Genomic DNA, 115,343 nt, shown 5'->3' with positions numbered 1-115,343 from the left:
CCCAGTTTTAACAACTCGCAATTTAGCCTTCTCCCCGTCCTTTACAAAGACAGTTTCAAATTTTTGATCCTTATTCACTATAGCTTCATCTTTCTTTCCTGAAGATTTCGTGGTAGTAGTATCATTTTTAATAACAATGGCACTAATTGGCACTCCAATAACATTGCTTTTTCTTCTGGTAATAATATCTACTGTAGCAGTCATTCCCGGTCTAAAAGGTGAATAATTTTCCTTTTTCCCTTCTAAAAGATCCTGGTAAGAAGATTCTAATATTCTAACCTTTACTTTAAAGTTTGTAACCTGATCTGCAGTTAAACCTTGGATTGCAGAATTAGAAATTTCTGTTACCTCTCCCTTAAATTCTCTTTTTAAGTAAGCATCTACTTCAACCTTCGTGCTATCCCCAACAGAAACCTTTACAATATCGTTCTCATTTACATCTACCTCTACTTCCATTTTGGAAAGATTGGCAACACGCATAATTTCGGTACCTGCCATTTGTTGAGTTCCAACAACTCGTTCCCCTAATTCTACATCCAACTTAGAGATAGTTCCACGCATTGGTGCGTAGATAGTTGTTCTCGCTAAGTTATCTGTAGCTTCGGTAACGGTTGCTGCAGCACTTTGCATGCTGTAATAACTTGCAGTTTTCATAGCCTGAGAACGTTCGTAAGCTGCTACAATTTGATCCCACTCTGCTTTGGAAATTACTCCTTTATCAAATAAGGTCTTATTTCTATCGTAATTGGATTTAGCTTCTTTTAAACTAGCTTCAGATTGCGCATAATTCGCTTTTACATTCTGAAGTCCCGCTCTAGATCGTTGCAAGTTAGACTGATAAATATCTGGGTTAACTCGAGCTAATAGATCTCCTTTTTCTACCATTTGTCCTTCAACAATTGGAAGATCAATAATTTCTCCAGATACTTCAGAAGAAAGCTTTACTTCGATCTCCGGCTGAATTTTTCCAGTAGCTGAAACAGTTTCAATTATTTCCAAAGGTTCGATCTTGGTGATCTCCACTTCTTTGAAGTTTCCTGAAGCACCAAACCAACCGGCTTTTTTACCTACTACAAGGACAACTATTAATAAAACTGCTATTACACCAATAATAATAAGTGTTTTTTTCTTCATGATTTAAAATTTAAGATCGGTTACCGGGATTCCAAAATATAACTCGATCACCTTTAATTTGAATATATAATCGTACTTAGTTCTTAACAATTCTGTTTGTGAATTTTCTAATCTCACCTTAGACTGACTAAAATCGAAAGCATTGGTCAATCCAACATTAAAACGCTCTGTTGCATAAAGATAAGCCTGCTCTTGTGCAGACAATGCCACTAGTGCAGCTTCGTATGCTTCTAAAGCTCCCTGTGCATCTACATAGGCCTGATACACATCTGCTTCCAGATCCAGCTCTACCTGTTCCAAGCGATACTCTGCTCTTTCTACATTGATCAAGTTTCGCTTTACCTGATTTCTAGTTGCAAAACCATTTAGAATTGGGATATTTATTTGAAGTCCATAAGAAGTTCCATCGTTCTCATATAATTGTCGCGTAAAATCCCTGTCAAAGTTATCATTATCTGCGTAACGTGTATTGTAGTTATAAAAGGCAGACAAAGTTGGATAATATGCTCCTCTTGCTATTTGTACATCTTTTTCAGCTAACAGTTTTTGCTCTTCAGCAATCCTGATTTCGTAACGCTCTTCTTTCGCTTTTTCTATAAGCTGATAAGGCGAATTTGCTAATATTTCATTTCCTAAAACTTCATAATCTTTTTCAACTATATCAAAATTCTCATAATCCTTGATAAGCAGTAGTTGGGCAAGGCTAATTAATGAAATTTGAATATTGTTCTTAGCTACGATGATTCGTTGAAGTTCGTTAGCAGCGGTCGCTTGAATCTCTAAAAGATCTCCTTTTGGCAAAACACCTGCCTCTACCAGATCTTGAGTCCTGTTTAGCTGATTTTGTGTGATTGTATTTTGAGATTTTAGAATCTCTAAATTTTGTTTATTGAATAAAACCTGTAAATAGGAGTTAGCAACAAATAATGCAATATCATCCTTCATTTGCTCTAAAGAATACTGGCTTGCAAGTCTAGAGATCTTTGCGCGTTCTAGTTGTCTTAAATTCCGCAAACCATCAAATAAAGTTAATCCAGAAGTTAAACCCGCAGAAAATGATGTAAAACGGGTATTTTCAAATTGGTTGTTTGTAGGATTTATACTCAAACCTCCATTGCTGGATAAGGAACCACGGCCATTCAAAGTAGGAATAAAATTTCCAATAGCATCTGAACGTTCGATTTCGGCAGACTCAACATCTAAAGCCGACTGCTTAATAGATATATTGTTTTCTAAAGCATATACTACGCATTCTTGCAAGGTCCACTTTTTAGTTTGCGCAGTTACCCCTGCAGAAATTAAAAATAGGCATGCCAGTAAAATTGATTTTTTCATAATTAAGATTGTGAAGGATTGGTCTAAGATATTAGGAAGTTGTTACACAAAAATTGTAACTAGTTATTGTTCATGGCCTGAACTGGTTTAATAATATTCCAAACCTTGATCTTATCGCCTTCTGAAATTCCGCTCAAAACCTGAACATAGATTCCATCACTCACTCCAAGTTCGATATCTTTTTTTGTAAATTCCTGATCGCCTGTCATTACTTCTACAAATGGTTTTTGTGTCTTAGGATCAAATTGAACCAAGGCCTCCTTAATCGCCAAGGCATCAACTGCTTTAGCAAGAATAATAGAGGCATTTGCACTTAAACCCGCTCTAATAAAAGTAGTATCAGCCTTGTTTAAAGTTCCCTTTATATTGAATTGAATTGCTCCATTCTCACTAATTCCTTTTGGTGCGATATAATCTAAAATCGCATCGAATTTTTTATCCTCTATAGCTCCAACAGTAATTTCTAACGTAAGGTTTTCCTTGATCTTACCAACTTCACTCTCATCTACCTTTCCTTCAAAGATCATATTATTTACATCTGCCAAGATAGCCAAGGTAGTACCATCATTAAAATTATTGCTCTCAATAACCTGATTTCCTTCTTTTACCGGAACATCTAACACCATACCATCTATCGTAGATCTTATAAGGGTGTTTGCCGAGCTCCCAAGCCCACTAGTTGTTCCTGTTTTTATAATTTCATAATTCTGTTGGGCAGATTTGTAATTCTGAAGCGACCTTTGGTAAGCAACTTGCGCATTATCCCAATCGTTTGCCGAGATCACCCCTTTATCGAAAAGTGATTTTTGACGGTCGTATAGTTTTTTTTCAGTATCTAAATTGATCTTAGCAGTTGCAACCCCATCCTTTCCGCTTTGTAATGAAGACACATTAGGGATCACTCTTATTTTTGCGATAAGATCACCAGATTTTATAGCATCTCCGGCTTCAATATAGATCTCATCTATGATTCCAGAGATATTTGGTTTTATTAGCACCTCTTCTCTTGGAACTATGCTTCCTGTAGCTACAGTTTTCTTCACAATATCTTGCTTGCTCGGAGTCTCGGTTTCATACACTATCGGATCTTCCTGATTTTTTTGAAATAAATAATACAAAGCACCAACGAATGAGATCGCGATAACTATTAGAATTATTACTGTAACTACTTTTTTCATTTTAAAATGGTATTAATCAATTTGTTGTTATTCTGTTCTTAAGGCATCTACGGGCTGGATCTTAATAGCATTTTGTGCCGGAATTAACCCTGCCAAAAGTCCAGATATTATCAAAATACTCAGCGCAATAATTACTACTCCAAGATCTACACTTGGATTTGCAAACATCATTTCTGAGGTATCTACGCCATCCAACTGCATATTTACAAGTGCAATTACGCCTGTTGCTAAGGCAATACCGGACATTCCTGAAACTATGGTAAGAAAAATGGATTCCATTAAGATCTGTCCTCGTATATCCCAGGGCGTAGCGCCCAGGGCTCTACGAACCCCAATTTCATTGGTACGTTCTTTTACAACGATAAGCATGATATTCGAAATCCCGATAATCCCAGATAATAAAACCAGGATCCCTACAAAGTAGGCCACCGCTTTTAAGGCTACGAACAATCCGTTAATTTTACTGAATTCCTGAAAAAGGTCAAAATTACCAATAGCTCTATCATCTTCTGGATGAATAGTATGTCTGGATTTTATAACATCGAAAATCTGAGTTTTTAAATCGGTGATAGAAGAGCCGTCTTCCGCAGTTATAGACATCCAACCTACGGTTTCTCCCATATTAAATGCTTGAGAAAAAGCGGTGAATGGCACATATATCTGTTTTTGATTCTCTTCTGGATTTCCGTTATTCCCCTTCTTTTTATAGGTGCCAATCACCATAAAGTTCACTCCGTTAACTTTTATATAGGAGCCAATAACCTCTTCCCCGGGATCATACATGTCATTGATCACTCCAGCCCCAAGAATTGCTACTTTTCTGTTTTGTTCGATATCGGAATAATTCACGAATCTTCCAGACGTAATATCCATTGGTTCCTGCTTAATAACTTCGGGATAATCCCCATAGACGTTAAAGGCTCCGCTTTTTAGACCACGCACTACATTGTTTGCTCCACCAAAACCACCTAATTGATTTCTGGGAGAAACATATTTTAAATTTGGCACATTTTGCTTTAATGCAGCGACATCACTTATCTCAAAATTGTATTGCCTTCCTTTTGGCAAACCCTTGTAAGGCTTAGATGGGGTTTGTGCCCACATGAACATGGTATTGGTTGCGATACCTCCAAAGCCTTGCTTCACACCATTCTCCAATCCTTTCCCTGCGGCTAAAAGGATCACCAATATAAATATTCCCCAAAGCACACCGAAGGCAGTAAGGATGGTTCTAAACCAATTCGAAGTTAAGGCTTCTAATATTTCGCTCCATTTATCTCTACTAAACATCTTATTCGTCTCTTAAAGCGATTATAGGTTTAATTCTGGCAGCTCGCCAAGCTGGAAAAAATCCTGCTATAGCACCAGCCAAAACCAGAATAAATACGGTAGTTAATGCTACATTAAAATTTACAGATGGGTTTGCAATATAATCTGTCTCTATAAGGGGACCTACAAACTCCAAAAGGGCTAAACTAGAAATGAGTCCAATAAAACCTGAAATAGTTGTAACAAATATAGATTCATGAAGAATCATCCCAATAATACTTAGTGGTTGGGCACCCAAAGCTTTTCTAATCCCAATTTCTTTGGTTCGCTCTTTAACTATGATGAGCATAATATTACTTACCCCCACAATTCCAGCTATAATTGTACAGATACCAACTCCCCAGAAAAAGATCTTGATCATCTTATTGAGATCATAGAATCTTTTCATATTTTCTAAGCTGTTATTTATAGTGATTGCACGAGTATCATCTGGCGCAACAGAGTGTTTTTCTTTTAAATAAGTAACTAATTCCTCAGAAAATTGTTCGGACTCTGCTAATGCTTGTTCAAAATTATCTCTTTTTGGAAGCGTAAAAGCAAGGCTTCTTACATCATTCCCACCATTAAATACTCTTTGTGCAGTGGAGATTGGTAAAAACACACGTGACTCTTCTCGTTCTCCTCCTGGATCTGAGAACACCCCAATTACTTTGAAATTAATATCAGAGATCTGCACATACTTACCAATTACATCTTCCCCATTCTTAAACAAATCGTTCTTAACTTTATTCCCGAGAACAACCACCTTTTCCACATTATCATTATCCCTATAATTCAAAAAACGCCCTTGAGTCATGGTAGCATTCTCCAGGAATTGATAATCTGGCCATACTCCTTCTACTCTATAGTTCCCAGACTCTTTCTTATAATTCACAAGTCCGCTCCAGATTCTAAACACAGAAGATTTATACTCTAGTTGATCCTCGTATTTATTTACGGTCTGATTGTAATCATCATTTTTTAAAGTGATCTGTCTCCCTGGATTCAGTCCTTTATACTCTTTTGAAGTAACATTGGTCCAAACAAATAACATATTAGCTGCATCTTGTTCGAATTCATTAGAGATTCCATTTTGCATCCCTTGCCCAATTCCTAAAAGTATCACCAATATAAAGATCCCCGATGCTACAGAAAGCCCGGTTAAAAACGTCCGCAATTTGTTTTTGCTTATCGTTTCAAAAATCTCTTGCCATCTTTCTAGATCAAACATTGCTTAATGCTCTTACTTGATTTACTTTAGAATCGTCTATGATCACCCCGTCTTTTAGATTTACAATCCGTTTAGTCATTTGAGCAATATCGTGCTCATGAGTAACTACAAGAATTGTTCTACCCTCATCATTTATCCCTTGAATTAAATCCATTACTTCATAAGAAGTTTTGGTATCTAAAGCTCCGGTAGGTTCATCTGCCAATAACACTTTTGGATTAGAAGCCAAAGCTCTGGCAATTGCCACACGCTGTTTTTGTCCTCCAGAAAGTTCGTTTGGTAAGTGTCCAGCCCAATCTGCTAGACCAACTTTTTCAAGATAGCTCATTGCTATATCCGTGCGCTCTTTATGTTTTATTCCTTGATAATACAATGGCAAACCCACGTTATCTAAGGCGTTTTTGTAAGATATAAGGTTGAAAGATTGAAATATGAAGCCAAGAAATTTATTTCGGTATTGCGCTGCGATCTTCTCATTCAAATTTTTAATAGGCAGTCCATCTAGCATATATGAGCCAGAATCGGCCTCGTCCAATATTCCAAGAATATTAAGGAGTGTAGATTTACCGGAACCAGAAGAACCCATGATAGAAACTAATTCGCCTTCAGCAACGCTAAAATTTATTCCTTTGAGGACATGAAGAGAATTACTCCCCATCTTATAAGATTTGTGCAGATTTTTAATTTCGATCATACTTCTAAAATTAGAAATACCCGATCAAGATTAAAGGCCCTTAATTCAGGTATAAGCATAAGACCTAAACAAGAAGAATTTGTTACAGTCCTATATGTTATGAAACTGTTAAAATTTAACTGTATATTAAGAAGTTACTCGGTAGTCTTTTTTTTCCGAAGAGTTCTATAGATAAAAAAACCAATACCTCCAATGAGTATATATGGGAAGATCATTAAATAAACGATTCCATCATTTATCCCTTTAGCCGCAGCCTCAGAGCCTTCACTTTCTAATACTGCTCTACACATTGCACACTGTGCTTCAGCCAAAGATGGCATTAAAGCAAATAAAAATAACACAATTATTAATTTAATTTTCATTTTGATTCTTTCAAAATTAATGCAATAAATATCAACTATAAATTTAATTAAAATTAATAATATGGCCACATAAAAACATACACTAAAACTCCGGTTACTGCAACATATAACCAAATTGGAAATGTCCAACGTGCAATTTTAGCATGCTTGGTATATTGACCACTAAGCCCCCTATACATAGTAAATAACACTAAAGGAACTATTATTCCCGAAAGTATAATATGGGTTATAAGAATGAAGAAATAGATATAACGTATTACACCTTCTCCCCCATATGGTACTGGTTCGTTACTGATCTTTGAGATCACATAACTTACAAGAAACACCGAGGATAGCAGAAATGCCATGATCATTATATTTCTATGCCATTTGTATTCTTTAATGCTCATAAAAAAATAACCTAGGGTTAGCAATACTGCAGTACTACCATTTAAAACAGCATGAAAAAACGGAAAGGTTCCAGATTGTGTTCCGAAAACATTATAACGTTCTGGTAAATACATTAAAATAATAACTACGATAGGAATGAGGATTGAAAGCGTAATTATTATTGGAACCGCAATTTTATCGGTCTTTGTATTTCCCATTTATAATAGTTTTTTAAGATCTTCTATTAATATGTCTATTTGCGGTTCTTCTTCTCCTTCCAAAACAGATACTCCTCGCTCTATAGAACCTTTGTAATAGATAATAGGATTTCCATAATTGTCTAAACGAGAACGCACATAACCTTCTCTATCTATCAAAGCAAATAAGCCGGAATGAGCAAAGCCTCCAGGAACAGTTTCATCTGCATTAGCAAAGATCCCAAAACCTTTATTTGCCAATGTGTAAATGTCCTCTTTGTCTCCAGTTAGAAAATTCCAGTTAGGATTATCTATTTCATAATTTTCAGCATACTCTTTAAGTACTTCTGGAGTATCATGTGCTGGATCTATAGAAATAGAAACAATTCCAAAATCTTCATTTTTGCCCAATTCTTTTTCCACTTCTACCAAATTCTTATTCATGATAGGGCAAATAGAAGGACAGGTTGTAAAGAAGAATTCTACAACATATACTTTTCCCAAATAATCTTTATTGGAGATGGTATCTCCATTTTGATTTACAAATTGAAAGTCGGGAACTTTTTTATTTTCTCCGTATAATTCTATATAGGAAAGTTCGTCTGACTTAGGGAGCTCTCTCGCAATATTCAATCGATCATTTTTCACAACATCATCATTATTGATCCTATCTATTATTTTAGGAATAAAAATAATCCCGAAAACTAATATTACTAAGGATATACCTATATAAGATTTGCTACTCATTATTTCTTATTTAATTTGGAGTTGTATTTTTTTAAGGCTAATCTGTATTCTGCTAAGATCACTTTAATGTCATCATTCATTTTATTTCCAAGTTCTGAAACAGATCTGGAATCATATCCATAAAGCAATCCCTCAACATCATCATCTCGCCCCCTCAAATTAGACTCCTTATCTAATATAAATACGTAAGGTGTTTGCAGATTAGAATCTAATTCTAAATTGGTTTTAAAACTTTTGAAAATATCTTTGATCTCTTGGGGTTCGCCATAAACGAAACTCCAATAAGAGGAATTTGTAATATTATTAAATTCAGATACGAACTGCTGCGCTTGCGGCTTAGCTTCTTTTGGAAGGATGATCACAAATTGAAAATCATCAAATTTGTAAAATTTTTCTAATATCTTTTTATCTAGATTGAAAGTGTTTCCTTTTAATGCAGCCAGATCATTTCCAAAGAAAGCAACTATGCTAATCTTGTTTTGAAAACTTACAATAGAATCTCGATTATTCTCTAGATTTCTTATGTCTTCTACCTTCTCTGTAAGCACAGGAAGTTTAGCGAAATTATTTATTCCAGAAGAAAAGAATAAATAGGCAAGTATAGGTAGTAAGAATAAAACGCCAAGTACTAAAAATTTCTTCATAAATCCGTTTTATTACGGGTTACAAAAATAAAAAGACGGTTTTAAATAACCGTCTTTTCTTATGCTTTTAACTTATGCTGAGATATTAAAAATCCCATGCTACGTGATTGTTCTTATAAACATCGTAGATATAATCTCCTTCAGTCAATAAAATAAACATCAAGTAAGTTATTAAAAAGATCGCGGACCAAACAACTGCTCTACGTAGTCCTTTTGATTCTCCTTCTAGGTGCATAAATGACCAAGCAATATAATATGCTTTGTAGATAGTAAGAATTATAAAGATCCAGTTAAGAAGACTCATCGCAAGAAAATACGTGTCTACTAAAAATTCAGGTTTAACGATTCCAAGGAATACCTCTACTATCGTAACAACAGAAAGTAAGGCAAAAACGAACCAAATTCTTTTGGTATTAGATTCGTGGTGATGTGTAGTACTATGTGCCATTTTTATTTATTTCAGAATTAAACTAGGTAGAAGAATGTAAATACAAATACCCAAACTAAATCTACAAAGTGCCAGTATAAACCAACCTTTTCAACCATTTCATAATTTCCTCTGCGCTCATAAGTTCCCAAGATCACGTTGAAAAAGATTATGATGTTTATTATAACTCCAGATAAAACGTGGAATCCGTGAAATCCAGTTATAAAGAAGAAGAAATCTGCAAATAAAGGGGGACCATATTCATTTTCAGTAAGATTGGCTCCTTCAACCACTCCAACAGCTTCAGCATTTAATTTACTAAGTGATTCTTCTCTAGAAAGAATAGTTTTTTGGCCATTCTCATCGACCATTTGAGTTCTAACAAGAATATTTTCATTGGCTTCAAAACCAGCTTTCACTTCTTCAATAGTGTATTCAGATATGCTTTCATTTTCAGAAAACCAGATCCCATTATTTCGTTGATTAGCTACTCTGGTAACAGGCAACTCAGCTACAAAACCTTCAATTGCAACGCGTTCTCCTTCTAAATCCACAAACTGAAGAACATTTCCTCCCCTTGTAGTTACTGCACCATATTCCCCTTGTATAAAATTCTTCCATTCCCATGCCTGTGAACCTACGAAGATCGCTCCACCAATAATGGTTAAGAACATATACAAAGTTACTTTTCCTTTATTCATATGATGACCAGCATCTACTGCCAATACCATAGTTACAGAGGAGAATATAAGAATGAACGTCATAAACGCCACGTAGTACATAGGAGCATCTACTCCATGTAAAAACGGAAAGTGATTAAACACTTCATCGGCAATTGGCCAAGAATCTATGTATTTAAATCTTGAAAAACCGTAAGCGGCTAAGAATCCTGAAAATGTTAGTGCATCAGAAACGATGAAGAACCACATCATCAATTTACCGTAACTAGCCTTTAATGGCTCATTCCCACCGCCCCAAGTTTTACCTTCGGTGCCTGTTCTAATAACAGTAGCTTCCATATGAAGAATTTGATTTTATATGATGGGCAAAAATACGCAAATTTATTATCTAAAGAAATATAAAAATACAAACAGGTAAATCCAGAGCGCATCCAGAAAGTGCCAAAACGTGACACCTAGCTCAATTCCAAGCATTTGCCCCTTTTTGTATCGTTGTTTAAAATGGTTATAAATTACAACTAAAAGCACTATCAGACCGGCTGTAAGGTGAGCAAGATGCAATAAAACTACCACGTAAATAAACGAAGTGGTAATTGTACTCTCACTTCCTGTAAAATAATACCCAGATGCTATAATTTCTGAAAAACTTCTGAATTGTAGATCAACAAAAACAATCCCTAAAGCCAACGTAGTTAATAGCAGCGCAGTAGCTTGCGAACGACTTCCCTTTAAAATAGCACTTTTTGCAAGCATAAAGGTGATACTACTCACTATAATAACTAAAGTACTCCAGTACAAGGTCTCTGGTAATTCAAAATCTGAGATCCAGTCTGGCCTGTTCTTACTAACCACATAGGCACTGGTAATACCCGCAAACATCATTATCATACTGGCAATACCAAACCATAACATCATTTTTTTGGCTCTGCCAATTTTATGATCATGGGTCTCTTGTGTTATATCCATTGTCTTAAAAATTTATCCAGTACATAAACAATCTGCAAAAGTGTGATATAGGAAACACTTGCAAACATTAATTTTTTAGCTGAAACCGCATCACGATTCTTATATAATTTGAAGGCATAATATAACATCCCTAAACCTAGCACTAATATAATAGCCCCTGCATAAGGTGTTAAGAACAGTCTTCCTGTAACCCCAAAAACAGGGATTAAGGAAACCAAAATAGTCCAAACTGTATATAATATCACTTGAATAGCTGTGCCCTTATCTCTTTTTCCTGTTGGGAGCATAAAGAATCCGCCTTTTTTATAATCATCGAACAACCACCAGCCAATAGCCCAAAAATGAGGAAATTGCCAGAAGAACTGGATCATAAAAAGTGTTCCCGGCTCTATACTAAATTCATTGGTTGCTGCTACCCATCCTAACATAAAAGGAATAGCTCCTGGAAATGCTCCAACAAATACAGATAATGGTGTTCTGGTTTTAAGTGGTGTATAAACACTCACATATAAAAATATACTAATTGCCCCAAACATAGCTGTTTTCGGGTTGATGATATAAAGAACTATCAGGCCAATGATAGTTAGAGTACTTGCAATTACAAAAGCCGTATTCACAGACATTCTTCCCGCAGGTATAGGTCTGTTTTTAGTACGATCCATCAATACATCAAGATCCTTCTCTATAATTTGATTGTAGGCATTAGATGCGCCTACCATACAATAGCCTCCAATAGCCAATAACAATACGGTAACAAAATTAACCGCTTCTGCCCCTAGAAAATATCCAGCAACAGATGAAAAAACCACACTTATGGCCAATCGCATTTTAGTGATCTCCTTAAAATCTGAAAGTACTGATACAGAAGGGGTATGTACGCTTATATTACTCAAAAAAAGCAATTTTATATTTGGTGCAAAGATACTTCTTAATTGTGTTTTAACAAGAATGTGAAAAAGTTAATTTCAAGAACTTCATCTACTTGAAAAAAAAAGGCCAAATCGATTTATCAGTATTTGAGATAAGAACAATAAAGCTTACTTGTTATTTATGATAAACTCTTATAACTAATGAGCTAAACTAACAGAATATCTTCATTTATTGCAACAGCTAGATCAACTGTTAATATTCGTAATACCAGTTAAATATATCTGTTCTAAGTCCCACATTGAACCAAACCGTATTCTCTTTAAAGATAAGATCGGTGTTTACCTGAGGATTGAAATTTCTATAAATAAGGCTTCCAAACACTTTAAGATTGGTCACCGGATTTATAATATATCCTGCTTCCACTTCAGAAAACAAAGTAGTGGTAGTATTTCCCTGCCCAATTTTCACCCCATCCTCAAAGGCTCTGTCGCGTTCACTCCGATAAATGTTACCTCCATAATACCTATCGTCACTTCCATCATCAAAATCGAAACCGCGTTTCCCATAGATCACTTTTGCACTTCCAAAAATTCGGTCTTTCCTATATCTTGCAATTCCTATGATCTCTCTAAAATTAGCGCCCCATAAATGAGCTAAAGATTGATTGTTATGACCATAATTTAATACAATAGAATTGTGAGAATAAGTGTAAGGCCTAACTTGATTATATTCTGCCTGTAAATAAAGATCCGGCACATTAAAGGCATCAAAATATTTAACTCCTAACTGGTAGCCCAATTTATTTTTCCAGCTTTGGTTTCCTCCAAAGACCTTTTCAGTAGAAAATTCATCTATGACCCATTGCCCATAAAGATTGATCTGATCACTCAATTTATATTTCCCAGTGATTCCAATAATAGCATTCCCACCTCTGGCGCCTGTGGAGAACTCGATCGATCTATAAAAAATGACCGGATTTAGATAATTAACATCGAAACCACGGCCATTATCATTTTGCCAAATAACCGACTCAAATAAACCAAGATTAAATCTTTTAGTTAGATTCAAACTCAAGTAGTGATTGGCCATATATTTGGTTCTATAAGAACCTTCCTCCACCACTTCTCCCCTCACGTCACGAAGAGACATAAAGGTATTGGTATATTTAAGCTTCCAGAAACTGGTGTTGAATTTCAAATACGGATAAGGACTGGCAATATCACTCATCAACAAAGAGCGATAGCCATCTCCATTAAAGTTCTTTCCGTGCCCGAATTGTACATCGAAGAAATCTGAAACTTTATAAGACAAATATCCTTCAGCAACAGGAAAATCATAACCATCATCTAAAAACTCTTTAGCAATACCTCTACCTGGAACAACCGCAGGGTTACCTCCAAAAGGACCAATACTTTCAGCATACCTGTTAAAATAATCGGCAAAACGGGCCTGACTTTCAAAAACCACTGTATAAAAATTAAAATTCTCCCCCAATCCTCCTTGAAAAATGGCACCACGAGTATTGTTATAAGTAAATGCAACATCACTCTGGAAATCTTTCCCAATCTGAAGATCCAAAACCACATCTCCAGTAAACCAGTAATTTTCCCCTTGAAAATTGACTAAATGCTCATTCCATATCTTTCTTCCAAGCCAAGAATCACGAGTCTTGCCTTGTTCAAATTCAGCATCAAAATCGTAATACTTAGAAACTTCATTATATAAATAAGGTTTGGTAGCAGTATGACTATTATTTCCAACTCTATTCATTTCTGCATCAAATCTATTGTAGCGTTCATGAGAAAGAGGCACAAACAAATTACTAGAATTTCTTTGGCTGATAAAGGGTTCGGAGACTATACTATCATATTCTGTAAGTGCATTTTTCTTCTGAACAGACTTGGTTTCGTTTGCAGTTGCAGTTTCAGTTGAAGGCGATAACATTTCAGTATATCCAATGGGAATCTTAAGAGGAAATCGAAATTGAGCATAAGCAGGCTTTCCATTAAAGGTTGCAGGTGAGATAGTAGGTAACTCTTCAAAAACCCGTTGAATCTCATCTTTTAATTCTAAATAGATCGCGTCTATATATAGCACTTCGAACTTTCCTTCTTTGGTAACCTCAAAAAGAACTATGGCTTCCCCTTTATAATTTTCTTCGGAAACCTTTGCGGGTAACTGAAAGTTTGCGGTCACCATTTTCTTTAAGGTATTCTTAAAACAAGCTTCCTCACCACTAAAATCTATTTCTGAACATTCAGAAAAAGATGGATAGGTTTCGAATTCAGAAAATCCGTCTTGCGAAAATGCATTATAGGAAATAAAACAGAGAAGTAGGAATCCAATGTATTTCATAAAAGGAGCAGTGATATTATAGTGTGATACAGCCGAAAGATACCAAAATTTTTATTCTTCCATATAAAACCACTCTAAACAAAAAATCCCCAAACTGCAAAGCAATTTGGGAATTGTATATAATTTTAAAGTGTCTTAATCCTGAACTTGGAACACAATAGGTAAAGAGTACATTACACCTACTGGCTTACCTCTTTGTCTACCCGGTTGCATTTTAGGAAGAGCGTTTATAACTCTTGCTGCCTCTTGCTCCAATCTTGGGTGTGGTGCACGAGAACGTACATCTGTAATGTTACCGTTCTTGTCTATTTTAAACTGAACAATTACTCGGTTAACTCCACTTAATCCTAATTGACTACCTAAGTCTGTATTAAATTTTCTTTGTACAAATTCCTGTACCTTCTCACTCATACATTTCTTACGTTGGTCGTTGTTAGCTAAATTTTCACAACCTGGGAAAATTGGCACATTTTCAATAACAGCAAATGGTACATCTGCAATTACTTCTTCTACAGGAGCTTCAATAACTTCCTTAACCTCAACTATCTCGTCTTGATTAGTTTCTGTAGATTCAATTATATCTTCCTCTACTTCTGCTTCATCTTCAACAACTTCAATTATTTCTGGAGCTGGTGGTGGTGGTGGTGGTGGTGGTGGTGTGTTCAGAATTTCCGTGATTGGAATTTCTTCGTCATCTAGATCACCAAGGTCTAATTGACCTATGTCTAAGTTATCTTTATCGTAAGTTTTCCATTCTATAGCTTGCCATGCAATAAATAAGACTAAAATAAGTCCTAGCTGTAGAAAGAGTACGCTACGCTTTTTTAAATCGGCTTTAGGATTTTTCTTGGGTTTCATAATTCGATACTAATTAATAAGGGTTGCTAAAGTAAAAATTTTTTTCATAAAAATGAATTAATCTTATGTTTTAAGCGTTTAAAGAATTTTAAAAATCCTAGACACATGCCCAACGCCAATAAAACTCCGATGCTATTTGCCAGCATATCAGCCCAATCCGGGTCTCGATAATCTGTAAGAGCTCCTTGTAAAACCTCAATTAACATACCAAAGAGTATAATTAAGATCGAAATGTTAAAAAAACCCTTAATCTTAAGGCTTTCTTCCTGGATTTTAAACAAATAGTAAAAAAACCACACAAAAGCCAAAACAAAATACGCAGCTAAATGCATCATTTTATCTGTAGGATTAAAATCTCCAAGAGAGATCTTACCCAATTGAATTAAGGATAAAGAGGTGATTAATAGGGTATAAAATACCGCAATAATTAATAATATTCTAGCCCCCAATAAAATCTTTATAATCTTCTGGGCTCATTAAACCCGCAATTTCGTCTTCATCAGAAATTTTTATCTTAACCATCCATCCATCTCCGTATGGATCTGTATTTACTTTTTCAGGAGCATCTTCAAGACTTTCATTGAATTCAATGATCTCACCGGCAAGAGGCAAAAATAGATCTGATACCGTTTTTACGGCTTCTACAGTCCCAAAAACTTCTTCTCGCTCCATAGTCTCTCCAACGGTTTCCACTTCAACATAGACTATGTCACCAAGTTCTCCTTGCGCGAAATCTGTAACGCCAATTGTGGCAACATTCCCATCGATTTTCACCCATTCGTGATCTTTGGTGTACTTTAATTCATGTGGTATATTCATCATTTTGTTTTTTTCTGAGTGCACAAAGTTAATTTATTCTTAGGTCTGTTCAAATAGCTACCTATTAATTTCCGAAATTATATCTCAAAGTGAACCCAGAACGAATAGTTGTTTGCGGGAAGGCTGTAGAAATAGCATATTCAGAGAAGGTATGATCATAATAAAACAAGGCCGTTAAATTTTTTGATATCGCATAATCTGCTACAAAATTAATTGCCCAGAGGTCTTGTCCTGCGATCACTTGGTTATTACCGAGATCCAGATACCTAATGATATTTATATTTTTTCTGTAAGCAACATCGGCTTTAAAATTAAGATCGCTACTCAGAACGCGCTGTTTTCCACCAAAATTAGTTGCAATCTTAAGATCTTTAATTCTATATCCTAAGCCTAATATATACTCATTCCCTTTTACTTCTGTTAGCAAGTTATTATCAAAACTCAAAGACATAGTTCTGTCTTTCTTAATTTCAGCCAATATTCTAATCGCTTCTGTGGTTTCCAGATCTACTCTAACCAACGGGCTAAAAAGCTCTGTTAGATTTATATTTGCAAATAAAAGTTCATTTTTAAAGTTATTAGCCTGATTAAATTCAAAAGGATCGCTAGGGTTGTAATCTAAATTAGATTGAAACTGATTAATCGTATATCCTGCACGATATCCATGACTTAGAGAGAACCTTCTAAAATTCTTTTTAAACCAATCCAATCGCATTAAACCGGTGTATTTAAGATCCCAGTTGGGCAATGGCACATTTCTAAAAGCGCCCAATTTTACTGAAGAAGCACTTTGCCCTGTATATGCAGCTAGAAATGCTGGCAATAAGACAGCCTGATTAGTTTTTCCATAACCTACGGGGAAACCATCTGCATCTACATCATTAAGATCCCTGCCATTTTCTGATGCCAATCGTTGCGCAACTTCCAATCTATTCTCTCTAAAACTCTCGAATGTTTCAGAAAATTGCTGATCGTTTTTCTGAAAAGCACTCTTTATAAGAACTGTTGAAATGTTGAAATTTCCGAAACTATAAGGGCTCAAAGATTGATATTCCAGACTTGTTGGATTAATTTTATAACTTTCATTATATGTTTCTGAATATATTCTACTAGCATTTAGATCTATTATAAGATCTGGGATCAAACTCAAAGATGCCTGCATATCCAATTGCTTATTTTGAACCGAAGTATACTGCTGATTGAATTCCTGATATAATGTCAACCAGCCGTTTCTTGCAGCGATACCTCTAACATCATTTTGGCTTCCCAAAGTAAAACCTGTTGTAGGTCTAAGCGTTCCCAAAAAACCTATACTAGGGGTATAACCAGGTAAAAAGATCCCTCTATTTTCTCGGTAGGTTACTTGCACTCGCTTTAGAGCAGTTACAAGACCTAAAACGGTGTTGTAAGTCTTATCAGATCTAGGCTTTGTGGCATTCTCCTCTTCCTTAGTCTCATTTGGTGATTTTGGTACAGCTGCGCTACGAGCTTTAATGGAGTTTGCTGTAGATTTTCTTGGCACAAGATTTAGATATTTGTATAAACCTTGCATATCCATATTCGCATTAATCTGGTGAATGCTTGAATTTTGAACTGAATTCCCTAAATCTGGAATACCTTCTAACTGATCGAAGATCTGAGACCCACGTTGCCATTGAAAGTCTCCCGTATAGGAATAAGTAGTTTTAATGAATTCTAAGATCGGGATCTTAGCGAATGGTAATTCATAATTCACTTGTAGCGATTGAAAATGCTGATTAGGAGTTCCTGTTTCAAAAAATCCGTCCCATATACCAATGCTGTTATCCACAAAATTATCTTCAGTGAAATAATTTCTCACCAATCTGTTGTTGGTTGCACTAAAACTAAACTGAAGGGATTTTGTTAAATTATAATTTATCCGGTATTGCCAGTCAAACATAAAATTCCGTTGATACAATGTTGGTATCCCTATATCATTTTCATTTAAAGATAACTCTCTAAATTTTTGCTCGTTATATTGTCTAAAAATATTTGACCCTAAAGATATATTGGTAGGCAATAGATTCACATTAAAATCTTTTACCAAAGAATAATAATCGCTACTATCTAAAGCTTTTATGTTTTTAAATGGCTCCAGAGTTAGCGGCAAAAATCCGTAATCGTAGGTTGCTCCTACCCTTACATTTTGACTCAACGCATCTTCAATTTCAAAATCGCGATGGTCAACTTGATTGTAAGAAGTAGAAAAAGCGAAATTTTCTATATCATAAGGCATAGGTTTTTTATCTCCTACTCGTTCCTTTCTTAAACCAATAACATTTATACTCTGTCTTTTGGTATAAGATTCAGATTGTTCTCTCACTAGATCCCGCTCGTCCGGATCTGTAGTATTATCTAGCCTTGTTTGAAGTTCCAGATCTAAGAACTCCTGATCGAATTTAGGCGTAATTAACTCTTCTCCTCTGCTATAATTAAATGGAATTTGAACTCCCCATTTTTGTGGTAATAATTGCCCCGCGTTTATATTGGTGACTACATCATATTGCTGAAGATCTTCCCTACTTCTCTGATTTGGTCCTTCCTCTAAAGCTCCAAATCCAATAGTGCTCTTTCTTCCTGTTGCAGATACCGTTGCAAAATCTGCAATATTGGTGTCCATATTTACAATAGCTGCCCAACCTCCTTCGTTATCCAGATCAGATAATCTCAATTCGTTGAACCATACTTCTCCGCAAATATCTGAAGCTGTATTTTCAGGGCTTCCATTTTTTACCCCAAGCATCAATAATCTAACATTTCCAAAACTCGGATTTCCTTTTATCCCGATTCTAAGTTGCCCAACTTCATATGGGTCATTAGAATTTACAAGATTTACTTCTTCATTAAAATAATTCAACTCTGTGGGAATCAAAGAAGGATCACCCAAAACTTTAGTTTTCACCTGTTGTAGTAAATCTAACCTCAACAAAAGCCTGTTCGCTTCAGGCCAAATTTCTTCAGCAGAAGTAGCACCAGGCAAAGTAGCGGTTAGCGGCACTTCAATTTGATAATAGTTATCTGTAAAATCAGTCCCTATTCTTACAAAAGCAATTAACTGCCCATCTTTTAGAGCGATCTCGTTTACAAATGATTCGGCATGCAAGAACATTTCCAAATTCTTATACTGGCGCATATCCACTTGGAAATTCTTATAAACTGCCCGAGCAGCTTGTGGCTCTAAATCGCAAGTTCTAATAGAAAGCGACTGCTCATTCTGACGTATATTTGTGTTATTATTGAATAATTCCTCGCGGTTCACCCCTGGAGGCAATACATAAGGAATTGGTTCACGATTTTCATTCTCTTCTATATTCACAGCAGAAACCTCAAACAAAGTTCCTTCTTCTATAGGTTGATTTGGCTCATCTGGATTTAAACTTTGATTGTATCTTCTATAATCTCCACGAACCAGATCCATTGTTCCAAATCTCAAAATAGTTTCCTGTTCAAAGTCTGTTAAGAAAAGTCGCATAAACCGAATCGATCTAAAATCTGCAATACCACCTTTAGTATCTGTAGGTTCAAAAATTGGCACTTTAAACTGTATCCATCTAACTGGAATATCCTGACCATTTGGAAGCGGCGCATCCAATTCCCTCACATCGGTAATATATGGATTATTAGAAGCATTCATTCCAGGGAAGATCTTCACATCATACTGAAAATAACTATTAATAGTATTCATAGTATTATCACTGTTGAGATCCTCAGTGGTTGGCAAGGTGGTATTACCTCTATTGGTGTCAGTTATCTCTGTTGGAGAATTTCCCTGCGTTCCATTATAATTTCTATAACGATCCACAATATTTCCGGTCCTATTTAAAAAATATTCGTAGTTATCTGCAGCCGGATCTGGAAGGTTGCCAAAGGTTGGAAATTTTAATGCTTCTTCCGCATCTCCTAATCCATCAAATCCTGCATCTTGATTAATTCTTGCCTGGCCTTGTGTATCAAAGGCATATATTAGAGATTGATCTGCTGGTACTTTGGCAAATTCAGTGGTAACGGTGTTTTCAGATCCACCATCTGGCGGAAGCCCATTTTCATATTGTTTTCTTCCGTCTTTAAGTACATCTTCAGATACATTCCCCAAGTTGAAACTAATAGTCCCTCCTGGGTTTCCCGCATTTTCAGAATAAATAAAAGGATCCATCATCCAGAATTCAATAAATTCCACATTGGTCTGCTCAAAATTGGTAGAGGTAATTGCTCTGGAAATGCCTGCAAAATTTTCTTTAGGATTGTTTAAAGAATTTCCACCCGCAGCTGCCGGATTAAAGTTATAGGGTCCACGCGTAGTTGGAGAAAAAGCAAGATCCATTGTATAGATCACCTGTGGCTGTCCCTGGATTACATCTGTATTAGGAAATATTTCATTTAGAAAAACCCTTCTTGTCGCAAAATTAGAGAGATCAGCATCCGTTATTCCACTTGGCCTCCTACTGCTATAAAAAATAGGGTCTATGGTATACCAAGATAAATTTGCTCTTTTATATCCTACGGCTAAGTCTCCGTTATTTAGCTCTCCTCCAAAATCTAAAGGCACACTGGAGAGTTGCCAACTTAAAGGGTTATTTATTGAGATAGAGGTTTGAGATGCTTCAAAATCGTCTATATAAGTGGTAGCTTTTTGGTCAAAGTCATTTACTTGTGGCGCTCCTGGCTGTAAATAGGCAAATTCTCCACGAATAGAAAAATTAGAAGCAACATCGGTATCAATATTCGGCAACTTATTTATAAGTCTTGTTAAGAATGGCACTTCTGTGCTATAGGCAGCATTTAAGCCATAAATGGAATTGTTAACAGGCTCATAACTATAATTGGCCTTTTGAGTAAGCGGGCGTTCTTTTAAATTCAAAAATGTCCCTCCAACTAATAATTTCTCATTGAACTGGTGTTCGATATTAATCCCCGTAAACCTTTTAGATTGCTGCCCAAATAAGGCGTTGTTTTCTGTAGATACCTGAATTGGAATATCTGAAGCTAATAAAGATTCATCTATAATTTGTACTCTCCCTAACTGATAATTCACCACATAATCTACCCCTTCCTGTAAAACTCTTCCTCCCGCAGTAACGGTTACCGAACCTTGAGGTAAATTGAAGCCTACTGGAATTCCATCTACTTGAGAAGATTTATACCTTCCTTTTAACTGAAATTTATTTTTATCGGCGTCTTCTTGCTCTGCCTGAATCTTCGTGGTACGATATAAAGACCTAAACACATACTCTCGCTGATTATCATTATAAGTTTCGGGCAAATTATAATCTTCACCTCCAGCATTAGGGTTAGTGTCCAGTTTATCAAATAAATACTCTCCAAATGGTTCTACGGTTGTAAAAATAACCAAGCCATTTTGTGGATTAATAGTAATTCCGGGCACATAATCGAAAAAGCCATCGCCTCCATTTACAGGATCGTTATTGTCATTTAGTTTATCGAGATTGAATACACGAAGTAAAGTTGTTTCAGCTACATCTTCAGGCAATGGGACTCCAGATCCCGGCGCTGGAGATAAATAATTTTGTGGCTGTGGATCTGTATATAAAATATTTAATCTGAAGTCATCTCGCTCTAATTGAAAAGCACCTAAAGCATAGATATTTTTCATCATCAAATCCCAAACCGGTTCGTTTACATTGGTAAGTGTACTTTTTAGCATCTTTACCACTAAGTTCTGATTGATCCTAACTTCATTATCACCAGACTGCGTATTAGCATCTACCCCATCATTGGCAAATTCACCCACTTGATACACTTGTCCGTTCACCGTATATTGAAAAGCAACTCCTAAAACCTCATCATTACTTAATCTCTGATTAAGACTTATATACCCAAGTCTCTGATCGAAAGTGAATTCATTCGGTTTTAATTGCCTGGCGTTCTCAAGCTTTGCATAATCTTCGCCTTCCGAAACAGTCACTCCACCAAAACCGCTCGGAATTGTAGAAATTTCTCGTATTGCGGGAGTTAAAATAGATTCGCCAGAACCCGTTATTCCAAAGGGGTTAAAATCGTTGTTAGGATTATTTGGAAAGGCTCCAGAAGGTCGATTAAAGAAGCCAGCAGGAGGATTGTTCAAACCGATATTACCAGCAACATTTACCTCTCCAAGATCTTGGATAGCAACTATATTTCGGGTATCATTTAAACTCTGAATATTATTAGTACGGTTGGTAACCCAAACCTGAATTCGCTGAATTTGAATATTACTATTGATAAATGGATAATTCTGAAGTGCCTGATTGTAATTATCCCTGAAGTAATGAGCTAAGAAAAAGTGCCTGTCTTGATCGTAATCTATAGCGAATTTCTCAAATTCTTCAACAGTCGCTCCGCCCTCCACATTTACGGTTCTCCGCTCTGATTTTTGTTCAGAAAAAACTCCAGTAACACGCGTTTTCCCAAATTGCAATTCTGTTTTAAACCCGAATAAACTTTGTGCTCCCTGAATAAGCGCGCTATTTAAAGGCATATTTACGTTCCCGATTTCAATTTTCTGAACAATATCATCTTCGTTGGGAGTATATTCCAACTTTAATTGGTTCTGAAAATCGAAGGTAGATTCGGTATCGTAATTTGCGAGCACTTTTAATTTTGTTCCAACATTTCCAAGCAAACTAAGTTGGATCCTTTGGTCAAAATCGAATGTGAGATTACTTCTATTTCTAGGGGAAAAAGATGGATTATCCTGTTTTGTGAAAAGTAGTCCAAGATCCATAGCAACACTTCCTTGAGGTACTACTTCTATTTCTTTACCACCAAAAACACTTTCAAAAAAACCGGAGTTTACATAATAACTTGGGAGAAGATCTTGCTGAGCTTCAGGATCTCCTTCTCTATTTTCAGAAATGGCGTTATTTTTTTCCTTGAAATAATTACGAATCTCTTCCTGAATAACCAACTCTTGGTATTCCTCTGGTGTAAGAATTAAAGGAATGGACAAATTATAAGTCCCAAATTTTTCAGTATAAATATATCTATTAAGAATAGGGTCATACTCATATCCTGCTACAATGCTTGCAGGATTGGGCAAGGACAAGGTGCCGGTTGCATATCCAGTGCGGGTAGAATCTTGAGCCACAAGAGTATCTTGCGCATATAAACCTGGAGAAGAGGCAAGTAACCAAAAAATCCCAAACAGGGATGTTAATTGCAGTTTCGAGTAATTATTCCTCAAGATTAGTTATTGTGAAATTATAAATTCTTTAATGCTAATTTAATTATTGTTTCTACGGTAGGGTCTTCTGTAGCGTCTTTCATAATGCGGTCTACTACTTTTTCGGCAGATTTTCTCGCAAAACCTAAAGTCTCTAATGCAGATAACGCTTCTTCTTTATTCGTATTGCTCTGAGAGATGAAAACCTCCCCTTCCCCAAAGACCTTTAAAACCTTATCCTTTAGATCTAAAATTACTCTTTGTGAAGTTTTTGCGCCAATCCCTTTAATGCTCTGGATGGTGGCAACATCACCAGAAGCAATGGCATCCATTATTTGCTTTGGATCTAAAGAAGATAACATAGTACGTGCAATGCTAGCGCCAATACCAGAAACAGAAACTAGCAATCTGAACAATTCTCGCTCAGATTTCTCCATAAATCCGAATAATGTATGTGAGTCTTCTTTTACTTGCAAATGGGTATAAAGGCTTACCGCTTCTGAAGCGTTTTTAAGCAAGCCAAATGTGTGTAAAGAAATATGCAAAAAATATCCTACTCCATTGCAATCTATTACAACATAAGTAGGATTTTTTTCTATTAACTGTCCCTTAAGGTGGTGGATCATGTATTTGAAAAATAATGTTAATTTTCAAATGTACTAAAATAATACAGAGCTCCAAGTCGATACAAGACCCGAAAACACCGCTATTTTACTGTTTTTGGTTTTTTTCCTTTTTCCTGTGCATCTACAACAGCTACCGCTGCCATATTTACTATTTCCTCCACACTAGCACCTAACTGTAAAATATGTACCGGCTTTCTCATTCCCATCATAATAGGGCCAATAGAGTCGGCATTGTTCATTTCTTTCAGAAGTTTATAGGTGCCATTTGCCGATTCTAAATTAGGGTATATCAAGGTATTCACCTTTTTACCAACTAATTTTGAAAAAGGGAACTTACTTTGAAGCATTTCTTTATTCAAGGCAAAATCTGTTTGGATCTCCCCATCTACAATAAGTTCTGGGTTGGATCTATGCAAAATAGCAACTGCCTCTTTCACTTTTCTAGCACGTTCATTTTTAGAAGATCCAAAATTAGCATAAGAGATCATGGCTATCACAGGCTCCATTCCAAACATTCTCACGGTTTTGGAAGTCATCATTGCTATCTTAGCAAGATCTTTAGCAGAAGGATCTATGTTTATAGAAGTGTCACTTATAAAAAGTGGTCCTCTGGAAGTATTCATTAAGTTGGTTGCCGCTATTCTATCTACCCCTTTGGCCATTCCTATTAATTCTAACATTGGTTTTACCACTGTAGGATAAGCTCTTGAATATCCGGAAAGCAAAGCATCTGCATCTCCTTCATTCACCATCATTGCAGCAAAGTAATTACGCTCACGCAATAAATTTTGGGCATCGTATTTTGTAACCCCACTTCGGTACCTGGATTTCCAGTAAACATCTGCATAACGTTCTCGGCGCTCTTTTTCTTCATCAGATTTTGGATCGATGATAGTTACAAGATCTTCATCAAAATCTATTTCATTCATCAATTCAATAATCACATCTTTTCTACCCAAAAGAATTGGAATAGCAATTCCCTCTTCCTGAGTGATCTGTGCTGCCTTAAGAACATCTAACTGATCTGCTTCTGCAAAAACCACCTTTTTAGGATCCATTTTTGCACGATTCATCAGTAAACGGGAGATCTTATTATCATTCCCCATTCTGTTCAGTAATTCCTCCTCATATCGCACCCAATCCAGAATCGGACTTTTAGCTACGCCACTTTCCATAGCTGCCTTCGCAACTGCCGGCGGAACTCGGGCTATTAATCTAGGATCAAAAGGTTTTGGAATTATGTATTCTGGACCAAAATTCAATTTTGTCTCTCCATATGCAATATTCACTTGCTCTGGCACAGGCTCTTTTGCTAATTCTGCCAAAGCTTTAACTGCAGCCATTTTCATAGCCTCGTTAATTTTGGTAGCTCGTACATCCAAGGCGCCTCTAAAAATAAAAGGGAAACCAAGCACATTATTCACCTGATTAGGATGATCGCTTCTTCCTGTTGCCATAATAAGATCTTTACGCGCAGAAACAGCAAGATCATATTCAATTTCCGGGTCTGGATTGGCCATTGCGAAAACTATTGGGCGTTTGGCCATACTTTTCAGCATTTGAACATCTACTATATTAGCAATAGAAAGACCTACGAATACATCGGCATCTTTCATTGCCTCTTTAAGAGTATCTATTTTTCTTTTAGTAGCAAATTCAATTTTTTCAACAGATAAGTTAGCTCTATCCGCCCGAATCACTCCCTTGCTATCAAGCATTACGATATTTTCAGCCTTCGCACCAAAGGATTTATACAATTTTGTGCAAGACACTGCTGCGGCACCTGCTCCGCTAATCACTATTTTAACCTTTTCTATTTTCTTTTTTGCGATCCCCAAGGCGTTTAATAAGGCAGCAGCAGAGATAATAGCTGTTCCATGCTGATCATCGTGCATTACAGGAATATCAAGCTCCTCTTTTAATCTACGTTCTATTTCAAAAGCTTCGGGAGCCTTAATATCTTCTAAATTAATTCCTCCAAAAGTGGGAGCAATATTTTTTACAGTCTGAATAAATGCTTCTACATCTTTGGTATCTACTTCAATATCGAACACATCTATATCTGCAAAGATCTTGAAGAGCAGTCCCTTACCTTCCATCACTGGTTTTGATGCTAATGGACCTATGTCTCCAAGACCAAGAACTGCAGTACCATTAGAAATTACCGCAACCAAGTTTCCCTTCGCTGTATATTTATAGGCGTTCTCCTTATCCTTCTCTATTTCTAAACATGGAATAGCAACTCCCGGGGAATATGCCAAAGATAGATCTCTTTGGGTTGCATATTTCTTAGTTGGCACAACCTCTATCTTTCCAGGTTTCGGTTTTGCGTGATAAACTAATGCTTCTCTCCTTTTACTGTCCTTACTCATATTCAAAATTATTGGCTGAGTAACAAAGGTAATAAGCTTTAGTTTTTTCAGGTATATAAATATCAAATACTTTAAACTTGATATTTATCTAGAAACTAGATCAAAATACTCTTACATCTCTAATTTCTCTAGCTCTTCCATATCATTGATAATTTCCTCAATCCTGCTTATTAATTTGCCATAGACTAAATGAGTACTTAGTTTGTAACTGAGCATCCCTAAGCCAGATAATAGTATAGCAATGGCTGCTACTAGGAGAATTTGGAAATAAATATCTAATCCCATAAAATTAGACATCACAGGTGTTCCCTGAAAATAAATCCAATATGCTGGAATGATTAAGATTGGTGGGCCTATCGCTAATAATTTGTTATAAAACTTCTGAATCGCTTTTAACTGAGAATAATAATTAATTAAATATTCATAGGTATTTGAGCTTGGATTAAATTGATCCATTTTCTTCAACATTTTTTTATTCAGAAAAAATAATGAAAGAATTAAAGCTCCTACATAAATTCCTAGCAGCAACTTATCTAAATAAGTAAATAGTCCAAATAAAAATATGGCCATCGGAATAAGACTAATGTTATCCCATTTCGAAGTAGACTTGATTTTATCAATTATCAAATTGGATTTTCTAGTATAGAGATCCTTAACAAAAGGTAGTTTGAAACTTTTATTAGATTCAAAACCTTCTTTCCATATATTTTCAATAGATCTTTCCATCAAGTAATGTTTTTAGTTTTTTCTTAATTCGAGTGATTTTAACTCCGATATTATTTGGCGACAACCCCATGATTTCGCCTATTTCTTGGTACGAATTCTCTTCTAAGTAAAGAAGTATGATGGCCCGGTCCAGCTCGGAAAGCTGCTTTATAGCCAAATAAAGAAGTTTGAGCGATTCGTCATTGAAAGGATTAGAGTCCTGTAAACCCCCATCGAGATCTGGTAATTCAACGCTTTTCTTATTTACTTTTTTATCCTTCTTAAGCAAAGAGAGTGCTACATTTAAAGAAATTCTGTAGACCCAAGTAGACCATTTGGAATCACCCTTGAAATTCTCCCGACTCTTCCATAACTGAAGACAAACTTCTTGATAATAATCCTGAAAATCTTCTTCGCTGTCTGTATAGGCACGGCAGATCTTAATGATAATTCCGGCATAAGGTAAAATGAACTGGGTATAGAAATCTTTACTCAAAGCTTCTTTTTATTCATTAGTTCCGAAAAGGCGAGTTTATTACAGTTTTGGGTAATAAAATTATAAAACTTACTTTTTAAAAAACTCAGTATTCCTTTTTAATCCGTCTAACTTTGTTCGTTTTACGGCAACTTTTTAAAAATTTCATTTCAAGTTTCTTAGGTGATTTCCTGACAATTTTTTTTGTTCATCTCCAGCAAATCTTCATGCGGGTTGAACAAAGGTTCATTATGAGATTTTGAGAATTTATTTCAGGGACACACATTCTTGCAAACATCTCAACCAAACATCCAGTCACAAAATTGTCTCTTTTCAGAAGTGGGCAACTCTTATGTTAATTTTACAGTAAAATAAGAAATAAATTTAATCTAGATTTTTCTCCTTCAGCTGTCTTAGAAAAATTGGAGAATTACGATAATAATTTTCCAAAAGTTCAAGATGTTTTCCTGCGGAAATGATTTCGTGGAAGCCAGGACTTTCTGCGCAGAAATAAACGAAATTCAGAATTTCCTCCTCAGGTATTCCGAGTTCTTCAACAAAAAATTCGGTAGAAACAATCTCGATTCCTTTGTCCACTTTAGCATCAAATTTCATAAACTCCTTGGCCTTCTTCAGCATTTTTATCCTTCCGTTGAGCGTGTTGAGCAAAAAGATTAATGGTGAATTTGTGGCAGAATTAAATTTTCTCTCTATTAGGGTCAGGGGTGGTTTATTTGAAAATGGAAAGCCTATATCTGCCTGGTTAAAAACTTCCATCTTTTGAAGGTCCTGCTTAAGATCCCCCCTCAAATTGATGTTACTTATCAAAACTTCACCCAATTCGTTTAAATCTAAAAACAGTTCAACCTGCAAATATTGTCGTTCAAAAATTTCTTCAGAAATCTTAACCTCCACAATATCATACTGTATCGAAGAAAATTTTAAAACATCATTTAAGGCTACCTGTAGCTCAAAATCTCCCGAAACTGAATTTGTTGTCCCGGTTTGTCTTGTTAAGTTTATTATATGAATAGAAGAACCATCTAAGGAATCTGCGGTAATTTTCCCCTTCAGAAGTATGGTTTTCTGGGGAAAAATTGAAGTACAGCAAAAAAAGACAGAGAGAAAAATAACAATTTTTGCTTTCGACAATCTATGAGAATTTAGTTTTATGGTGCTGAGTTAATTTTGAACTTATTCCTGCTTTCCGGAATAAACTTTCCAATTCATCAACTTGAGATTGCTTTTTCAAATTCAACAAATCTCTTACTTTCCCATTTTTCAGTTTAAGTTTAAAACTTTTTCTGCCAAAAAATTCTTTTTGCAAAAACCAGTCAATATCTTTGATTTTTATGCTGCTTTCAGAAGTCTTTTTGAAGATAAGGAACAATAGAATAAAAATGGAAATTAGGCTTATTGAAACCCACATCACAGAAAACCAGTTAAAGCCGGTAAGGAAAGATTGAACTAAATTGAAACCACCATTTATTATATTTATGATCAACACAAATTTGAGAGTCCAGTTATTCTTTCCAAAATTATCATCGATCTCTATGAGCCTATGCTCTTCATAATATTTTACTTTCACCAAGGCAGTTTAATTAATTCATTTATCTCGGAAAACTACCAAATAAAAATTAAAAAGAACATTTCAACCCTCCAAAAAACGAAGATTTCGTTTTAAACCATCAAATTTTGTCCTTTTTACGGCCGATTTTTTGAAAATTTCATTGAAAGTCTCTTTGGTAAGTTCTTCCCAATCCTTCTTGTCATACTCTAAAATTTGTGGATTAGGATCGAATAATGGCTCGCTATGAGCTTTTGAGAATTTATTCCAAGGGCAAACATCCTGGCAGACATCACAACCAAACATCCAGTCATCAAATTGATTTTTGTAAGAATTTGGCAACTCATTCTTAAGTTCAATGGTGAAATAGGAAATACATTTGCTGCCATCTACTTTGTAAGGCTCTACAATTGCCTGAGTTGGGCACGCGTCTATACAGGCGGTACAGCTTCCGCAATGATCCGTCACCGGAGTATCATACTCTAATTCGAGGTCTACTATCAATTCTGCTATAAAGTAGAAAGATCCGACCTGTTTAGTCAATAAATTGGAATTCTTACCAATCCAGCCCAGGCCACTTTTCGCTGCCCAAGCCTTGTCCATTACTGGAGCAGAATCCACAAAAGCTCTACCCTCTACTTCTCCTATTTCCTGTTGAATAAACTGAAGCAATTGCTTAAGTTTCTCTTTAATCACAAAATGATAATCGGTGCCATAGGCATATTTGCTGATCTTATAAGAATCTTTATTTTGAAATTCGGAAGGATAATAATTCAGCAACAAGGAGATGACACTTTTGGAGCCAGTTACCAATTTTGTGGGATCCAATCTCTTGTCGAAATGATTTTCCATATAACTCATTTCGCCATGCATATTTTGCTTTAGCCAACTTTCCAATCTGGGAGCTTCTGTTTCTAGGAATTCAGCTTTGGAAATGCCACAAGACATAAAGCCGAGGCGGTTGGCTTCTGCTTTTATTAATTCAGAATATTTAGCATTTTGCAACATAGCTGCTATCTCTTTTGGAACCTCAAAATAGCATTTTTCGGCTTTAAAGTTATCAAAGGAAGAATCTCAATAGGGGTCGTTTTTTCTTCGATCTCGTATTTCCCAACCATTTCTGCTACTGCAAGAATCATTTCGAACATTGCAAAGTTATTCCCGATACATTTTCTTGGTCCTGCACCAAAGGGGGCATAAAACGGAGTGTGTAAATAAGGATCCGAATCTGAAAATCTTTCAGGACTAAATTTTTCAGGATCTTCCCAATGCGATTTGTGTTTATGAATCTCATAAAACGAAAACAATAAATTAGATCCTTTTGGGATCTGCACGCCCTCAAATTCATCATCTTCCAAATTTATTCTATCAATAAAATAAGCCGGAGGATATAAACGCATAGTTTCCTCAACCACTTTTTTAGTATAATTACAAGCTTGAATAAACTCCATTAAAGAATGAGTCTCATTTTTCGCCTGTTCAACTTCATTAAATATCAATTGTTGTGATTCTGGATTTCGAGCTAAAAGTTGAGCTGCAAACGTGAGCGCATTCGAGGTTGTCTCATGACCGGCAGTAAAAAGAATTAATATTTCGTCTATTAGTTGCTCTTCGTCCATTTCGTTTCCATCCTCATAACGTGCATCCAATAACATATCCAATAGATCGTCCTCTCGTTTCCCGCTTTCTTTTCTTTCCTGAACAAGTTTTTTGAGGATCGCTCTGGCCTCGTCTGTTAGATCTGTATGTTTTTTAATTTCCCCACCATATTTAAACCATAAGCTTAAAAAGGGCTGCCGCAGTTCCCTCACTAACATTTTTTGAGCAGCTTCTGTGATATATTGCAAGCGTTCTATATCTTTTAATCCCACTGCACTACTAAACAATGATTTCACCACCGTTTGGAAAGCAAGATCGTTGAAGATTGGAAATACATCTATTTCTTTATCCGTTTCAATTTTATCAAGCTCAGTAAGAATAGCATTATGAATGCTATCTAACAATAAGGTGAGCTGCTTTTTATGAAAAGCAGGCTGAATCAATTTTCGTTGCTTTTTCCAGTGGTCTCCTTCAGCAGTTAGCAAGCCACGACCTACATATTTCACAAGATCTTTGGTTTGGATCGGAGATTTCGTATAGTTCTTCTGATTCTTCTGAAGGACATATTCTGCTAAATAGGCATCCCTTGAAAAGATCACAGATTTTCCTGGACCAATAATTAACCTGAAAGTGTCTCCTACTTTTTCAAAATTATTATGATGAAAAGGCAACGGATTCTTCAGAATATTTGAGGCATGCTTCAAAAATTGTAAAAATGAAACTTTTGGAATACTCTTTTTAGCCATAATATTTTTTGTTTTATCAATTTCCTGAATTCAAACTTTTAATATCGTTTAGACTTCTTGTGTATCCTCCAGCATTACAAAAGTACATAATTGAAATCCTTTAAAGTAGTGTAATAAAAAAAGTGAGCTTAGCCTTACATTATAAAAATTCCATTATTAATTTGATTGTCCGTAAAGTATTATAGACTGATAAAGGAGGTCACTCTGTCCAAACGTTTCGGGAATGGGTGAACTATTTATCAAATTGAGCCTGTCTAAATGTGTGAATTGTAGTTTAAACTTCAAAAAGATTAGTTTGACAAAAGAACATACTCATAAGCAAACCTTATTAGAACCTGAAACTCCTGATGCGTCAAGAAAGGGTGACATTATTATTGCTTAATGATTTATTTTCAAAACAAAAAAAAGGATCTGGTTTTTAGACCAAATCCTTTTTTTAAATTAATAAAGAGCACTGAATTAAACTGAATCCAATTTTCTTTTTTGAACCAGAATTTCGGCACTTAATAATTTTATTGTGGCTGGGTAACTGTATTCATTTGAAGAGTTGCAGCAGTTTGTGCCAATAACCTTCCATTTATTGAAGCGCCAGTCTTTAAATTAATTCCAGTCTGACCTAAAATATTTCCTTCAAAATGACTGGTAGTTCCAAAAGTAACCGCTCCGGCTACTTGCCAGAATATATTCTTAGCTTGTGCACCACCGCTCAAGGTAACATTCACTGCAGAACTCATATCAAGATTTCCGGAAACCTGGAATATCCATACATCGTCAGGTCCACCTTCTAGTGCAATATCGGTTGGGATAACAACTGAACTGGTGAATTTATATAAGCCGGCGGTTAGAGTTTTACCTCCGATATTTCCAGCTCCTAAATTCACGAAATCTGGAGTAGTACGACCGGCAGCATCGGTATATGCAGTTTGCATATTACTAATTGCTGTTGTTAACATGCTTGCGCTTGTGGTTATACAAGCAGGACCTGCAGCATCTACTGAGTATACATTTCCAGTTACTTCGCCACAGTCTATAACCATCGCAGCACCAGTAATTGGACTAGTTCCAATATCTCCGGTAATAGAAGATTTATAAACACTGGTTATTCCTGTTTTTGAGAGAATTGTAAAATTCCCGGCAACACCAAGATCTACTACCTTCAATGTTCCTTGTGGTTTTGCATTCTCTGATTTCTTATTTGAAGAAAGATCTGCTGAATTTTCTATTGATGCATCCATATCAACTGAATTGTCATTCATTTCATCCTTTTCACAACTGGACATTAATCCAACAAATACGAATGCCAAGGCTGGTAATACTATTTTAAGTTTCATAAATAATTACAATTATTTTGCGACTTCATTATCACTTGGTGAAAGTCAGCATTCCGCTGGTAGAAAGTGTTACATACTTATTGTGGAATGTTATACAATTCCCACATTTTATTTTGATTTAATTCAATTTTAATATTTAATTGTCAAAAAAAAACAAATAAATACTATTTGCCGAAGATTAAAATGAAATTTGATTAGTACTTCTGAGTTAATACGTCCGGCATTATATTTTTTTTAAATGCGCAATTTTCAGGATGAAATGGGATCAATTTAAAATTCGATAAAGCAAAAAAAAGGATATGGTTTTACACCATACCCTTTTTTAAAATTTAAAAGAAATTCTCTGTTAACTATAAGAGAACTTAGTTAGCAGGAATAAGATCAATTACAACCGTACGGTTATAAGCGCGTTCCTCCGGAAGTTTATTTCCAAAAGGAGCTGCTGCTTCATCCTCACCAGATCCGTGTACTTCAAATGTCACATCACTTCTTTTTGAATTTGACATTGCTTTTTCAAGAATTTTCTTAACATCATTTGCACGTGCCAAAGATAATTTTTGATTGTTATCTGTTTCTCCAATAACATCGGTATAACCGTGAATAATAACTTTTCCGTTTTCAGGAATTTTTGGCGCTACAATCTCGGCAAGATATTTTTCGTACATAGCTATCGCTTTGGAGTCATCAAATTCATAAAGTATACTAAATCTCATCCCTTCTTCCAATTCAGACGGAGTCCAGAGTACAACGTTTATGTTAGATTCTTCGGTTACAATCCCACCATCTTCGGTTGTACCTACCATTTTAACTTTATAGTCTCCTTCAGTATTGGTTCCCAAGATGGTTTCTCCCGGAAGCCTCACTTCTTCTTCTGTATAAGGTCCGAAATTTTGAACCATTCCGTTTTCATCTGTAAGTTCAAGTTTCCATGAAGAAAATCCTTCTTTAGCTCCTTCAGCTTTAAAAGTTACATAGCTTTCAACAGGTGCTACTTGATTACCTTTAATTTGTACAGGTTTCAAGGGTGCATTAGGACCGCTTTGGAATTCCATAAGCAAAGCCGGAGAATTACTTTCGATAGAAACTCTTCTGTCTCCTTCGCGAAGAAGATCCAACTCACGTGTTCCACCTGGTTTCTCTGATGGGATTTTTGGCTTGTTTCTTCCTTCAACAGCAATTCTTGTTGCATCGATTCCAAATACATCTACCAAATATTTCTTAACAGACTCTGCCATTAATTTTCCGTCTTCCGGACCTTTTTCTGATGATCCAACCAAAGTAATGCTTGAGGAAGGATTTTTTCCCATACGGTCACCAAGTATATTCAATACATTGTAATAAACTGCCATTTCACGTTTTGAACGTCCGGACAAGTCTTTAGGAGTATTTACTTCAACCTGATCTTCTTTAAAATCTTTTACGTTGTCTTTATTCAACAACACATAACGACTAGGAATCTCTGTAGATTCTTTTTCAAAATACACATAGTTACGCAATGGGAAGGTTTCGGTTACCAAACGTTCACCCGGAACGTTCTCAGGAGAATTAACAGTAAATCCTATTACAGGCGCTACAACTTCCGCTTCTTCAACTACCAATTTGCGACCAAGACCAAACTTAAGTGCTGCACCAACTCTTACAGTAGTGTTGTTCCATGATTCTGTTGCACGTGGATTCTGACCAAAATATGGTTGAAAAGATACAAAAGGAGAAAGCACAAACTGTGTTTTCTGGGTATTTGAAGAAAGGGGAATATCATATCCTGCCCCTACCTGCATTGAAATAATAGTGTTCTCTACATCACCAAAATCTGCATTGACATCTGGCCCTGCTATTTGTGCTGGAAAATCAGGGTTGGTTCCTTTCTTGTATGTAAAGGATTTATTTACATTAAAAGCCAATCTTGGTCCGCCATAAACATATAGGCCGTTTTTGAAAGGTGCAATACGCAAACTTGGTTCAACGGTAATATAACTAAGGTCTGAAGAAAGATCCATAGGACAGTTACATGGTGAAATAACCTGATCCCATTCACCCTGACGATTGTCATATCCCGTTTGTAACATAATTCCCCATACTGAATCCGGGAAATGATATTCTACAAGAGGCGCTGCAAAAAGTCCAATCCCATCACCATCATGAAATGCAGTTGGAACGGTTAGATTATCATTTAATCTTTGTGTGGTACCGCGATAGAAATTAAAGTTTGCACCGGCGGCTACACCAAACAACCAGGTTGGTTTTTCGTATTGAGTTTCCTGTGCCATAGCAGGCATTTGGAAACCTAATGCGATTAAAATAATAAATAGTATTTTTTTCATATTTGGGATATAAGGGGACTGTGCCAAGCACAGCCCCATTTTTCAATTAATTTTAGTTTTCCTAATTCTTATAAAATGAATTATGGTTTTGTAACTGTATTTGAATCCAGGCTTACTGCTCCGGTTCTAGTTAAGGCTCTTCCGTTAAGTATCGCACCTGTGTTCAAGGTAATAGATATGTTTGCTAGGATATTTCCGTAGAAAACAGAAGTAGTTCCAAGAGTTGCAGAAGTACCTACTGCCCAGAAAATATTTTCGGCTTTTGCACCACCCGAAAGGACAATACTTGTGCCCGGATCTGTGATAAGTGTAGAACCCATTTTGAAGATCCAAACTGCATTTGGATCACCACCTGCATCCAGTGTCAAAATTCCCTGTGGTCCCGTGCCTGATATTCCGGTTGAAGTTGAATTAACATACAATCCTGGGGTAAGGGTAAGACCTCCAAGTTGTCCAGGCAATGAGATAGCATTCAAAGACCTTGATTGACCATCGTTATAAGCTGCAGTCAAATCTTGTTTTGCTTGGTCTACTATAGGATTAGCTGTAGTATAAAGCGTTCCATTTACATTTGTCTGGTCTAGGCCATTAATTGTAGCAGTTGGAAAAGAACCAACATCACCATTTAGCCTGGTGGTAACACCAGTGTTAGTAATCCCTGCTCCTGCAAGAACAACAAAGTCTGCAGCAGATCCAAGATCTATCCCTTGAGGATTAGGATTATTTATCAGCGTAAAGTTGGCGGTGATATTCTTGTTAGAATTCATTACCACTGTTAATGGATTGTTAGATCCGTTAGCATCTCCGCTCCAGGATGTAAATTCATAACCGTTGTCTGGCGTTGCAGTAAGAATTACTTGATCTCCATTATTGTAATTTTGCTGATCTGGATTTTTTGAAACACTTCCATTTTGAGCAGTTACATTTAATGTAAAGGTTTCAGGATTATTTACCAGCGTAAAGTTGGCGGTGATATTCTTGTTAGAATTCATTACCACTGTTAATGGATTATTAGATCCTGTAGCATCCCCACTCCAAGATGTAAATTCATATCCATCGGCAGGCGTAGCGGTAAGAATTACCTCATCTCCACTATTGTAAGTTTCCTCATTCGGATTTTTTGCAACGGTTCCGTTTTGGGCAGTTACATTTAATGTGAAGGTTTCAGGATTATTTACCAGAGTAAAGTTGGCGGTGATATTCTTGTTAGAATTCATTACCACTGTTAATGGATTGTTAGATCCGGTAGCATCCCCACTCCAGGATGTAAATTCATATCCATCGGCTGGCGTAGCTGTAAGAACTACCTCATCCCCACTATTGTAAGTTTCCTGATTAGGATTTTTTGCAACGGTTCCGTTTTGGGCAGTTACATTTAGTGTGAAGGTTCTAACCTCAAAATTGGCAACCAAGTTCGTGTTTTCAGTTAATTCAAATGTATAACTTGAATTGGTTGCTACTTCAGTCCCATTAACTGTCCAGCTAACAAAGGCATAGCCTGTATTTGGAGTTGCCGTAACAGTTACATCGGTTTCAGCATCAAATGAACCAGAACCATTTGTTGATCCACCTTCTGCAGGATTTGCCGATAAGGTTACCGCAAATTGATTTTCAGGTACAAGGCTATAATTTGCAACCAATGTTCTGTTTCCGGTCAGTACAAATTGATAGCTTGAACTGGTAGAAGCTATAGTTTCTCCTTCTGTCCAGTTAACAAAAACATATCCTGGATTTGGCAAAGCTGAAACCGTTACAGTTGAATTTTCAGTAAATTGACCAGATCCGTTTGTAGTTCCACCGGCAATTGGGCTTGAAGAAAGATTTATCCTAAAATTCCCTAAAACAACTTCGTCAAAATTAGCTACCAAAGCTATGTTTCCGTCCATTTCAAACTGATAGCTTGAACTTGTTGAAACCACTGTTTCACCTTCTGTCCAGTTAGTAAATGTAAAACCTTCATTAGGTGTTGCAGCTACTGTAACTAAAGATCCATCAACAAATGTACCAGCTCCAATAAGCGTTCCTCCGGCTTCCGGGCTTGCAGATAAGGTTACTTCAGGGATAGTTGTAAATGTCCATACATAATTTTCCTGTAATGCATTGCCCATAGGATCTTTAACAGATGTTGTCACCGTTCCTGTGTAGGTGGTGTTTGGCGCAAGATCCTCAGAAGGTGTAAAGGTTGCTATTGCACCTGAAGACGTAATGGTTCCTACTAATTGAGTAGGTCCATCTACCATAAAAGTTTCCTCATTAATTGTTTCAGGATTTACATCCTCATTAAAAGTTACGGTGATCACCTGGTCAAGTGGTACATTGATATCACCATCCTCTGGGACTGTCGATAATACAATTGGACAAACTCCAACGATCTCAACGACATCATCTTTGGAACACCCGGTAATTATAAGTACCAGTGCAAAAGCAAAAGCCAAGGCAGAGGTTAAATGTAATTTTTTAAAATGCATGTGTTTTTCTTTAGGTTAAGTTACTGGTAAGAAACCAGAGTGAAATAATTTTTCACGTTGTAAACCTACATCATCAAATAACACAAAGCATTACATAACAATTGGAAAGAGTTATATAATTCACACATTTAGCGTTAGTTTAACTTTTAAAAACCAGCAGGTTGTTCTTGACTCAGTTTAAAAGGCAATAAAGTATATTGCAGGACTTAGAAAAGTTGGGTGATGGAAAACCCGAGAAAAATCGATCTGGAAATAAGAAAACAAGTTTTTTTATGATATTTATCTGCGAGGAACTTTGCTCCAAATCAAGAGCGGAAAACTGATCAATTTGTTCTAAATAAATTTTTAAAATAGGTCAAGATTTTTCATTATGTTCAATCAAAGATTGAACATAATGAAGTAAAAACCAAAATAAATTCTTCACAATCAAATCCTTTCATTTAAATGATTTCCATTTTTTCTTCTTCTTCTTTTTGCTTCAGTAATTTATAAACAGTAGGCGTAAGACCTGTGACTTTTTTAAACTGTCCAGATAAATGTGCCATGCTGCTATAATGAAGTTTATAAGAGATCTCAGTAAGATTGAGTTCATCATATAAAAGCAATTCTTTTACCCTTTCAATTTTATTGACGATAATATATTGCTGTATGGTAATACCTTTTACTTCTGAAAACGTATTGGCCAGATAGGTATAATCATAGTTTAATTTTTCACTGATATACTTAGAATAATTCATTTTAGGACACCCATCAGCATATTGGATCATCTCCAGAATCGTGTTTTTTATGTTTTCAATAAGAATACTCTTTTTATCCTTGTGTAGTTTAAGTCCAAACTTTAAAAGATTCCATTTAAGTTCATTCCTTTGTGTAATAGATATTTCTCCAGGAAGTTCAACCATTCCAAGTTCTATAAATCCAAATGGGATCTCCAGCCTTTCCAATTCTTCTTCTACAAGCATTTTACATCGCAAACTAACCATATATTTAATATATAACCTCATATTAATTTTATTAAGTCTGTTAGTTAAATATTCAAACTAATTACTATAACGCATTTAATTGCAGTATATGTTAATCAAATATTAATATTTCTGAAAACTATAAAAATTAAATGCAGGAATTTTCGTACATTTAAGATAATCGCTAACGGATCAAACCTAAGGCTATTTATGTATATAAAACATTATTTGGGAAATGCTTGTGAATTTTAAGCTTGGTTTTTATCGATATTAAATATGTTTTTAACGGACTTATCAGCTGTTAATAACATAAATTTTAGTTTTCCGGTGTAGTCACTAATCAAATATGAACAAGAGGTTATAATTTTTATTATGTTTGCTATTAACGAACAATTGCAATGAAACTTTTGAATATAAATACTTAAAAACCACGGGGTTTTAATTCAGAGAAAAAGCATACTTTAAACCACGAAGGCTTATCAATCCTAAAAACATAGAACTCTAGATTCAATTTTTACTTCAGTAGGGGAGGATTTAATACTGGCAGACAGACCTACTAGTAATCTTATGAAATTCGATTAGCATTCCTTAGACACATTTTCGAAATCATTCAATTTGATGGAATTATTAACGGAGATACCCTTATTGATCTGCTAAAAAACAACAGATTAAGGTTCTGGAAATCATTCAACTTACCCAATGTTAAGTTTTTAAAAAAAAGCCCTTCTAAAGGCCTATTTTCACAAATACTTTGATTTAATAGAAAAATGCTGATTTAGAAAAGCCCGCCCTGAGTATTCCCTTTAATCCTTCCCAAGTGCTTGTATGCAGCTTCGGTTACTTCTCGACCTCTTGGAGTTCTAAAGATAAAACCTTGTTGAATTAAGAAAGGTTCATACACCTCTTCAATAGTTTCAGCATTTTCACTTACCGCAGTAGCCAAGGTAGAAATGCCTACAGGTCCACCTTTAAATTTATCTATGATCGTGGTCAAGATCTTATTATCCATTTCATCTAAACCGTGCGCATCTACATTTAATGCCTTAAGACTGTATTTAGCGATCTCCATGTCTATCTTTCCATTTCCTTTGATCTGAGCAAAATCACGAACTCTACGCAATAATGCATTTGCAATACGAGGTGTTCCTCTACTTCGTCCTGCTATTTCTATAGCAGCATCTAGGGATAATGGTACCTTTAAAATATCTGCACTTCGCTGAAGGATGGTAGAAAGTAATTCTGTAGTGTAGTATTGTAGTCTACTAGAAATTCCAAACCTCGCTCTCATTGGGGAAGTAAGTAATCCAGATCTAGTGGTAGCACCAATAAGTGTAAAAGGATTCAAGTTGATCTGGACCGTACGTGCATTTGGCCCTGTCTCTATCATGATGTCGATTTTATAATCTTCCATTGCAGAATACAGATATTCCTCTACAATTGGACTTAACCTATGGATCTCATCTATAAACAAAACATCCCGCTCATCCAGATTAGTAAGTAAACCTGCAAGATCTCCGGGTTTATCTATAACCGGGCCCGAGGTGACTTTTATTCCGACCTGCAACTCATTAGCTAATATATGTGCCAAAGTGGTCTTACCTAATCCTGGAGGACCATGAAATAAGGTGTGATCTAATGCTTCCCCACGTTGGTTGGCAGCTTCAACAAATATCTTAAGATTCTCCAGCACTTGATCTTGACCTGCAAAATCATCAAAACTAAGGGGCCTTAAAGCTCTGTCTATTTCTAATTCTTCAGAAGAAAAATTCTCACCGGTAGGATCAAGATGCTCGTTCATATTATGAATTCAGGTTCTAAAATTCAATCGGAAATAATTGATTCAAACAAAGATAAAAGAAAAAAGCCTCTTCATTCCGGATGTCCCGGAAGAAAAGGCTTTTTTTTTAATATTTTAAGGTCTTGCTTAATGATTCATTTCTTCTTCTCCTTCTTGAAGTGGTATGTTTTGTGGAACAAAATCTTGTCCTGTAATTACATACTCTCCATCTTCATTAGTCTTACTGTAATCGTAAGGCCAACGGTATACTACAGGAAGGTCACCGTACCAGTTTCCGTGGATATGTTCTACCGGAGCAGTCCACTCTAAAGTAGTTGCTTCCCAAGGGTTCATTGTAGCTTTCTTTCCGAAGAAAATAGAGCTAAAGAAGTTGTATAAGAATACTAATTGTACTGCAGATGTAATTATCGCAAATACAGTAATCACAACATTTACATCTTGAAGATCATCAAAATACGGGAACGCCGTATTAGTATAATATCTTCTTGGTAAACCTGCCATCCCGATAAAGTGCATTGGGAAGAATACTCCGTAAGATCCAATTGCAGTTACCCAGAAGTGAACAAAACCGAGGTTCTTATTCATCATTCTACCAAACATCTTAGGGAACCAGTGGTAAACACCAGCTAACAATCCGTAAAGTGCAGAGATTCCCATTACCAAGTGGAAATGCGCAATTACAAAATAGGTATCGTGAACGTTTATATCTAATGTACTATCTCCTAATATAATTCCTGTTAAACCACCAGTAATAAAGGTAGACACAAAACCAATTGAGAATAACATTGCAGGATTAAATTGTATGTTCCCTTTCCACAATGTAGTAATCCAGTTAAAGGCTTTTACTGCAGATGGAATGGCAATCAATAAAGTTGTAAAGGTAAACACAGAACCTAGGAATGGATTCATCCCTGAGACAAACATGTGGTGACCCCAAACAATTGTAGATAAAAATGCAATTGCCAAGATAGAAGCAATCATCGCTCTGTATCCAAAAATTGGTTTACGAGAGTTTGTTGCCAAAATTTCTGAAACCAGACCCATAGCAGGTAAGATCACAATATATACTTCCGGGTGTCCTAAGAACCAGAATAAGTGTTCAAATAACACCGGAGAACCTCCTTGATGACTTAATACTTCTCCTTGAATAAAGATATCACTTAAGAAGAAGGATGTACCAAAGCTTCTGTCCATGATAAGTAATAAAGCTGCAGAAAGCAATACCGGGAAAGAAACCACCCCAATAATAGCAGTTACAAAAAACGCCCATATTGTTAAGGGTAACCTTGTCATAGACATTCCTACCGTTCTAAGATTGATTACAGTTACTATATAGTTCAAAGATCCCATTAGAGAAGATGCAATAAAAATTGCCATAGAAGACAACCAAAGTGTCATTCCCATTCCAGATCCACCAATTGCCTGTGGTAAGGCACTTAAAGGAGGATATATTGTCCATCCCGCAGATGCTGGCCCAGCTTCAACAAATAAAGAACTTAACATAACCAAACTGGATATAAAGAATAACCAGTAAGAGACCATGTTCAAAAATCCTGATGCCATATCCCTTGCTCCAATTTGCAATGGAATTAAGAGGTTACTAAAAGTACCACTTAGTCCAGCTGTAAGTACAAAGAATACCATGATGGTACCGTGAATAGTAACTAAAGCTAAATAAATCTCAGGTGTCATAACTCCTCCTGGAGCCCATTTTCCTAGAAGTGCTTCGAAGATCCAGAATGATTGCTCTGGCCATGCTAGTTGCATTCTAAAAAGAATCGACATAGCAATTCCTATAATCCCCATTAAGAGACCTGTAATAAGATATTGCTTAGCAATCATCTTATGATCTGTACTAAATATATATTTAGTTATAAATGTTTGCTCATGATGACCATTGTCATCATGAGTGTGAGCTTCCGTTGAGTTTACTACTGCTGACATATCTCTAAATCTTAGTTTTTTTTATAATGTTATTCAAGCTCAGTTTCTGTGTTTCCCTCTTCATCCAAATCCTCTTCCAAAGTGTCATCTTCATCAGTAATAATATCATCGGTAGACCCATCTGCTGCTGCCATTGTAGCACCGAAAGTTTGTTGTTCTTTGATCCAAGCCTTGTAATCTTCTTCGCTTTCAACAACAATCTTCATTTGCATATTATAGTGACCTTGACCACAAATCTTATTACATAGCAAGTAATATTCAAACTCATAAGAATCTAAAGGCACTTCACCAGCTGCCGTTAATTCTTTAGATTTATCTTTTCTAATATCATTAATTCTTCCAACTTTTTCTACCATGTATTCACTTTCTCTCATTTCTTCAGAAGTGATGGTTGGAGTGAAACCAAACTGAGTGATCATCCCAGGTACCACATTCATTTGTGCTCTAAAGTGAGGGAAGAATGCAGAGTGTAATACATCTTGAGATCTGAATTTGAACAATACCGGTCTTCCAACTGGTAAGTGCAATTCATTTATAATAACATCATCGTTTCCGTAAGAGTCACTTTCGTCTACTCCAAGTTGATTTACTCCTTGAATAAAACGAACATTCGCTTTCCCTAAAGTATTATCCTCTCCAGAGTATCTGGCTCTCCAGTCAAACTGATATGCATAGATCTCTATAACTAGAGGATCATCTTCTTCGTTGATATTCATTATATCAGACCAAGTAAATAATCCGTAGATAATTAGTCCTGCCAATACAATTACCGGAATAATTGTCCAGATAAATTCAAGTTTGTCATTATCTGCAAAAAACAAGGCTTTTTTACCTTTTTCGCCACGATATTTAAACGCAAACCAGTGCAACAATCCCTGAGTTAAAACTAATACAAACATGATTAGGGCAAGAGTGATGAACATTAAAGTATCTACTTCACTACCATGTTCCGAGGCTGCTTCAGGCAAATAGAACTTACTATAATGCCAGAAACAATAAATAGAAATAACATATATGAAGACCAAGAACATGAGCATCAGATACCCATTTACCTTATTGTCTTTTTGACTAGCAATTTGTGAAGAGTCTGTATGAGGGCCACGAGATAAATCAAATATCTTGGACATTTGCCATACAGTTACGGCAAAAAGTGCTATTACAATGATTATTAAAAATACAGTCATTTTTTTATTTCTTCTTTAAACAATCTTTTATTAATAATGAAAATGCTTACTCTCCTTAATAAACGGATTGCGTTTTGGTAGCAACGGAGCTTTTGTAAGTCCACTAAACACAATAAACACAAACAATCCTGCAAACATCAATAAAGCACTAATTTCAGGTATTCCTATAAACCATGACTCGCCAACTGTGGATGGCATTATCATTACAAAAATATCTAAATAATGGCCACAAAGAATAATGATTCCAGCCATAATTACAAACAAGTTAAGTCGCTTGTAATCACTATTCATAAGTAGCAATACCGGGAACACAAAGTTCATTACTACCATTCCGAAGAATGGTAAGTTATAGTCCTCTATTCTTGTTATAAAATAAGTCACCTCTTCCGGGATATTTGAATACCAAATCAACATAAATTGAGAGAACCAAAGATACGTCCAGAAGATACTGAAACCAAACATGAATTTAGCTAAATCATGAATATGAGAATCATTAACATATTCTAAATAACCTCTAGATTTTAGATATATAGTAACTAAAGCAATCATGGTAACTGCAGAAACAATCATACTTGAAAACACATACCATCCAAATAAAGTGCTAAACCAGTGCGGATCTATACTCATGATCCAATCCCAAGACATCATTGATTCTGAAATTAGGAAGAACACTAAGAATCCTGCAGCTAGTTTAAAGTTTGTTTTGTGTAATCTATCATCTGTAGCTTCATCCAACCTCAAAGAATTCCTTCTCATTAAATACCTAAAGATGTTCCATCCTGCGATATAGATAGCGGCTCTTATCAGTAAAAACGGCACATTTAAGTAAGCTGTTTTATTCTGAATAAGTTCATCGTGAGCTACAACTTCTGGATCCATCCAGATAAATAAGTGATTTAAATGCATACCAGATAAGGCCAGAAGAATAAACATAATAATACTTCCTGGTAATAAATATGCTGTAATTCCATCCATTACTCTAAACAAAACAGGAGACCAACCCGCCTGTGCTGCTTGTTGAATTGCATAAAATGCCATGGTTCCAAGAGCGATCATAAAAAAGAAGAAAGCAGCAATATACACAGCAGCCCAAGGCTTGTTTTGTAATTGATGCAATAAATGTTCGTAATGCTCATTATCGTGAGTTGCTTCCTCAGCATGAGCTTCTGCTCCTTCATTCTCTTCAGCAATAAGGTGGTCATCTTCTACATGTTCAGGATTAGCTAGATGAATATCGTTTTCTAAAACTGCAGCCTCTTCGGAATCTTGGTGAGAATCATCAGCCAACATTTCCTTTACATCTTCTATTGTATCTGGGGCAGCGATAAAGGAATAAACAAGGCCAATAGCTCCTACAATCATAAAAATGATTGCAGTTAATTTTAATCTACTTGATAGCGTGTACATATTAATATATCTAAGTGCAGTTATTTTTAGTTTGTACCTTCTTGGTCTAATTCCGTATTAGCATCAGCTCCTAAAATAGTCGTATCAGCATTTACGGCAGGAATTAGATTTTGCTTAACGGTAGCAGTATCACTTTCGAATTCTCTTTCAGGTTGCTCTAGAAGTTCACCTTTCAATTTCATTACATAGTGATCTATTTGCCATCGTTCTTCAATAGACGTTTGAGATGCATAAGAACCCATAGAGTTCAACCCGTAATACATTACGTGGTAGACACTACCTTCAGTAATTGCTCTTCCGGCATCATCGTAACTTGGTACTCCTAATATTTTCTCACGCTCTACTAAAATTCCTTTTCCGTTTCCTTGATCTCCGTGACACACGGCACAATAAATAGTGTACAATTGTTGTCCTGCAGCAAGATTCTCTTCAGAATAAGGAATTGGATTGGTTAATTGCGCTTTTGCCTTCTCGGAACCTTCATTAGAGTTCTCATAACCGTAAGGGCTCCATCCACGTGGAATAGTGCCATCTACCGGCAATTTAGCTTCCTGCCCATTGGCGAAAATATCGTACTCCCCATAAGCTTCATAAGAAACTGGCACATACATATCGGGGAAATATTGATAGTTTGGCTTATCCTTATTAAAACAAGAGGTAGTGGTAACTACCACTAAGAATAAAACTATTGATTTATGAAATAAACTTTTCATTCTTCTAATTAATTTTCAATTAATTTAATTTCAAGAGCTCCAGTGTTATATAAAAACTTAGAAAGTTCTTCTACATTATGGTTCGATACATCAATTTCCATTAAGAAATGATCGTCTGTAGTTCTTACATCTGGATTTTCAGCAGTTTTAAAAGGCCATAATTTACTTCTCATATAAAAAGTAATTACCATAAGGTGAGCAGCAAAAAACACTGTTAATTCAAATATAATTGGGACAAAAGCTGGCGAATTCTGTATAAAAGAAAAACTCGGTTTTCCGCCAATATCCTGTGGCCAGTCTTCTATCATCATATAATTCATCATAATAATTGCCACAGCAAATCCTATTAGTCCGTAGATAAAGGAAGCTATTGCCAAACGAGTTGACTCTAATCCCATTGCTTTGTCCAGACCGTGAACAGGAAATGGAGTATAAATCTCTGCGATGTTGTAACGGGCGTCACGAACTTGTTTTACTGCTTGTAGCAATAAATCATCATCGGTATAAATAGCGTGTATTACTTTTGATGCCATCTTAATTAGTTATTATTAAGTTTAATTGCCTGAGCAATCCAATCTTCTCTCATTGTTTCCGAAGGGAAATTCTCGATAAGCTCATTCAACAATTCAAAATCAATTGATTCCATTCTACTTACCTGAGCAAAAGTGTAAATTCCTACCTGGTGTAAACGTTGTTGTAACAATGGTCCAGCAGCTTTCAATTTAGTAAGATCGCTTGCAGTTTCAGTTGCAGGATCGTAAATCCCAATTCTAGAAAGCATCTGATCTAATTGATCTTTTTGAACTTCTGAAGTTGTTAGTGCATCTGCATTCACAGTTTCTTCATGCTGATTGTTATCTGAATCATCATTTACTTTATTGTGTAAGCCATGAGCTTTATTCGCTTTAGGTTCTGCCATGAATGCCGGGTTACGGTGATCTACATCATCCCCATGCTCTGCACGAAGTTGCTTATATTTCGCACCAGATGCTTTCAAGATCGTTTTTACCTCTGCCTGTGCAATCACTGGGAAAGAACGAGCATATAATAAGAACAACACAAAGAAGAATCCAATTGTACCAATAAATATCCCGATGTCTACAAATGTAGGTGAGAACATTGTCCAAGAAGATGGTAAATAATCACGGTGCAATGAAGTTACAATAATTACAAAACGTTCAAACCACATCCCGATGTTTACAACAATCGAGATGAAGAAAGAGAACATAATACTTCTTCTTAATTTAGGGAACCACATGAATTGTGGAGAGAAAACGTTACACGTCATCATCGCCCAGTAAGCCCACCAATAAGGCCCCGTTGCTCTGTTAAGGAATGCATACTGCTCGTATTCTACTCCAGAATACCAAGCAACAAATAGTTCGGTTATATAGGCACATCCCACGATAGAACCTGTAATCATAATTACAATGTTCATTAATTCTATATGCTGTATTGTAATATAATCTTCTAGATTAGACACTTTTCTCATAATGATCAAAAGTGTATTTACCATTGCAAATCCAGAGAATACCGCCCCAGCCACAAAGTATGGAGGGAAGATAGTGGTATGCCATCCAGGGATTACCGCAGTAGCAAAATCAAAAGATACAATGGTGTGTACAGAAAGTACTAAAGGAGTTGCTAAACCTGCAAGTACCAAAGAAACTTCCTCAAAACGTTGCCAATCCTTAGCACGTCCACTCCATCCAAAGGATAGTATTCCGTAGATGCGTTTATTAAAAGGAGTGATCGCTCTATCTCTAATCATCGCAAAATCTGGAAGTAAACCTGTCCACCAGAAAACTAGCGATACAGATAAATAAGTAGAAATTGCAAATACATCCCAAAGCAAAGGAGAGTTAAAGTTTACCCATAGAGAACCAAATTGGTTTGGTATAGGTAATACCCAGTATGCTAACCATGGGCGCCCCATGTGAATAATTGGGAATAACCCCGCCTGCATAACAGAGAAAATGGTCATAGCTTCCGCAGAACGGTTAATTGCCATTCTCCATTTTTGACGGAATAATAATAATACTGCAGAAATAAGGGTTCCTGCATGCCCAATTCCTACCCACCAAACAAAGTTGGTAATATCCCAAGCCCAACCCACGGTCTTGTTCAATCCCCAAGTTCCAATTCCAGTAGAAATGGTATAAATTATACAACCTACTCCCCAAAGAAAAGCGATAAGTGAGATAGAAAAAACTATCCACCAATGTTTATTCGCCCGGCCTTCAACTGGTGCAGCCACATCTACGGTTACATCGTGATAGGTCTTATCCCCGATAACTAAAGGCTTTCTAATAGGTGCTTCGTAATGAGACATATCCTTTTATAATTGATTCTTTACTAATATTAATTTTTAAGCTTCTGAAGTATTTCTAACCTTAGTTTGATACATCACATTTGGCTTAGTTCCCACAGATTCCAATAAGTGATACATTCTCTTATCTTCAACCTTGTTTACGATCTTCGCTGACTCATCATTCACATCTCCAAAGACCATAGCGCCTTTATCACATGCTGCAGAACAAGCTGTATGGAATTCACCATCTTCTATTACTCTTCCGTCACGTTTAGCATCAAGGATCGTTTTTTGTGTTTTTTGAATACACATAGAACATTTTTCCATAACCCCTCTAGAACGCACAGTAACATCTGGATTCAATACCATTCTACCAAGGTCATTATTCATATGGTAATCAAACTCATCGTTCTTAGTATAATCAAACCAGTTAAAACGACGCACTTTATAAGGACAGTTGTTAGCACAATATCTTGTACCTACACATCTGTTATATATCATTTGATTTTGACCCTGACGACCGTGTACAGTTGCAGCAACCGGGCATACAGTTTCACATGGTGCATGGTTACAATGTTGGCACATCACCGGCTGAAAAACCACTTGCGGGTTATCTGCTGGAGATTCCATTTCGGCTAACTGAGATAATGATTCTCCTAAACCAGAAATATCATCTTTCTTTTCAATATCTCCTGTAAAACTATCTTCAGAGGAATAATATCTATCTATACGCAACCAGTGCATATCTCTAGATTTTCTAATCTCTTCTTTTCCAACAACTGGTACGTTGTTTTCAGAATGACATGCAATTACACAGGCTCCACATCCAGTACAAGAATTAAGATCTATAGAAAGATTAAAATGATGCCCTATTGTCCTGTCAAAACTCTCCCAAATATCTACTTCTGGAGAAGTAACATCGGTTTCAATATGATTTAAGGAAACCTGCGGAGTCTTGTTATATGCATTTTTTTCTTTAGTATTGAAGATCTCCAAGGTAGTCTCCTTGATGATATCTCCTCTCCCCATAAGGGTGTTTTGTAACTGAACACATGCAAATTCATGAACTCCAGCAACTTTTTCAATATTTATATATTGTAGAGAACTAAAGTCTTTATATAATGGGTAGGCGTTAACACCTACTTGCATTTCTTCTTGAATTCCTTCTTTTTTACCATAACCTAAAGCAAGACCAACAGATCCTTTTGCTTGTCCAGGCTGAATAAGAACAGGAACCATTTTTACTTCTACACCATCCATAGTAATGTTAACATAGCTACCATCTAAGGCGCCATTGGCAACATTCTCATTGATAAGACCCAGTTCATCCGCATCTTCTCTGGACATTGTTAAGTAATTATCCCAAGATGCTCTGGTAAGAGGATCTGGCATTTCCTGCAGCCATGGGTTATTAGCTTGTTGTCCATCTCCCAAAGAGACTTTAGTATAAAGGCTTAACTGAAAACCTTTAGCTTCTGAAGCTGCACTTAGGTTACGAGCAGCAGTACTTGTATTGATTGTACCACCTACAAACTCTGAATCTGCAGTTGCACCTGAAGCAGGAGCAGTTCCTTCGAAAACACCATCATGCAAGGCAGTATTCCAGGCATCTGTTCCCAATGAGCTCCAAGTTTCCTTGATATACTCGTAATAAGATTTATCAGATCCGTTCCATTTCAATAAACAATCTTGGAACTGTCTAGTATCAAACAATGGTCTGATAGTAGGTTGCATCAAGCTGAAATTATTCTTTGTGAATTGAACATCTCCCCAGCTCTCCAAGTAATGAGGCGTAGCCGCGACGAACTTACATAATTTAGCAGTTTCATCTTCCTTCATAGAGAAAGCAACAGAAACTTCAATATCTTTTAATGCTTTTACAAATTCTTTAGAATTTGGTAAGCTATATACTGGATTCACCCCTGCTATAAAAATTGCTCCGATGCTTCCACTCTGCATATCTTCTACCAACTTAGCTACAGCAGTAGCATTTCCTTGACGGGTCATTTTAGGATTAGCAGTGTCCATCACCTGGCTACCTAAAGCCTCGTTGATCTCTAATACCAAAGCCTGAGCATCTGCCTCTGGAAGTCCAGAAACAACAACCCCTTTACTACCCGCTTTTCTTAATTGCGAAGCCGCTTTTACAACTGCATCGTCTATTTTACCCGGAAGATCACTACTTGAAGAACCTCCAGCAATATATCCGTATAATGCTGCTAAAACCGCTCGTTGTTGTGCTGGAGTAACAGGAATACGCTTATCTGCATTTGCTCCAGATAAAGACATATTAGACTCAAACTGAATATGACGGGACATTTTTCCGTTTTCAGGAATTCTTGTCTTTGCATAACCAGCATCATAACCACCACCTTGCCAATCTCCTAAGAAATCTGCACCAACAGATACAACAGTTCCAACTTTAGAAAAATCGTAATTTGGTAATGCTCTGGTTCCGTATTTAGATTGAAAAGCAGTTAAAACGCCGTCTTCAGAAACCGTATCGTACACAACGTGACGAACATTCCCGAATTTATCAGAAAATTCATTGATCAATTTTGAAGTAGAAGGACTAGCAAAAGTTTGAGTTAAAAGAACAACTTCTCCAGTCACCCCTTTTAACGCATCTCCAACTTGCTGGTCAAAATCTTCCCAAGACACATTCTGGCCATTAGCCATTGGTCTTTTTACTCTTTGATTGTCATATAATGAAAGTACCGAAGCATTCACTCTCGCGTTTGCACCAGACATTCCAGCAGACAATGTATTATTATCAATTTTAACTGGACGTCCTTCGCGAGTTTTCACCAATACGCTAGAAAAGTCAAAACCATCTGCAATTGTAGTTGCATAATAATTTGCTATTCCAGGTACAATTCTTTCTGGTTGCACTAAATAAGGAATGGATTTAATAACCGGACCTTCACATGCTGCTAGAGAAGCAGCTGCCGTACTAAAACCAACATATTTAAGGAAATCACGACGAGTTGTAGAAGAACTACTTAAAGAATCTTTATCACCTAAAAATTCATCGGTAGGGATTTCTTCTGCAAACTCTTTTTGTTGGATCGTCTCAACAATAGAGCTATTTTCATTTAGCTCTTCAACACTTTTCCAGTATTTTTTGTTTGATGACATATATATCTAGATATTACTTCTTAATTAATTACCCGATTGCTCAGGACTGACTTTTTATTAATAGTGGCATTTACCACATTCCAAACCACCTAACTGAGCAGCAGTCAATTCCTCTACTCCGTATTTTTTAGACAACTCTTCATGGATCTTTTCGTAATATTCATTACCAGCCATTTTCACGTTGGTTTCACGGTGACAGTTAATACACCATCCCATAGTTAACGGAGCATCTTGATAAACAATTTCCATTTCCTGAATGGGACCGTGACATTTCTGACATTCTATTCCCGCCACAGTAACATGCTGTGAGTGATTGAAATAAGCGAAATCTGGTAAGTTGTGAATTCTAATCCATTTAACTGGTTTAGTTTCTCCGGTATAGGCCTGATTTGCTGGATCCCATCCCGTTGCCTCGTATAATTTTTTGATCTCCTTATCGTAGAATTCTTTTGAATATTCTTCAGTAGCTGTAGATTCTGCAACTTCACCAATAGATTTATGACAATTCATACAAACATTTAAAGATGGAATTCCTGAATGTTTTGATGTTCTTGCTGAAGAATGACAATATTTACATTCTATCTGGTTGTCTCCTGCATGGATTCTATGCGAGTAATGAATTGGTTGGATTGGCTGATAACCTTGATCTATACCCACTTGCATAAAAAACCCATAAACCATATATCCACTAGCAAGCAATACGATTATTGCGGTAACTAATACTAAGAATTGATTTTCTACAAAAGACTTATACAAGGGCTTTCTTTTTTCCTTAACCGGAAGCACCACACCACTTACTGTAGCAAAATTTCTAAGTGTCTTGTTCACTAAAAACAACACAAGCAGAAGCATTACTAGAACAAATGCCAATATCATTAGAATTACATTATTCGAAACTCCACCACCCGAAGCGCCTCCATCTGTAGCACCACCACCTGCAAGCGCAGGAGGAGCAGTTGGCTTTGGCTGCTCTACGTATGCAAGAATATCTCCAATCTCTGCCTCTGTTAATAGAGGGAAAGCCGGCATTGCCGTTTTGTTGTATTCTTCATAAATAGCAACTGCCTGTGCATCTCCGGACGCAATCATTTCAGCTGAATTATAGATCCATGATTCTATCCAACTTCTAGAACGCCTGTCGGAAACTCCATTAAGAGCAGGCCCGATAGACTTAGAATAAGGCTTGTGACATGCAGCACATAATGAATTGAATAATGCTTTACCATTCGCCACATCTCCAGAACCGGGTTCTGCAGCAACAGCCTCTGTAGCCTGCTCATCTCCAGCCGAAGCCTGGTCTTCTTGAGCAAAGTTATAATTGGTAAATGAAAGCAGAAACACTACTGATAATAGTAGTAATCTGGATGTTGAATGGCGGAATTTCACCTTTTTCATATTGTAAGTTGAATTAACGTCTTATGTTTGGCACGATATTTTATAACTATAACTAATAAATAATTACTAAAAAAAATACATTTATCGCACCCCTAAATTCAGGCACAAAAGTAACACTTAAAGTCGATTTTAGAAATGTTGCATATATGTTAACACGTAATTTATATTAGTTCTAAATAATAAAATCACTCCCCAATCAGTTATTTAATTTTACTTTTACATCAAACCATTTTATAATGAGAATATTAAAAATAAAAGATTGTTTTTTTATAGGCCTTTTCCTCTTAGGAATCCAACAAATTGGAGTTGCACAAATAGGGAAAGTAAACATTCAACAGGACGCAAAAATCCCTAATTTACTAGAAATGAAGTCAGAAATGACCAAGGACGGAAAATTTGGCGATCGTTATAAAATCCAGCTTTACTATGGTGACAACAATTCAGCTAGTGAGGTGATCAAGGAATTCAGATCTCTTCATTCTGAATGGCCTTCACAAATAATTTACGAAACTCCTAACTATAAAGTATGGATAGGAAACTTCAGAAATCGTTTAGAAGCAGATCGTGCTCTTATGAAGGTAAAAGGAGATTTCCCTTCCGCATTTATTCCTAAACCACAACGAGATTAATAGTTCCCATCCAACCCATCATCCCTTCCCCAGTCCTTCCCAAAGGGAAGGGAGCTAATATTCTAATTATCATAACTTCCCAAGTTAGGAGTCTTCGTGGAAATGAGATTCTTAGATAGGACGACATCTCCGTATTTTGTCATTCCGACGAAAGGAGGAATCTAGTTTTAACTCATCCCATCCCCAGTCCTTCCCAAAGGGAAGGGAGCTAATATTTTAATTATCATAACTTCTCAAATTATTAGTATTCGTTGTGATGAGATTCTTAGATAGGACGACATTTCAGTATTTTGTCATTCCGACGAAAGGAGGAATCTAGTTACAACTCATCCCATCCCCCAGCCCTTCCCAAAGGGAAGGGAGCTAATATTCTAATTATCATAACTTCCCAAATCAGGAGTTTCAGGGGTGATGAGTTTCTTAGAGAGGACGACATGGTAGACAGTCACATAAAAGAGATTCTTCAATACACTGCTCTTCGTTCATAATGACACCTCGCTTTTCAAAGTCCTTCCTAAAGGGAAGGGAGCTAATATTCTAATTATCATAACTTCCCAAATTATGAGTATTCGTTGTGATGAGATTCTTAGATAGGACGACATTTCCGTGTTTTGTCATTCCGACGAAAGGAGGAATCTAGTTATTGTTAGTAGGCTATAATTTAACCTATCGTTATTTTAAAGTCCTTCCCTCTGGGGAGGATTTAGGAGCGGATAAAACAAAAAAAAGGCTGTCTGGATAAAATCCAAACAGCCTTTTTTATATTAATAAGAAATTACTTTTACTTCTTCATTTTCTTCTTTACAGCAATCTCTCTATATCCTTCAATTATATCGCCTTCTTGAATATCATTGTAGTTTTTGATCTGCATACCACAATCATATCCTTTGGCAACTTCTTTTACATCATCTTTAAATCTACGTAGGGCAATTAGATCACCTGTGTGAACAACAACTCCATCACGAATCAATCTAATACCTTCGTTTCTGTAGATCTTACCAGCTGTTACCATACAACCTGCAATGGTTCCAATTTTCGATATTTTGAATAACTCTCTTACCTCTGCAGTACCTGTGATCTCTTCTTTCATCTCTGGAGATAACATTCCCTCCATCGCATCTCGAAGATCGTTGATCGCATCATAGATAATAGAATATGTTCTGATATCGATTTCTTCCTTATCTGCAATTTGTCTTGCATTTCCTGCAGGACGAACATTAAATCCGATTATAACCGCATCTGAAGCCGAAGCTAACAACACATCACTTTCTGTAATTGGACCAACTCCTTTATGTATAATATTCACCTGAATCTCTTCAGTAGTTAATTTCTGGAAACTGTCTGTTAATGCTTCTACTGAACCATCCACATCACCTTTCAAGATAATATTGATCTCTTTAAATTCACCTAAAGCAATACGTCTTCCAATTTCATCCAACGTAATGTGACGTTGAGTACGAACAGATTGCTCTCTTTGCAGCTGAGTACGTTTTGCAGCGATATCTTTAGCTTCACGCTCATCCATCATCACTCTAAACTTATCACCTGCCTGTGGCGCTCCATCCAATCCTAAGATAGAAACCGGAGTAGAAGGTGTGGCTACCGCTACATCCTTACCACGTTCATCCTGCATTGCCTTGATCTTACCACTGTGGCGACCAGCCAATACATAATCTCCTAATTTTAAAGATCCATCTTGTACCAGAATTGTAGAAACATATCCTCTTCCTTTATCCAAGAATGCTTCTACCACAGTACCTTTTGCTGGTTTATCTGGATTAGCAGTTAATTCTAAGATCTCTGCTTCCAACAAGACTTTTTCAAGTAACTCTTTAACACCATCTCCTGTTTTAGCAGAAATATCATGAGATTGAATTTTTCCTCCCCAATCTTCTACCAGAAGATTCATTTGAGCTAATTGCTCTTTTATCTTTTCTGGATTCGCCGCTGGCAAATCAGATTTATTGATTGCAAAAACAATAGGAACTCCAGCTGCCTGAGCGTGAGAGATCGCTTCTTTTGTTTGAGGCATCACATCATCATCTGCTGCAATTACGATAATTGCAATATCTGTAACCTGTGCACCCCTAGCACGCATCGCGGTAAAGGCCTCGTGACCTGGAGTATCTAAAAATGCCATTTTTTGACCTCCACTTAATTCTACCCCGTATGCACCAATATGTTGTGTAATTCCACCGCTTTCGCCCGCAATTACATTTTCTTCACGTATATAATCCAATAAAGATGTCTTACCGTGATCTACGTGACCCATCACCGTAACGATTGGTGCTCTAGGTTTAAGATCTTCCAGCTTATCTTTTTCTTCTTCTGCTGCTTCTTCAATATCTGCGGAAACAAACTCAACTTCATAATCAAATTCACTAGCAACAATAGATAAGGTCTCAGCATCTAAACGCTGATTCATTGTTACCATCATTCCAAGAGACATACATGCAGAGATAATTTTTGTAACCGGCACATCCATCATCGTAGCAACTTCACTTACAGTAACAAACTCTGTTACTTTAAGGATTTTGCTATCTAACTCTTGTTGTGCAGCATCATCTTCTGTACGTTGACGGTGTTGATCACGCTTACCTCTTCTATATTTAGCTCCTTTTCCTTTGCTAGATTTCCCTTGAAGTTTTTCTAAGGTTTCCCTTACTTGCTTTTGTACTTCTTCTTCACTAGGTTCTTCCTTGACCATTGCAGGTCTTGCAGGTCTTTTTCCTCCAGGTCCTCCTCCAGCACGAGACTTGCTAAATGTTCCAGCAGGTGCTGCCGTAGTAGTTCCTGGCTTTACATCTTTGCTTATTCTACGACGACGCTTCTTATTCTTATCGTCTGTAGCTTTTTTATCGTCCTTCTTTTTAACTGGTTTCTTGAACTTAGAAAGATCAATTTTTTGTCCAGTAAAATTGGGACCGTTTAATTTCGTGTAGTTTGTTTTATGAGTTTCAGATTCAGGATCTTTCTCAGCTTCTCCTTCCGCACCATCTTTCGAAGGCCCAGCTTCACCGCCAATTTTTCCTGAGACAACTTTTTCCTCAGTCTTTTCAGTCTCAACTTTTGGAGCTTCCTCCTTCGGTGTTTCGGCTTTTGGTGTTTCAGCTTTTGGCGCTTCCACAACCTCTTTAGCCACTTCTTTTTCAGAAGGTTTAGCTTCAGCCTTAGGTGTTTCCACAACAGGCTTTTCAGCCTCAACAGCTTTAGGCTTCTCCGTCTCCTCTTTCACAGGAGCTTCTTTAGCTTTTTCAGCCTTTGGAGCTTCAACTTCAGGAGTTTTAGCTTCAGTCTTTTCAACTTCTGGCTTTTTCTCTTCAGCTTTCTTCTCTCCACCAGGTTTTTTATCCAAGTCGATTTTACCAACTTGTTTAGGCCCTTCTAATTTAGCTCTAGCACTTACAACCTCTTGCTTCTTAACTTCATCCTTCCGTTTGTCGTCAAGCTCCTTCTCACGAGCTAAACGCAATTCCTCCTTCTCCTTGCGCTTTTCTTCCCCAACTTCTTTGGACTGCACCTTTTTACTCTTATCTGTTTCAAATTGATCAGCTAAGACTTGGTAGATACCCTCAGAAATTTTGGTGGTAGGACGTGCCTCTATCTCGTGTCCTTTGGAATTTAAAAATTCCACAGCACGATCTAGCGAAATATTGAATTCACGTAGTACCTTGTTTAATCGCATTGTTTTTGCTTCAGCCATAAATTGCCTCTAATTTAACCTCTTATTTTATTATTCTCAATTTAAAAAAATTGATATTTATTCAAATTCCTTTCTTAAAACCTGGATCACTTGTAGCACAGTCTCTTCTTCAAGATCTGTTCTTCTAACCAGATCGTTAACATCTTGTTCCAAAATACTCTTAGCAGTATCTAAACCAATTTTCGCAAACTCTGCGATCACCCAGTCTTCTATCTCATCAGAGAATTCTGTAAGCTCAACATCTTCTTCTCCACCATCTCTAAACACATCAATCTCATAGCCAGTAAGCTGACCTGCAAGCCTGATATTGTGACCTCCACGACCAATCGCTTTAGAAACTTCTTCTGGTTTAAGGATAACTTCTGCACGTTTTGTCTCTTCATCTAATTTGATAGAAACAATTTTAGCAGGACTTAAAGCCCTTGTTATAAATAGTTGATCGTTACTTGTATAATTAATAACGTCTATATTCTCGTTACCCAATTCACGCACAATACTATGAATTCTTGAACCTTTCATCCCCACACATGCTCCAACAGGATCTATTCTATCATCGTAGGAATCTACAGCAACCTTCGCTTTTTCACCTGGAATACGAACCACTTTTTTAACTGTGATCAATCCATCAAAAACTTCAGGGATTTCCTGTTCGAATAATTTCTCTAGGAAAACCGGTGCAGTACGCGACATTATAATTTGTGGCTTACTACCTTTTAATTCTACACTTTCTATAATTCCACGAACGTTTTCTCCTTTTCTGAAAAAATCTGAAGGAATCTGACGGTCTTTTGGAAGTATGATCTCGTTTCCTTCATCATCCAACAATATTATTGCTCTATGACGAATATGGTGAACTTCTGCAGTATAAATCTCTCCTTCAAGTTCTTTAAACTGCTTATAAATATTTGTATTATCATGCTCATGGATCTTAGCGATCAAATTTTGACGCAATGCCAAAATAGATCTTCTTCCCAGATCCATCAATTTCACTTCTTCAGAAACATCTTCGCCAACTTCAAAATCCGGCTCTATTTTTCTTGCTTGCGCTAGAGAGATTTCCTGATTTGGATCTTCTACTTCTCCATCTGCCACCACAATACGGTTTCTCCAAATCTCTAAATCCCCTTTATCAGGATTTACAATGATATCAAAGTTATCATCTTCACCATATTTCTTCTTTAAAGCACTTCTGAAAACATCTTCCAAAATTGCCATTAAAGTTACTCGATCTATCAGCTTATCGTCTTTAAATTCCGAAAAAGACTCTATTAAAGCGATATTTTCCATATCAAATTATTATTAAAATGTTATCACAACTTTAGCTTCCAAAATGTCTTGAAACGCTATAGTAGCTTCTTTATCTACGGTCACTTTTCCTTTACCTACCGGCTTAGGCTCTCTTGCCTGCCACTCTATGCTTATTCCATCTTCTGAAACCTGCTGTAATTTCCCTTCAAATTTATTAGAATTTGTTTGGACAGCTAATGTTCTTCCAATATTTTTTTTATATTGTCTAGAGAATTTCAAAGGTTCAGTAGCACCCGCGGAAGCTACTTCCAATGAAAACTCTATTTCATCTTCATCTAACTCTCCTTCAACTTTTCTGCTCACAGCAACACAATCACTTACTGTAACCCCGTTATCCCCATCGATTATCACGGAAATGTGATTTTGATCGTTGATATTTAAGGCTATTAAAAATAAGGAATTATTTTCGTGAAAGGCTTCTTCCAATAAATTTTCTACTCTCTCCTGCAACATAATGCTTATAAAAAGAGGGGACTTTTCGTCCCCTCGCTGTATTTATTTTCGTTTCAACGCTGCAAATATAATAAAAATTATTGAAAAATTAAAACAGCTTTGTAAATGAAATTTTATTCGTAGTTTTAATAATACAATCATTTTTAAAGCTTTACCATGAAAAGAATTCTCGTTCCTACTGACTTTTCCGCTAAAGCGGAAAATGCGTTAAAAGTTGCTGCTGAATTAGCGAACCGTTTTAATGGTGAAATATTTCTTTTACACATGTTAGAATTACCGCTACAATTAGTAAATCCTTTAAGTGGCACCGGTAATCAAAACCTACCTGAGGCACTGTTTTTCATGAAATTAGCTAAAAAGAAATTCAGGGAATTAATAGACTCCCCTTTTTTGGAAGGAATTAAAGTTCATGATATTGTAGAATTTCATCAAGCATTTGATGGCATCATGGAAGTGAGCAAAGAACATAATTGTGATTTTATTGTTATGGGCTCCAATGGAGCAAGCGGACTTAAAGAAGTATTTATTGGATCTAATACCGAAAAAGTAGTTCGAAATTCCACCATTCCGGTGTTGGTAATTAAAAACGAACACGAAAAATTTGATATTAATAACTTTGTTTTTGCTACAGACTGCGATCTGGAACATAAACACACCTTTAATAAAGCCATCCAGTTTGCAAAAAAAATTAATGCGCACTTACACCTTGTATATATAAACACTGCTAATAATTTTAAAACTTCGATTGAGTCTTCGGAATGTTTAAAAGATTTCGTGAAAGGAGAAAATCTAGATGAGCTCTCTCTAAATGTATATAATGACGTTACTGTAGAAAAAGGCGTGCTTAATTTCGCGAAAAGCATCAATGCAGGATTAATTGGAATTAGCACTCACGGCAGAAAGGGATTAGCACATTTCTTTAATGGAAGCATTAGTGAAGATCTGGTAAATCATGCAAATAGACCAGTGGTTACTTTTAAGATCTAAAGAAAACTTTTTAGTGCTCCATTACGAATACACAACCAAAGAAAATTCCAAAAAGACTTAGTTTTATCTCTAGTTGCAGAAATGTTTTTTTGATTCATTTTTTTATTTGCAGTATTATTCTTTAAGATTAAATTAGCCAAACCAGAGAGGATTTTATTTTTTCTAACACCGTCCTTTCTAAGTACTTCTACCTTAAAATCATGATATTGCAAGCGGGTGTCACCCAATGCACTATCATCATTCCCGTAGAAATTAAAAAACATGGAAGATATCTTTCCTTCTACCTCCATATTTGCCACTGGTCTTAAAAATGAATTCATAGCATCTGCAGATATTCCTGCCAGGTTTCCAGAGAAATTGAATTTATCTTCAAGATCTCTAATATCAAATTCCATATTAAAATTAAAATTAGATTCTCCCATAAACTTTGAATTAGCATTTATGGTAGTAGCAGGAAAATTTTCTGCTTCCATATTTAAGTTGGTCAAATTTGCAATTGTCACATCCATTTCAGAAAACATCACTTTTCCAGGTGGTGTTCCTGCTACAGAAATTTCCTCATAAATGAGACTCGAATTGGAAATATGAATAGTATCAAATTTCAATTTAGTTTCCAGCTCTCTTAATTTCTTACTATAAAGAGGTTTTATTGAATTGTCATCTGGCAAAAGTTTATTTCTATAAATATGAAATTCAGCTTTTTCAAAAGAAGTTTTCACACTTTCCAACTGAAGCTTATCTCCATTAAAGCCCCATGCAAAATTTTTCATCTTCATATGAGGAATATTCAGCTTAAATCTATCCTTTTCAATTTTTTGCCTTTTATCAAATTCTATCTTGCTGTACTTCGGGATAATTCTTAGATCAGAAATAATGAGGCTGCCTTTCTCCAACTGTAGTTCTCTAACCTGAAGATCGTGTTCAGGATCTATAGAATAAAATAAGGAATCGCTGTTTATTGAAACCTCTCTAAAATTAAATGGAATTTTATTTTTAAGGCTAGCTTCAGTAATATGAAGATCATAGATGTCCATATTCTTTAAAGAAACATATAACTGCTTCTTTATAGTATCGTTTTCTGATATCTTTAGGTGACCGTCTTGAATTACTAAATGCCTGATTTTAATATCTTCTTTAAATTCCTTTTTAGAATTTTCCTTCTTCGGGTTTTTAAGAGTATCAGATTGAGTTATTAGAATTTCCGGTTTTTTAAATACAATTCTATCAAAGACAATTTTATTATTGGAGAAGTATTCTTTATAATCCAGGTCTATTACACTTAGCTCTTCCGAGCTTATTGTCGCACTACCAAGTTTCAATTTAGGACTAGAGACCACAGAACTACCACTAATAAAATCTACACTAATGTCCTTATATTCTACATTAGAATTAATTAACTCTTGTTCTATCCCTGCTTTAATTTTTTGTTTAAGCATTTTATTAGCAAAGAATACTAAGCCTAACAAAACAGCTAAACCAATGAAAGTATAAAGTAAAATCTTATATTTTTTCTCCATCATATAGGTACTTATAAAGCCAATTTACAAACCTGAGAAGTTTTCTTGATTTCCGTTAGGCTTATTTTAACTTATTATCCTTTAAGCTACTGAAAGCCTATAAGTTAAATTTAAGTCAAATTGTAATTATTCCATTTAAAGAACGACTTAAGGTATTATATTTGAACAATTAAATTTAGAATTTATAAACACTATTACTTCTCTTAAAAATGATATTTAAATTAGCAATAAAGATTGTGTTTTTAGCCATTGAAATATTTCTTGGCTTTTACAGTTTGGTTATGACAGATAGCTTAGGAATGAAATTTTTATTTTTCGCTTTTACTGCTTTTATTATGGCATTTGCTATTGCAAAATTTACAAATAAAATTTTACCTTCAGATACAGACTCTTTTCCAGATGACAACTTTGTTTCTGAAGAACATTTTGAAAAATAATAGTTACAATTAAATTATAGTCGAAGTTGTTGTTAAGATTGAAAGTGATTAGGACTATAATTTTGAAAATCCGATGAAATTAATTTCATCGGATTTTTTTACAAGTACTTATGAAGATTATTTGCATATCTGATACTCACAATAAGCATGAAGAATTAATACTTCCTGAAGGGGATTGTATTATTCATGCAGGAGACTTCACAGAAGCAGGCACAAAAAAAGAAACTACAAATTTTCTGGAATGGTTTTCTTCAACACCCTATAAGCATAAGATACTAATTGCCGGAAATCATGATTTTTACTTAGAAAAGAAATTTCATAAACTAGATCAAATAATTCCAGACAATATTCATTATTTACAGGATTCGGGTGTTAGGATAGAAAAAATCAACTTTTGGGGTTCGCCTTATATTCCAGACGATAGCAATTGGGCATTCAGCAAAAATAGAGGAAAGCAAATTTCTGAACATTGGGAAAAGATCCCTGTAGACACAAACATTCTAATTACCCATATCCCGCCCTTTGGTATTTTGGATGAATTGGACAATAAAATGATGATAGGCTGCAAGAATCTAAAAGATAGAATAAATAGCTTAAAAATCTCTCATCACATATTTGGGCATGTGCATAATGAGTATGGTAAAGTTAAAACTTTCAAAACCTTATTCGTTAATTCTTCTTCTGTAGACGAATCTTATAGGCATATAAACCCTCCGATCATGGTAATTTATCGTCAGCAATCAAATATGTCCGTTTAAGTACTTTAAAAGTTAATTTATTACTAATCCTCTAGATGTTAGGTTTTTATTAACATTGTGAACTGTAACTTTGGATCTCAGAATAACGCATTTATTAACATTAATGAACTTGAATATGCCAAAATTTACACCAGACGTAATCCTTGAAGATGTTAAAAATTTGATCTCATATAGTATCACCAATCAAGATGTAGATAACTCTAAATTTAAAAGCCTTCACAAAGCTATAATCAAAAGGTATTTTGATGCAAAGAAAGTTAAGATTAACTACCAAGAACAAACCGTAGACCTTCAATTACCTGTAGCAAAAGACAAATACACTCCTATTACTTTTGAGTGTTTAGATCTTGGGAGTTTTATTCAATCTTGTATAAAAACAGATGAAAACAGCCTGTATTTCTATCAGAATTTACTTACTCATTATAATATTGTAAGTGCAGCTTAGGAAAAAGATTAATTATATAATTTTAAAAAAGCCCCGACTGTTAAGTTGGGGCTTTTTGTTAATAGTATAAGTATGCATATCCGCTTTGCGTCCTAATGGATATTCTAAACTTAGAAACGCAAAAATTTTTGTTTCCCCCGACCCTAAAAGAAAGCAAAATTTTAGAATTATTCAAAATTTTGAGAATATGACCACTCTTTAGGGCTGGGGCAAAGACATATTCGGCTATGGGATATTAAAATTAACTTTTAGTACTGTTTGCGGATATACGTAGTATAAGTTTACTAATATTTTGTTTCGGGCTTCATTTGGAATCCCTGAAACAAAAAATATAAGTAATTTTGATCAAGTACTATTTTCAAAAATTTCATCTCCTATTTCCTATAGTTTGTTCTACCTTCAAACCAGCCTCTTTCAAAGTTTTGAAACCGATTCGGTTAAAAAACTATACCGTTCGCAATCAAGATCCAAAGCAAGGCGACACCTAGAATGCTTCCGCTAATTAGCAGAATCCAAAAATGGCTGATTAGACCGGGCTTTTCTTCTAAATTTTCATCAACACTGGCACTATTATTTATTTTAGCTCTTCTATTGTAATACAAAAAACTATCCTGTTGAATCACTTCCCTGCCTTCTTCAGAAATGGTATAAAGATCCTTATGCACCTTTATAAAACCCGCTTGTAAAAGATCCGTTAACACCTCTTCCTTCCAAGCTTCATATCGCTTGTTTTTCGAGATTCCTTTTTCATCCCGGATCTCATAGAGAACATTATCCATTTTGTTATAAGAAGAAAGAATCGAAGATTTGTAGGCAACTGCTGTCATATGTTTGAATGTTAGGGTTCGTACATTTTTCAATAAAATAAATTAACAAAACATTAAGATTAAAAACAAGTCTTAAAGTGTTAAAATTTCCGGTCTAGTGATATTTGTCTCTGAGGAAACAAGTTGACAAAAGCTAATCGGAAGTCTATAAAAGAATTTTAGGATTGAATCAGAATTCGTAATTTTGATAAAAAGGTCGTCGAAATGGATTTACAGTCAAGAAAAATAGAATTCATCCAAGAATTTTTAAAGCTACAAAGTGAGGAAGCTATTTCCCGGCTTGAAAAGTTACTTAAAAAAGAGAAAAAAAATGTTGTTGAAGAAGAATCCAAACCAATGACAAAAAAAGAATTAAATAAACGAATTGACCAATCTGAATCTGACTTTGAGAAAAATCGATTTAAAAAAACTTCAGAATTATTATCTAAATACCAATAATGAATTTAGAAATAATTTGGTCAGATTTTGCAGAGAAACAGCTCGACAATATCTTTAAATATTATAAAAAAAATGCTAGTAATAGAGTTGCAAAAGAAATGGTTCAAAGTTTAATTAATGAACCTAATAGATTAGAAAAAGATCCATTTATAGGACAAAAGGAAGAACTCCTCAAGGAAAGAAAAACTACATATAGATATTTGCTTTTCAAACATTACAAAATCATCTATTCAGTGGATGAAGAAAATGGATTTATCAAAATTGCAGATGTTTTCGCTACGCGACAAAAACCGACTGAAATAGAAAGATTCGAGTAACAGCAAGTTTCCAAAATCTGCCAGCATTAAAAATCAGTGAACACTGATATTTTAGACTTCTTGTAAAAATCAACCAAGCCAATAATTACGTTGCTTATCTAGAGGGGTCGAGAAATCACTCTTAAACTTGCCACGAATTAACGAATGCTATTCTATCTTTAAGTATAGTGAAATCTCGATTGTTAATGTAACTCGCTGCTCCATTGAGATCTCTGCTTCCGATCACTATAGTGATAAGATGACAATTAAATTCGTTAGTCATTTCGAAGGAGACTTTTTTCGACTGAGAAATCTGAATTAAAAATAAACCATTGCTTCTTTGAGAACCCTCAATCGCTCCTAATAATCACTCATGTCGGGTTGACAATCAAATTGAGGTCTCTCCTCCCGATTGCTATAGTGATAAGATGACAATTAAATTCGTTTGTCATCCTATGTTTGTAAATAGGATTTATTGAGTTGTTAAACTTTTATAATTTTATGGTTTAACAATAAAAGGAGAAAGAGCAAGGCAATTACTTGCCATTCAGGGCAGCGCGAAGAATCTCAAGGAAGCACTGAATACTATATAATAAAGATCCTTCCTGCGTCAGGATGACAAGATAGACACCTTATACTATTTAATTTTAAATTTTGCCTCGAATTCACGAATGCTTTTCTACAGAAATTTGGAAACCTAGTCTAGAACTGGAGATCCTGAAATTTCACTTTAACATTCCCCCAACTATTCCTCACTCTTAAAATTTGTAATTTTAGTTACACAAAAAAACAACTCATGAAAAGTAATTTTAGCGAAATAATAAAAGGAGAAATCCCAGTGTTGGTAGATTTCTACGCCGACTGGTGTGGTCCCTGCAAAGCATTGGCTCCAATATTAAAAGATGCGAAGTCTTCCCTTGGAGATAAAGTGAAGATCGTAAAAATAGATGTAGACAAAAATCAGGAACTTTCTTCCCAATATCAGGTAAGAGGTGTACCCACATTAATTCTATTTAAAGACGGGAAACTACTTTGGCGGCAGTCTGGAGTAGTACCAAAAGAGGAAATTGTGAGGATAATAGAAGAGCATTCTTAAATTAAAAGTGAAGTTAAGAGTCGAGAGTCGAGAGTCAAGAGTGAAGAGTCTTTTCAGAAAGCAAGGTTTTCTCTTACTTATTCAAGCTCCTAAAAATTTCAACTTATTTTTCACCAAATACATAAAACAAAAAAACCCGAACTAAAAAGGTCGGGTGTTCTATTGAAGTTGGCTTACTAGGGCTCCCCTCGACAAGCTCGGAGTCCCGATTGCTATCGGGATCTCGCCCAACAAAATTGAACACAAAAAAACCCGAACAAAAATGTTCGGGTTTTCTATTGAAGTTGGCCTACTAGGGCTCGAACCTAGACTCTTCTGTACCAAAAACAGACGTGTTGCCAGTTACACCATAGGCCAGTATTTCAATACGGGTGCAAATTTAAAACAAACTTTATTTTACACAAACATTTTTCATCTTTTTTATAATTTATTTTTCGATTTTGTTTTTCTACACTCCATAAAAAATATTTGCTTTTAAGTCCCGTTATAAATGCATTCTTGTAATTATTCTTAAATTCGCCTCATCATACTCAATATGCGCATAATATGACAGACTTTAACTTTGGTAAATGGAACAAAATACTTGGATGGCTGGTATTTGTAATTTCTCTTACTACGTATTGGTTAACCGTTGAACCCACGGCAAGCTTTTGGGACGCCGGGGAATATATAGCTACTGCAGCAAACCTGGAAGTAGGACACCCTCCGGGAGCACCCCTTTACCAAATGATGGGTGCGTTTTTCGCCACTTTCGCGCCAGAAGCTGGTCAGATTGCCCTTTTAGTAAATATGATGTCCGGCTTAGCTAGTGCATTCACAATTCTTTTCATGTTTTGGTCTATTGTACTTTTACTTCAAAAAGTTACCGGGCCGGTAGTAAGCTTAAGCGATAGCAAAAAAATAGCCATTTTAGGGAGTGCCCTAGTTGGTTCTTTAGCTTTCGCTTTTACAGATAGTTTCTGGTTTAATGCTGGTGAGGCCGAAGTATACGCAATGGCAGCTTGTATCATGTCTATTTTATTTTACCTAGGCTTGCTATGGGAACGAGACATGTTTGAGCCACGGGGAAACAGATGGGTAATTTTAATCTCTTTTGTAGTAGGACTTTCCTTTGGGGTCCATTTTATGGGTCTTCTTACCATCCCAGCAATCGGGTTTTTATATTATTTCAAGAACTATAAGAAAATTACCATTAAGAATTTCATTATTGCCAATCTCGCAGTAGTGGCTGTTTTAATGTTTATTTTTAAACTATTATTACCTTACACGCTCACCTTCTTTGCTACCTCTGAAGTTTTCTTTACCAATTCTATCGGGCTCCCTTTTAACTCAGGAACTATTATAGCACTTTTAGCTATTGTTGCCGTTTTTTATTTCGGAATTCAATATACCCGTAAGAAAAGTTATTTTCAACTTAACACATTGCTTCTTTCTATTCTTTTTATTCTGATTGGTTTTTCGAGCTGGACTATGCTCCCAATTAGAGCGAATGCGAATACAGTGATCAATGAGAACAGCCCAGATAACGCCCGCGAATTATTGGCCTATTATAACAGGGAACAATATGGGGAAACCCACTTATTCTATGGTCCTCAATTCTCTGAAATGTACAGCGGACTGGATCCTGATAATCCTTATTTAGATGATGCACCTAACTACGAAAAAGATAGAGAACTTGGTGAATACGTTATTGTAAACGATTATAAAAACGCAAGGCAGAACTTAGACGATAGCCATAAAACTGTGCTCCCAAGAATGTGGAGTTCGCAGCATGCTGCTAATTATATGCAGTTCACTGGGCCACTTGATTTTACTGTAAAAGAAGAATATCAGAGTGAAGACCAATTGCTAACTGCGATTGCTGAATTTAGAAAAAATGTTGCTTTAGGAAGAGTGGACAATGAAGATTATCACCAATTCCTGATGCAGTTTAGCGAATACCTCAACATTGATAAGCCTTCTTTTGGGTCTAACCTTGGCTACTTATTCGAATATCAATTTGGTTATATGTACTGGCGTTATTTCATGTGGAATTTTACAGGAAGACAAAACGATATCCAAGGCGAATATTCTGACACTAATGGAAATTGGTTAAGCGGAATAGATTTTATAGATGAAATGAGATTAGGATCGCAAGACAATCTCACTTCAGACATGAAGAATAATAAGGCGAGAAACACCTATTACTTCCTGCCCTTTATATTAGGACTTATCGGTCTTTTCTTTCATTTTAAAAAAGACAAAAAAGGCTTTTGGGTACTTATGGTGTTTTTCCTATTTACAGGGATCGCCCTAAAGATTTATTTAAATGAACGCCCCTTTGAGCCGAGAGAACGAGATTACGCCTTAGTAGGCTCTTTTTATGTGTTTGCCATCTGGATAGGATTTGGGGTCTATGCGATCTTTGATTCGATTAGGAAATACTTAAAACCATCTTTTGCTGCTCCAATAGCAATTGCTGCCTGCCTTTTAGCGGTGCCAACAGTTTTAGCATCTCAGAATTGGGATGATCATGATAGATCCGACAGGTATTCTGCACTAGCTATGGCAAAAATGTATCTGGATTCTGTAGATGAAAATGCTATTTTATTCACTATTGGAGATAACGACACCTTTGCACTTTGGTATGCCCAGCAAATTGAAGGATACAGGAAAGATGTCCGCATCATTAATACCAGCCTTTTTGCTACAGACTGGTATATCTCTCAAATGAAACGAAAAGCCTGGGAAAGTGATCCTATACCGTCTCAATTAGAATACAAGCAATACCGTGCGGGCACAAACGAATTTGTGATTTATCAGCAGGTTACTAAAGACACCATGGCTATCCAGAATTGGATGAATTGGATTGCCAGTGACAATCCAGGAACTCGAGGAGAGCTTCAAAGCGGCCAAATGGTAAATACGTTCCCTACCAAAAACATTCGTATACCCGTAAATAAAAATGTGGTTCTTAAAAATGGAGTAGTAGCCCAAAAAGATGCAGATCTCATTGTAGATAATATCTTTATAGAGCTTAATGGAAATGTGATCTATAAGAACAGGTTATTAATGCTGGATATTATTGCAAATAATAATTGGGAACGTCCAATCTACTTCACAGGTGGTAGCTATGGTGACGACGATTATTTATGGATGAAGGATTATCTTCAGTTGGACGGAGTCGCTTATAAACTGGTTCCTATTCAGACTCCTTTAAATCCTAGAAACACTTATAATATGGGTCGGGTAGATTCAGACAAAATGTATAAGATCGCGAAAAACTGGGATTGGGGAAATATGGAAAGTACAGATATTTACCATGATCCAGAAACCAGAAAGAATTCTATTACCTATAGAAGTAATTTAGGAAGATTAGTCGAGCAGCTTTTAATTGAAAATGATACCGCCAGAGCAAAAGAAATAATTGATCTAGCAATGGAGAAAATGCCAGTTGATTATTATGGCTATTATACGCTTCTAGAACCGTATATAAGTGGATATTTTGAAGTAGGAGAGCCTGAAAAAGCAAAAGAACTCTGGACTAAAATTGCTGTTAAATACCAAGAGAATCTAAAATATTATAGCGGTTGGGATGAAGAACGACAGTATGACTTTGCTGATAATATCATTACGGATATGGAGAGATACAGATCTCTGATAGATCTATTGTTTAGAAATGGAGAGCAGGAATTCGCAAGGAAGAAAGCTGAAGAATTCAATAATTATTTAAAACTGTTTCCAAGGTTCTATGATGAAAGTGAAGAAGAAAGTGCAGCCCCAGCAATGCCAACAGATTCTGCTATAGAAAGCGAATTTCAAACAGAACAAAGTTTACAAGATCTAGATACCACAATAGAATAATTGCAAAAAAGCAATGGCCTATTTTAATAATATTTCCAGACTAGGGAGGCTTTTATATCCCTCCCTAGTCTGGAATATGCAACGGGACACAAAAACCCTCTATCTCACTTTTGATGATGGGCCACATCCGGAGATCACTTCTTGGGCACTAAATGTCTTAAATGATTATAAAGCAAAAGCCACATTTTTCTGTGTAGGAGAGAATATTTTGAAATTTCCTGAGGTATTCCAGCAACTAATTTCTGAAGGGCATTCGTTCGGAAACCATACTCATAATCACATTAAAGGATGGAAAACATCAACTTCAAATTATCTTGAAAATACACTAAAAGCTGAAGCTGTTATTTCGAAGTATTCAGAAAACAACTATGATCAAAAGCTTTTTAGGCCTCCTTACGGGAAGATAAAACCTTCGCAAGTAAAACGATTGCAACAGCTTGATTATAAAATTGTAATGTGGGATGCCTTAAGCGCAGATTTCGATGCAACTATATCTGCGGAAGAATGTTACGATAATATTATTGAAAATAGTAAAGCGGGAAGTATTGTTGTTTTTCATGATAGCGAAAAAGCTTCTGAGAAATTGAAATTAGTATTACCAAGAGTGCTGGAGTATTATTCAAAAAAAGGTTTCAAGTTTAAAGGGCTTTAAACATATTCTTTCAAAAGGCCAATCAGCGTATTTGCATCTTGCTCGCCATTTTGTCTCCATTTCATTTCTCCGCTTTTATAGATCATAAGTGTAGGAAGTCCTTTTACTCTAAGCGCTTCGGCTAATTGAGGGTTCTTATCTACATCTATTTTAATTATCTTTGCCTTATCTCCCAAAGCTGCAGCAACATCCCGAAGTACAGGGTGCATGGATGTTGAAGCTTCATTCCATTCGGTATAAAAATCCAATAAAACCGGAATGTTTAAATCTATTAATTCACCGAATTTTGACATAAAATTAAAAGCTAAATTTAAATTAGATCTTACTACCTATTTTAATACTAAGCTCAAATATAGTAATTTCTTTGAATTATGCAGGTTTTGAGCCTTTTCGTAGTTCTATAACGGAAATCTCAGGCCAGATTCCTACCCTTCCCGGGTAAGCCAAATATCCAAAGCCACGGTTAACGTTAATATAACGTCCAAACTCCTCATAGATCCCTGCCCAATTCTCGTATCTGTATTGCACCGGACTCCATTTAAACCAACCCGGAATTTCAATACCAAATTGCATCCCATGGGTATGCCCACTTAAGGTTAAATGATAATTATTCCCATCGGTTTTTATCTTTTCCTGCCAGTATGAAGGATCATGGCTCATTAAGACTTTAAACTCCTTTGGAGACAATCCTTTTCCTGCAAGATCCAGATCACCCATTTTTTTAAATCCGCCGGCTCCCCAGTTCTCTACTCCAACTAGAGCAATACGCTCTCCGTTTCTTTCAAGGAATCGATATTCGTTAAGCAAAAGGTCCCAGCCCAAATTGGAATGTACCTTTTTTAAGTCTTCTACATTGTTTAATCTTGCCTGGTCACTTTCCCATTCTACATAATCGCCGTAATCATGATTTCCAAGTACAGAAAACACTCCATCTTTTGCGCTGAGTTTAGAAAACGTCTCCATCCACGGATCCATTTCTGTCGCCTTATTATTTACCAGATCTCCGGTAAATAAAATTGTGTCACCTTTTTGCTCATTAACAAGGTCTACAGCATATTCTATTTTTTCTTTATTATCGAAACTACCACTATGGATATCACTAATTTGTGTTATTCTATACCCATCGAAGGCATCAGGTAAATCTTCAAAATATAAGGTATAATTGAGCACTTTATAATTATATTTTCCTTTGTACATTCCGTAGAGCAAGGAAGCAAAAGGAATTACAGCGATCCCTAAAGCGATCTGACTCAAAAAAGTTCTTCTGGAAGGCATTTCAAAAGAAGCTTTTGTAGAAAATAATCTACCGTAGATGGCCACCAAAAAACGAACGATATCTTCACCAAACATAAATACGCTTAGAAGAATTTTACTCACCATAAAAGCAAGTACAAATCCCATGGCATAGCCTCTCCCATTTCCAAAACCTCCACTGGGGTTTGGTTGTGCAAATTGATAGATAAAATTCCCTAAAACTAATAAGGAAATAATTATATAAGAGATATGGATCCAATTATGTTTGGTAAGCGTTTTAACCGCTTGAAAAGCATAAATATCAACTAATATGTAGAAACAGATAAATAGGAACCAACGCATGGGGTATTCAATTTTTTTTGCAAAGATACTTTTAATCACTGCTTTAAGTTTTGCTTTTATAGATAAATTAACGCCAAAACCAGGTTTCAGCGCTCAAAATCATTTACAGAAATTATACAAACAAAAGAGCAGGTCCAAAATGAACCTGCTCTTTAAAAAATAATCCAAACTAAAACACTCACTCAACATTACTGCGCAGTCCAACCTCCATCTAATGTGTAGGCAGAACCGGTTATTGATGATGCATTATCCATAGCTAGAAATACGGCTAATTCAGCTATTTTATCCTCAGGAATAAATTCTTTTACTGCTTGCTTTTTTAGCATAATATTTTTTACAACCTCATCTTCAGATAAATGATGAGCTTTCGCCTGATCTTTAATTTGCCCTTCTACTAAAGGTGTTTTTACATATCCCGGGCAGATAGCGTTACAAGTAATATTATCTCCTGCTCCTTCTAAAGCCAGAACCTTCGTCAAACCTATTACTCCGTGTTTTGCAGAAACATAAGCAGCCTTAAACTCTGAAGCCCTTAACCCATGAACAGAAGAGATATTAATGATCCTTCCAAACTTATTTTGCTTCATAGATTTCCACACGGCCTGCGAAGCAATAAATACCGAGCTTAAATTGATTGCAATGATGGCGTTCCACTTTTCCAAAGGAAAATCGGCTACTGGAGATACATATTGAATTCCAGCATTATTTATTAAAACCTCTATACTTCCGAATTTAGAAATAGCGGTCTCCACCAATTGCTTTATCGCTTCGGGTTCCAACAAGTTCGCATTGGAAAAAGCCGTTTTTATATTGTTTTCTTTTCCAACTTTTAGAGAGATCTCCTCGCCATTCTTCTCTAAACCATGAAACATTATATTATAACCTTTACCTGCAAAGGTTTTAGCTATAGCCAGTCCAATTCCACTAGTACTACCTGTAATTAGCGCTGTCTTTTTCATGAGTTCATGAAGTTTAATATTACTTTATTGAATTCTTTTGGTTGATCCATAGTGACCCCATGTCTGGAATTTTTAATGATTTCCAACTTGGCATTCTTCATTTTTTCAACATATTTTACCTTTGAATCTATTGGCGTATAATCGTATTCTGAAGCGACCACTAAACTCGGAGTTGTGATTTTTTCGATTTCATCTCCTAATCCCCATTCCATTAAAGTTATAAAAGAATTGAAATAGGGTTTCAGCTCATTTTTGCTCGCCCTATTATAAAAGATCTGTTGAAGTTCTCTTTGATCAGCATCTGGAAACATTCCTTCAGAAACTTTCTTAGCCATTGCCTGCATTCCTTCAGATTTTAAAAGATTTGTCCTTTCTTCAATCATTTGCTCTCCAAACTCACCTAGATTATTAAAATCTGGTGCTGTATTTACTATCACTATTTTATGAAATAATGATGGATATTTTACAGCCATATCGAATGCAATTGCACCTCCCATTGAAAAACCAACCACTGTGCATTTTTCAATATTCAGAGTTTGTAAAAGCAATTTCATGTCCTCCCCACAATGGGAGATTCCATATTCTTTTTCCGATACAGGTTTAGTAGAATTTCCATGCCCTCTAAGATCTGGAGCAATCACCCTGAAAGCTTCCGAGAAAGCCTTCTTTTGGAAATCCCAATCTGCCTTAGTGGAACCCAAACCATGGAGAAGAAGCATTACATCCCCTTCTCCTTGATCTAGATATTCTATACTAATACCGTTTGATAAAGTTTTTTTATTGATCATTTTTACCGCTTTATTCTTACTTACGCAAAACTCCAATTGGTAAATGATATTTTAACTCTATCTGAAACAATCTCCCTATCGTTGGAGATGCCACAAATTCTCTAACTTCTGAATCAAAAAGATTAGTAATGGTTGCACCCACGGCTAGATCCTTCGTAATATGGTAGCCTACGTTTAAATCTATATTTACAAAATCCCCTAACGGACCATAGTTCCAGGTTCTTCCATTTCTTGCATTTTCAAAGATGTCATTTGTACCATCCCCGTTAAGATCCTGCGTTTCCGCGGCGATATTTATTCCGGAGAAAAAGTCATACTGCTCAACATATCTACCGTATACAGAGCCGTAAAACTTATCTGAAGAATAATAATACCCTAATCCCATTTTGTTTTTAGGAGTATTTATAGGTAGATCGGTCTTAGTAACCACTCCATCTTTATTTGCATCGTTTGCAAGGTCATTTTCATCTAGATCAAAATCGAAGTAAGAATAGTTAAATGACACTCTATGCTTATCATTGAAATAGTAATTCAATCCAAGATCTGCTCCATATGTATCTACAGATCCAAAATTTAAGTACGTCAATACAAAAGCTCCGGTAGAACCTGGGATCAATTCTCCAATTGGAGTATCTCCTCTTGTGGCAACAGGTGAAGTAGCAGAAATATTGATAAGCGGACTTAAGAAATCTTCAGATTGATTGTAATAAGCATTTACATCTAAGAGTAATTTATCTCCTGCGATCTTACCTTTATAACCAATTTCATAAGAATTAATGGTCTCTACTTTTAAAGGAGCTACTACTGTTCCATTTTCTAATGTAAATCCTTCACCATTTCCAAGAACAAGACCTCCAAAAAGGTTTCCGCTCAAGTTTAAAATTGAAGGAGCTGCAATTCCTTTTCCATAAGTTGCTCTAAAACTTCCAAAGTCATAGTTCTTAACGATTGCTGCTTTTGGAATGAAGTTCCCTCCATATAATTCGTGATCGTCATATCTACCTACAAATAATAAGTCTATATCTGCATCTTCAAAAGTGTATTCCAGTTGACCGTATATTCCAGTTTGATTTATAACTATCGCCCCATCCGCATCTAGTAAATAGGTGTTCTTAGAATCGGCATTATCTTGTTGATACTGCGCTCCTAAAACATATGAAAAAGCACCAAGATTATTATTGTATTGAGCCTCTGCATTAAATCTTCTGGAAGCATCTTTAAAAACACTACCTCTTGGTAAACTTATTCCGCCATTTGGAGCTCCATCTATTGGAAAAAACTGCTCCGTAAATGAACGTTGTAAGGCTTCTTGTTCAGAAAAACCGTTATTGATAAAAGATACATAGTTCTGAGTTCTTTGGTTTATAGCATACGTATCTTCTGTCTTACTCCAGGTATGGTATAAATTGGCATAAAAATGAGGAGACACCAATTTTGCCTGAATATAATCTATAGACCAATCCTTAATTTGGTTTCTACCAGCATTGGTAACTCCCAAATTACTATTGTTACTATGTCCATAAGAAGTAATAATGTCTGTATTGTCGGAAAGACCATAATATGCAGCTGCTCCATATTTCGTGGTTTCAAATTTTCTGTCTAATTCTAATTCTGGGTATGCCGTAGTTCCTACATATACAGAATCTACATAATCAAATTCCTCACCTTGTGTTTGTTCTCCCCATACCTTAAATGCAAACTTATCTCCCACTTTCATTGCGTGGCGTAAACGAGCACTAAATACATCTTGATTTCCAGCAGCAATTGCTATATCTGTTCCTTCAGAAGTTCTAGGATCTTTTGTTAACGTGGCTACCAATCCATTATGAGCATTTGGTCCATATAATGCTGCATTGGGACCAAGAATGATCTCTACTCTTTCAATATCATCTTTTGTTATCGTTGTAAAAGAACCGAAAGGCAAACCAGTAGCTACAAGTGTGGAAATCCTGGCATCTTCTACTTGTAAATTCTTAGAGTTAAAGGCAGAGTTAAATCCACGAATATTGATTCCTGTACCCTGTACCCCGCTTCTAACAAAGTCTACCCCTTTTTGTCTTGAAGCTAACTCCCCGATATTCCCGGCATATTTGGAAATTTCTTCTGACCCTATTATAGCAATAGTTGCGGGAGCTCTTGTTACTTTCTGTGGTCTTCTGTTGGCAGAAAGTACTACCTCATCCATTATGGAAGAAGATTGATTCAAACTGAAGTTAAGGTTTATGTTTGCACCTTCCGTCACAATGACATCTTGTGAAGCATTTTCATATCCAATATAGAATACATCTATTACATAAGCCTCCGGCTGTAAATTCTTTAAACTGTAATTTCCATTTTCATCGGTTGTAACCCCTGTATTGGTTCCGCGTATCACAATATTAGTTCCTGTAAGCGGTTCTTGTGTTGTGGCATCTACTACAGTTCCGCTAATACTGCCCGTCTGAGCAAATGAAGTAATGCTGAAAAAAATGCTTAAAAGCATCAATATTTTAATCTTCATAAGTTGTTTGTTTAATTATTTTAAGACCAAATTAACAAGTACAACAGGTTTTGGATCTTTCAAATTGTTTTAGATAAGTGCGACCAAAAAGAAAGTATTATTAAAAACGTAGATAAAATCAATTATTTATGAGCTTATGAGCTGTTTCTCAAGGTGCGACTTAATTTTAGAAAATACTTCTGGAAGGCTAGAAGACAGCCTGTTAACAAAGGCAAAAAGATCCTTTTTCCCTTTATCGGTAAGCTTAAAACTTGAAGTTGTGTTTAAAAGATCTTCCAGTAATTTTTCTTCGGAAATAGATCCATTCATATACATTGCAAGAAAATAATACCAATGAATTTTGGGGATGAAATCCTCTTTGTTCATCACTTCCAATTCTCTTTCTAACAACTCGTATTTTTTAACCATTTTAACTACTTCCACATGTTTTTCTGTGGCGGTTAGAAGCATTAAATAATTGGAAAAGAAATGTCTCCACCGGTGCTCAAAGACATGTTGTTTATTATCAAAAAGGAAATTTTCAGCAAAGTTTTCTGCGATTTTTAAACGCTTGTTTCTAACCAGCGTTCTAATGTAATGAGTTGCAAAACCTAATCTTTGATGATTATTATTGGACTTTTTAAACAGGGCGTAATTCTCCGTGAGTAAATTTAATGCTTGTTTATTCTTCTCTCGCTTCAATAGAATAGCGATCAGGTTATTCAAATAAAATAACTTATCACTATTTTCCTGTTTTACAGAAAGATGAGCATAATATTCTGCTTTTTCAGCATCATCTAAATTCGAGTGCAGGATAACCCTATTTGCATAATAGTTAAAAAGCACCCTTTTAGAGTACATCTTACCATCGCTGAAGCATTCATCTATATAATCAAATACCAGCATCGCTTTCTGGTATTCTTTATAATTAAAGTAAAGGAACACCAGCCTTATAAAGGCATTGTATTTGTTTTTTCCATCCAGCTGCTCACTATATAAATAAGAAAGCAATTGTTGCTCCCAGTGAATAGTATTTAAAGTGCCGCTCGTATATTCCAGTGTAAGGTCTTTGGTTGCGAAAAAGAGCTGTTCTTTTACCTTTATGGATTCTTCATAAAACTTCTTGTTTTCCTGAAGAAAACTCTCGGTAAACTTGCAGTCCTGATATCTAAAACGAATTAATAAATAGTCCTGAAACTCTTTTAAGAGCTCGTAAAATTTCTGAAAATAAAAAGAAGTGTTATTATAGGTCGAAATATGACTCAGGAGTTCTTGTTCTTCCTTAGGAGTAATGGTATCGGTGATTATCTGTTTTTCGATAAAAGATAAATATTCCAAATGCGCATCTACATCTACGGTGCCTAGCTTAGTGTTGATCCATTTTTTGATGTATGCATATTTCCTTTTATCAATATCTTCATCAAAACTTTCAATGGTGTCAAATCTTTCAGCATTAATGCATACTTTTTTAAGGATAGACTCCTTTTCCTCATCCCGAATCCTATTCTCTTTTAAAAGAAAAGATGCCTCATGAGGAAGAATTCCTTCAGCAAAATCATTAAATATCTTTAGTTTAGATTTCATTACTGATTCATAAAATCTTCAATTTCACGATTTACTGCATCGGCTTTTTCAAAATTCACAAAATGTCCAGCTTTTTCAATTATTTTCACCTCCAACTGGGGTAATTGTTCTTTTGCAGTTTTACTTAAAAACAGTAAATCTTGAGTCGGGTGAAAATATCTATTCGGGATCAAAGCATCCTCCTTGCCAAATATCATAAGTACAGGAATTTTGATTTTATTTAGATCTTCCAAAACAGGCTCATCTAACATGGCTGCGATATTATTCACTATAATTATAGAGTGCTCTTTAAAATCACTGGCTTCTTTCATTGCTATCCTGTCCTTCACCATAAACTCAGCATCTGCAGGAAATTCATAGAAATTCATTTTAAAGTTATTCCTTATTTGTTCTTCCGTAGCATTCTGAACCATTTCTGCGGTATAAGAAACTTTTAAAATACCTGCTTCCTGTGAAGTAAAAGTTTCAATTCCTGCAGGAGCAATAAGGATGAGTTTTTCAAAATTTTCGGGATGCTTTAAAACTGTATGCATGGCAACTTGCCCTCCCATAGAATGCCCAATCAGGCTAACATTTTTCAGCTCCTTTTGCTGAATGAATTCATTAATAAAACAAGCATAATTTGCCATTGAATAATGCTTAGTGTTTTTGCTAGATTTCCCATAGCCTGGAAGATCTAATACTATCGTGGTATAATCTGCCTTAAGAGTAGCTATGTTTTTACTCCAGGCCTGCATATTACTGGAAAGTCCGTGAACAAATAACAACACTTTATCTCCAGCCCCTTCTTCCCGGTAGGCAATTTCTTCTGAATTTATTTGGATCTTCTTCACGGCAGTATCATAATTTAGGGTCTCACTGATGGTAGTTTGTGCGGGGATGCTTAAGCTGAATACGAACAGGAAACTAAACAACATTTTTTTTATCATGATCTAGAATTTTATATAGTGCTTTGAGTTTTTCTCTATCTATTTTTCCAATGCCAGATTTGGGTAAAGAATCGAGACAAATAATATCTTTTGGTACTTTGTAAGCAGCGAGGAACATTTTTAAATGCTTTAAAATATCGGTTACATCAAGGTTTTCATTTTTTAATACTATAAAAGCAACACCTATCTCGCCCCAATTTTCATTTTCAATTCCCACAACTGCTGCTTCTCTTACAAGATCATACTTATATAAAATATGTTCGATCTCGGATGGATGAATATTCTCTCCTCCAGAAATATAAAGCTGATTTTTCCGCCCCAGAATATAAATAAATCCATCTTCGTCATATTTCGCCATATCACCGGTATACAACCATTCTTCCCTTATTTTATTAAGCGAATAACCAGAATTGTTCCAATAACCGGGAGTTACTATATTTCCACGCAAACAGATCTCCCCTGGTTCTTGGATTGCGACTTCTTCATTTTCTGAATTAACTATTTTTATATCCACATAAAAATTGGGCTTGCCTATAGAGCCTTTTTTCCAAAGTGAATCATGATAATGAAGCGAGGTAATGCAAGGGCCAGCTTCGGTTAATCCGTAACCTTGGCTTAGTAAAATCCCTTTTTCTGCCCATGCTTCAATAAGTGGAATGGAGAGTGGCTCCCCTCCCACCACGATGTACTTTAGCTTATTCGGGGTGAAATCTGAAAAAGCTTTATTTTTAGCCATCATTCTAAGCATAGTAGGAACAGCCAGAAACAAAGAAATAGGTTCGCTCTTCAGGTAACTTAATACCTTTTTCGGCTTAAACCTTTTTAGAAAATCAACTCTTGCGCCACGATGTAGCATAGGCAGCAGTAGAACATTCCAACCGGAGGTATGGAATGGTGGCAATACATTTATAGTGTGATCTAAGGAAGTTTACTCCAATTGCATGGAGGTGTTAAGACTGTTCCAGAACATCATCCGGTTAGTATATATTACCCCTTTAGGTTTCCCTGTAGTTCCCGAAGTATAAAAAATAAATATAGGCTGATCCACTTCTATAGTGAAATTGATGGTCTCCTTGTCTTGGCTTAAGTTATTAGCTTCAGTAAAGAAAGAGTCAAATTTCACTGTGGTAATTTCAATTTCAGAAACTTTATTCAGCAAATTAAATTGCTTGAGTTCAGCAAGGATCAAAGATGGATTTACATCATTTATATAATGTAATAATTCATATTCTGTAGCTCGAAAATTTATGGGCACCAGAATGAGGCCAAGGCGTTGAGCCGCAATAAATAGCATTAAATATTCTGGAGAATGTGCGGCTACAACTGCAATCCGATCCCCCTTTTTTAGTTGAAAATGATTTAAAAGATAAGAACCCACTTTTCGAGACTTATCATCCAGTTGTTTATATGTAAGACTAAGACCGGTATCCAAAGACATCACTGCCTTTTTATCTGGTTTGTAAGATGACCATTTTGAAACCCAGTCTAAATAATTCATACCTTCTTTTTACTAAATAAATATAGAGAATTACCGATGATAAATGAGGCAACTATAGCAATCGCAGCCGAAACACCAGGATTATTCACAGGCTCCTGCATATATGGGGTAAACCGACCATAATAAATTATAAAATGTAAAGCAACTGCAGAAACACTGGCTATTATCACAGCATTTTTACTTACTTTTTTAAAGTATATTCCAAACAATACTGGTACAAAAGCAGCAGCGAAATAGGCGTAAACTCCATTTTGGGCAAAAATTGCTACACTAATATCTGGATTTATAATTTGATCATAACTCAGCCAAAAACTCACAATTCCCAATGCTATAATTACGATCTTATTTAATGCAAATCCGCTTATTTTTTTTACTGAAGGAAACAAAGGAGTAATAAGATCTGTACTGATAGTTGTTGACAGGGACTGAATTAATCCTTCTAAAGTTGAAAGTCCGGCAGAAATAAGGCCGGCAACTATTAAAACTCCAACTCCAGCTGAAAAGGTTTTTACCACATATGCCGAAACCAATTCGTCCATTTTAAGGGGAACCCCTTCTAAAGTTAGATCTGGAAATGTAATTCTCGCATAAAAACCAACCAATACCACTAAAAAGAAAACAGTCATACAACCAATTGCGATAAAAAGATATTTATTTACAGATTTAGCATCTCTCAAAAACAAGGATTTTGTTATAATATGAGGCTGGCACACAATAGCGATACCTATTATAATTTGAACGAAAATGATTTCAAAATAATCACGAAACAGAAAGCTCTTTTCATTTGTAGGCTGGGTAAGGTTTGGATCTATAGTATCCAGGATAGTGGAAAACCCGTCTATTCCTCCATTAAAATATTCAGCTCCAGAAAGTATTAAAATAATAGCCACCACAAACATTATGATCGCTTGGATAGAATTGGTATAGACCATAGAATTTGCTCCCCCAAACATCATATATCCAAACACAAAAACTATTAATGCTAACAGCACATAAAAGGGCTCCAGATTAAGAGACTTGGAAATAATTTGAGTGAGACCCACACATATCAAGACGATAAAGGTGATCAACAACAATGATAAAAAAGCAAAGAAAATGGTTAGGCCTTTGCTGTCATATCGTTTACCAATCCATTGAGCCATAGTTAAGGCTTTTACGGTGGAACCATATTTTTGAAATGCTTTGGTAAAGAAAATAAGTGAGCAAAAAATGGCAATTGGCATTACAAACCCAAAAGAAATCAAGCCTGAAAAACCATATAAAGCAATAAACCCAGGGTTAATTATAAAAGTAGCTGCACTGGTCATAGATGCTGCTAAAGATAAACCAACCGCCCATGCCGGAAAGCCTTTGCTCCCAATAGCAAAATCATCTATATCCTTTGTTTTTCGCATTCCGCGAACTACGAAGAATATTATTACCAATGAATAAACAATAAGGAGAAGAGTTACGTATAAAGACCAGGTTTCACTTGCAAACATAGAGTTGTGGAGAATTATGAATAGTGAAATTAATATTTATACCTTCAGTAGGAGATTAATTTGCTTAAAATTAAAGTGCGACCTAAGTTATTTTTTTATAAATATAGACGAAACCTCTTATATATTAAAGGGAAATTAGTTTAGGACTTAAATAAATAACCTCGGGGCAAACTCACGATGCATTCAACGGAAAATAATTTTTAAAGTTCCGAAGCAAGCTTCGAGGTATTAGAACTAGAATCCCGCTGAAAAAGCGGGATTAGTTCAACTAACTATTTTAAATTCGTTGCTTCGCAACTTTTTAAAATAGAGTTTCACTAATATTCCTAAACTAATTTCCTGATTGCTATTTTTAATAAAGACTAATATTTAAATTTAGCCTTCTATAAAATCAGTTTCAGTTTGAAAAGACGAAATTTTATATTTCAATCAATGTTAGCATCCGCCGGATTAGGACTTTTTTCTTATTCTCTGAATGCATCCAACATCAACAACTCAAATAAAACTTCAAAAATGATCCAAAATAAATCAAACATATTTCCTCTAAGCATAGCCACGTGGAATTTTCCGAATGCCAGTAAAAGAGCTGGAGAATTGTTAGCTGAAGGAGCCAGCGCATTAGATGCTGTAGAACAAGGCGTGATGGTAGAAGAAGCAGATATTAGAAATACTACGGTTGGTAAAGGTGGTGCTCCAGACAGGGATGGGAATGTAACTCTAGATGCATGTATTATGGATCCCTCAGGGAATGCTGGTGCAGTGGTGTATTTAAAACACACTTCTCAAGCAGCATCTGTGGCTAGAAAAGTGATGGAAGAAACCCCGCATGTAATGCTGGCTGGTGAAGGCGCCGATCTTTTTGCAATTCAGCAAGATTTTGAAAAAGAAGAGTTATTTACTGACGGCTCTAAAGAAGCCTATAAAAAATGGCTTGAGAAAAAAGAATATAAACCAATCATAAACATAGAAAATCACGACACTATTGGGATGCTTTGCATAGACGAAAATGGAGATCTTGCAGGTGCTTGCACCAGTTCTGGTTTATCTTACAAGGTAAATGGTCGTGTTGGAGATTCTCCAATTATCGGTTCTGGATTGTTTATAGATAATGAAATTGGTGGGGCAGTTGCAACAGGAATGGGAGAAGCAATCATGAAAAGTGTTGGAAGTTTCCTGATCGTAGAATTAATGCGACAAGGACAATCCCCTCAAAAAGCTTGTGAAGAAGCCATTAACAGAATCATTAAAGCAAATCCAAATTACAAGGAGTTTCAGGCGGCATTTATCGCAGTAAATAAGAAAGGAGAGATCGGTTCTCATTGCATTCAGAAAGGCTTCAGTTATGTGAAATATCAGGACGGGAAAAACGAAACTATTCTCAGTAGTTATAATTTTTAGAACTTAAAAGCTGCAAATATATTTTAGAAATATTAAGGTTACTAGGCTTCTTCTTCCTGCATTTTTTGAATTAGTGCTAAAACTTCGGTTACCACATCACTGCATATCACAATTAACGAACCTTGTTTGGCGTTCTTAATAGCATAAGTGGTTGCCTCTTTTTCATTGGGAATAACTGTTGTTTTTTTGTTGGGATCATATTGATTGATACCATTGGTAAGCATATCAATTAATTCTTTCTCACTTCTTCCCCTAAGATTTTTATCCTGCCGAATAATAATTTCATCAAACATTTCAGCAGCAATACTACCTATTTGCATGGTATCTTCTACTTTTCTATCTCCAACCCCGGCGATGATTCCTATCTTGACCGTACAATCAATTTTTTGTATAAACTTCTGCAATGCTCTCATTCCTGCAGGGTTATGGGCATAATCTAACAAAACCTGAAAATTTTTAAACTGAAATAAGTTTAATCTCCCCGGAGTTTGTGCTGGTGATGGATTAAAGGTTTGAAGTGCAAGTTTGATATCTTCTATGGTCACTCCTCTCAAATACGCTGCCAATACAGCGGGAAGGATATTTTGGATCATAAATTCTGCCTTTCCTCCAAAGGTTAAAGGAATATTTACTGCTTTCATGATTCGTATTTTCCATTCCCCTTTACAAATGGTTATATAGCCGTTTTCATAAATGGCAGAAAGTCCATTCTTTTTTTGCATTGCTTTAATCCTCGGACTATTTTCGTTCATTGAAAAAAGAGCAATATTAGAAACGGCTTTTTTCCGCATTTTATAAACCAAATCATCATCTGCATTAAGAATGGCATAACCTTGTGGGACAACACTTTCAGGAATAACTCCTTTAACCTCTGCCAACTGCTGAATAGTATGAATTCCTTTTAGCCCGAGGTGATCTTCTGCAACATTGGTGACAATACCTATATCGCAATTATGAAACCCCAGTCCGGAACGTAAAATACCCCCTCTCGCACATTCTAAAACAGCAAAATTAACGGTAGGATCTTTAAGCACAAATTCTGTACTTCCAGGTCCCGTACAATCACCTTTCATTAATAATCTATTTTGAATATAAACCCCATCGCTGGTTGTATATCCAACTTTAAACCCTGTCTGTTTGGCCATATGGGCTATTAACCTAGTGGTGGTGGTTTTACCATTGGTACCTGTGATGGCAATAATAGGAATTTTACCTGTGGATGCATGCGGGAATAATTGATCTATGACCGGTGCTGCTACGTTTCGTGGCAATCCTATGGTAGGCGCCAAATGCATTCGGAATCCTGGACCTGCATTTACTTCAATAACAGCTCCGCCAGTTTCAGAAAGTGGTTTGCTGACATCTGTTGTAATAACATCTATCCCGCAAATATCAAGATCGATAATTTTAGAAATGCGTTCGGCCATAAAAAGATTGTCTGGATGAACTATATCTGTAACATCTTCTGCCGTACCGCCTGTACTTAAATTAGCAGTATCTTTTAAAATAAATCGTTCTCCCTTTTTCAAAACAGTTTTCAACGTATAACCTTCAGAAACAATAATACCTTTGGTTACATTATCAATAGTTATTAGTGTCAACATTTTTTCATGACCATAACCCCGTCTTGGATCTTGGTTTACTTCATTGATCAATTCCTTTATAGTATTTTTTCCATTTCCCACCACATGTGCAGGAGTGCGCCGGGAAGCAGCTACCAACTTATTATTAATCACTAAAAGACGATGATCCTCACCTCTGATTTGCTTTTCAATTAACACCTTTGATGAGATTTTTTTTGCTGTATTAAATCCCAAAAGAGCATCATTAAAAGTATTGATATTAGTAGTCACCCCGCGACCATGGTTTCCGTTTACTGGTTTTATCACCAAGGGGAATCCTAAATTATTAATTATCTCTTGTAATTTGGAATCGTCATTCAAAATTTCTCCTTTGGCTACTGGAATTTGTGCTTGTTCTAATAAATCTTTGGTTTCCACCTTGTCACCAGCAAGATCAACTCCGATATTGCTAGTATGGCAAGTTACTGTTGCCTGTATCCTTTTCTGATTTGCTCCATAGCCCAATTGGCATAACGAATGTTTATTTAACCTTAGCCATGGGATTCCTCGATTCACTGCTTCTTCTACAATAGCTCCTGTACTTGGGCCTAGCCTCACGCTTTCCCTAATTTCTTTCATTTCCTGAATATCAACTGCTAGATCGTATTCTTTATTTTGTACCAGTGTCTCACAAATTTTTACTGAAGCTTTTGCAGCATAACAACCAACTTCCTCTTCCATGTAGTCAAAAACCACATTATAAACCCCATCTTCCCCATAGCCTCGGGTTCTACCAAAACCAACATCCATTCCTGCTAGAGTTTGAATTTCTAGTGCAATATGTTCAATAATATGTCCCATCCATGTTCCAGCCTTTACTCTTGAAAAAAATCCGCCTGCCACTCCTTCAGAACAACGATGTTCATACATGTTTGGAAACATGTTTTCTAACCTTTCAGAAAAACCATCTATTTTATCTGATGGTCGATTTTCCATCTCTTCCAGATCCAAAACCATGACTATTAATTTATGCCTTTTTATAGACCAATAATTAGGTCCGCGAAGCGCATGTATTTCTCTAATTTTCATAATTTTTAATTTAAAAACTTTCCCTGTATGAGAAAAAATGGAATTACGATGTTAATTTATGTATAGGCGAAATATTAAACTATTTTTACGGCATAATTTAATTTTTAATTATGATTAAAGGAACCCTCATCCCTATTGGAGGAAATGAAGACAAAGGATTTCATAAAGCAGACAGATTTCGATTAGATTATATAAGTCAAGGGATATTGTTCAGGGTTGTTGAAGAAAGTGGTGGTAAAAATTCAAAAATATTGGTGATTACAACAGCTTCCGGAGTTCCTGAAGTAGTGGGTAAAAACTATGTTGATGCCTTTTATCTACTGGGGTGTCAAAATGTAAATACATTATTTATAAGCTCTAAGGAAGAAGCAGATTTCAAAGAAAACCTGGAGCTTTTGAAAAACGCAGATTGTATCTTGTTTTCTGGCGGTAATCAGTCTAAAATCACTACAAGAATTAAAAACACCCAATTTCACAAAATATTGCTCGATCGTTATCAAAATGAAAAGATAGTTGTTGCAGGAACTAGCGCTGGTGCAATGTGCATGTCTATGGAAATGATCACAGGTGGTAGCAGTAAAGAATCCTTTATAAAAGCAGCTACAAAAATACGGGAGGGGATGTCTTTAATTCCTGAAATTATTATAGACACTCATTTTATTCAAAGAGGACGCTTTGGAAGGTTATCTGAAGCGGTGGCTAGATATTACGACCGCATTGGGTTTGGCTTGGCAGAAGACACTGGTTTGGTTATTAAAAATGGAAACGATTGTGAAATTATTGGTTCGGGAATGGTTATTATTTTTGACCCCGGAAAACTCACTCACAACAATTATGATATTTTAAAAGATGGCACTCCTCTAACTATGATACATTTAATTACCCATGTGCTTTCTGCAGGTGATACATTTGATATTGAAGACCGATCAGTTAAGGTTACAACGGTACCAGAACATATGTTGTAAAATTTTTGAACCATAGATTTCAGAAGTGAAATTTAATCCCTCATTGAGGGTTTATTTCCCCGAGACCTGCCCGAAAAGAATTTCATTCAGGCGGGCTTGCCTCGAATTTTAAAAGTATTTTCCTCCCGAACCATCGGGACTTACCTCGTGGGCCGGCCCGTACCGTTCGGGCGGGCTTCCCCCGAGGTTCTTGATTCAATCACAAAATTTTAGATTTTTCAGAGAATATAAACTTCATATTATTGATGTCCGATTATAGTTTGGGCTACACTAAAAAAATCTAGATCACCAAGGGTTTTTAGAATGTCTGTTTGATAATTCTCTTCTTTATTTTAGTTTCTTAGAGATGCCAACAAGAGATTGGGATTCAAGCAGATTTTAAATGATTTAAAATTTAAGTCCTGTTTCTTGGTTTTCAGCGAAGTGGTCTTATTTCTTTTCTCTGCCAATATTGATTAGACATTATATATTAAAATTTCATCTAAACCTTCTGAATCTTTACAGGCTCTGTACATTCCTTCGGTGTTAAACGGCATAGCAATATTTCCTTTGGCATCAACTGCAATCAATCCGCCATCTCCTCCTATTTTCAAAATACGTTTTTGTATAACTTCATCTGCCGCCTCCTGCAAGGTCATTCCTTTATATTCCATTAAACAGGAGACGTCATAAGCTACAACTCCACGTATAAAAAATTCACCGCTACCTGTACATGAAACAGCACAGGTATTATTATTGGCATAATTCCCTGAGCCAATTATAGGGCTGTCTCCAATACGACCAAACTTCTTATTTGTCATTCCTCCTGTAGAAGTACCAGCGGCAATGTTTCCATTCTTATCACAGGCTACCGCTCCTACTGTGCCAAATTTGGAATCTTTTTTTACGGAATGATCTAACTGAAAAGAATCTGAATCCTTTATTTCAAGCCATTGCTGGTGTCTAAATTCATCATAAAAATAAGAAGGCTCTTCCAAAATATAACTTAAAGATTCTGCAAATTGAAGCGCTCCTTTGCCTGCTAAAAAAACATGTTCACTTTTTTCCATAACGTCTCTAGCTAAGGAAATAGGGTTTTTAATACCCGTAATTAAAGTTACCGCTCCTGCATTCAAAGTTTTACCATCCATTATTGCAGCATCCATTTCATGGGTTTCGTTCGCGGTAAAAACGCTTCCTTTGCCAGCATTAAATAAATGAGAATTTTCCATCACTATTATTGCTTGCTCTACCGCTTCAATAGCGTCTTTACCTTCTTCTAAAAGTTGAAACCCGGTTTGCATAGCCTCTCTCAAAACGTTTTTATATTCCTTTTCCTTTTCTGAAGTCATTTTACCTCTTACTAAGGTTCCCGCACCACCATGGATGGCTATGGCTATTTTTTGCATCGCTATAGATGTTTAATTCTTGTAGAATCCGTCAGATTATTTTCTGAAGCTAAATTCATTTATTTAAAATTACAACATGTGTTTTACATGTAGCTATAACTTTTGTAGTTTTATAAACTTATAATTCTCACCCATGGCAGACCAAAAACGCTTATTTCTACTTGATGCTTACGCTTTAATTTTTAGAGGCTATTATGCCTTTATAAAGAATCCAAGAATTAACTCCAAAGGGCTGGACACCTCCGCGATCATGGGGTTCACAAATTCGCTTTTTGATGTAATTCGCCGGGAAAAACCAGATCATTTAGCGGTATGTTTTGACAAGGATGGAAGTCATGAGCGTACAGAGCTATATTCAGAATACAAAGCAAACAGAGATGCAACTCCGGAACCAATAAAAATAGCGATTCCCTATATAAAGGACATCCTACATGCAATGCATATTCCAGTGGTGGAATTACCAGGTTGTGAAGCAGATGATGTGATAGGTACTTTAGCTAAGCAAGCCGAAAAAGAGGGCTATAAAATTTTCATGGTTACTCCTGATAAGGATTTTGCCCAGTTAGTTTCAGAAAACATCTTTATGTATCGCCCTGCTAGAATGGGGAATGGAATCGAGATCTTGGGAATTCCCGAAGTTCAGAAGAAGTTTGGAGTAGAAAGGCCCGAACAAGTTATAGATTTTCTAGGGATGATGGGAGATGCTTCCGATAATATTCCCGGGCTTCCAGGAGTAGGCGAAAAAACTGCTAAGAAATTTTTAGCTGAATTTGGAAGTATGGAAGAACTTTTAGCGAATACTGATAAGCTAAAAGGGAAAATGAAAGAGAAAATTGAAGCTAACAAGGAACTTGGCACCCTTTCGAAAAGACTAGCAACTATAATTACCGACTGTGATGTGCAATTTCATGCTGAAAACTATGAACTGTCTAAACCAGATGGAGATAAAGTTCAGTTGTTGTTTGAAGAACTGGAATTCCGAAGATTAAAGGATCAGTTTTTAAAATTATTTTCAGGAGAACAAAGCGCTACGCCTACGCAAGTTTCAGGAACTCCAACCGCGAAAGCGCAAGCAAAGGATTCAACCGCGGGAGCAGGGCAATTTTCTTTATTTGGTGGAGACGCTACTGTTATTGAAGAAACTTCCAGCAGAAAGAACTTGTCAACTTCTGGGCACGTATACCAAAGTTTAACCAGCAATATGGCGATTGAGTTATTTCTGAAAAATTTATTAAAGCAGACCAGTGTTTGTTTTGATACAGAAACTACTGGTTTAAATCCGTTAGAAGCAAAATTGGTGGGAATTGCTTTTTCCTGGGAAGCAGGAAAAGGATTTTATATGCCATTTCCGGAAGATGATACTGAAGCGCAAGAGGTCATTGAGAAACTACGCCCATTTTTCGAATCAGAAGGAATTGAGAAAATTGGTCAGAATTTAAAATACGACATTAAAGTACTTGCCAAATATAAGGTGGAGGTAAAAGGACCTTTATTCGATACCATGATCGCTCATTATCTCATCAATCCGGATATGCGACATAATATGGACATACTTGCGGAAACTTATCTCAACTATACTCCACAATCTATTACGGAGCTTATTGGCAAAAAAGGAAAGAACCAAGGGAATATGAGAGATGTTCCTTTGGATAAGCAAACCGAATACGCCGTAGAAGATGCAGATATTACGCTTCAGCTAAAACAACATTTTCAGCCGGAATTAAAAGAGGCAGAAACCGAAAAATTATTCAACGAAATTGAAATTCCGCTGGTAAGAGTATTAGCCGACATGGAATTGGAAGGAATCAATTTAGATGAAGATTTCTTAAAATCGCTTTCTTCAGAATTAGAAAAAGATATCGCAACTCTGGAAAAACATATTTATGAGGAAGCAGGAGAAGAATTTAATATTGCATCTCCAAAACAATTAGGGATCATTCTTTTTGAAAAGTTAGAGTTAGTTAAGAAACCAAAAAAGACAAAGACAGGGCAATATTCTACTAGTGAAGACGTGCTTTCCTATTTAGCTTCAGATCATGATATTATTAAAAGCGTACTCGAATATAGAGGTTTAGTAAAACTGAAGAACACCTATATTGACGCTTTGCCAACACAGGTAGAAAAAACAACAGGCAGAGTACATACAGATTATATGCAGACAGTTGCTGCAACAGGAAGATTGAGTTCCAACAATCCAAACCTTCAGAATATACCAATTAGAACAGAGCGAGGAAGACAGGTTAGAAAAGCATTTATTCCGCGTGATGAAAATTACACCTTGTTAGCGGCAGATTATTCCCAGATAGAACTTCGAATTATAGCGGCTTTGAGCAAAGAGGATACTATGATGGAAGCATTTAAAAAGGGAGAAGACATTCACGCTTCGACAGCAGCCAGAGTTTTTAACGTGCCATTAGAAGAAGTAACCAGAGAACAACGTGGCAATGCAAAAACAGTGAATTTTGGGATCATTTATGGGGTTTCTGCTTTTGGACTGAGCAATCAGACCGATCTTTCCAGAGGGGAAGCAAAAGAACTTATTGAAACTTATTATGCAACCTACCCAAAATTGAAAATCTACATGCAGGAGCAAGTAGATTTTGCAAGAGACCATGGTTATGTGCAAACCGTTTTAGGTAGACGTAGATATTTAAAGGATATCAATTCACAAAATGCAGTTGTTCGTGGTGCTGCGGAAAGAAATGCGGTAAATGCTCCAATACAAGGAAGTGCAGCAGATATCATAAAATTGGCGATGATCAATATTCATAGAAAATTAAAAGAAGGCAATTTTAAAACAAAAATGCTTTTACAGGTACATGATGAATTGGTTTTTGACGCTTACAACGATGAATTACCAGAAATGAGGAAAATGATCAAGGCTGAAATGGAAAATGCCTTTAAAATGGAAGTTCCGCTAGATGTGGATTTGGGTGAAGGTAGAGACTGGCTGGAAGCACATTAGCAGTCAACAATGGACAATAAACAATGAACAATTAGCAGTTAGCAGTTAGCAGTTAGCAGTTAGCAGAATTTAAATATTCTGAATTTGAATAAAGGTTTATTTCCTGTTTATTCGGTTTGTCTCCTATTGGATATTCTAAACTTTGATAATGCCAAATTATGAGAATATGTGCACCCTTTAGGGTTGGGGCAAAGGCATATTCGGCTTTGATATAATCAATTTAACTTCTAGAACTAAGGATATACTTACTATTTCAAAATAAAAAGCTATCCCCACTTAAAAAGGACAGCTTTTTATTATAATTTAAATTCCATTATAATCTAGTATATTCTAAGGCTAAGATCCTGATCTTAGATGCTGAAGTATCTCCTGGATCTGTTACATAAACATTAGATTCAGCTTTTGAAACATCAAAGGCAAAAGTACTTGTATTATAGTTCAAAGCTTTTCTATCAGTATAAATAGTTCCGTCTATACTAATATGAAGTATAAGATCTGTTCCTTCAATATCCCAAGTTCCAAAGTCGATTCTATTCTTCACACAAACAAATTCAGCATTGCTGGTTCCTCCATTAAAATCTAGACGAGCATTGGTTGTTGAAAATGTTTTATCCTGACTGAAAATAATTTTCATATCGTTAAAACAGGAGGATTCATTTAAGAGGTTTTTATCTCCAGTTCCATCTTTGTTAAGGTCTACGGAGGTATCTGCATTCATGGCAGAAAGGTTCCACTCTCCAACAAGATCATCAGGATTAATAGATGCTTCAAAATTGCTTGTTTTAAAAGAGGAATTAGTGTCGGATCCATCTTCTTTGCTACAAGCAAAGCTTAATATTGCCAATGCAAAAATTAAAGTGAATTTATAAAATTTCATATATAGGTGTTTGATATTAGGGAAACTAAAGTGCAAACATAAGTATTTTAATAAGTTTTTTATGACAATATTAACATCAAAATTACTCTTTATCGTTAAATAATGCCCTTAGACGATATTATGGTTTTCTTTAAAATATAAAATAAACCTGTTTTATTACAGTAATATATTTTGGATGTTCACATTTTAGCAAGCTTGATGTTGGAGGACATTATTTCAGTATATAAAGGATATTGACAGTCAATGAATTCTGTTCTAATAAATTAATGAAGGTCTATTTGCATTCTGAATTTATAATTGTACATTTGCACCCCTGTTTTCCCGATAGATTTATCTAGGGGCAGGGAATGGAATGTTTAATAACAAGTAAAATTAATTAGTGTGGACACATTAAGCTACAAAACAGTATCGGCCAACAAGGCTACCGTGACCAAAGATTGGGTACACGTAGATGCTGATGGTCAGACTTTAGGTCGTCTTTCTACTCAGGTTGCAAAATTACTAAGAGGGAAATTCAAGCCTAACTTCACCCCACACGTTGATTGCGGTGATAACGTAATTGTTACCAATGCCGAGAAAATCAACTTATCAGGTAAAAAATGGGATTCTAAAGAATACATTCGCCATACTGGCTATCCTGGGGGACAACGCAGTCTAACTGCAACCGAATTATTCAATAAAGGACCGGAAAGGTTAATTGAAAATGCGGTAAAAGGAATGCTACCTAAAAACAAATTAGGCGCAGCTATATTCCGTAATTTAAAGGTATATGTAGGATCAGAACATGATCAATCTGCACAAAAGCCTAAAACTATCAACTTAAACGATCTTTTGTAATGGAAGTTATTCACAAAATTGGCCGTAGAAAAACGGCTGTTGCGCGTATCTATGTTGGACAAGGAAAAGGCAACATTACAATTAACAAAAAGGATCTTAAGGATTATTTTACGACTGGACCTTTAGTTTACAAAGTAATGCAACCTCTTAACATGACCGGAAACGAAGAAAACTTCGACATCAAGGTAAATGTTTTTGGTGGTGGTATCACTGGACAAGCTGAAGCTATTCGTCTTGCTATTGCTAGAGCGATGGTAGAATTAGACCCGGAAAACAGAGCTACTTTAAAGCCTGAAGGTTTAATGACCAGAGATCCAAGAATGGTAGAACGTAAGAAGTTCGGACAGAAGAAAGCTCGTAAGAAATTCCAGTTCTCTAAACGTTAATATCATTGGGCATTGCCCGAAAGTTCATTTAAAAATTAAAATTTTTGTTGTTGCTCCAACTAGTATTGGAGGTTAGTTTAGCATCTAAACCACGCATTAGCGGGGTTGCTATCTCAACAGAACGTAAACTATTACAAAAATGGCAAACAAAGTAGAAGTAAAAGAATTACTTGATGCAGGTGTACATTTTGGACACCTTACAAGAAGATGGAACCCAAACATGGCCCCATATATCTATATGGAACGCAATGGGATTCACATTATAAACCTATATAAAAGTGCTGCTAAAATGCAGGAAGCTGGTGAAGCTCTTAATAAGATCGCTGCTAGTGGAAGAAAAATACTTTTTGTAGCTACAAAAAAGCAAGCTAAAGAAATTGTTGCAGAACATGCAGCAAAAGCCAACATGCCTTACATCACTGAAAGATGGCCTGGTGGAATGCTTACAAACTTTATCACTATCCGTAAGGCAGTTAAGAAAATGTCTTCTATTGATAGAATGAAAAAAGATGGTACTTTCAACACTCTTTCCAAGAAAGAACGTTTACAAGTTGACCGTTTAAGAGCTAAGTTAGAGAAAAACTTAGGTTCTATTTCAGAAATGAGCCGTCTTCCTTCAGCTCTATTTGTTGTAGATATTACCCGTGAACATATTGCGGTTAAAGAAGCTCAAAAATTAAACATTCCAATTTTTGCAATGGTTGATACAAATTCTGATCCTCGTGAAGTAGAATATGTGATTCCATCTAATGATGATGCTTCAAAATCTATTGACAAAGTTGTTTCTTACATGGCAGAATCTATTATTGCCGGTCTTTCTGAAAGAAAGTCTAGTAAGGATGCTAAAGAAGAAGGATCTGATGAAAAAGCTGCTAAAGCTCCAAAGGCTAAAAAAGCTAAAGCTGATGTAGAAGCTCCTGCTAAAGATGCTGAAGATAAAAAAGCACCTAAAGAAACTAAGGCTGATGCAGAAGCACCTTCTAAAGATGCTGAAGACAAAAAAGCACCGAAAGAAGCTAAAGCTGACGTAGAAGTTCCTTCTACCGATGCTGAAGATAAAAAAGCGATGAAAGAGGCTAAAAAAGATGTGAAATTAGAATCTAAAGAAGAAACACTTGAAAAAGCTGCTGATTCTACAGAAGAGAAAGAATAACATACCTTTTTAAGTAATATATAAGTCGTTTAGATCTTTCTTCAAACAAAGCTAAGCGACTTATTTTTTAAAAAACTAAAAAATTTTAAACATCATGGCAAATATAACAGCCGCAGAAGTAAATAAATTAAGAAAATCTACCGGTGCCGGTATGATGGATTGTAAAAAAGCATTAGTGGAAGCTGATGGGGATTTTGAATTAGCAATCGAAGTATTACGTAAACAAGGTCAAAAAGTTGCTGCAAAGCGTGCCGACAGAGATTCTTCTGAAGGTGCTGTAATTGCAAAAGTAAACGATGATGCTACTAAAGGTGTTATTGTTTCTTTAAACTGTGAGACAGATTTCGTTGCGAAAAATGATACTTACGTAGCTATGGCTACTCAAATTGCAGAAATTGCACTTTCTACTTCTTCAAAAGAAGAATTATTAGCTGCAGATTTCAACGGGATTTCTGTTCAGGATAAATTAACTGAGCAAACAGGGGTTATCGGTGAGAAAATTGAAATTGGAGATTACCGCACAATGGAAGCTCCTTTCGTAGGTTCTTATATTCATGCTGGTAATAAAATTGCTGTCCTAACTGGACTTTCTAAAAATGTTGAAGGAGCTGAAGAAGCTGCAAAAAACGTTTCTATGCAAGCGGCAGCTATGAACCCAGTTGCTTTAAATGAAGAAGGTGTAGATCAAACTACCATCGATAAAGAAATCGAGATCGCAAAAGATCAATTAAGACAAGAAGGAAAGCCAGAAGAAATGTTAGATAACATTGCTAAAGGTAAGATCAAGCGTTTCTTTAAGGATAACACTTTAGTAAACCAAGATTATATTAAAGATAACAAAATGAGTATCTCTGCTTACGTTAAGTCTGTAGACAGTGATCTTAAAGTTGTTTCTTTTGAAAGAGTTGCTTTAGGATAATTAAAGCTTCTTTATATTATAAAAACCCGTTTCATTTATTTGAAGCGGGTTTTTCGTTTTTAATGCTTATTGAATTTTATACAGCACCGGCTTGCTCGGCGAAGCATCATTCTCAAATGAAGCTATCTGGAGGTTTAAAATATACATTCCATCTTCAACCTTACTGGCAACATAGACCAACTCAGTAATAGTAGCATCTAATCTGGTGTTCTTGGGATAATCCCAAAAGGCCTTATGAGCTAAAAGCTTCCCTTCATCTTTTTCCTTATCTACAGATGGCAAATCTATTAAAAGATGCTTAATACCACATTCTCTTATATATCTAGCAGCAGCTTCCTCCAGAAAGGGCCAATTGGTATGAGAATATTTCTTGCTGCGCTTCTCGATATAATTAGGAAGCGTTCTTATAATGACTGATTCCACCTCATCTACTTTTAGCAAGCTTCTAATCTGAGCCTCAGTAATTACATGATCTTCTCCCCTTCTCTCAGGCTCAATTGAAATGACTTTTGCTGTAAAAAAGAAGTTCTTTAAAGTTTCATTTATACTATGAAATTCTCTCGTAATATGCCCGACACATTCGGTATGAGTACCGTGTCCATGAGGATTGAAAGATATATTGTTGAAATTGGTAGAACTCCCGGCTGTTACTTTCCCTATAAAATCTCCATCTACCACCGGTTGGATGTTTGGAGCATTTAAATACCAAGCAATTGGATTTTTGTCGTCTCCCCTAAGAACAAGGGAAATATCCAAGGGCTTGGAGAGATTTATAGTGTAGGTTTTATTTTGATATTTAATTTCTGCTTTCATCCAAATACTCTAATGTAGAGTCTATAATATGTTTACTAATTTATAAAGAATAAATTACTGGCAATTCCATCACTTAGAAATTTTCCTTTTTGAGTGACTGTAAGTATCCCTTCGTTTTGTTCCAGTAGACCTAATTCAATTTCTTTGGAAGCCTCGTTCAATAAATGCGTTTTATACAAATTCCCAAAGCGCTCCTCTACTTCTTTAACATCTACGCCCCACATCGTACGCAGTCTAGTCATCGCATACTCGTTATACCTGTCTGTATCAGACAGTTCTTCTTTTTCTAAAGGCAACTCCCCTTTTGCTATAGATTTTATATACAGCGTATTATTATTGATATTCCACATCCTGTTTTCCCCATCATAAGAATGTGCAGAAGGTCCTATTCCCAAATAAGGCTTTCCAAACCAATAGGCTGTATTATTCTCAGAGAAATACCCAGGTTTTCCATAATTAGAAAATTCATAATGAGTAAAACCTTTCGCTTTCAAAATTTTAGTCAGAATATCAAAATGTTCCCTTGCCGCCTCATCATCCACCGGTTTCACTTTTCCCTTTTCAATCATTTTTTTTAGAGCCGTATTAGGCTCTATAGTTAATGCATAGCATGAAAAATGCGGCAATCCTAGAGACAATGCTGTTTCAATATTGGTTCTCCAGCGTTCATTGCTCATTCCCGGAATTCCGTAAATAAGATCTATAGAAATATTCTCAAAAAACTGTTTAGCCATTTGTATACTTTCCAGGGCTTCAGTTGCATTGTGTGCTCGATTCATCAATTGAAGATCCTCTTCAAAAAAAGATTGCACTCCAATACTCAATCTATTTATTCCGGCATTCTTCAATGTTTTAAGATTCTCTAGACTAAGATCATCTGGATTTGCTTCTAAAGTGATCTCTGCATCTTTTCTCACTTCAAAATTGTCATTTACGGCATCGAAGATCATTTTCAACTCTTCTGAAGAAAGCAAGGAAGGAGTACCACCTCCAAAATAAATAGTATCTAGCTCTTTTCCGGGTAATTCGTTTTTCCGAAGTCTTATTTCTTCACATAACATTCTCACCAATTCTCCCTTTTTTTTAATAGAAGTGGAAAAATGGAAGTCACAATAGTGACAGGCTTGCTTACAGAATGGTATATGAATATATAGTGAGGACATTTTTACAATTATCAATTAACAATGAACAATAATCAATTTTTGATTCTAGTTGTTTTCAAAATTGAGAAGAGTATTTTAGATAGCTCATCTCCTTTTAAGTGCAGTTCTTCAAAACGGTTTTTATCAATATAATCTGAATCTTTTAAAAGAGAAAGCCAATATTTTGTTTCTAAACTTTCTTTATAGGCAATAGAAATCTTTGCTGAAAAATCTGCATTAGAAATAGCTCCGTTAGCTTCAGCAATATTAGCCCCAATAGATGTTCCACATCTCAACAATTGCTTACTAAGAATATATTCCTTTTCTAAAACCGTTAGGTCTTTATACAGTTGAATAATAACCAAAGCAAAATCGTAAGATTTCTTAGAAAGCGGATTATTTACTTCACCCATTGGTAATTGATAATTGTTTATTGAGTTTACCCATTGCTAATTATTAACTGTTTATTGTTAATTGATAATTGTTTATTGCTTACTGAGCTTCTTCGGATTTTGCTTCACAAAGGAATCCCAGCCGGTATAACTTTTGCCAACTTCAACTTTACCAGAATTATAAAAATGACATACCGCCGCTGCCAATCCATCTGTAGAATCCAAATTCTTAGGTAATTCTTTAAGTCCCAATAAACTTTGAAGCATCTTAGCAACCTGCTCCTTACTGGCATTCCCATTCCCGGTGATCGCCATTTTTATTTTTTTGGGAAGGTATTCTGTGATTGGAATTTCTCTTGATAAACCCGCAGCCATAGCTACTCCTTGAGCTCTCCCAAGTTTTAGCATAGATTGCACATTTTTCCCAAAAAATGGCGCCTCAATAGCAATCTCATCTGGATGAAAAGTATCAATTAATTCTACAGTTCGTTCAAAGATCAGTTTCAACTTAATATAAGGATCGCTATACTTTTGAAGTAGCAACTCATTTAGTTGTAAAAACTGCATTTTTTTGTTCACCACCTTGATCAAACCAAAACCCATAATAGTGGTGCCGGGATCGATTCCTAAAATAATACGTTCGTTTTTCAAAAGTGGAAAGTCTTTAGCTGTTACCCATTCTTAATAGTTTGTTTACTTTTGATTGGGCTTTACAAAGCTACATAATTCTGCTTAGCAATTCTCTTAATCTGGCCATCTGTAAACATGCAATTATTTATATTTTTTTTGATTGTAGTAACCTTAATATATGTGGCGCTTATAACTGCCCTAATATTAGGTTGGAAGAAAGTCGCTTCATTTGAATTGAGTGGAGCGGCTCCATTAAACAAATTTTCCATAATAACACCTTTCAGAAATGAAGCTGAAAATTTACCAGAACTCTTGTTGAGCCTTTCTAATATAAATTATCCTAAGACTCATTTCGAAATTATTTTGGTGAATGATGAATCTGAAGACAACTCGGTTCAAGCTTGTTTTCATTTTAAGCAAAGGAATCCAGAACTCCAGTTTTCAATAATAAATAACATTAGGAAAACAAATTCCCCGAAAAAGGATGCAATAACCACTGCAATAATTTCCTCTCGATTCGAATATATAATTACTACCGATGCAGATTGTGCTGTACCAGCTTTATGGCTTCAAGCTTTTAATGAAAAGATTATTGAAACCGATGCGGCAATGATTGCGGCACCAGTAAGTTTCTTTAGCGCAAGATCTTCCAAAGAGAGATTTTTGAATTATTTAGCTGCCTTTCAGGAATTGGACTTTATGAGTCTTCAGGCAGCAGGAATTGGTGGTTTTGGGCTAAATAGACCTTTTATATGTAACGGCGCCAATCTATGTTACGAAAAAAGGGCTTTTTATGAAGTGGAAGGATTTCAAGGAAACTCCAATATTTCCAGCGGAGATGATGTTTTTTTGCTTCAGAAATTTAAAGATTTAAATTATCCTGTATGTTTTTTAAAATCAGAACAAGCCATTGTTTATACTAAGCCTCAAGCTTCACTCCAAACATTGTTTTCACAACGCATAAGGTGGGCAGCCAAAACAACAGCCTACAAAAGTGTTTTTGCTAAACTAATTGGACTAAGCGTACTATTGGTGAATCTGTTTTTGGTGATTGGACTTATTTTGACTCTTTTGAACGAAGTGAATTATGAATTAGTGCTCTTCAGTTTTCTTATAAAGTTCTTGGTAGATCTTGGATTACTTTATTATTCAGCAACTTTCTTCAGAAAAAAAACGATGTTGAGCCATTTTTTATGGTGTAGTCTTCTTTATCCATTTTTCTCTACATTGGTGGCGATCTTATCTCTATTTAGTGGATTTGAATGGAAAGGAAGAAGTTTTAAGAAATAGGAAAATCTACCCCTCGCCTTTAGGCCGTATTGAGCGAATTCGAAATGCCCGGTTTACTTTTAACTATTTACTGTTAACTGCTAATTGATTATTGTTTATTTCTAACTGTGAACTGAAAACTGTTAATTGAATATTGTTAATTGTTTATTGCTAATTGTGAACCGCTCACTTCTCACTACTCACTATAAACTATTTATTGCTAACTGCTAATTGTTTATTGTTTATTGTTTATTGTTTATTGCAAACCTATTCAGCTTTTATAATAATAGGCATCTTAAAAACACTGGAAACAGGAATCCCACGTTTAATGGCGGGGTATATTTTTGGTAAGGAATCTACACTTTGTCTCACCCATTTATCCAGTTCTGGCAACTGGTAGGTAATTATAGAATCTACTCTTATAGAATCTACGACTGGTTTTCCAGATTTTGAGATCTCCAGATATAGAAACAAAGTATCATCTATAGATTGGGTAACAATTGGTTGTTGCTTTACGAGATATGCATATATAGAATTGGCGACCGTAGACTCAAAACAGTCCCTAGCTTTTTCCAACTCAGTTATATTCTTACAATTTTCGAAAGCCGGATATTCATCCACTTCCTTCCAATTCAAAGATTTTGTTTCCTGATTAAACACTTCTTCCGAAGAGATCTTTTTAGTTTCAAAATTCTTACAACACACCAAAAATGGGAAAATAAGCAGAAGTAATATTTTTCTCATGCGGCTAACTATCTAGTCTATTGGATGCCAAAAATAGTGAATTTAAGCAGCTTAGGAAAAACTATTCTGCGTTTAGGTGCAATTCTTCATTAATATCTTTAATTCTAATTTCTGCCAGATAGATCAACTCTGAATTTCCATTTTTTGAATACTTACCAAGGTACGCCTGATAATAGTTTAGAACGGCTTTTTCATCTTTAAAATAGTTATCTGCCGCAACTGCTCGCTCATATGAAGCTCTTTCATTATCTGGGTTTTCCTCTAATGCGCTATTAAAATATTGAAGTGCTTTTTTATAATCCTCTTGCTGCTTATAAGTTAAAGCCAGACTAAGAAACTCGGCATCTACCGGCTGCTTTTTAATTAAAAGTGCCATAAGCAAATGAGTTTCCGACTTTTCTAGATCTCCCGTTCTTGCATACAATTTTCCTAAGTTATAATGTGTGTCAGAATTTCTGCCTTCATATCCAAGTGCCAAGTTGTATTGCTCAATAGCCTCCTTATGATAATGTAGACGATAATAACAATACCCTAATTTAGAATGCACAAATTCGTTTCCTTGTCCTAATTCCAATAATTTCTCAAAAGGAGTAATTGCGAGGATAAAAGAATTTTCATTAAAATAAGTTTGAGCCAAAATAGAGATCAACGAAGCATTACTAGGATTTGTTTCTAAACCTTGTAAACTGAGTTCCTCTGCCAAAGGGAAATTCCTTTTGCTCAATGCATCTTTAGCAAGTTTGTATAAAGCTTGCTGATGGGTTTTGTCTAAAGCTATAGTTTTCTGCCAAAATTCAATTGCGGTACTATCATTTTGTCTTTCTTTTATGGTTCCTAATTGAAACTGAAACGAGGCATTTTTAGGATATCTGGTTGACAAATTAATATATAAACTATCTGCCGACTTTAATTTTCCCGCTTTTATTAAAACCTCTCCATATTCCATAGCAGTTAGAACTTTGTTTGGATTTTTATCTAAAACTGTTCTATAATTTTTTAATGCTGAAGAAAGATCTCCTTTTGCTACATAAGATTTTGCTAATCTGGAATAAACTGCTTCAGATTTCTCTTCAATATTTTCCAGATCCTGAATCGCTTCAGAATAATTCCCAACCGCATACAAACTATCTGCAACAGCCAAAGCCGAAGGTTGAGCATTCAATGCCGTTGCTATTAAAACAAAAGCGACGGTAGTTAAGACTTTCATGTGCTTTAACATTATTTCAATAAGTTATCAATCTGATTATAAAGTTTGGGATCTGAAGGTTTCATGGCGAAAGATTCTATAATGTTACCTAATTTATCAATGAGCACATAATGAGGAATCCCACTTACTGAATAAGCATCCTTAAGTTCTTTTTCTTTTGAAGGATCAAAGAGGTGGATGCCATTTAGCTCATGTTTTTCAATAAGACGTTGGATACTCTCCTTATTACTTTCTATTCCAATAGAAACAAAGACAATTTTGTCATTTTTATATTTCTTCTGAAGTTTCTTAAATGCCGGAATTTCTTCTATACATGGTTTGCACCAGCTGGCCCAAAAATCTAAATAAACAAAATTTCCTTTAAAATCTATAAGAGATACTGGCTCGTCCTTCATGTTTCTAAGGGTGAAATTGGGAGCCGGTTTACCAGGAGAAAGCTCTTTTAAGGCTAAATATTGTTTTGTAATTACTTCTTTAAGCTTTTTATCCTGAATAAATTCCTGGGATTTTTCGTAGAACTCATCTAGTTTTTCAAAGCTCTTCATAGAAAAAACTGCGAAGGTATAAAACGCTACTTCTTTTATTTCAGGGTTCTTAATAGGAAAAGAATCCTGGAGTACATATTCCCATTCTTCCAATCCTTTATTACTGGCAATATTTCCGAAATGAGATAAAATAAGCATTGGGAACAGGCTTACATGCAATAGATCCTCATCGTTAAGATCAAGCTCTGCCATAGGATCTGGATATTCTTTTGAGGCAACATGAGATGTGTCCACGGTTTCACGCGTAAAAGAATAATTGTGAAACTTATAGGCTTTCTCAACGTTTGCCCACAATCTTTCAGTTTTTTGAAGATGTAGATCCATATCCCCGTGCCGATTGATCACTTCAAGCCGCTGCTCCTCAAGGGAATTTGCATATTGTAAAAATTCTTCCTCAGGAAGCTTTGAAAAATATTGGTAAAAGTTATTTCCACCCACCACCGCAATTAGAGAATCCCTTTCTTTTATATAAGTATTTTCCTTTGCCCCTTCTCCATCGTAGCTAATATTTCCATTATTTAATTTGAGCTGAAGGTCATCACCCGGTTTAAGATAGAGGTTCACTTCATTATTACCGGTCTGAAGTATATAATGGCCTTCTTTTATTTCTATAGTGTCCCTAAAACTGCCATCTTTTTGTACTTGAAGGTCCAGCTTAACCTCTGGCTGATTGTGATACTTAAATCTGGTATTGGTTTCAAGTCTCAAAAATTCGACTTCTCCCGGCTCCACTTTTCCTGAAAGAACAACAATAGGATCTGTCTGGCTTTTCTTTTTACAGGAGCTGAGGCAAATTATTAAAAGGAGTAAATAAAAGTTGCGCATATTTTAAATTTTAAAAGGTTTGCATACCTATCTGAAACATTTAAAGTCGGAGTTTGAGCCCCGACTTTAAATACTAACAATAGAATTAACAAAGATATTTTATTCATTTACCTGAAATACTATTGGAAGTGAATACATAACCCCAACTGCTTTTCCATTTTGTTCTCCAGGAGTCATTTGTGGTAAAGAATTAATAACTCGCTTTGCTTCTTCTTCTAATTTTGGATGTGGAGCACGTGATTTAACATCTATAATTTTACCAGTATTATCTATCTTAAATTGAACAATAACCCTGTTTACTCCAGTTAAGCCAACTTCTTTTCCTAGTTTAATATTGAAATTTTCTTGCACATGCTCTTGTATTTTTTGGGACATACATTTTTTCTGTTCTTCATTACCAGCAAGACCTTCGCATCCAGGGTAAATGGGTACTTGATCTATCACGGCAAAAGGAACATCTGCGCCTGAAACTGTTTCTGTTTTAGTGGTAATATCACCACCTCCAGAAATATTTTTTGATTTTTTTAAAGCTGCCATTGTAATTTCAACCATTTTCTCCTTTTCTTCCTCTGATATTTCTTCACTGTTATTGAGTGTAATTTGAAGCTTATCAAGTTGTTCTAACAATGATTCTTCTCCTGTTGTAATTGATTGAGAATCATCCTGTGTGCAGGAAACAATTGTAAGCATCATCAGCATTAGTGGCAGAATTACCAGATACTTAAATTTCGCGATTGTTTTAGATTTTGATTTTTGTAACATAACTATTCGTTTTTTGATTAATGAATGATTAAAAAATTGATTGATGAATGAAATATTTTGTGTGTTAAAAGCGGTATTCAATAATTGCTCATAATAACTTCGTTTTTCAACTGTTTTTACCACATTGGAGTCGGCAATAAATTCGTGCAAAGCGGCTACTCTATTTTGGTAGATATAAATAAGTGGGTTGAACCAAAAAATGATTTTCAGAATTTCAAAAAACACCAGATCATAACTATGTTTTTGCTGAACATGAATTAGTTCGTGCGCTACTATTTGATCTCTCTCATTTTTGCTTAAATCTTCACCTAAAAAAATGGTTTTATTAAAAGTGCAGGCAACATTAGAAGAAGGAATTTCAATAATTCTGAAGCTCTTCACTTCTGAAATAACAGTAAACCTGAACAATTTTCGCAAGTTAAAAAGTTTTTTTCCGATGATTCCTATGCTTGCAATTGAACCAATAGCATAAATAATTGCTATCCAATTGAAAGAATTGCTTTTATCAGACAATACTAATGCAGGAAGCTGTTGTATGTTTTGGGTAGCATCTCCAATATAAACTTCCGGAAGCCAAAATCTTGAAATGGATGACACAGATTCCTGTGGCACAAAACCAGATAACATTTCAATATTAATTATAGGCAGCAAAAATGCCAGCACAGGTGTAAGTAATAAGTAAGCCCGGTTGTAATTAAAGAAGGTTTCCTTCTTCAGCAAGAATTCATAGACTAGCAAAAAAGCCAGCTGAAATAATATGACTTGAATTATATAAGATTCCATATTAAGTGTCTTTATTAATTTCTTTTAAAATAGCCTCTAAGTCTTTAGTATCCAGGTCGTTATTTTTCATGAAAAATGAAACCATACTTTTAAAAGAGCCATTAAAATAATTATCCATTAACTTATTCATACTTTGGTTGCTATAGGTCTCTTTAGCCACCAAAGGAAAATAAATATAGCCTTTCCCCACTTTTCTATGCCCAACAAAATCTTTGGACTCCAGAATTCTAACAATGGTAGAAACCGTATTGTAAGCTGGCTTAGGTTCTGGCAATTCCTCCATAATACCTGCAACATTCCCTTCTGTAAGTTGCCATAAGATCTGCATGATCTCTTCTTCGGCTTTTGTTAGTTGTTTCATTTCTAATAAATTTCTTGAAGCTAATATAAAACTAAATTGTTAGTTGAACTAATTATTTAGTTTTATATTTTAAAAATCAAGAACTTCAGGTGCAATCCCACGAACTATGTACCAATGGGTTCGGCAGGAAAATACTTTTGAAAATTTTAGGCATTCCGATAACAATGGGAACTCGGAATTAAACCCTCAATGAGGGATTAATTCAATATTTTAGCTAGAAACTAAGTAACTATGGACCTAATTTTAATAATAATTGGTGCACTTTTAATGATCGTTGGTATATTTGGTAGCTTTCTGCCGGTACTACCAGGAGTTCCTGTAAGTTGGATTGGGCTTTTAGTGCTGCACCTTGCTCCTTCTATCCCAATGAATTATTGGCTACTTGGTGTTACTTTGGTAATTGCTATCCTTATATATGCTTTAAATCTTGTGATCCCGGCAATAGGAACCAAACGCTTCGGCGGAAGTAAAGCTGGAATGATTGGAGCCACTATCGGCTTGGTTGTTGGATTAATTGCACCAATTCCTTTTGGGGTTTTAATTGGGCCTTTTGTAGGTGCATTTATTGGAGAAATCATTAATAAAAGTGATTCCAAGTCGGCGTTAAAAGCAGCTTTTGGATCCTTTATTGGCTTTCTGGCTTCAAGCTTTATGGAATTTATAATTGCTTTTGGATTTTTAATTCTCTTCCTCTACAAGCTTTGGGAATATAGAAATCTTGTCTTTCCTATCGATTCTTTTAATTAAATTAGACACATATTATGTCCGTTTCATATTTTTTCCATAACAAACTAAGAGAAAAGACCAACCTGAAAATTTAAAGCAGACAATTTCAAATGCCTACTTTACATATTGTTAAATTAAAAAATGGCCTATGAATACTTCCAGCAAAACATATAAAATAATTTTTACTATAATTATCGCTATATCTACTGCCTTGATTTTAGCAAGTTTACTTTCTTTAGTTTACAATATTCCTAAATGGTATTTGAAAATATTGGATTTCCCAAGGTTGCAACAATTTTTATTAGGGGTATTAATGTTGATTCTATTTATAATCATAAATAGGAAATGGAATATCGGATCGATCGCTCTTTCCGTTGGGTTATTAGCATCTATTTTTATTCATTTTAGCTTTATCTCTGCCTATTTATTGGGAGAAAAAGCAGTTCCATCTGTGGAGGTTTCTGAAGTGAATCCAAAAAAAACTGTGGGAATACTTTTGGGCAATGTCCTTATCTCCAATAAGAATTCTTCAAGATTTCTAGAGATTATCAGCAATGCAAATCCAGATCTGGTATTGGTAATGGAAGTAAACAAATGGTGGGTAGAGGAGCTTCAACTCTTAAAACAAGAGTATCCATATTCTATAGAGTATCCGCTGGACAATGCCTACGGAATGGCACTTTACTCAAAATTACCTTTAAGCGAAACAGAAATACAATTTCTAAATCATTCTAAAGTTCCATCTTTTAACACAGTAGTAACCTTACCTTCCGGGGACTCTTTCAAATTCTATGGAGTTCATCCCGTGGCTCCCTTTCCTAGCGATAAATACCCAGAAAATATTGGGAAAAAGGGAAAGGATGAGCAAAAGGAAGTCTCTCTGGCTAAAATTGGGAAACTTGTTTCTAAAAATGACAAACTCACTATTGTTGCGGGAGATTTCAACGACGTTTCCTGGTCTAATACTGCTAGACTTTTCGGACAGAATGGAAATTTGAAAGATGTAAGAATAGGAAGAGGCCTATATAATACCTTCGATGCGCAATCCATGATCATGAGATGGCCTTTAGATCATTTCTTTGTTTCTGAAGGAATAGCGGTTGTAGAATTTAAACAATTGAAAAAATTTGGTTCAGACCATTTCCCTCTTTTTGCTAAATTCCAGATTAATTAACCTAAGAATAGAAATACTTCAAAAAGAAAAAAGCCCTGTATATTGGGCTTTTTTCTTTTTGAAGTATTTCGGTGATCTAGTGGCATTAATCATCCTCACCATCCTCTTCTCCATTTCCATCTTCAGAACTCACAAAATTTCCATCGGCATCAAATTCTAATTCTAAGCCATTATTAAGAGTAACCTCATAGGACCCATCTTCTTCAATTTCAGCTTCTATAATTGTATTATCAGGGTAATATTCATTTAAATAGTTCTTTATTGAATCAGGTAAATCTGACGGATTGATATCTGTTTCATCTTTGTCATGGTCATTTTCATCATGAGCAACACCTAAAAAATTTCCATCAGCATCAAAAATAAGTTCTATATCATTTTCTAATTCTATTTCAAAATTACCATTGTTTTCAATTTCAGCTTCCTCAATTGAAATCCCCGGGTAATTAGTAGTTATAAAATCTTTTATATTTTGTGGAAGATCAGATATATTTACATCATGATCTCCAAAATCATCATCTTCGTCATTATCCTCGCCTAAAAAATTTCCAGCAGAATCAAAAATCAACTCGTTACCATCACTCAAGGTTATTTCTATATTTTGATTATCCTCTTCTTCAGCTTCTACAATAGTTAGATTTGGATAATTTGTAGTAACATAATTTAATATAGTTTGAGATAGGCTTGAAGTTCGTATGTGAACATCAGCTTTAAATGCTATAGCTGTTAGATCAGCTTCATTTTGGACATCTTCATCATTTGAACAGGATTGTAATGATAATACACTCAATATCGCTACATATAAAATTTTTGTATTTTTCATAGGTATTTGTCTGTATTTAATTAGTTTAGTGATTTAATATCACCGTTTAAAATTAGCTTTATTGTGTTTTTAATACACAAAGCAAGTAATTAGATCATGAATAAAAATGTGCTTTTGCAAAACAATGCGATAAGGAAAATTTAAAAATTGAGTTTAGATCCAAAATCTATAAAAAGAAAAAAGCCCTTTTCCAATAGTTAGGAAAAAAGCTTCTCATTGGTAAATGCTGCAAAAACAGCATCTTAACCACGTTGTCTCAACTTCTTGAGACACACAACACAACTTCATTATACTTGCTAAAAAAAGCTTCGATTTCTTGAAGCTTCTTTTTTTTGCTACCGATGCTTCGGTATTGCGGTCTGGACGAGACTCGAACGAACCGCATAATCTCTTTATTAATAGGCTTCTTCAAAGGCCTATATTTCGATGGCACCGAATTCGGCACCTTTTAACATATTTTAACAGTGTCAAGATGAGTAAATACTCAAAGAGTGATGTTTAAATACAAATGATGCTTTTCGGACTCTATTTTATTAAGAACAATCTCGATGTAAACCTAGGTTTTCAAGGAGGGCTGGCAAATATACAATATCTTATTTCTACTATACAAATAAAGTTTTCGCTTTATTTAGCCGAAAAGGAAAAAGAATACAATTAAACTAAGTCCTAAAACTTATGAGCCGAATAAGCTCCTTAATCAAATCATTTATTTTGTATATTTGAGCCGAATAAAATATATAATCGGCTCATGAAGTATAATTGGCAACAGGCAGATTGGCCAAACTTTCAATATTCTACTGAAGAGGTGGAAGATTTGCTTTATGATTATTCACAAAGAACGGGAAAGATTAATGGTATCCTCGAAGGTTTACCGGAAGAAACAAAGAGTGAAGCCATTATAGAATTACTGGTTTCCGAAGCTATCAAAACTTCAGAAATCGAAGGAGAATATCTTAGCAGGAAAGATGTAATGTCATCTATTAAAAAGAATCTTGGATTAAAAACCGATATTATTTCAAAAGATAAAACTGCCGAAGGTATTTCAGAATTAATGATCGATGCCCAAAAAACTTTTAAAGAAGATCTTAATGATGAAAGTCTTTTCAACTGGCATAAGTTATTAATGAAAGGGAACTTCACAATTCAAGCTGGGCAATGGCGAACTTACGAAGAATTAATGCAGGTGATATCGGGAGCAATGGGAAAAGAAAAAATACATTACGAGGCTCCTCCTTCCAAAATAGTTGCCAAAGAAATGAAACGCTTTATCCTGTGGTTTAACCAAACCGCTCGTGGAGGAGAAATGGAAATAAAAAAACCAATACTTCGTGCTGCTATTGCACACCTTTATTTCGAAACAATCCATCCCTTTGAAGATGGAAACGGACGTATTGGAAGGGCAATTTCAGAAAAAGCTCTTTCACAGTATATGGACCGGCCTGTATTATTGAGTCTTTCTAAAGCAATGGAAGGAAAAAAGAAAAACTATTATGCTGCTTTGCAACTGGCCCAAAGATCAAATGAAATTACTCCGTGGATCAATTACTTTGTAAAGACTACCATTTCTGCTCAGATAGATGCCGAATCCCTGATTGAGTTTACCCTTAAAAAAACTAAGTTTTTTGACCGTAATAAACATCAATTAAACCAAAGACAGGAGAAAGCTATTCGACGTATGCTCAAATCTGGCCCCAAAGGTTTTGATGGTGGAATGAATGCCAGAAAATATGTTTCCTTGAACAAAACCTCCAAACCAACAGCCACAAGGGATTTACAAGATCTTTGTGAAAAAGGTATTCTCACCAAGGAAGGTGGAGGGCGCAGTACTTCTTACTTTTTAAAATTCATGTAACCAAGTATTTAAAAGCTTAATTATTTCTTCTTTTTATTATCTTTAATTAGATAATAGTAAGATAGATAAGGATGTTTTTAGAGCGCATTGCAATTTTTTCACTTCAAGCGAAGGAAAAGCTAGAAACTTTTCTCAATTCCCTCATTTGGGAAACAAATTCTCAAATCGGGCAAATCTTTTTTGTATGTTGTTCTAACATACAGTGCAGATCATCCATTCTACTATAAAAATTTCTTCGACGAAGTTTCCCTATTGTACTTAAACGATTTCCTATGCTGCTTGGGTATAAAAAAGTACAGAGTACTAAGGAAAGCCTCGCGTTAGTCATTAAAAAAGTGTGACAAAAAATAAAAAATTTATTGAGCGTACAAACGGATACAAACACTCATCGCACAACTTCCGTATTCCTAATCGGCAAATTTGTAATTTGGCAACCATTTCTTTTAATATTTCACTCATTGCCTCGTTAAGCGAAAGCACATCCAGAGGCAAATCTTAAGAAACCAATATCCTTTCAATCCTAAATCCGGATTTAATTTATTTAAAATTCAGATCTAAAATAAATTTAGTATATTCGACAAAATACATTTTAAAGCTGTTTAAATCCACTTATTAGAATATACCTAATGAGTGTATTTTCATTTTCCTAAATTAAGTTATAAATTCTTGTTATTAATAAAAAACTGGACGTGGGATGATAAATGATTATCAAAATTTTATGAAGGTGATACCTCTTCCATGTCTAGTAGTAAAACCTAGTAAAAAAGGATTTATAATAGAAAATTCTAACCAAGAACATGAAAAATTAATAAGAAAAAAAAATACGGATATCCGTGGATTAAATGTTCTCGAGGCTTTCAAGCAGAACTCTAAAATCAATGAGGAGGGATGGTTAATTCTTAAAAAACATTGTGAAGAGGTGTTGAAAACCAAATCGAAAAAGGAAATAACCAATCTTCAATATGATTTATTAGATGAAAATACCGGCAAATTCATAGAGAAGTATTGGGACATTAAAAATGTACCCTTACTCGATGAGCACACAAATGTAGAATTTATTCTTATTATTTTCTTAGATAAATCAACAGAGGTACTTGAAAAAAAGCGATTAAACCAATTTGAGCTTAAACTTCAAAAAATAAATGAAGAAAGTAAATATTTCGTTGAGCAAAATCCAAGTGGACTATATTCCCTTGATATTGAAGGAAATTTTTTAAGTGTAAACAAAAGTCTTGTTGAAATTTCAGAAACTCCCGAGATAGAGTTGCTTAACATGAATTTCTTACCTTTTTGTGCCCCTTGTGATAAGGATTTTATTCTCCAACAATTCCAAGATACAATTGCTGGCCATAATCGAAAGTTTGAAGCCAATTTTATAACTGGCAAAGGCCGTCCTGTCATTCTTGATTTATCATTAATTCCGATGAAACTGGATGGTAAAATCCAAGGTGTCTATGGTATAGCTATAGATGTTTCAGAAATGAATGAGCGTAACGCCAAAATCAAAGAATTACATGAAAGATATAAATTAATAGCGACTGCCACCGATGATCTCACCTATGACTGGGATCTTAAAACTGACAAAGTTCTAAGATTTCTTGAAGACAAACAAACAATTTTTGGTTATAGCTCCGAAGAAATAGAGAAAAGAAATTTTTGGAAAGAACATATCCATCCGGAAGAAATTATTCGGATTAAAAAAATTTTGGTAGATACCTTGAAAGACACAACTAAAACAAAAATCAGGACTCGCTATAGACTTTTACAGGCTGATGGTACATATGCACATATCATTGATACAGCACATATTTTAAGAGATAATAAAGGGCAAGCTATTCGTTTGATAGGCGGAGCAAGGGATGTGTCTGATATAGTTGAAGGGAAGGAAGCGTTGAAAGATTCAAATTTGCGGTTTAGTTATGCAATGAGAGCCACGCGGGAGATGATCTGGGATTGGAATATTATTAAAAATGATGTGAAGAGAAGTCGAGCCTTCAAGGAAATATATGGTGATTATAAAGAAAAGGAATTGGATGTTGAAAATTTTTGGTTTTCAAAAATTCACCATAAAGACCGGAAACGTGTAATGGAATCTCTTCAAAGTGCTTTACTAGATACTAACAAGAAAAAATGGAAAGATGAATATAGGTTTATTCATGATAATGGGGAACAATCTTATGTAATTGACCGTGGCTATATTATTAGAGATCGTAATGGAAAGGCTATAAGAATGATAGGTGCTGTCTTAGATATAACCGAGAGACATGCACTACTAAAGGATATTAAAAAACAAAACAAATTATTAAAGGAAGTTGCCTGGGAACAAGCTCATATTGTCAGGGCTCCTTTAGCTCGTTTAAAAGGATTGTTGGTTATGTTAGAAGAAAATTCTTTTGAAGAATGGACCTCTGAAGAATTATTTGAACTCATCCGCGATTCTGCGGATCAAGTAGATGAAATCATAACAAACATCATTAAAAAAACTGAAAATTTTGATATAAAACTTACAGATGGAAGAAAATTTTGAAATCCTCCTTATAGATGATGATATAATTATCCAGAAATTACATCATCATATTTTTAAAAAAACAACAAATTCACCTATAAAAACTTTCAGTAATGGATTGGAAGCGAAGGAATATTTTGATCAAAATTTTTCTTCTAAAAGGAACTATCTAATTTTTTTGGATCTAAACATGCCATATATGAATGGTTGGGAGTTTCTTGAGTATTGTCAAGCTAAATATCCGAACGCCAAAATCCAAGTAGTAATTCTAACTTCCTCACCTTTCAAGAAAGATCAGATCAAGGCATCAAGTTATAAACAGGTGCTCTTATATAAAATAAAACCTCTTTACAAAGAGCATGTTAATGAAATTTTAACTTCTATAGAATTACCTTGCTCCACCTAAGATAAAGCCAATTCGTGTATTACTTTTCATGAAAGACTTAAATAGAATTTTTTGGGCGATGGACTTTTACTTGTTTCTATGTTGGTTTAGGTTTTCTTCAACATAGGTTCCAAAGGTTTTGATGGCGGAATGAATGCCAGAAAATATGTTTCCCTAAATAAAACCTCCAAACCAACAGCTACAAGGGATCTGCAAGATCTTTGTGACAAAGATATTCTTGCCAAGAAAGGTGGTTGGCGAAGCACTTCTTACTTTTTAAAATTCATGCAACCAAGTATTTAAAAGCTTAATTATTTCTTCTTTTTATTATCTTTAATTAGCTAATAGTAAGATAGATAAGGATGTTTTTAGAGCGGATTGCAATTTTTTCACTTCAAGCGAAGGAAAAGCTAGATACTTTTCTCAATTATCTCATTCGAGAAACAAATTCTCAAATTGGTCCTCTTCTTTTTTTGGGTTGCGTTTTCCTTCTAACACTGCTTTTGTATTATGTATGGATTACTCCCTATGCTTTTTGGGCACAAATTGTATTCACTTTTATATACATATTGTGCTTACTAATATGTGCTTCTGTAATGTACTTTCATATTACACAAAAGAGGGTTAGAAAGAATTCTAATACATTGGAGGTATTTAGCTTAGCTGAAGATGAAATAAAGAAATTTGACCTTAATGCCATTCCTTTAAATGAGGTTCAAGTAAATAATATTTTTAAAGCATTTTCAGAAAATCATTTAAGTGGAGACTATCAAACTTTTCAAGCTTTTATTCAGTTAAAGCCAGTTTCACGATTGAAACGATTGGTATGGAAAGATTCTTCTAATAAATTACCTAAACAGGTAAATCGGCAAACCTTGCTAGAATTTCTAAGTCAGATTTTGGAGGGATTTGAAAATTTGGAAAATCAGCAAATGAAAGAATTAACAAATTATTACTTCATTCTCAAAAATTCTGAAGGAAAAGAATTGACTTTTTCCACAAAAAATATTTACGATTGGAAAAACAACAAAGCTGCCTATCTAGAGAATATTTCCGCGCTTCTAAAAAATAATTTATAAGGTATTACCACTAGACCACCACTTACCCTATTGATTTTCAGGGATTTTCGTTATTCATTTGTTTCTATAATCAAAAGACAACAAGACTTGTTGGCTTTATAAAAAATAGAAATTATGGATAATTTACAACTGGAAGATCGATTGATTCGCATTGAGCAACTGCTCATAGCAAACAAAGAAGTATTAACCTTGGAGGAAGCTTGCCTGTATACCGGCATCTCTAGAAGCTATATGTATAAGCTTACTTCTAACGAAAAAATCCCCTATTGCAAACCACGTGGGAAGTTGATCTATTTCGAAAAGAAAAAACTGAATTCCTGGCTACTAAATAAATCTAATCCTTAGAGTGATGACTGGCTACGAATTTTCCCGCACATGGTTCGATTTTAGTTTCGCAAACACTCATAAGATAAAACCCAACCATACCGCTATTTACTTTTTCGCGATAGAACGCTGCAATAGGCTAGGATGGAAAGAAGAATTTGGCTTTCCCACCGATCTGGCCATGGAAGCTCTAGGCATCAAAAATTATAAAACCTATATCCGTGCACTTCAAGATCTGGTGGATTGGGGATTTATAGAATGGATTCAGAAAAGCAAAAATCAGTACACCGCCAACATCATTGCTTTGGTAAAAAATGACAAACCAGTTCTAAAAGCATTAGATAAAGCAATGTCCAGCCATTATATAAAGCAAGTCCAAAACACTTGCCAAGGCATTGCTAGTATAGATAAACAAGTAAACAATAAAACAATAAACCTTGAAACTTTAGAAAAGAAGCCATTAATGGAAATCAAAGATTTTGAAGTTGGTTTTGATCAAAAACTGTCATTCAATTGGGCGATTAAATTTCAGGAGTTATTTCTGCAGAATTTAAAAAATAAAGGTGCGCCATTGAAAAAAATGAAAGAGGCCAGTTTTGAAGATTTCGTAGAGCCTGTTCGGAAAATGCTAATAAATGATGGGATTACGGAAACACATTTACAGCTCGCTTATGAGCTGCTTCATAAAGATGAATTCTGGAAAGGGATTATTTTGGACACGAATAAACTTCGGGAAAAAATAAGTCAGCTTATCGCACAGGGAAAAAAGTCAGTGGAAATTAAAGAAATGGATATAAGAGTTCAGGATAAAATTAAAAGCTATGATTAATTCAAATACAATACTGGTTTCATCAAAAACCTCCGCATCGGTAAAAGTTAATAGTCATCATCAATCCTTGATAACCAAACAACTTTTTTGGAAGCTATTCCGATTTCATGCTCCTCAATTCGTCATAAAACCTGAAAACAAAGAAATAATTTACAGTGTTTTCAGGTATTTTTTGCACCAACCTGATTTCAATGATTACGGAGTGATTAAAAATAAGGCTGATCTGGATAAAGGTTTATTGGTATATGGAGATTACGGAGTTGGAAAATCCACGCTCTTTAATACCATTCATGAAGTTGGAAGAACAATCGTTACTAAAACCCAAAATACCCAATTATGGTTTCCGCGAATATCGACCATAGATATGCTTAATCAGTATTATAAATCTCAGAAACATCCAAGCAGCAATTTTAAACTGGAAAATTATTATCGAGGAAAGCTATACCTGGACGATCTGGGAAAAGAAGATAAGGCTTACAACAGGGAAGAAATAATTGGAAAGCTACTTTTTGAAAGACACCACCGGAAGTTTAAAACTTTTGTAACTACGAATGAAAACCCATCGGCCATAACTGCGAGATATGGAAATCATATTGGAGACCGACTGCCGGAAATGTTTAATATCATTAAATGGGAAGGGAAAAGCTGGAGAGAATAAGGATGATTTATATAATAAGTCCTCACCACATTTTTCCCAATGTTAAAAAGAACATCTTAGAAAAAAGAGGTTCGTCTGTAAAAATCTTGAACACCAACCAAAACAGCGAAGAGGAAAGTAGATTGAGATATGAAAGAATTTCGAACCTAAATCTATCTACTAAAAATTTTGGTTGGAGTTCGCTGGCAGTTTTTTCCGAAAATAATTTAGTGAATAATTATAAGAAAGTTGACTTTAAAATTTAATGGAAATAGCATTAATTAAAGAGCCGATTTACATTTCAAATTTTCAAAAAAGGCTCTAAAAAATTAGCCGTTAAATAACATTATCTATTAGGCAAAATGAAAATTATCAGGACAAAGAAAGTACTCTTTTGATGAGCTGAAAGCGAAGGAAAATGAGTAGCAAGAGGATAACACGCTGCGCGATGTTAGGTTATGCTCATTTTATCATAAGTAATTGAATGCCAGTATTTTATAAATGTATTCAGAAGTTTATAAAACCATTTCAAAGATAATATTTACTACAATTGGTCGGCAGGCCTTATAAACAGTACAACCAATTATCCTAATCTTTAAAAAAAAGGAACCATGAGCAGGAATTTCTCCCGAATTAACTTTCATTCCGAAACGGTAGAACGTTTCAAAAAATACGCCGTTGAAAATGAGGTGAATTATACTGAAACCTTGGAAGCGATGTTGGACTTTTTTGACAAGAATTATATCTCTCCCTTTAAACCATTCCCTCTTACTAATTACAGATTACTACATATTTTCAATAAAAGAATGGACGCCCTAGAAAGTCTCCTACGTAAAATGGAAAAAGATTCTTTAGAGCCTACACTCAAGATTCTTCTTAA

General features: G+C 35.5%; 96 protein-coding genes, 1 tRNA gene and 1 pseudogene (2 of these 98 cut by a window edge). 29 read left to right on the top strand and 69 right to left on the bottom strand.

The window, feature by feature from the left end; all coding sequences use genetic code 11:
* The 40 genes from H033_RS0105935 to H033_RS0105740 form a co-directional block, all read right to left on the bottom strand.
* Nucleotides 1-1,134: the 5' portion of an efflux RND transporter periplasmic adaptor subunit gene (locus H033_RS0105935; RefSeq protein WP_026837470.1), read on the bottom strand. 144 nt of this gene lie to the left of the window's left edge; 1,134 of the gene's 1,278 nt are visible here — the first part of the coding sequence; it begins with the start codon at nt 1,132-1,134; its stop codon lies beyond the left edge, outside the window.
* 3 nt (nt 1,135-1,137) lie between these two features.
* Entirely contained in the window at nt 1,138-2,469 is a 1,332-nt protein-coding gene (locus H033_RS0105930) for a TolC family protein (protein WP_026837469.1), read from the bottom strand.
* Nucleotides 2,470-2,528: 59 nt separating this feature from the next.
* Nucleotides 2,529-3,647, bottom strand: coding sequence for an efflux RND transporter periplasmic adaptor subunit (locus H033_RS0105925; RefSeq protein WP_026837468.1), 1,119 nt, complete (start codon nt 3,645-3,647; stop codon nt 2,529-2,531).
* Nucleotides 3,648-3,674: 27 nt separating this feature from the next.
* On the bottom strand, nt 3,675-4,937 hold the full coding sequence (locus tag H033_RS0105920) for an ABC transporter permease (RefSeq protein WP_026837467.1): 1,263 nt from the start codon (nt 4,935-4,937) through the stop codon (nt 3,675-3,677).
* Between the two features lies 1 nt (nt 4,938).
* Nucleotides 4,939-6,186, bottom strand: coding sequence for an ABC transporter permease (locus tag H033_RS0105915; protein ID WP_026837466.1), 1,248 nt, complete (start codon nt 6,184-6,186; stop codon nt 4,939-4,941).
* Nucleotides 6,179-6,880, bottom strand: a complete 702-nt coding sequence (locus tag H033_RS0105910) for an ABC transporter ATP-binding protein (protein ID WP_026837465.1) — start codon at nt 6,878-6,880, stop codon at nt 6,179-6,181. The genes H033_RS0105915 and H033_RS0105910 overlap by 8 nt, the downstream gene beginning before the upstream one ends.
* Before the next feature lie 134 nt (nt 6,881-7,014).
* Nucleotides 7,015-7,242: a hypothetical protein gene (locus H033_RS0105905; RefSeq protein WP_034886142.1), complete on the bottom strand. Its 228-nt coding sequence runs from the start codon at nt 7,240-7,242 to the stop codon at nt 7,015-7,017.
* 53 nt (nt 7,243-7,295) lie between these two features.
* A complete protein-coding gene (locus H033_RS0105900; protein WP_026837463.1) occupies nt 7,296-7,829 on the bottom strand; it encodes a DUF420 domain-containing protein in 534 nt (177 codons plus the stop codon).
* Nucleotides 7,830-8,555, bottom strand: coding sequence for an SCO family protein (locus tag H033_RS0105895; protein ID WP_026837462.1), 726 nt, complete (start codon nt 8,553-8,555; stop codon nt 7,830-7,832).
* Complete coding sequence (locus H033_RS0105890; RefSeq protein WP_026837461.1) at nt 8,555-9,199, bottom strand: hypothetical protein; 645 nt, start codon at nt 9,197-9,199, stop codon at nt 8,555-8,557. The genes H033_RS0105895 and H033_RS0105890 overlap by 1 nt, the downstream gene beginning before the upstream one ends.
* A gap of 85 nt (nt 9,200-9,284) precedes the next feature.
* Nucleotides 9,285-9,647 (bottom strand): cytochrome C oxidase subunit IV family protein, encoded by a 363-nt coding sequence (locus H033_RS0105885; RefSeq protein WP_026837460.1) that lies wholly within the window; start codon nt 9,645-9,647, stop codon nt 9,285-9,287.
* A gap of 17 nt (nt 9,648-9,664) precedes the next feature.
* The gene (locus H033_RS0105880) at nt 9,665-10,645 is read right to left on the bottom strand and encodes a cytochrome c oxidase subunit 3 (protein ID WP_026837459.1); all 981 of its coding nucleotides are present in this window, start codon (nt 10,643-10,645) and stop codon (nt 9,665-9,667) included.
* 45 nt (nt 10,646-10,690) lie between these two features.
* Nucleotides 10,691-11,272, bottom strand: a complete 582-nt coding sequence (locus tag H033_RS0105875; RefSeq protein ID WP_026837458.1) for a heme-copper oxidase subunit III — start codon at nt 11,270-11,272, stop codon at nt 10,691-10,693.
* Complete coding sequence (cyoE, locus tag H033_RS0105870; RefSeq protein WP_026837457.1) at nt 11,263-12,165, bottom strand: heme o synthase; 903 nt, start codon at nt 12,163-12,165, stop codon at nt 11,263-11,265. The genes H033_RS0105875 and cyoE overlap by 10 nt, the downstream gene beginning before the upstream one ends.
* A gap of 229 nt (nt 12,166-12,394) precedes the next feature.
* Nucleotides 12,395-14,497 (bottom strand): hypothetical protein, encoded by a 2,103-nt coding sequence (locus H033_RS0105865; RefSeq protein WP_026837456.1) that lies wholly within the window; start codon nt 14,495-14,497, stop codon nt 12,395-12,397.
* Nucleotides 14,498-14,632: 135 nt separating this feature from the next.
* Nucleotides 14,633-15,355: an energy transducer TonB gene (locus tag H033_RS0105860; RefSeq protein WP_026837455.1), complete on the bottom strand. Its 723-nt coding sequence runs from the start codon at nt 15,353-15,355 to the stop codon at nt 14,633-14,635.
* A 44-nt stretch (nt 15,356-15,399) separates the two neighbouring features.
* Nucleotides 15,400-15,804 (bottom strand): VanZ family protein, encoded by a 405-nt coding sequence (locus tag H033_RS0105855; RefSeq protein WP_026837454.1) that lies wholly within the window; start codon nt 15,802-15,804, stop codon nt 15,400-15,402.
* Nucleotides 15,794-16,174, bottom strand: coding sequence for a glycine cleavage system protein GcvH (gene gcvH / locus H033_RS0105850; protein ID WP_026837453.1), 381 nt, complete (start codon nt 16,172-16,174; stop codon nt 15,794-15,796). Before gcvH ends, H033_RS0105855 begins: the two co-directional genes overlap by 11 nt.
* A 64-nt stretch (nt 16,175-16,238) precedes the next feature.
* Entirely contained in the window at nt 16,239-23,375 is a 7,137-nt protein-coding gene (sprA, locus tag H033_RS0105845; RefSeq protein ID WP_034886138.1) for a cell surface protein SprA, read from the bottom strand.
* 17 nt (nt 23,376-23,392) lie between these two features.
* The gene (gene ruvA, locus H033_RS0105840; protein ID WP_026837451.1) at nt 23,393-23,980 is read right to left on the bottom strand and encodes a Holliday junction branch migration protein RuvA; all 588 of its coding nucleotides are present in this window, start codon (nt 23,978-23,980) and stop codon (nt 23,393-23,395) included.
* An 80-nt stretch (nt 23,981-24,060) separates the two neighbouring features.
* A complete protein-coding gene (locus tag H033_RS0105835) occupies nt 24,061-26,352 on the bottom strand; it encodes an NADP-dependent malic enzyme (RefSeq protein ID WP_026837450.1) in 2,292 nt (763 codons plus the stop codon).
* A gap of 111 nt (nt 26,353-26,463) precedes the next feature.
* Entirely contained in the window at nt 26,464-27,078 is a 615-nt protein-coding gene (locus tag H033_RS0105830; RefSeq protein WP_026837449.1) for a hypothetical protein, read from the bottom strand.
* A complete protein-coding gene (locus H033_RS0105825) occupies nt 27,062-27,553 on the bottom strand; it encodes an RNA polymerase sigma factor (protein WP_026837448.1) in 492 nt (163 codons plus the stop codon). Before H033_RS0105825 ends, H033_RS0105830 begins: the two co-directional genes overlap by 17 nt.
* 363 nt (nt 27,554-27,916) lie before the next feature.
* Entirely contained in the window at nt 27,917-28,684 is a 768-nt protein-coding gene (locus H033_RS0105820; RefSeq protein ID WP_026837447.1) for a hypothetical protein, read from the bottom strand.
* A gap of 1 nt (nt 28,685) precedes the next feature.
* Nucleotides 28,686-29,120 (bottom strand): hypothetical protein, encoded by a 435-nt coding sequence (locus H033_RS0105815; RefSeq protein WP_155827735.1) that lies wholly within the window; start codon nt 29,118-29,120, stop codon nt 28,686-28,688.
* Between the two features lie 63 nt (nt 29,121-29,183).
* The gene (queG, locus tag H033_RS0105810) at nt 29,184-30,107 is read right to left on the bottom strand and encodes a tRNA epoxyqueuosine(34) reductase QueG (protein WP_026837445.1); all 924 of its coding nucleotides are present in this window, start codon (nt 30,105-30,107) and stop codon (nt 29,184-29,186) included.
* A gap of 5 nt (nt 30,108-30,112) precedes the next feature.
* Nucleotides 30,113-31,444, bottom strand: coding sequence for a cytochrome P450 (locus H033_RS0105805; RefSeq protein ID WP_026837444.1), 1,332 nt, complete (start codon nt 31,442-31,444; stop codon nt 30,113-30,115).
* A gap of 512 nt (nt 31,445-31,956) precedes the next feature.
* Nucleotides 31,957-32,775 carry an ice-binding protein gene (locus tag H033_RS0105800; protein ID WP_026837443.1) on the bottom strand — a complete coding sequence of 273 codons (819 nt, stop codon included), beginning with the start codon at nt 32,773-32,775 and terminating at the stop codon, nt 31,957-31,959.
* A gap of 362 nt (nt 32,776-33,137) precedes the next feature.
* Nucleotides 33,138-35,096 carry an OmpA family protein gene (locus tag H033_RS0105795; RefSeq protein WP_231367558.1) on the bottom strand — a complete coding sequence of 653 codons (1,959 nt, stop codon included), beginning with the start codon at nt 35,094-35,096 and terminating at the stop codon, nt 33,138-33,140.
* An 80-nt stretch (nt 35,097-35,176) separates the two neighbouring features.
* Entirely contained in the window at nt 35,177-37,564 is a 2,388-nt protein-coding gene (locus H033_RS20900) for an InlB B-repeat-containing protein (RefSeq protein ID WP_051227817.1), read from the bottom strand.
* A gap of 440 nt (nt 37,565-38,004) precedes the next feature.
* Nucleotides 38,005-38,568, bottom strand: a complete 564-nt coding sequence (locus tag H033_RS0105785; RefSeq protein ID WP_026837441.1) for a helix-turn-helix domain-containing protein — start codon at nt 38,566-38,568, stop codon at nt 38,005-38,007.
* 733 nt (nt 38,569-39,301) lie between these two features.
* The gene (gene ruvB, locus H033_RS0105780) at nt 39,302-40,324 is read right to left on the bottom strand and encodes a Holliday junction branch migration DNA helicase RuvB (RefSeq protein WP_026837440.1); all 1,023 of its coding nucleotides are present in this window, start codon (nt 40,322-40,324) and stop codon (nt 39,302-39,304) included.
* Nucleotides 40,325-40,450: 126 nt separating this feature from the next.
* Nucleotides 40,451-42,268 (bottom strand): cbb3-type cytochrome c oxidase subunit I, encoded by a 1,818-nt coding sequence (locus tag H033_RS0105775; RefSeq protein ID WP_026837439.1) that lies wholly within the window; start codon nt 42,266-42,268, stop codon nt 40,451-40,453.
* A gap of 29 nt (nt 42,269-42,297) precedes the next feature.
* Nucleotides 42,298-43,452: a cytochrome c oxidase subunit II gene (locus H033_RS0105770; RefSeq protein WP_026837438.1), complete on the bottom strand. Its 1,155-nt coding sequence runs from the start codon at nt 43,450-43,452 to the stop codon at nt 42,298-42,300.
* Between the two features lie 30 nt (nt 43,453-43,482).
* The gene (locus H033_RS0105765; RefSeq protein ID WP_026837437.1) at nt 43,483-44,859 is read right to left on the bottom strand and encodes a hypothetical protein; all 1,377 of its coding nucleotides are present in this window, start codon (nt 44,857-44,859) and stop codon (nt 43,483-43,485) included.
* A 26-nt stretch (nt 44,860-44,885) separates the two neighbouring features.
* Nucleotides 44,886-45,572, bottom strand: a complete 687-nt coding sequence (locus tag H033_RS19690) for a c-type cytochrome (RefSeq protein ID WP_034886135.1) — start codon at nt 45,570-45,572, stop codon at nt 44,886-44,888.
* A gap of 8 nt (nt 45,573-45,580) precedes the next feature.
* Complete coding sequence (locus tag H033_RS0105755; RefSeq protein WP_026837436.1) at nt 45,581-46,105, bottom strand: DUF3341 domain-containing protein; 525 nt, start codon at nt 46,103-46,105, stop codon at nt 45,581-45,583.
* A 5-nt stretch (nt 46,106-46,110) separates the two neighbouring features.
* On the bottom strand, nt 46,111-47,904 hold the full coding sequence (gene nrfD / locus H033_RS19685) for an NrfD/PsrC family molybdoenzyme membrane anchor subunit (RefSeq protein WP_081661811.1): 1,794 nt from the start codon (nt 47,902-47,904) through the stop codon (nt 46,111-46,113).
* A gap of 36 nt (nt 47,905-47,940) precedes the next feature.
* Nucleotides 47,941-51,021 carry a TAT-variant-translocated molybdopterin oxidoreductase gene (locus tag H033_RS0105745; RefSeq protein ID WP_026837435.1) on the bottom strand — a complete coding sequence of 1,027 codons (3,081 nt, stop codon included), beginning with the start codon at nt 51,019-51,021 and terminating at the stop codon, nt 47,941-47,943.
* A 57-nt stretch (nt 51,022-51,078) separates the two neighbouring features.
* On the bottom strand, nt 51,079-52,416 hold the full coding sequence (locus H033_RS0105740) for a c-type cytochrome (protein ID WP_026837434.1): 1,338 nt from the start codon (nt 52,414-52,416) through the stop codon (nt 51,079-51,081).
* 236 nt (nt 52,417-52,652) lie between these two features.
* Between H033_RS0105740 and H033_RS0105735 the strand changes: the two genes are divergently transcribed.
* Nucleotides 52,653-53,045: an SPOR domain-containing protein gene (locus H033_RS0105735; RefSeq protein WP_026837433.1), complete on the top strand. Its 393-nt coding sequence runs from the start codon at nt 52,653-52,655 to the stop codon at nt 53,043-53,045.
* Between the two features lie 781 nt (nt 53,046-53,826).
* Here the strand turns inward: H033_RS0105735 and infB are convergent.
* The 3 genes from infB to rimP are packed head-to-tail and all read right to left on the bottom strand — an operon-like array spanning nt 53,827 to nt 58,509.
* Entirely contained in the window at nt 53,827-56,748 is a 2,922-nt protein-coding gene (gene infB, locus H033_RS0105730; RefSeq protein ID WP_026837432.1) for a translation initiation factor IF-2, read from the bottom strand.
* Nucleotides 56,749-56,805: 57 nt separating this feature from the next.
* On the bottom strand, nt 56,806-58,035 hold the full coding sequence (nusA, locus tag H033_RS0105725; protein WP_026837431.1) for a transcription termination factor NusA: 1,230 nt from the start codon (nt 58,033-58,035) through the stop codon (nt 56,806-56,808).
* Between the two features lie 12 nt (nt 58,036-58,047).
* Entirely contained in the window at nt 58,048-58,509 is a 462-nt protein-coding gene (gene rimP, locus H033_RS0105720) for a ribosome assembly cofactor RimP (protein ID WP_026837430.1), read from the bottom strand.
* A gap of 156 nt (nt 58,510-58,665) precedes the next feature.
* Between rimP and H033_RS0105715 the strand changes: the two genes are divergently transcribed.
* Complete coding sequence (locus H033_RS0105715) at nt 58,666-59,496, top strand: universal stress protein (protein ID WP_026837429.1); 831 nt, start codon at nt 58,666-58,668, stop codon at nt 59,494-59,496.
* Here the strand turns inward: H033_RS0105715 and H033_RS0105710 are convergent.
* Entirely contained in the window at nt 59,493-61,016 is a 1,524-nt protein-coding gene (locus H033_RS0105710) for a hypothetical protein (protein WP_034886132.1), read from the bottom strand. The genes H033_RS0105715 and H033_RS0105710 overlap by 4 nt on opposite strands.
* Before the next feature lie 206 nt (nt 61,017-61,222).
* On the opposite strand from H033_RS0105710, the gene H033_RS0105705 reads away from it, so the two are divergent.
* From H033_RS0105705 to H033_RS0105695, 3 genes are all read left to right on the top strand, one after another.
* The gene (locus tag H033_RS0105705) at nt 61,223-61,450 is read left to right on the top strand and encodes a hypothetical protein (protein WP_026837427.1); all 228 of its coding nucleotides are present in this window, start codon (nt 61,223-61,225) and stop codon (nt 61,448-61,450) included.
* 110 nt (nt 61,451-61,560) lie between these two features.
* Entirely contained in the window at nt 61,561-62,208 is a 648-nt protein-coding gene (locus tag H033_RS0105700) for a metallophosphatase domain-containing protein (protein ID WP_026837426.1), read from the top strand.
* A gap of 115 nt (nt 62,209-62,323) precedes the next feature.
* Nucleotides 62,324-62,653 carry a hypothetical protein gene (locus tag H033_RS0105695; RefSeq protein WP_026837425.1) on the top strand — a complete coding sequence of 110 codons (330 nt, stop codon included), beginning with the start codon at nt 62,324-62,326 and terminating at the stop codon, nt 62,651-62,653.
* Between the two features lie 437 nt (nt 62,654-63,090).
* Here H033_RS0105695 and H033_RS0105690 read toward each other — a convergent pair whose 3' ends face one another.
* On the bottom strand, nt 63,091-63,480 hold the full coding sequence (locus tag H033_RS0105690) for a hypothetical protein (RefSeq protein ID WP_026837424.1): 390 nt from the start codon (nt 63,478-63,480) through the stop codon (nt 63,091-63,093).
* A gap of 204 nt (nt 63,481-63,684) precedes the next feature.
* On the opposite strand from H033_RS0105690, the gene H033_RS0105685 reads away from it, so the two are divergent.
* The 3 genes from H033_RS0105685 (at nt 63,685) to trxA (ending at nt 65,310) form a co-directional block, all read left to right on the top strand.
* Nucleotides 63,685-63,918, top strand: coding sequence for a hypothetical protein (locus tag H033_RS0105685; RefSeq protein ID WP_026837423.1), 234 nt, complete (start codon nt 63,685-63,687; stop codon nt 63,916-63,918).
* Nucleotides 63,918-64,235: a type II toxin-antitoxin system RelE/ParE family toxin gene (locus tag H033_RS0105680; RefSeq protein ID WP_026837422.1), complete on the top strand. Its 318-nt coding sequence runs from the start codon at nt 63,918-63,920 to the stop codon at nt 64,233-64,235. Before H033_RS0105685 ends, H033_RS0105680 begins: the two co-directional genes overlap by 1 nt.
* A 742-nt stretch (nt 64,236-64,977) precedes the next feature.
* Nucleotides 64,978-65,310: a thioredoxin gene (gene trxA, locus H033_RS0105675; protein ID WP_262489313.1), complete on the top strand. Its 333-nt coding sequence runs from the start codon at nt 64,978-64,980 to the stop codon at nt 65,308-65,310.
* Nucleotides 65,311-65,594: 284 nt separating this feature from the next.
* Here trxA and H033_RS0105670 read toward each other — a convergent pair.
* A tRNA-Gln gene (locus H033_RS0105670) sits at nt 65,595-65,667 on the bottom strand.
* 189 nt (nt 65,668-65,856) lie between these two features.
* Between H033_RS0105670 and H033_RS0105665 the strand changes: the two genes are divergently transcribed.
* The gene (locus tag H033_RS0105665) at nt 65,857-69,153 is read left to right on the top strand and encodes a DUF2723 domain-containing protein (RefSeq protein WP_026837420.1); all 3,297 of its coding nucleotides are present in this window, start codon (nt 65,857-65,859) and stop codon (nt 69,151-69,153) included.
* Between the two features lie 13 nt (nt 69,154-69,166).
* Nucleotides 69,167-69,805, top strand: a complete 639-nt coding sequence (locus H033_RS0105660) for a polysaccharide deacetylase family protein (RefSeq protein WP_026837419.1) — start codon at nt 69,167-69,169, stop codon at nt 69,803-69,805.
* Here the strand turns inward: H033_RS0105660 and H033_RS0105655 are convergent.
* From H033_RS0105655 to H033_RS0105610, 10 genes and pseudogenes are all read right to left on the bottom strand, one after another.
* Complete coding sequence (locus H033_RS0105655) at nt 69,802-70,098, bottom strand: thioredoxin family protein (RefSeq protein ID WP_026837418.1); 297 nt, start codon at nt 70,096-70,098, stop codon at nt 69,802-69,804. The genes H033_RS0105660 and H033_RS0105655 overlap by 4 nt on opposite strands.
* Before the next feature lie 76 nt (nt 70,099-70,174).
* Nucleotides 70,175-71,401, bottom strand: a complete 1,227-nt coding sequence (locus H033_RS0105650; RefSeq protein WP_026837417.1) for a metallophosphoesterase — start codon at nt 71,399-71,401, stop codon at nt 70,175-70,177.
* A gap of 188 nt (nt 71,402-71,589) precedes the next feature.
* Nucleotides 71,590-72,360, bottom strand: coding sequence for a 3-hydroxybutyrate dehydrogenase (locus tag H033_RS0105640; RefSeq protein ID WP_026837416.1), 771 nt, complete (start codon nt 72,358-72,360; stop codon nt 71,590-71,592).
* Nucleotides 72,357-73,148 (bottom strand): alpha/beta fold hydrolase, encoded by a 792-nt coding sequence (locus H033_RS0105635; RefSeq protein WP_026837415.1) that lies wholly within the window; start codon nt 73,146-73,148, stop codon nt 72,357-72,359. Before H033_RS0105635 ends, H033_RS0105640 begins: the two co-directional genes overlap by 4 nt.
* A gap of 16 nt (nt 73,149-73,164) precedes the next feature.
* On the bottom strand, nt 73,165-75,648 hold the full coding sequence (locus H033_RS0105630) for a TonB-dependent receptor (RefSeq protein ID WP_026837414.1): 2,484 nt from the start codon (nt 75,646-75,648) through the stop codon (nt 73,165-73,167).
* 126 nt (nt 75,649-75,774) lie between these two features.
* The gene (locus H033_RS19680) at nt 75,775-77,211 is read right to left on the bottom strand and encodes a hypothetical protein (RefSeq protein WP_034886129.1); all 1,437 of its coding nucleotides are present in this window, start codon (nt 77,209-77,211) and stop codon (nt 75,775-75,777) included.
* Nucleotides 77,211-78,140 (bottom strand): alpha/beta fold hydrolase, encoded by a 930-nt coding sequence (locus H033_RS0105620; RefSeq protein ID WP_051227816.1) that lies wholly within the window; start codon nt 78,138-78,140, stop codon nt 77,211-77,213. The genes H033_RS19680 and H033_RS0105620 overlap by 1 nt, the downstream gene beginning before the upstream one ends.
* Entirely contained in the window at nt 78,118-78,498 is a 381-nt protein-coding gene (locus H033_RS22020) for an AMP-binding enzyme (protein ID WP_231367628.1), read from the bottom strand. Before H033_RS22020 ends, H033_RS0105620 begins: the two co-directional genes overlap by 23 nt.
* Before the next feature lie 69 nt (nt 78,499-78,567).
* A pseudogene (locus tag H033_RS22015) lies at nt 78,568-79,638 on the bottom strand (class I adenylate-forming enzyme family protein); the annotation flags it as partial.
* The gene (locus H033_RS0105610; RefSeq protein WP_026837412.1) at nt 79,635-81,119 is read right to left on the bottom strand and encodes a sodium/pantothenate symporter; all 1,485 of its coding nucleotides are present in this window, start codon (nt 81,117-81,119) and stop codon (nt 79,635-79,637) included. The pseudogene H033_RS22015 and the gene H033_RS0105610, both read right to left, overlap by 4 nt.
* 402 nt (nt 81,120-81,521) lie before the next feature.
* Here H033_RS0105610 and H033_RS0105605 point away from each other — a divergent pair, with 402 nt between their 5' ends.
* Entirely contained in the window at nt 81,522-82,517 is a 996-nt protein-coding gene (locus tag H033_RS0105605) for a N(4)-(beta-N-acetylglucosaminyl)-L-asparaginase (RefSeq protein WP_026837411.1), read from the top strand.
* Between the two features lie 41 nt (nt 82,518-82,558).
* On the opposite strand, the gene cphA is transcribed toward H033_RS0105605, so the two are convergent.
* The gene (cphA, locus tag H033_RS0105600; RefSeq protein WP_026837410.1) at nt 82,559-85,168 is read right to left on the bottom strand and encodes a cyanophycin synthetase; all 2,610 of its coding nucleotides are present in this window, start codon (nt 85,166-85,168) and stop codon (nt 82,559-82,561) included.
* A gap of 110 nt (nt 85,169-85,278) precedes the next feature.
* Here cphA and H033_RS0105595 point away from each other — a divergent pair, with 110 nt between their 5' ends.
* On the top strand, nt 85,279-86,133 hold the full coding sequence (locus H033_RS0105595) for a cyanophycinase (RefSeq protein ID WP_026837409.1): 855 nt from the start codon (nt 85,279-85,281) through the stop codon (nt 86,131-86,133).
* Between the two features lie 455 nt (nt 86,134-86,588).
* Here the strand turns inward: H033_RS0105595 and H033_RS0105590 are convergent, their stop codons facing one another.
* The gene (locus H033_RS0105590) at nt 86,589-87,521 is read right to left on the bottom strand and encodes an isoaspartyl peptidase/L-asparaginase family protein (protein ID WP_026837408.1); all 933 of its coding nucleotides are present in this window, start codon (nt 87,519-87,521) and stop codon (nt 86,589-86,591) included.
* A 133-nt stretch (nt 87,522-87,654) separates the two neighbouring features.
* Here H033_RS0105590 and polA point away from each other — a divergent pair, with 133 nt between their 5' ends.
* Nucleotides 87,655-90,486, top strand: coding sequence for a DNA polymerase I (polA, locus tag H033_RS0105585; protein ID WP_026837407.1), 2,832 nt, complete (start codon nt 87,655-87,657; stop codon nt 90,484-90,486).
* Between the two features lie 313 nt (nt 90,487-90,799).
* On the opposite strand, the gene H033_RS0105580 is transcribed toward polA, so the two are convergent.
* Entirely contained in the window at nt 90,800-91,363 is a 564-nt protein-coding gene (locus tag H033_RS0105580) for a DUF5004 domain-containing protein (RefSeq protein WP_026837406.1), read from the bottom strand.
* 381 nt (nt 91,364-91,744) lie between these two features.
* Between H033_RS0105580 and rplM the strand changes: the two genes are divergently transcribed.
* The 4 genes from rplM to tsf all read left to right on the top strand — a co-directional run bounded on the left by rplM (nt 91,745) and on the right by tsf (nt 94,658).
* Nucleotides 91,745-92,200: a 50S ribosomal protein L13 gene (rplM, locus tag H033_RS0105575; RefSeq protein WP_026837405.1), complete on the top strand. Its 456-nt coding sequence runs from the start codon at nt 91,745-91,747 to the stop codon at nt 92,198-92,200.
* A complete protein-coding gene (gene rpsI, locus H033_RS0105570; RefSeq protein ID WP_026837404.1) occupies nt 92,200-92,586 on the top strand; it encodes a 30S ribosomal protein S9 in 387 nt (128 codons plus the stop codon). The genes rplM and rpsI overlap by 1 nt, the downstream gene beginning before the upstream one ends.
* A 139-nt stretch (nt 92,587-92,725) precedes the next feature.
* Nucleotides 92,726-93,739: a 30S ribosomal protein S2 gene (gene rpsB, locus H033_RS0105565; protein WP_026837403.1), complete on the top strand. Its 1,014-nt coding sequence runs from the start codon at nt 92,726-92,728 to the stop codon at nt 93,737-93,739.
* Nucleotides 93,740-93,833: 94 nt separating this feature from the next.
* Nucleotides 93,834-94,658: a translation elongation factor Ts gene (gene tsf, locus H033_RS0105560; protein WP_026837402.1), complete on the top strand. Its 825-nt coding sequence runs from the start codon at nt 93,834-93,836 to the stop codon at nt 94,656-94,658.
* A gap of 66 nt (nt 94,659-94,724) precedes the next feature.
* Here tsf and H033_RS0105555 read toward each other — a convergent pair whose 3' ends face one another.
* The 4 genes from H033_RS0105555 to ruvC all read right to left on the bottom strand — a co-directional run bounded on the left by H033_RS0105555 (nt 94,725) and on the right by ruvC (nt 97,656).
* On the bottom strand, nt 94,725-95,471 hold the full coding sequence (locus H033_RS0105555) for a cyclase family protein (protein WP_026837401.1): 747 nt from the start codon (nt 95,469-95,471) through the stop codon (nt 94,725-94,727).
* Between the two features lie 35 nt (nt 95,472-95,506).
* Nucleotides 95,507-96,634, bottom strand: coding sequence for a radical SAM family heme chaperone HemW (gene hemW / locus H033_RS0105550; protein ID WP_026837400.1), 1,128 nt, complete (start codon nt 96,632-96,634; stop codon nt 95,507-95,509).
* Nucleotides 96,635-96,666: 32 nt separating this feature from the next.
* On the bottom strand, nt 96,667-97,026 hold the full coding sequence (locus tag H033_RS0105545; protein WP_026837399.1) for a four helix bundle protein: 360 nt from the start codon (nt 97,024-97,026) through the stop codon (nt 96,667-96,669).
* Nucleotides 97,027-97,098: 72 nt separating this feature from the next.
* Nucleotides 97,099-97,656: a crossover junction endodeoxyribonuclease RuvC gene (gene ruvC / locus H033_RS0105540; protein ID WP_026837398.1), complete on the bottom strand. Its 558-nt coding sequence runs from the start codon at nt 97,654-97,656 to the stop codon at nt 97,099-97,101.
* 114 nt (nt 97,657-97,770) lie between these two features.
* Here ruvC and H033_RS0105535 point away from each other — a divergent pair, with 114 nt between their 5' ends.
* Nucleotides 97,771-98,925: a glycosyltransferase family 2 protein gene (locus H033_RS0105535; RefSeq protein WP_026837397.1), complete on the top strand. Its 1,155-nt coding sequence runs from the start codon at nt 97,771-97,773 to the stop codon at nt 98,923-98,925.
* Nucleotides 98,926-99,171: 246 nt separating this feature from the next.
* Here H033_RS0105535 and H033_RS0105530 read toward each other — a convergent pair whose 3' ends face one another.
* From H033_RS0105530 to H033_RS0105510, 5 genes are all read right to left on the bottom strand, one after another.
* Nucleotides 99,172-99,648, bottom strand: a complete 477-nt coding sequence (locus H033_RS0105530) for a hypothetical protein (RefSeq protein WP_026837396.1) — start codon at nt 99,646-99,648, stop codon at nt 99,172-99,174.
* Between the two features lie 61 nt (nt 99,649-99,709).
* The gene (locus tag H033_RS0105525) at nt 99,710-100,855 is read right to left on the bottom strand and encodes a tetratricopeptide repeat protein (RefSeq protein WP_026837395.1); all 1,146 of its coding nucleotides are present in this window, start codon (nt 100,853-100,855) and stop codon (nt 99,710-99,712) included.
* An 11-nt stretch (nt 100,856-100,866) separates the two neighbouring features.
* Complete coding sequence (locus H033_RS20885) at nt 100,867-102,225, bottom strand: TlpA family protein disulfide reductase (protein WP_026837394.1); 1,359 nt, start codon at nt 102,223-102,225, stop codon at nt 100,867-100,869.
* 99 nt (nt 102,226-102,324) lie between these two features.
* Nucleotides 102,325-103,770 (bottom strand): M56 family metallopeptidase, encoded by a 1,446-nt coding sequence (locus H033_RS0105515; RefSeq protein ID WP_026837393.1) that lies wholly within the window; start codon nt 103,768-103,770, stop codon nt 102,325-102,327.
* A 1-nt stretch (nt 103,771) separates the two neighbouring features.
* Nucleotides 103,772-104,131 carry a BlaI/MecI/CopY family transcriptional regulator gene (locus H033_RS0105510; RefSeq protein WP_026837392.1) on the bottom strand — a complete coding sequence of 120 codons (360 nt, stop codon included), beginning with the start codon at nt 104,129-104,131 and terminating at the stop codon, nt 103,772-103,774.
* A 231-nt stretch (nt 104,132-104,362) separates the two neighbouring features.
* Here H033_RS0105510 and H033_RS0105505 point away from each other — a divergent pair, with 231 nt between their 5' ends.
* Both H033_RS0105505 and H033_RS0105500 read left to right on the top strand, forming a co-directional pair.
* Nucleotides 104,363-104,878, top strand: coding sequence for a DUF456 domain-containing protein (locus tag H033_RS0105505; RefSeq protein ID WP_026837391.1), 516 nt, complete (start codon nt 104,363-104,365; stop codon nt 104,876-104,878).
* 127 nt (nt 104,879-105,005) lie between these two features.
* Complete coding sequence (locus tag H033_RS0105500; protein WP_034886127.1) at nt 105,006-106,031, top strand: endonuclease/exonuclease/phosphatase family protein; 1,026 nt, start codon at nt 105,006-105,008, stop codon at nt 106,029-106,031.
* 85 nt (nt 106,032-106,116) lie between these two features.
* Here the strand turns inward: H033_RS0105500 and H033_RS0105495 are convergent, their stop codons facing one another.
* Nucleotides 106,117-106,851, bottom strand: coding sequence for a PepSY-like domain-containing protein (locus H033_RS0105495; RefSeq protein WP_026837389.1), 735 nt, complete (start codon nt 106,849-106,851; stop codon nt 106,117-106,119).
* Between the two features lie 748 nt (nt 106,852-107,599).
* Here H033_RS0105495 and H033_RS0105485 point away from each other — a divergent pair.
* The 9 genes from H033_RS0105485 to H033_RS0105440 form a co-directional block, all read left to right on the top strand.
* A complete protein-coding gene (locus H033_RS0105485) occupies nt 107,600-108,703 on the top strand; it encodes a Fic family protein (protein WP_026837388.1) in 1,104 nt (367 codons plus the stop codon).
* Between the two features lie 694 nt (nt 108,704-109,397).
* Nucleotides 109,398-111,230 (top strand): PAS domain-containing protein, encoded by a 1,833-nt coding sequence (locus H033_RS0105480; protein ID WP_026837387.1) that lies wholly within the window; start codon nt 109,398-109,400, stop codon nt 111,228-111,230.
* Complete coding sequence (locus H033_RS19665) at nt 111,214-111,615, top strand: response regulator (RefSeq protein ID WP_051227808.1); 402 nt, start codon at nt 111,214-111,216, stop codon at nt 111,613-111,615. The genes H033_RS0105480 and H033_RS19665 overlap by 17 nt, the downstream gene beginning before the upstream one ends.
* Before the next feature lie 129 nt (nt 111,616-111,744).
* Entirely contained in the window at nt 111,745-111,897 is a 153-nt protein-coding gene (locus H033_RS21560) for a hypothetical protein (RefSeq protein WP_196809424.1), read from the top strand.
* Nucleotides 111,898-112,190: 293 nt separating this feature from the next.
* Nucleotides 112,191-112,673: a hypothetical protein gene (locus H033_RS0105465; protein ID WP_155827733.1), complete on the top strand. Its 483-nt coding sequence runs from the start codon at nt 112,191-112,193 to the stop codon at nt 112,671-112,673.
* Nucleotides 112,674-112,787: 114 nt separating this feature from the next.
* Nucleotides 112,788-113,018 carry a helix-turn-helix domain-containing protein gene (locus H033_RS19660; RefSeq protein ID WP_034886125.1) on the top strand — a complete coding sequence of 77 codons (231 nt, stop codon included), beginning with the start codon at nt 112,788-112,790 and terminating at the stop codon, nt 113,016-113,018.
* Nucleotides 113,019-113,022: 4 nt separating this feature from the next.
* Complete coding sequence (locus tag H033_RS0105455) at nt 113,023-113,826, top strand: hypothetical protein (RefSeq protein WP_026837385.1); 804 nt, start codon at nt 113,023-113,025, stop codon at nt 113,824-113,826.
* On the top strand, nt 113,819-114,484 hold the full coding sequence (locus H033_RS20880; RefSeq protein ID WP_051227806.1) for a hypothetical protein: 666 nt from the start codon (nt 113,819-113,821) through the stop codon (nt 114,482-114,484). The genes H033_RS0105455 and H033_RS20880 overlap by 8 nt, the downstream gene beginning before the upstream one ends.
* A 590-nt stretch (nt 114,485-115,074) precedes the next feature.
* On the top strand, nt 115,075-115,343 hold the 5' portion of the coding sequence (locus H033_RS0105440; RefSeq protein WP_026837383.1) for a BfmA/BtgA family mobilization protein. The gene runs 94 nt beyond the window's last position; only the first 269 of its 363 coding nucleotides appear in the window; the start codon lies at nt 115,075-115,077; the stop codon falls past the right edge of the window.

Source organism: Gillisia sp. JM1 (assembly GCF_000424645.1).
In the GTDB taxonomy this organism is placed as follows: Bacteria; Bacteroidota; Bacteroidia; order Flavobacteriales; family Flavobacteriaceae; genus Gillisia.
Note: the sequence above shows the minus strand (reverse complement) of the source record. Positions and strands in the feature narration are given on the sequence as shown.

Excerpts from the sequence above, each read along its gene's own strand:
- H033_RS0105930 (WP_026837469.1), bottom strand. The coding sequence starts at position 2,469 with ATGAAAAAATCAATTTTACTGGCATGCCTATTTTTAATTTCTGCAGGG.
- H033_RS0105925 (WP_026837468.1), bottom strand. The coding sequence starts at position 3,647 with ATGAAAAAAGTAGTTACAGTAATAATTCTAATAGTTATCGCGATCTCA.
- H033_RS0105920 (WP_026837467.1), bottom strand. The coding sequence starts at position 4,937 with ATGTTTAGTAGAGATAAATGGAGCGAAATATTAGAAGCCTTAACTTCG.
- H033_RS0105915 (WP_026837466.1), bottom strand. The coding sequence starts at position 6,186 with ATGTTTGATCTAGAAAGATGGCAAGAGATTTTTGAAACGATAAGCAAA.
- H033_RS0105910 (WP_026837465.1), bottom strand. The coding sequence starts at position 6,880 with ATGATCGAAATTAAAAATCTGCACAAATCTTATAAGATGGGGAGTAAT.
- H033_RS0105905 (WP_034886142.1), bottom strand. The coding sequence starts at position 7,242 with ATGAAAATTAAATTAATAATTGTGTTATTTTTATTTGCTTTAATGCCA.
- H033_RS0105900 (WP_026837463.1), bottom strand. The coding sequence starts at position 7,829 with ATGGGAAATACAAAGACCGATAAAATTGCGGTTCCAATAATAATTACG.
- H033_RS0105895 (WP_026837462.1), bottom strand. The coding sequence starts at position 8,555 with ATGAGTAGCAAATCTTATATAGGTATATCCTTAGTAATATTAGTTTTC.
- H033_RS0105890 (WP_026837461.1), bottom strand. The coding sequence starts at position 9,199 with ATGAAGAAATTTTTAGTACTTGGCGTTTTATTCTTACTACCTATACTT.
- H033_RS0105885 (WP_026837460.1), bottom strand. The coding sequence starts at position 9,647 with ATGGCACATAGTACTACACATCACCACGAATCTAATACCAAAAGAATT.
- H033_RS0105880 (WP_026837459.1), bottom strand. The coding sequence starts at position 10,645 with ATGGAAGCTACTGTTATTAGAACAGGCACCGAAGGTAAAACTTGGGGC.
- H033_RS0105875 (WP_026837458.1), bottom strand. The coding sequence starts at position 11,272 with ATGGATATAACACAAGAGACCCATGATCATAAAATTGGCAGAGCCAAA.
- H033_RS0105865 (WP_026837456.1), bottom strand. The coding sequence starts at position 14,497 with ATGAAATACATTGGATTCCTACTTCTCTGTTTTATTTCCTATAATGCA.
- H033_RS0105860 (WP_026837455.1), bottom strand. The coding sequence starts at position 15,355 with ATGAAACCCAAGAAAAATCCTAAAGCCGATTTAAAAAAGCGTAGCGTA.
- gcvH (WP_026837453.1), bottom strand. The coding sequence starts at position 16,174 with ATGAATATACCACATGAATTAAAGTACACCAAAGATCACGAATGGGTG.
- ruvA (WP_026837451.1), bottom strand. The coding sequence starts at position 23,980 with ATGATCCACCACCTTAAGGGACAGTTAATAGAAAAAAATCCTACTTAT.
- H033_RS0105835 (WP_026837450.1), bottom strand. The coding sequence starts at position 26,352 with ATGAGTAAGGACAGTAAAAGGAGAGAAGCATTAGTTTATCACGCAAAA.
- H033_RS0105830 (WP_026837449.1), bottom strand. The coding sequence starts at position 27,078 with ATGGAAAGATCTATTGAAAATATATGGAAAGAAGGTTTTGAATCTAAT.
- queG (WP_026837445.1), bottom strand. The coding sequence starts at position 30,107 with ATGTTGCAAAATGCTAAATATTCTGAATTAATAAAAGCAGAAGCCAAC.
- H033_RS0105805 (WP_026837444.1), bottom strand. The coding sequence starts at position 31,444 with ATGGCTAAAAAGAGTATTCCAAAAGTTTCATTTTTACAATTTTTGAAG.
- H033_RS0105800 (WP_026837443.1), bottom strand. The coding sequence starts at position 32,775 with ATGAAACTTAAAATAGTATTACCAGCCTTGGCATTCGTATTTGTTGGA.
- H033_RS0105795 (WP_231367558.1), bottom strand. The coding sequence starts at position 35,096 with ATGAAAAAAATACTATTTATTATTTTAATCGCATTAGGTTTCCAAATG.
- H033_RS20900 (WP_051227817.1), bottom strand. The coding sequence starts at position 37,564 with ATGCATTTTAAAAAATTACATTTAACCTCTGCCTTGGCTTTTGCTTTT.
- H033_RS0105785 (WP_026837441.1), bottom strand. The coding sequence starts at position 38,568 with ATGAGGTTATATATTAAATATATGGTTAGTTTGCGATGTAAAATGCTT.
- ruvB (WP_026837440.1), bottom strand. The coding sequence starts at position 40,324 with ATGAACGAGCATCTTGATCCTACCGGTGAGAATTTTTCTTCTGAAGAA.
- H033_RS0105775 (WP_026837439.1), bottom strand. The coding sequence starts at position 42,268 with ATGTCAGCAGTAGTAAACTCAACGGAAGCTCACACTCATGATGACAAT.
- H033_RS0105770 (WP_026837438.1), bottom strand. The coding sequence starts at position 43,452 with ATGACTGTATTTTTAATAATCATTGTAATAGCACTTTTTGCCGTAACT.
- H033_RS0105765 (WP_026837437.1), bottom strand. The coding sequence starts at position 44,859 with ATGTACACGCTATCAAGTAGATTAAAATTAACTGCAATCATTTTTATG.
- H033_RS19690 (WP_034886135.1), bottom strand. The coding sequence starts at position 45,572 with ATGAAAAGTTTATTTCATAAATCAATAGTTTTATTCTTAGTGGTAGTT.
- H033_RS0105755 (WP_026837436.1), bottom strand. The coding sequence starts at position 46,105 with ATGGCATCAAAAGTAATACACGCTATTTATACCGATGATGATTTATTG.
- nrfD (WP_081661811.1), bottom strand. The coding sequence starts at position 47,904 with ATGTCTCATTACGAAGCACCTATTAGAAAGCCTTTAGTTATCGGGGAT.
- H033_RS0105745 (WP_026837435.1), bottom strand. The coding sequence starts at position 51,021 with ATGTCATCAAACAAAAAATACTGGAAAAGTGTTGAAGAGCTAAATGAA.
- H033_RS0105740 (WP_026837434.1), bottom strand. The coding sequence starts at position 52,416 with ATGAAAAAGGTGAAATTCCGCCATTCAACATCCAGATTACTACTATTA.
- H033_RS0105735 (WP_026837433.1), top strand. The coding sequence starts at position 52,653 with ATGAGAATATTAAAAATAAAAGATTGTTTTTTTATAGGCCTTTTCCTC.
- infB (WP_026837432.1), bottom strand. The coding sequence starts at position 56,748 with ATGGCTGAAGCAAAAACAATGCGATTAAACAAGGTACTACGTGAATTC.
- nusA (WP_026837431.1), bottom strand. The coding sequence starts at position 58,035 with ATGGAAAATATCGCTTTAATAGAGTCTTTTTCGGAATTTAAAGACGAT.
- rimP (WP_026837430.1), bottom strand. The coding sequence starts at position 58,509 with ATGTTGCAGGAGAGAGTAGAAAATTTATTGGAAGAAGCCTTTCACGAA.
- H033_RS0105715 (WP_026837429.1), top strand. The coding sequence starts at position 58,666 with ATGAAAAGAATTCTCGTTCCTACTGACTTTTCCGCTAAAGCGGAAAAT.
- H033_RS0105710 (WP_034886132.1), bottom strand. The coding sequence starts at position 61,016 with ATGATGGAGAAAAAATATAAGATTTTACTTTATACTTTCATTGGTTTA.
- H033_RS0105705 (WP_026837427.1), top strand. The coding sequence starts at position 61,223 with ATGATATTTAAATTAGCAATAAAGATTGTGTTTTTAGCCATTGAAATA.
- H033_RS0105700 (WP_026837426.1), top strand. The coding sequence starts at position 61,561 with ATGAAGATTATTTGCATATCTGATACTCACAATAAGCATGAAGAATTA.
- H033_RS0105695 (WP_026837425.1), top strand. The coding sequence starts at position 62,324 with ATGCCAAAATTTACACCAGACGTAATCCTTGAAGATGTTAAAAATTTG.
- H033_RS0105690 (WP_026837424.1), bottom strand. The coding sequence starts at position 63,480 with ATGACAGCAGTTGCCTACAAATCTTCGATTCTTTCTTCTTATAACAAA.
- H033_RS0105685 (WP_026837423.1), top strand. The coding sequence starts at position 63,685 with ATGGATTTACAGTCAAGAAAAATAGAATTCATCCAAGAATTTTTAAAG.
- H033_RS0105680 (WP_026837422.1), top strand. The coding sequence starts at position 63,918 with ATGAATTTAGAAATAATTTGGTCAGATTTTGCAGAGAAACAGCTCGAC.
- H033_RS0105665 (WP_026837420.1), top strand. The coding sequence starts at position 65,857 with ATGACAGACTTTAACTTTGGTAAATGGAACAAAATACTTGGATGGCTG.
- H033_RS0105660 (WP_026837419.1), top strand. The coding sequence starts at position 69,167 with ATGGCCTATTTTAATAATATTTCCAGACTAGGGAGGCTTTTATATCCC.
- H033_RS0105655 (WP_026837418.1), bottom strand. The coding sequence starts at position 70,098 with ATGTCAAAATTCGGTGAATTAATAGATTTAAACATTCCGGTTTTATTG.
- H033_RS0105650 (WP_026837417.1), bottom strand. The coding sequence starts at position 71,401 with ATGCGTTGGTTCCTATTTATCTGTTTCTACATATTAGTTGATATTTAT.
- H033_RS0105640 (WP_026837416.1), bottom strand. The coding sequence starts at position 72,360 with ATGAAAAAGACAGCGCTAATTACAGGTAGTACTAGTGGAATTGGACTG.
- H033_RS0105635 (WP_026837415.1), bottom strand. The coding sequence starts at position 73,148 with ATGATCAATAAAAAAACTTTATCAAACGGTATTAGTATAGAATATCTA.
- H033_RS0105630 (WP_026837414.1), bottom strand. The coding sequence starts at position 75,648 with ATGAAGATTAAAATATTGATGCTTTTAAGCATTTTTTTCAGCATTACT.
- H033_RS19680 (WP_034886129.1), bottom strand. The coding sequence starts at position 77,211 with ATGAAATCTAAACTAAAGATATTTAATGATTTTGCTGAAGGAATTCTT.
- H033_RS0105620 (WP_051227816.1), bottom strand. The coding sequence starts at position 78,140 with ATGATAAAAAAAATGTTGTTTAGTTTCCTGTTCGTATTCAGCTTAAGC.
- H033_RS22020 (WP_231367628.1), bottom strand. The coding sequence starts at position 78,498 with ATGGCGAAATATGACGAAGATGGATTTATTTATATTCTGGGGCGGAAA.
- H033_RS0105610 (WP_026837412.1), bottom strand. The coding sequence starts at position 81,119 with ATGTTTGCAAGTGAAACCTGGTCTTTATACGTAACTCTTCTCCTTATT.
- cphA (WP_026837410.1), bottom strand. The coding sequence starts at position 85,168 with ATGAAAATTAGAGAAATACATGCGCTTCGCGGACCTAATTATTGGTCT.
- H033_RS0105595 (WP_026837409.1), top strand. The coding sequence starts at position 85,279 with ATGATTAAAGGAACCCTCATCCCTATTGGAGGAAATGAAGACAAAGGA.
- H033_RS0105590 (WP_026837408.1), bottom strand. The coding sequence starts at position 87,521 with ATGCAAAAAATAGCCATAGCCATCCATGGTGGTGCGGGAACCTTAGTA.
- polA (WP_026837407.1), top strand. The coding sequence starts at position 87,655 with ATGGCAGACCAAAAACGCTTATTTCTACTTGATGCTTACGCTTTAATT.
- H033_RS0105580 (WP_026837406.1), bottom strand. The coding sequence starts at position 91,363 with ATGAAATTTTATAAATTCACTTTAATTTTTGCATTGGCAATATTAAGC.
- rpsI (WP_026837404.1), top strand. The coding sequence starts at position 92,200 with ATGGAAGTTATTCACAAAATTGGCCGTAGAAAAACGGCTGTTGCGCGT.
- rpsB (WP_026837403.1), top strand. The coding sequence starts at position 92,726 with ATGGCAAACAAAGTAGAAGTAAAAGAATTACTTGATGCAGGTGTACAT.
- tsf (WP_026837402.1), top strand. The coding sequence starts at position 93,834 with ATGGCAAATATAACAGCCGCAGAAGTAAATAAATTAAGAAAATCTACC.
- H033_RS0105555 (WP_026837401.1), bottom strand. The coding sequence starts at position 95,471 with ATGAAAGCAGAAATTAAATATCAAAATAAAACCTACACTATAAATCTC.
- hemW (WP_026837400.1), bottom strand. The coding sequence starts at position 96,634 with ATGTCCTCACTATATATTCATATACCATTCTGTAAGCAAGCCTGTCAC.
- H033_RS0105545 (WP_026837399.1), bottom strand. The coding sequence starts at position 97,026 with ATGGGTGAAGTAAATAATCCGCTTTCTAAGAAATCTTACGATTTTGCT.
- H033_RS0105535 (WP_026837397.1), top strand. The coding sequence starts at position 97,771 with ATGCAATTATTTATATTTTTTTTGATTGTAGTAACCTTAATATATGTG.
- H033_RS0105530 (WP_026837396.1), bottom strand. The coding sequence starts at position 99,648 with ATGAGAAAAATATTACTTCTGCTTATTTTCCCATTTTTGGTGTGTTGT.
- H033_RS0105525 (WP_026837395.1), bottom strand. The coding sequence starts at position 100,855 with ATGAAAGTCTTAACTACCGTCGCTTTTGTTTTAATAGCAACGGCATTG.
- H033_RS20885 (WP_026837394.1), bottom strand. The coding sequence starts at position 102,225 with ATGCGCAACTTTTATTTACTCCTTTTAATAATTTGCCTCAGCTCCTGT.
- H033_RS0105515 (WP_026837393.1), bottom strand. The coding sequence starts at position 103,770 with ATGGAATCTTATATAATTCAAGTCATATTATTTCAGCTGGCTTTTTTG.
- H033_RS0105510 (WP_026837392.1), bottom strand. The coding sequence starts at position 104,131 with ATGAAACAACTAACAAAAGCCGAAGAAGAGATCATGCAGATCTTATGG.
- H033_RS0105505 (WP_026837391.1), top strand. The coding sequence starts at position 104,363 with ATGGACCTAATTTTAATAATAATTGGTGCACTTTTAATGATCGTTGGT.
- H033_RS0105500 (WP_034886127.1), top strand. The coding sequence starts at position 105,006 with ATGAATACTTCCAGCAAAACATATAAAATAATTTTTACTATAATTATC.
- H033_RS0105495 (WP_026837389.1), bottom strand. The coding sequence starts at position 106,851 with ATGAAAAATACAAAAATTTTATATGTAGCGATATTGAGTGTATTATCA.
- H033_RS0105485 (WP_026837388.1), top strand. The coding sequence starts at position 107,600 with ATGAAGTATAATTGGCAACAGGCAGATTGGCCAAACTTTCAATATTCT.
- H033_RS0105480 (WP_026837387.1), top strand. The coding sequence starts at position 109,398 with ATGATAAATGATTATCAAAATTTTATGAAGGTGATACCTCTTCCATGT.
- H033_RS19665 (WP_051227808.1), top strand. The coding sequence starts at position 111,214 with ATGGAAGAAAATTTTGAAATCCTCCTTATAGATGATGATATAATTATC.
- H033_RS21560 (WP_196809424.1), top strand. The coding sequence starts at position 111,745 with ATGAATGCCAGAAAATATGTTTCCCTAAATAAAACCTCCAAACCAACA.
- H033_RS0105465 (WP_155827733.1), top strand. The coding sequence starts at position 112,191 with ATGTACTTTCATATTACACAAAAGAGGGTTAGAAAGAATTCTAATACA.
- H033_RS19660 (WP_034886125.1), top strand. The coding sequence starts at position 112,788 with ATGGATAATTTACAACTGGAAGATCGATTGATTCGCATTGAGCAACTG.
- H033_RS0105455 (WP_026837385.1), top strand. The coding sequence starts at position 113,023 with ATGACTGGCTACGAATTTTCCCGCACATGGTTCGATTTTAGTTTCGCA.
- H033_RS20880 (WP_051227806.1), top strand. The coding sequence starts at position 113,819 with ATGATTAATTCAAATACAATACTGGTTTCATCAAAAACCTCCGCATCG.